A 113,745-nucleotide genomic window follows, 5' to 3' on the forward strand; every position below is an offset into this window, starting at 1 on the left:
TATTTGCATACACTCATTTTTACAGCAATTTGCATTTTTTTGCTTAACTGACTGGCATTAATGCAAGGCATGGTTTTTTATTCATGACGCTAAAATAGCCTAAGCAATTTAGAGCTATAAGGCATACTAACCAATTTGAATATCTGTCGTTGGATGCTTTAAACGGCTTTTCTTTGGTGTTGCAATTAAATAAGCCAATGTCAGAGGGCCTAAACGTCCTGCATACATCAGAATACATAAAAGAGATAACCCCGATGGACTGAGTTCACTGGTTACGCCACGAGAAAGTCCAACTGTACATGCGGCTGACATGACTTCAAACAGTAAGTCGAGAAAATTTTTATTTGGTTCTAAAATCAGCATTATAAACAGACCAAGAAAAATCAGCATGCATGTAATTAAGGTAACAGCCAACGCTTTAAATGCAGTTTCATGTGAGATGGAATGTCTAAAAATCCGAATTTCATCACTACGTCTTAAAAATGCCACCACACTACAGGCTAAAACAATAAACGTCCCAACTTTAATCCCACCAGCGGTACTTAAAGACCCACCACCAATGAACATGAGTAACATTGTCAGTAGTGTTGCCGCATTGCCCATTTGTCCTAAATCAACAGTATTAAATCCTGACGAACGAGGAACGGTTGCATGTACCCAAGCATTCACAGCTTGATCGGTCAGAGACATATTTCCTAACGTTAGCGGGTTATTGGCTTCTAATATCCAAATCAAAACAAATGAAATGATATTGAGTGCAGCAATTGTCATTAAAACCAATTTACTGTTGGCGCTGAGTTTCTTCCAACGTAAGGTTCGCTTTAAGTCCATTAACACCAAGAAACCTAATCCGCCGATACTATATAAACAGCTAATGCAAAAACAAATCCAATAATCTTGATAAAAATCGACCAATCCATGTGGGGAAAGCGCAAAGCCTGCATTATTAAATGAAGAAATACTATAAAAAATAGCATAGTGCAGGGCGGTACTCAGGGGAAATTCGGGGAGCCAAAGTAGTGTTAAGATCAGTATCCCAATTGCCTGAAAAAATACTGTATATAAAAAGACATTCTTTGCAATTAAAACAGCTTTATTTAAACTGGTTTGTCCAAGTGTATCTTGCGCCATGAGTTGTTGGCGTAAACCCAAATTGGGTGACAGGCTCATGGCAGCCAATACAGCGAAGGTGGTAAATCCTAATCCACCGATTTGAATTAAGGTCAGTAAAACCACTTGTCCAAATGGAGTGAGTGATTCACCGATATTAATCACCGATAGTCCCGTAATGGTCACGGCAGATGTTGCAGTAAATAAAGCATCCATCCAAGATAAATCAGCATAATGTGCCATAGGTAGTTTGAGTAAGAGTGTACCTATGCAAATACAACTGAGAAAGCCGAGAGCCAAAAGTTTAGGTGGACTGATATTGAGTGTTTTTTTGGGTGCAGATTTGAGATAAATCATGGACTAAAGCTCTCGGATAAGCGCTGTAAGTCGCTTTGTAAACCCTCTAAAATCAGTAAATCACCTTGCTGTAAGGTGGTGAAATGTGCATTTGTTTCATAAAAAACTGTTGTGCCACGCTTGAGCATGAGAACACGTACCATACTGGAAATGCGCATTAAATCAGCTAAATGTGCGCCTTGTAACTGTGCTGGAATCACAATTTTGACAATAAAACGATCATGATCTAAAGCCATATAACGGCTAACAATTGGGTAACTGAGTGTATGTGCAATACGGATACCCATATCTTGTTCAGGGTGAATAATCTTATCAATGCCTAAATGAGACAAGATCATATGATGGGATTTGGTTTTAGCCTTTACCCAAATTTTGCTAACCCCTAAATTTTTTAAATTCAGTACACATAAAATACTGGCTTCGATATCCTCACCAATCGCTACAATCGCGGCTTCACATTTCTGAACATTTAATTCTTCAAGCACTTTCTCGTCGGTTGCATCGGCAATCACAGCATGTGTGATACGATCAGCAACATTTTCAATATTGCGCTGAACAGTATCAATGCCGATCACATCATGATTGAGTCGGGTTAATTCGGTTGCAACAGTTTCACCAAAACTACCCAAACCAATAACAGTAAAAATTGCCATAATGTTCCTATATATCAAGTGGCACAACAGTATAAAAATATCTTAATTATTCTTGGTTTAAACAAAAAGTGATGGAATGTAATAAAAAAATTTTTCAACAATCAGAAAATTCTTTTAATATAACCTCAGATGTTATCCAATAAGAAGAGCAAACATGATTAACCAACTATATTCAACATTAAAACAGAGTTTTCGCCCATTAGAAACGGCGCATTTACCTGAACAGAAAGATGACTTTGAAACGCTGTGTGATTGGCTCAATCAACAAGGATCAAATTTACAATATGTCGAATTAAAACAATATTCTGATAATGGTTTGGAAGATTGCCAATTATTCCAGCAGCATCAGGTCGATATTTCAGCCTTACAAGAAAAGATTGATCATGATATTGAAGCCGCTTTACCCGACGAAGATCAGGAAGATGAATGTGATCAGGCAATTGATTTTTATGATACGGCGTTTGACACTTTATTTGACAATATTAAAGCGGTTGCAGATCCACTCGGATTAAAATTATTGGTGGTGGTACGTGAAAATCCTTATTGGATGGTTGTACCTAACCATGATGAAAAAATCCAAAAACTCATTCAGTCCTTTAATTCTATTTTTGCCAAAGACAATCTATTCTTGGTTGAACACTAAGCCTGATTACATGATCTGAAAATAAAAAAAACCGATGTAAAAACATCGGTTTTTTATGAAGTACGCTCTTATTTTAAGAAGCGTTTATAGCCCAAGTTTTGGCTAATTTCTTCATACGGATACGTAATTTTCTCTAAAGTTTCAATCAACACATCTGGTTTTTCATCGGCATCAGTTGCTTGTAAGCCAACCAAAACACGTCCTTCAGCGGCACCGTGGTTACGATAATGGAATAATGTGATGTTGTGTGTTGGACCTAAGCGTTCAAGGAAGGTTAGCAATGCACCTGGACGTTCAGGGAATTCAACACGGAATAAACGTTCATTGTCGATATTGGCATGACCACCGATTAAATAACGAATGTGTAGTTTTGCAACTTCATCATCAGACAAATCGTCCACATCGTAACTGGCTTTGAGTGACTCAAAGATTTCCTTACGCTCAGCCTGACCACCTTTTAAGCTAATACCGACAAAGACTTGTGCAGAATGCTCATCATTACAACGGTAGTTGAATTCGGTAATATTACGACCTTGTAAGGCACGGCAGAAGTTAAGGAATGAACCTTTTTCTTCTGGAATAGTGACAGCATAAATAGCTTCGCGGTGTTCACCTAGCTCTGTACGTTCGGCAATATAGCGTAAACGATCAAAGTTCATGTTGGCGCCACACACGATAGACACCATGTTTTTGCCTTGAATATGGGTTTCAGCAACGAATTTCTTGATTGCAGCGAGTGCCATTGCCCCCGATGGTTCAACAATACTGCGCGTTTCATCATAAGTGTCTTTGATCGCTGCGCAGATTTCGTCCGTATTCACGGTGATGATTTCAGGTTCAATGACTTTACCCGAACCATCGGACTTGTCCATGCGCAAAATATCAAATGGTAATGCGCCAATTTGTGCAACTGCTGTACCGTCAGCAAATAAACCCACATGAGGTAGAACAACACGTTCATTGGCTGCTAGAGCGGCTTTTAAACATGCAGATTCATCATATTCAACGCCAACAACTTTGACATGCGGTGCAACTTCACCAAAGTAAGCGGCAATTCCTGAAATCAGACCACCACCACCGACAGCGACAAAGATGTAATCGACTTCGCGCCATTGGCGGTGAATTTCGTTGGCAATTGTGCCTTGACCAGCGATCACCATTTCATCGTCATACGGTGGAATAAATGTAAGACCTTCTTCTTGTGCGCGTTGCTGTGCGTATTTGTTGGCAGCATCAAAAGCATCGCCGTGTAGCACAACTTGTCCACCAAGACGTTTTACGGCTTGAACTTTAATATCTGGCGTGGTTTGTGGCATTACAATAATGGCTGGAATATTCAGTTTCGCGCCAGACAATGCCACGCCCTGTGCGTGATTACCCGCAGAGGCTGTAATCACACCACGTTCTAATTGTTCTTTAGGGAGTTGGCTGATCCGGTTATAAGCACCACGCAGCTTGAAAGAAAAAACAGGTTGTAAATCTTCACGCTTCAGACGAATGTTATTGTTAAGTTTTTGACTAATTCGTGGTGCTGCTTCGAGAGGAGATTCAATTGCAACGTCATAGACTGTTGCTTGTAAAATTTGTCTTACCAAGCGAAACAACATGTTCATATTCCATTTAACAGTTTAAAATAGGCTAGCATTGTAACAAACCGCTTGTCTTTTGGGCGGTTAAATTACGCTAAATCTTTCATCATTTGAGATATTGAGTTAAAACCATTATGAGTCTATATGCAACCCAAGATGCGAAAAAACAAGCCGCAGCAGAAGCAGCGTTGAAACATTTGCCAAGAGGCGGCATTTTAGGTGTTGGTACAGGCAGTACCGTCAACTTCTTAATTGATTTATTACCAGAATTACAACTTGAAGCCGCAGTAGCAAGCTCAACAGCAACTGCGGAACGTTTAACTAAACTTGGTATTGAAGTGATCGACATGAACCAAGTGGGTAGCCTCGATGCTTATGTCGATGGTGCAGATGAAATTGACCGTCACTTACACATGATTAAAGGTGGTGGTGCAGCACTGACTCGTGAAAAAATTGTGGCATCGATTGCCCGTAAATTTGTTTGTATCGTGGATGACTCAAAATGGGTTGAACAATTGGGTCGTGAGTTCCCGCTTCCAGTTGAAGTGATTCCAATGGCACGTTCAGCCGTTGCCCGTAAATTGGTTTCTTTGGGTGGTGATCCAGTATTTCGTATGAATGAAGACGAACATGCGGTCATGACGGACAATGGCAATGTGATTTTAGATGTTTATAACTTAAATATCTTGGATGCGTTGGATCTTGAAAAAACCATCAATAACATTCCGGGTGTGGTGACCAATGGTATCTTTGCTTTAAACAAGGCAGATATTGCGATTGTTGCAACCAACAATGGCATTGAAGAACGTTTCGCTGTTTAACATGTCGCAGGTTAACTTACCTGAAATTAAAATTGTACGTCATGCAAGGGCAACTCAGTTGCGCTTGCGTGTCTATACCCATGAAATTCGTTTAACTGTTCCACAGCGTTGTCGAGCGAAGCAGATTCAACAATTCCTAAAAGACTCAGAATCGTGGTTACAAGAGACTTGGCAAAAAGTCCAACAACAAAGCCCCGTTCATTTTCCTGAAAACATATCACTATTATACTATCCTCAAGTCCAGATTGTGCAGCGAGAGCAACGAGCTGGTTTTAGCTTTAAAGCAGAACAAGCCATTGTTTTTGTGAATCAGCAGGCACCAGAACAAGCCTTGAAAAGCTTTGTGATTGCATATGCCAAACAGGTTTTACCTGATCTTTTACAAGAAATTAGCCAACAGACGGGTTTGTCTTATCAGTCCTGTCAGGTACGCTTTGCCAAATCGCGTTGGGGAAGTTGCAGTACACAACAGAAAATTATGTTAAATGCTGGATTGGTTTTATTACCTAAAGAAATAATCCGTTATGTTTGTGTGCATGAGCTTGCACATACCCGTTATTTTAATCATAGTGCAGAATTCTGGCAGGAAGTGGCGCGACATGATGCTGATTTTCAGCAACATCGCCAACAATTAAAAATGGTGCAGTGGGCAAATTGGTGGCTGGTTTAATCTTAAATAAAATTTGATATATGAAAAATCTATGCAGTTGATTATGAAATAGGTTTAGAAAACCTCATCTTCCTGTCATACTAGCTCAACTTATTTTTTTTAAAAGACAACATGAGGTAATACAACGTGATTTCAGTGGGTATTGTAGGTGGCACAGGTTATACAGGCGTTGAATTACTTCGTCTTCTACTGAAACATGCACAAGTACAAGTGCGAGTGCTTACATCACGAACTGAAGCAGGTAAGCGTGTTGCCGATATGTTCCCAAGTTTACGCGGACATACCGATTTAGAATTTTCCGATTTAGATTTAGATGTCCTTAAACAATGTGATGTGGTGTTCTTTGCTACACCTCATGGCGTAGCGATGCAGCATGCACAAGCATTGATCGAAGCCAACACTAAAGTTATTGATTTGGCTGCTGATTTCCGTTTGCAGAATTTAGAACAATTTGAAAAATGGTATGGTATGCAGCATGCCTGCCCAGAATTATTAAAAGATTCTGTTTATGGTTTATCTGAATTAAACCGTGAGCAAATCAAAAATGCCAACGTCATTGGTAATCCGGGTTGTTATCCAACCACAGTTCAACTTGGTCTAGCACCAGTCCTGAAAGCAGCACAAGATCTAATTAAACCTGAAAGTATTATTATTGATGCAAAATCAGGTGTATCTGGTGCAGGTCGTAAAGCAAGCCTTGGCATGATCTACTCAGAAAATGCAGATAACTTTAAAGCTTATGGTGTTACAGGGCATCGTCACCATCCAGAAATTGTGGAAGCGCTTGAAAATATTTCAGGTCAAAAAGGTGTATTTGAACAGATTATTTTTGTTCCGCATCTTGTTCCAATGATTCGTGGCATGTTAAGTACCATTTATGTCGATTTGACAGAAGCAGGTGCAGCAACTGACTTACAGGCATTATATGAGCAGTTCTATGCCAATGAAGCCTTTGTCGATGTCATGCCCGCAGGAAGCTCTCCAGAAACACGAAGTGTACGTGGCGCAAATCAATTGCGCATTGCGCTACACAAACCAAGCCCAAATAAACTGATTGTACTTTCTGCCCAAGATAACTTGGTGAAAGGTGCTGCAGGTCAAGCAGTGCAAAACATGAATATCATGTTTGGTTTTTCAGAAGATGAAGGCTTGGCAGGGATTGGTTTATTACCATAACGTTTTAAGTAAGATGTGCCATCATGGTGATGGCACAGCAAAATTGAGCATTCGTGATGACAGATCAAACTACAGAATCGAATAATCCTCTAGACTCATACGCTGAGCCAAAACCCTCTTTTTTACAAACCAATAAATTCTTGATATTGGCTGGAATTGTGCTGCTGTGTGGTGGAACAATACTCGGATATTCTGTAGGGCACCGACAAGGTCTATCCGTTGTAGGTTATGATGCGGATGCCCAAGAGTTGATTGAAGTTGTACAAAAGCAGAAAGATACCTTAGCAGGTTTGAATAAAAGCTATAACATGGCTGTTCAGGAGCGTGATATTGCAGTGAGCAATACCAATGACCTAACGACAGTCCTGAATCAAACTAAGGATGATTTATCGATTGCACAATCGCAAAGTCAGATTTATCGTGAAGTATTACGTCAGCGTGGTGGTTTAAGTCTAACTGTACAAAACTTAAGTGTTAAACCTCTCCCTGAAAATGCCTATGAATATCAGCTTGATTTGGCGCAGGTGAGTCCAAATAACAGCCATGCAGTAGGATCTATTGAGATTCGTTTAATTCGTGGTTCAGAAGTCTTGGCTGTGCCAATGGAAGATAGTAATTTTAATTTCATAGACTTTGAGCGTCTAACGGGTCGTTGGACTATGCCAAAAGGCTTTGTACCACAATATATTGAAATTCATGTCAATGGATCAGTTCCTGAAGTTCGACGTTTTAGTTGGCTACGTGGTGAAGAAGTTCAAAATTCACCAGCTTTTGTTTCTGAAGTTCCGCAAGCAGAAGCACGCACCCAATAATCATGACATTAGATGTTGTAATCAGAATGAAACGAAAAATTTGTTTAAATGATGTAAGAGCAGCTTTTCAGCAATCAGGCTATGTAGATTGGCATTTAACCCCAATCATGCATGATTCAACAGAAGATGATCATCCAGATTCTGATCTTGCTGTGAAAACTGCACCACCTGAATTAAAGCGTCCACCTTTGTACGCTGTGGTGTTGTTGAATGACGATTACACCCCAATGGACTTTGTTATTGAAATTTTACAAGAATTCTTTGCAATGAATCTTGACCAAGCTACTCAAGTAATGCTAACTGTACATTATGAGGGGAAAGGTGTTGCAGGCGTTTACCCTCGAGATATTGCTGAGACAAAAGCAAATCAGGTCAATAACTACGCTCGGTCCCAAGGTCATCCATTACTTTGCCAGATTGAGCCAAAATCATAATAAGGGGGTCACATGCTCAGTCGCCAATTAGAAGTATCATTGCGTTTAGCTGTCAGCATGGCTCGACAAAAGAGACATGAGTTTTTGACAGTTGAACATTTACTCCTTGCTTTGCTTGATAATGATTCTGCGGTCAATGCTTTAAAAGCTTGTGGTGCAGATGTTGTTACGCTACGTAAAGAGTTAGAAGAATACGTTGAGCAACACACACCAAAACTTGGTGAAAATAGTGAGCAAGCTCCACATCCGACCGAAAGCTTTGACCGTATTTTACAGCGTGCAATTTTCCATGTTCAGTCGAGTGGTGGTGATCGTACGGTAGAAGGCGCAGATGTATTGGTTGCCATGTACTCTGAGCGAGATACTTTTGCTGTTTACTTATTAAAACGCCATCAAATTAACCGTTTAACGCTAACCCAATATCTTTCACATGGCGCACGTAAAGAGGAAATTCAGGTTGAAGAAGAATCTGATGATCTCGATGGTGAAACTGCCAATACAGCCAATGGCCCATTAGAGCAATACACTACAAATCTGAATGCTGAAGCGGCTAAAGGCAAAACAGATCCACTGATTGGTCGTGAAAAAGAAATCGAACGCACTGCACAAATTCTTTGCCGTCGCCGTAAGAATAATCCATTGCTTGTGGGTGACCCTGGCGTTGGTAAAACCTCAATCGCTGAAGGTTTGGCATGGTTAATTGTAAATGGTAAAGCGCCACAACCATTGGCAAAAGCTGAAGTTTATAGTTTAGATATTGGTGCATTGGTTGCAGGTACAAAATACCGTGGTGATTTCGAAAAACGTTTGAAACAATTGTTGGCTGCGTTGAAGAAAAATCCGAATGCAATTCTATTTATTGATGAAATTCATATGATCATTGGTGCAGGCTCAAGCATGGGCAGCACTATGGATGCATCGAATTTGATTAAACCTGCATTGGCGAATGGTTCTTTACGTTGCATTGGCTCAACAACTTTCCAAGAATACCGTCAGGTATTTGAAAAAGACCATGCTTTGTCTCGTCGATTCCAAAAGGTTGATGTTAATGAACCAAGCATTAGTGAAACTATTGAAATTTTGCGTGGTTTAAAAAGCAAGTTTGAAGAGTTTCATCATGTTGAATATGATGATAAAGCTTTGGTTTCAGCGGTTGAATTATCTGCAAAATTTATTAATGACCGCTTCTTGCCAGATAAAGCAATTGATGTCATTGACGAGGCTGGGGCACAGCGCCGTCTAAAACCAAAAGATGATATTCTGATTACTGTTGAAAATATTGAAGATATTGTGGCAAAAATTGCACGTATCCCACCAAAAACTGTGTCTAAAGATGATAAAAGCATCTTGGAAAATCTGGAACGTGACTTGAAACGTGTGGTGTTTGGTCAAGATGAAGCAATTACTGCTTTGGCTTCAGCGATTAAATTGTCACGTGCTGGTCTAAAATCTCCAGATAAACCTGTGGGTAACTTTGTCTTTGCAGGCCCAACAGGGGTAGGTAAAACTGAAGTCACAAAACAATTGGCGAAACTTTTGGGTGTAGAGCTGGTTCGTTTTGATATGTCGGAATATATGGAGCGTCATGCTGTTTCTCGCTTAATTGGTGCACCTCCTGGTTATGTCGGTTTTGATCAAGGTGGTTTACTCACCGATGCGATTCATAAAAATCCGCATTGCGTGTTGTTACTCGATGAGATCGAGAAAGCACATCCAGACGTGTATAATTTGTTATTACAAATCATGGATCATGGCTCATTGACCGATAACAATGGACGTAAATCTGATTTTCGTAATGTGATCTTGGTTCTAACCACTAATATTGGTGCAGAAAGTATTTCACGCAGCAGTATTGGCTTCACAGAACAAGATAATAGTAATGATAATCAAGAAGCAATGAAACGTGCATTCTCACCAGAATTCCGTAACCGTTTAGATGGTGTGATTCAGTTCAAAGCTTTGCCAACTATGGTGATTGACTCAGTTGTTGATAAATTCTTAACTGAATTACAAGCTCAACTTGATGATAAGAAAGTGGTACTTGAGGTTGATCAAAGTGCCCGTGACTGGTTAGCAGCCAATGGCTATGATCGCTTAATGGGTGCTCGCCCAATGCAACGTTTGATTCAAGAACATTTGAAAAAACCGCTTGCAGAAATGATTCTGTTTGGTGAGTTGGCTGAATATGGTGGCAATGTCGCTGTTACTGTGAAAAAAGAAGATGGTAAAGATATTGGCTTACAATTGACTGTCTTTGAAGATCAAACGGCTGAACCTGCGTAATCTATGAATGAAATCCTATCGATAACCCAAATACTTCGTGTATTTGGGTTATTCTTTTTAACTGCTATCGCTGAATTATTGGGCTGTTATTTTCCTTATTTGATTTTAAATCAAGGGAAAACAGCATGGTTATGGATACCAACGGCAGTCAGTCTGATGGTCTTTGTGTGGTTGCTGACTTTACATCCAGCAGCATCGGGCAAGATTTATGCGGCGTATGGTGGCGTTTATATTTTTACCGCACTGTTATGGCTGCGTTTCGTTGATCAGGTTGCATTAACACGGTGGGATATTTTAGGGGGTGTTATTGTGTTAATTGGAGCAGGAATGATCATATTACAACCGCAAGGTTTAATTCGTTAAAATAGCCTAAGTAATATTTAGAATAAAAAATCTTTCAAAATCAAAATATAAAAACAAAAATAAAGATTCACAATTCATTCACATGAGATTCGATAAAGTTATTGAATAAATATCTGCTAGACGAGGGAATGGTCATGGCAAAATTATTCAAATGTTTTGTCTTGTCAGCTTTAGCATCATTGACATTATTTGGATGTAAAAGTACAGAAAGTTATTCCAGAAACTATACCGCTGCCAATACAGAAAAAATTGGAATTGCACTCACAGATCAGCAGGCTGAGCAAGTCGCACAACAGTTCGTTGCAACCTTTAATCAGTTAGGCACAGCTGCATTTTTAGGAAAAGCAGATAAGTTATATGCAGATTCTTTATATATTAACGATACTTTGTCTCAATTTTCATCTAAGCCCGAATTGATGAAGCATTTTCAAGGAATGAATGCACGTGTCAGTCAGGTTGATGTCAGATTAATCAGTGTGACGTATCAAAAAGACTCTGCATATGTCCACTGGTATATGGCTTATCACTTTAAGATATTTGGAAAAAATAAACCGATGGCATCTTATGGAATTAGCCAGATTAAAATAAATCAACAACAACAAATTATATTCCAACAAGATTTTTGGGATCCAGCCGATGGCTTATACCGACATTTACCTTATATGGGGAGTATCTATACATGGCTATTACCATTCAAAAAAAGCAACTAATTTGTGGTATGGTTTTTATGGGAGTTAGCTCCATGATTTGGGCAAATACTCTACATAAATGCAGTACCGCCCCAATCGAAGTGACACGTCAGATTGTGGGACAAGCGAGTTATTTTGCTGAGAACTGTGCTCAAGTTTGGTCTGAGCAGAGTATTCGTATCGATTTTGACTACTCAAGAGCTATTCCTGAGTGGGCATTAAAGCGAGCAGCCACTCATTTTTTAAGTAAAAATTTGGGGAAAAATTCAAATTATGCTGTTTTTAATTCAATTACTCAGCACTATCTTCCAATCAAAGCAGGAGATCGTTATCACTTAACCTATACCAAAGCTAGCCAAACTTTGACTTTATCTATGAATCAGCAACTTTTGGCAGAAATTCGACATCCACAAGCCAATCAATATTTTCAGATTTGGTTTGGTGCTACGCCATTTAGTGTTAAATTGAAACAACAATTATTAATCAATCGAAAATATTAGAATATGGATCATTATTTTATTTTAATCGTTGAAGATCATTATGAGTTGGCGCAGACCTTATGCGAATTCTTGGAAACACAAGGTTATTTGGTTGATCATGCAAGGAATTTAGCGACAGCAAAACATTTGTTAGAACAACAGTCTTATCATTTGGTTTTACTTGATATTAATTTGCCCGATGGTTCAGGTTATATGTTATGCCAGTGGCTAAGGCAAGAAAAATCATTGGCAATTCCTGTATTAATGTTGACTGCTCGTGATCAAATCGATGATAAGCTGCAAGGCTTTGCGGCTGGTACAGATGATTATTTGGTCAAACCTTTTGATTTTCAGGAACTGGTTGCACGTGTACAGGCTTTGTTAAAACGTGCTTTAGGTGAAGTGACTCAAAAAGTTCTACACATTCATGATTTGGTTTTAGATCATCAGCAAAAGATAGTGGTGCGTGCGGGTAAAAAAATTGAATTACCGCCAATCCAGTTTAAGCTGTTACATATTTTAATGCGTCATTCGCCGAATGTGATCACCAAACAAGATATGATCATGACACTGTGGGGTGATGAAGAGCCTGAAAGCGATGCTTTACGAAGTCATATTTACCATTTACGTAAACTGATTGATAAGCCTTTTGAGGATAAGCTGATTCATACAGTATCAGGGGTTGGCTTACGCTTAGCGTTTGAACCCTTCATTTGAATTGAGATAGACCAAGACCACTAATCCTGTATGTACATGCAAGTTTAAGTGTGGATGATGCTCAGTATAATATTGGCGATCGTATAGTTCGACTCGCCAACCCAATTGATGAGATAATTTTTGGACTAATTGCAAGCCAATTCCATGACCTTTAGCATGTTGCTGTAAATGGGAAAATTGTGATAATTCCTGTTGTATATCATCAGAATGATTAAGCTCAACACCTGTGCCATTATCGGCAATAATGACGATATTTTTTTGTAAAATTATTTCAATTTCAGTGCCTTGTGAGTAATTTAAAGCATTGCGTAAAATATTACCAAAAACCATTTTACTCATAGAGATATAGAGTGCGCGTTGTGGCTCATGTATGTCTGCAGTAAAGAGAATTTGAATACCTTTAGCTTGACTGGTACTGTCTAGGTCATCAATCAGTTGCTGTAAGATGTCAGAAATGAAAGCAGGCTCTGTGTTTAATTGGGCAACATGATTGCGAGAAATTGCCAGTAAAGTATCAACCAGTAGCTGCATATCAGCCAATGTGTTTTTTAGGCGTGTAAACACTCGATCTTCGCCATATTTTGCAATACACAGTTGCAAATTCCCCTGAAAAATGGTCAGCGGTGTACGCAGTTCATGGCTGACATCCCGACTAAATTCACGTTCTCGTTGCATAAATTCACTTAAAATACGGTGATATTGTTCTAAGGCGTATTTAAGGTAAGCAGCTTCCATATTGCCTTGAGTTTCAATATGTTGAAATGGAGATTGAGCTGAAAGCTGATGATTTGTCCAGTCAATTTTTTCTAAGGCTTGGGCAATTCGTGTAATCGGGGAAAAATAACGCTGTGCTCGTCGATGTGACCACCATAAAACACTATAGAGAATAAACAGGCTAAACATGAGTGGGGCAAGTCCAAATAACCAGATTAGTTTATTGACATTGCTTTCACCAAAGACCAAAACGACATGCTGACCATAGCGTTGATCATAAACCGTCATGTGTTTTTTACCATCGATCAACATTCGATGTACGCCAGATTCAAACTTTAAAGCTTGTAAATGGCGAGGTGGTGGCTGAGGATCTGCCCAACGATAACCATACAGATTTTTAGTATCTGGTAAATCTGCATGAGGGTCTTTGGCTATACGTTGCCAATAATGTGACATTTCCTGTTCAAGTGCTGCTTTAAGCAAAAAGCCTTTAATCACCCATGCACTGCATACAATTCCAATCATAATTGACAGGGCGATCAGGGCGATCTGAAACCAATAATATCGATTAAAAATTTCATTGGCAGGATAAGGCTTTTTGGCAAAAAACAGTTTTTGCATAGTGATTCCTAAATGTCACACCGTTTTTTAAAACGGAAATGTCCCACGCCCCATTCACGACCTTCATCGTAACCAAATAATTCAGCACAGGCCATAAAGAAAATGCGCCAGCGCTGCCACCAAATATCTGCATGTTTGGTATAAGTTTGTCTGAAAATTGGTTTTAATACATCGGCTTGGGCATCCATATTGTTGAGCCAAGCATTGGCTGTGCGTTCATAGTGTACGCCAGACCATTGCCATTGCTGATCGAGAATCAAATCCTGTTGAAAGTGTAAAAATGTGGTGGTTGAAGGCATTAAGCCGCCTGTAAAAAAGTATTTAGACATCCAGTCGTATTGGTTTCTGATTTCAAAGGGATAGTGTAAAAATCGATGACAGAAAATATGACACCACAATAATCCATTGGGTTTTAGCCAACGGTTAATTTTGGCAAATAGGCGCTGATAATTGCGCACATGCTCAAACATTTCTACAGAAACAACACGGTCAAATTGCTGATCGGGCAGTTCTAGACCATTAATATCACAGGTAAAGACCTTAAGATTTTTCAATTGACGTTTACGTGCCTGATTTTCAATGTAGTAACGCTGTGTTGCAGAGTTTGACACTGCTGTAATTTCAGCAGTTGGGTAATGCTCAGCCATCCATAGACTCAATGAACCCCAACCACAACCTAACTCTAAAATATGTTGACCATCTTTGAGTTCAGCACGTTGAGCATACAAACTTAAACTGATGGCTTCAGCTTGATTAAGCGTTGTATTTACATTGGGGAAATAGCAGGCGCTATATTTCATATGTCTGCCGAGAACTGATGCAAAGAATGCTGTTGGCAATTCATAATGCTGCTGATTGGCTGTGTCAGTGTCTAATGCAATTGCACTGCTTTTTAGCTGTTTTAAGACATGCATATAACGCTGTGCAGCCCATTCAGGATCATCTCGACCTTCTTCAAATAGTCGCTTTTTGCATAGTGTACGAATACCACTGCGAATCATCTGATCGGGAACCATTCCACTTTCAATAGCTTTGAGAGATTGCTGTAAAATAAAGTCCATGACACTCACCTACTGTTTGGGTTTCCATGGAATAAACATGGAAGTCCGTTGTTGGTAATCTCGATAATTTTGCCCACGGTGACGGATCGCTTGACGTTCACTAAATGGAATACCAGTCAAATAATATAAAAACAACCACATCAATACGGGGTAAATCCAGAGTATCCATAAGCCACAGGCACTCGCCAAAATTGGGTAAGTGAACCAATGTAGCCATTCAAAAAAGTAATTGGGATGGCGTGAATAGCGCCATAATCCCTGATTCATGGTTTGACCATGATGTTTTGGGTCTTGTTTAAAGTGATAAAGCTGTTGGTCTGCAATCGTTTCACCAATCAGTGCCATAAACATTAAACATGCTGCACATAACGTAACGGGAACAGTCCATGTATTCCAAAGTGATTCAGGAACTTCAAGCAATAACAGCATGGGCAATGAAAACAAAAATGCCAGAACAGCCTGAAACATAAAGAACAGCAAAAATCCAACAGATTGCCAGTTTCCCATCGCTTGGCGCATTGATGCATAGCGCTGATCTTCGTGTTTTTCTTTAAGGTAGCGACGCAGTAAATGCCAACTCAGGCGTAAAAACCAAAGACTACTGCCAATACCAATAAGCAGTTGTACGATATAAGGCGCATGGTCAAATAGGTAAAATCCCAAGATGATATTGCAAGCGATACTCAGGCTCCATGCCACATCGACAATGCCTGCACGTTGGTTGTAAACACTGACTAGCCAGCACAGCAACATGATCAACACATCGAGAATAAATAACGTGAGCCACATTTTTTCTCTCCTTGCCTAAAACCTGCAAATCTACTTATTGATAAGGACTTGCCTCAAAAAGCAGATGAACATCACTGATCACACCTTCTCGGAAACCACCTTCGCAATAACACAGATAAAAATCCCACATACGTATAAATTCGTCATCAAACCCCAGCATGAGAACTTGCTCACGCGCAGTGAGAAAACGTTCTCGCCAATGAGCCAATGTTTCTGCATAACTTTGTCCAATATCTTCAAGGTGCTTTAAACGAAGCTGGTGTTCCGATGCGGTTTGAGTCAAGACTGAAATACAGGGAATGAAGCTTCCAGGGAAGATATAGCATTTGATGTAATCGATACTGTGTAAGGCTTTCTGATAACGCGCATCTTCAATGGTGATAGCTTGAATCAGTGCTAAGCCATTCGGCTTTAATAACTGACGGCACTTTTCAAAATAAATCGGTAAATACTGTGCGCCCACAGCTTCAATCATTTCAATTGACACCAATTTGTCAAACTGACCTTGCAGTAAACGATAGTCTTTAAGTAATACTTGTACACGATGTTGTAAACCTGCGGCATGAATCCGTTGAATGGCTTCATCGTACTGCGCCTGAGAAATGGTAATGGTTGTGACCTGACAACCGTAATTTTGTGCGGCATAAATCGCAAACCCACCCCAACCGCTACCAATTTCAACCAAATGATCGACAGGTTGCAATTTAAGTTTCTGACAGATCAGCTCTTTTTTATAATCCGATGCCTGCTCTAAACTCATGTCTGGCTGTTGAAATACGGCACTGGAATACATCATGCTAGGATCAAGAAACAATTTAAAGAAATCATTACTCAGATCATAATGTTCCGCGATATTTTGCCGACTTCCTTTTAGTGAGTTATGTCGGGTTTTGTGCCAGATTTTTAAAAGCTGTTGGCTGACTTGTGCCAGTGGATTTTGATTGATTTTATCGAGCACGTCACGGTTACGGGCCAAAATTTGGATGAGCTGTACTAAGTCAGGGCTACGCCAATACCCACGAATATAGCCTTCGGCTGCACCTAAAACACCATTTTTAAAAATCAGATCGAGCAAGCCACGATCTAAAACTTCAATTCGTGCCTGTAAATCTGAGCTTTCACCAAGCGTACCATTCCACAAACCCTCAAAGTGGATTTGTCCATGCTGTAACTTGACTAAACTGCGCAGCGCAAATGGCAATTGTTCTTGGCGGTTAAGAATCATGGTTTTCATAGCGCTCCTTGCGATCTTTTACTGTTTGAGGATGTGGATGAAACCGAATGCCTTTACACCATAGACACAATGCTTGCCAGTAAATCGCACTGAGCATTTTGATGGGTGCTACTGCATTGGTTAAAGCATAACGATGTTGTTGTGAAGGAAGTGTGATGGGCTGCAAGCAAAAACGCATATTCGCATCAAAAATCAGCTTTTGATTTTCAAAGAGTTGCATATGAATCGCATATTGCTGTTTTGAAAGATAAAAGTGCCAGCGATACTCAATATTCATCGGCATGAAAGGTGAAACATGAAAGTCTTTGTGAAAGTCAAAATGTAAGGTTTGGGTGGACTGATTTTCATTCCATTGGGCTTGGCAGGCATGGATATAAACATGTCGTTCATTCCAAGGCGTATTGGTAATTTCACTGAGAATACAATAGAGATTTTGCTGTGCATCAAACACGTAGTAGAACACCACAGAGTTAAAACGTAAGCCTAAGCAACGCGGTAAAGCCAAAACAAAAATCTGATGTTGAGTATCAAGCTGAAGTGTACTTTGAGAGGTCAAGGCATTGGCAACTTTCTCACGAAGAGTGCCTGTGTATTGAGTAAGAAAATCATCAGGATTGAGCGTCAGCACATTCCAGTTTCGACTCGACCATAATGCTGAATTTTGAGTGATTGAGTCGATTTGATCGGCATCGAACCATAAATAATTGAGACGAGCAGAGAACTCATGCGCTTTAGGCGCATAACGCCGATGTTGAATAGAAGCGGGGGCAGCGGCAAGGGTATAAAAAAGCATTTTTCACCTCACTGTTTCAAAGGTTAATCCAGTAAATGTTTGACAACCCGCGCGGCACTTCGAGCACCGTCTTCGTGAAAGCCCCAACCCCAATACGCGCCACAAAAGGAACTGCGTTGCTGTCCGTTGATTTGCGCCCAGTTTTGTTGTGCTTCAATAGCTTTAGCATCAAATACAGGATGGCGATAATGGCGTTTTACCAAGATTTTATTTGGATCAATCTTAAAATTGGGATTTAAACTGGCAAAAATCTGGGTTTTACACGGCAAATTTTGCAACTGATTCATCCAGTAGCTAAAACTATAATGTGGTGTTGAATTGATTGGTGATGTTGCGGTGACATGGACATGCCAACTCGCCCAAAGCGCCCGCCGTTTCGGCATGATGGAACTATCATGATGCACCACCATCGTATTGTCTTGATAGCTAAATTGGGAAAGCACCTGTTTCTCAATTTCACTCGGTTGAGCTAAAAGCTGCAAAGTATCATCGGCATGTGTCGCAAAAATTACCCAGTCAAATGTCTGACGCTCAATCGTCGTTTCTACAGTGATCTCATTTTCATTGCGCTCAACGGATATAACGCCTTGTTGATGCCAGTAAATCTGTGAGCATTTTTGTCGAATGGCTCGAATATACTGCGATGAACCGCCTTGAACGGTTTGCCAAACAGGACGTTGTTGGAGTTGCAACATACGATGATGCTGAAAAAAACTTACCACAAATTTATAAGGAATTTGTGCCACTTGCTCAATCGGACTAGACCACAGTGCGCCACACATCGGATACAGATGTTCTTCACGGAAAGCTTTGGAATAACCGTGTTGATCAAGATATTGCTCAATGGTGAGATCACTCTCACATGCTTGTACATTAATTCCCTGATTCCTCCGATAAAAGCGTAATAGATCACGTAGCATTTGGCGGAAATTGGCATTTAAAAAATTCTGAGGTTTTGCCAGTAATGACCATTTTTGTGAAGGATTATATTGCAAACCCGTCACCTGATTATTCACCGAAAAACTCATATCACTTTGTTCTGAGCCCACTCCAAGTTGTTGCAGCATTTCGGTAAATAACGGGTAATTGTGCTGATTAAATACAATAAACCCGCTGTCTACAGCAACTTGCTGACCATCAATCATTAAATGATGAGTATCGGTATGACCACCAAAATACTGATTTTTTTCAAAGATATGAATTTCATGCTGCTTTGAAAGTTGCCATGCTGCATACAGCCCTGAAATTCCTGAACCGATGATTGCAATTTTCATGGCGAATTTCCTCGTGGCTGATCTGTTGTCGGATCGGAACTTTGCTGTTTATGCGCAAGATATACGCGTTCAGGGACGGGTTTTAATCCCCAAACCAAGCCAAAATAAGACATCATTTTTAACCCGTAATACGTTAAATCAACTTGCCACCAATAAAAGCCTTGTCGTGCGCTTCCTGCATAGTAGTGATGATTGTTGTGCCAACCTTCACCCAAGGTAATTAGTGCTAGCCAAAGATTATTTTTGCTGTCATCTCGTGTTGCAAAATCACGCCGTCCAAATAAATGGGCAAGCGAGTTAATACATAAAGTTGCATGAATGACGAAAATGGTCGATACACAAAAGCCCCAAATCAACAGTTGCAGGCCATTGGTATGCAGTTGTGGCGCATAGTGGGCAAGGGCTTCACCAAAACCAAAAATACTGGCTGCGGTTATCAGGACAATCGGCAAACTAAAGCGGTCAAGCCAGATCAATTCAGGATATTTCAACCAGTCTTTCACCATTTCCTGACGAATGACAAAATTTTTCTGATTGAGAAACCAGCCAATATGGCTATACCAAAACCCATGTCGGGACGAGTGGGGGTCTTGGGTGGTATCTGCATAACGATGATGATTGCGGTGATGCGCAGCCCACCAAAGTGGCCCACGCTGTGCGCTCATCGTGCCGATCAGCAAAAATAAGAATTGAACAGGACGAGAAGTTTGAAAAGTTTTATGTGATAAATAGCGATGAAAAAAACCTGTAATGGCAAACATGCGAATCAGATAAAAAAACAGCATGAAGCCAACAGCAAACCACGAAATTCCCACCCAAAAAATTGCCAAGCAGGAGAGGTGCAAAATAATAAATGGCAGAATACGAAACCATTGAATTTTATTATCTTTTATATCATTTTGAGCATCAGTCAATTCAACAGAATTGACTGACCAGCTATCTATCCATCGCCACATTATTCTAAGCATAGGTTCGTCCCGATTTAACCTGACTTATCAGTAATTAAAATCAGTGTAATCAAGCCTGCATGAATTTTGTGTGAATTTTTTAAGCCAAGATCCGCTCGATCAGCGACTTAAACATATTTATTAAAATAGCCTAAGTAAAACTAAAAATTTAAAATCAAACACGACTCAATTCACTTTCATCATAACGAATACCTTCAAAATCATAAATCTGCCGAATCGTCTCAAAAAGTCCATAAATATAATGACTATCATCCATATTTCGAACTGTAATAAAAATTGGACTTAAAGCATTTGGATCAAGTAAAGGGATATAATTTAACTGTGCCATCTGAATACTATTGCTACTCTCAGGCACAATACAAATTCCTTCACCCGCGGCAACCAACCCCAGTGCTAACTGAATTTCTCGAACTTCAGTTAAGTTTTGTGGGTCTAAGCCATGCTCAGAGAAAATGGAAAGAACATGTGTAGAAAAGTTAGGTTTGGCTGTATTGGGGTAAAGTAAAATATTTTCATCTATTAAATCGGCTAAATATACGCCTTGGGTTTTGCTTTGATTAAATGGATGGCTGGCATGCGTTGCGACCATGAGTTTTTCATTTCTGAGTAAAACACGCTTAATGGCTGGGTCACTCATGCGAAGTCGGCCAAAACCTGCATCAATTCGCCCATCTTTTAATGCTTCAACCTGAGCTTGTGTACCCATTTCAATCAGTTCAATTTTAAGTTGGGGGTGTTTTTGCCGATATAAATAAATAATTCGAGGCAATAACCCAAATAAAAGTGAGCTGACAAAGCCAATTCGAATGGTGGTTTGGACGGCATTAATACGCTGAGTCATGGACACCATCTGTTCAGCATTCGACAAAAGTTTGAGGGCATGTTGATAGAAAAATTGTCCAACTTGCGTGGTTTTTACAGGTCGGCTACCACGTTCAAGTAGTTGTACACCCAATTCTTCCTCAAGATTTTGAATGGTACGACTTAAAGGTGGTTGAGCAATAAAGAGTTTTTCTGCTGCTTTGGTAAAACTTTGTTCTTCCACAACAGCGACAAAGTATCTGAGATGTCTGAGTTCCATATATACCTTTTTGGTATTTTAGTATGCAAATAATGTCTTTGAAAACATTTAACCATTCTTTTAAAGTATAAACAAGTAAAGTTCTAACAGAAGATGTGAAGAATGTATAAATCTGTAGAAACCCTGCTTGTGGACATTCCGACCATTCGCTCACACAAGCTTTCGGTTGCAACCATGCAAAAACAAACTTTGGTGTTGGTGAAAATCACAACTGACGATGGATTTGTTGGATGGGGTGAAGCCACAACGATTGGTGGATTAAGCTACGCGGGTGAAAGCCCTGAAAGTGTCAAAACCAATATTGATACTTATTTTGCTCCTTTGCTCAAATCTGTAAAAAATTTGAATGTGGCGCAAACCCTGCAATTGATCCGTAAAACCATCAATGACAACCGTTTTGCCAAATGTGCGATTCAAACTGCATTGCTCGATATTCAGGCGAAACGCTTAGGTTTACCGATCAGTGAATTACTGGGTGGTCGTTTACGTGATCATCTATCGGTACTTTGGGTATTGGCATCGGGTGATACTGAAAAAGATATCGCAGAAGCCAAGAAAATGATTGAGGCAAAACGTCACAATATTTTCAAACTCAAAATTGGTTCACATCCAGTTCAGCAAGATGTTGAGCATGTGATTGCGATTAAAAAAGCATTAGGGCCAGATATTAGTATCCGTGTAGATGTAAACCGTGCATGGTCAGAAACTCAGGCAATTTATGGTATCCAACAACTGCAAGATGGTGGGATTGACCTGATCGAGCAGCCATGTGGAATTGAAAATATTGACACCTTGGCACGTTTAACTGAGCGTTTTGATGTCGCGATTATGGCAGATGAAGTTCTAACAGGCCCAGCAAGTGCCTATCGAATTGCCAAACGCCATGCGGCTGATGTGTTTGCAGTGAAGATTGAACAGTCAGGCGGTTTGATTGAAGCCTGTGAAGTCGCAACGATTGCCAAACTGGCAGGCGTGGATTTGTATGGCGGCACGATGCTTGAAGGCCCAGTTGGCACAATCGCTTCAGCACATGCATTTTCAACTTTTGAAAATCTGGCATTTGGTACAGAGCTATTTGCACCGTTGTTACTCACTGAGCAAATTTTAAAAACACCGTTGCAGTATGAAAACTTCCAATTGGCTGTGCCAAAAGCCGCAGGCTTAGGCATCGAAATTGATGAAGACAAAATTGAACAATTGCGCCGACATTAAAACAAGGAGCTGAGATGTTATTTCAAGTTCGTATGGATGTGCATATACCTCTTGATATGCCTAAAGAAGTTGCCGATCAGATTAAAGCCACTGAAAAGGCTTATTCACAAAATTTACAACAGCAAGGTAAATGGCGTCATATCTGGCGGATTACAGGACAGTATTCCAACATCAGTATTTTTGATGTCGAGAGCAATGAAGAATTGCATCAGATTTTGCAAGGTTTGCCGTTGTATCCCTACATGAATATTGAAGTGATGGCGCTCAATCGACATCCATCATCCATTCGTGAAGATGACCGTTAATCTAGATTGATACGGGTCAAATAGGATTTTTTTTAAACAAGGACGTGGTTAGCTATATTTGCCAGCATTTAGGATGAGCTCGCCACAATAATTAGCCAGCATTCATACCCAAGGAGACAGTGTATGAACCATCAGGAAATTAACCAACTCGTAAAACAAATGAACGTTGATACTGCAACAGGAGAAGTGGATCAACGTATTCAAGACATCGTGGTACGTCTTGTCAGTGATTTGTTTAAAGCAATTGAAGACTTGGATATTCAACCAAGCGAAGTATGGAAAGGCATTGAATATTTTACCGATGCAGGTAAAGCCAATGAACTCGGCTTACTCGCTGCGGGTCTAGGTCTAGAACATTATCTTGATGTTCGTGCCGATGAAGCAGATGCAAAAGCAGGTGTTGCAGCAGGCGGTACGCCACGTACGATTGAAGGTCCACTTTATGTGGCAGGTGCGCCAGAATCAGTCGGCTTTGCCCGTATGGATGATGGTTCTGAGTCAGATCGTATCGATACCTTAATTATTGAAGGAACGGTAAAAGATACTGAAGGCAACATCATTCCAAACGCAAAAGTTGAAGTTTGGCATGCCAACAGCATGGGGAATTATTCATTCTTTGACAAAACTCAGTCGCACTTTAATTTACGTCGCACGATTTTCACGGACACTGTTGGTCACTACACAGCATTAACAACGATGCCTGTTGGTTATGGCTGCCCACCTGAAGGTACGACTCAAGCGTTGTTGAACAAGTTAGGTCGTCATGGTAACCGTCCATCACACGTGCATTACTTTGTTTCTGCACCAGGTTTCCGTAAGTTAACGACTCAATTCAACATTGAAGGCGACAAATACCTGTGGGATGACTTTGCCTTCGCAACACGTGATGGTCTGGTTGCAACTGCGGTAGATGTGAATGATACAGCAGAAATTGCTCGTCGTAGTTTAGACAAACCATTCAAACACATTGATTTTAATATTGTACTTGTCAAAGAAGCTGATGCTGAAGAAGCTCCAAGCACTGAAGTTGATCGTCGTCGCGCAAGCGCTTAATTGTTGTGGTACCCGAGATCGGTTTGATCAAGATCTCGGTATCTCTTGAGTTTTTGGAGATTCTTTTATGGCGCGTATATCTGTATTAAATGCGACTCATCTTGATCAAATTGATGACTTGCTTGTCGATGATTTTGAAACGGGTGAATTCAAGCTACATCGCTCTGTATTCACCGATCCAACGCTGTTTGAGTTGGAAATGAAATACATTTTTGAAGGCAATTGGGTATTTTTGGCACACGAAAGCCAGATCCCAGATAACAACGATTTTTACACCACATATATCGGTCGTCAGCCAATTATCATCGCACGTAATCGTAACGGTGAGTTGAATGCGATGATCAATGCCTGTTCACACCGTGGCGCACAACTTTGCCGTCACAAGCGTGGTAACAAGGCAACCTATACCTGCCCATTCCACGGTTGGACATTCAATAACTCAGGTAAGTTACTGAAAGTTAAAGACCCAAGCGATGCAGGTTATTCAGACTGCTTCAACAAAGAAGGCTCGCATGACCTGAAAAAGGTGGCGCGCTTTGAAAATTACAAAGGCTTCTTGTTTGGCAGTTTAAATCCTGATGTACCATCTCTAGAAGAATTCTTAGGCGAAGCAGCAAAAATCATCGACATGATTGTAGATCAATCTGCCGATGGTCTAGAAGTTCTCCGCGGTTCTTCGACCTATACCTACGAAGGTAACTGGAAACTGACCGCTGAAAATGGTGCAGATGGCTACCATGTGTCGGCAGTACATTGGAACTATGCAGCAACTACGCAGCACCGTAAAGAAAAACAGGCAGATGACAAAATTCGTGCCATGAGTGCAGGTGGTTGGGGCAAACAAGGTGGTGGTTCATACGGATTTGAACATGGTCACATGTTACTTTGGACACAATGGGCAAACCCAGAAGACCGTCCAAACTACCCAAAATATGCTGAATATACGGAACAATACGGTTTAGCCATGGCGAAATGGATGATTGAGCGTTCGCGTAACCTCTGTCTTTATCCAAATGTTTACCTGATGGATCAGTTTGGTTCGCAAATCCGTATTTTACGTCCGATCAGTGTCGATAAGACCGAAGTCACGATTTACTGTATCGCACCAAAAAATGAATCGTCTGAATCACGTGCCCGTCGTATTCGTCAGTATGAAGATTTCTTTAATGCTTCAGGCATGGCAACACCAGATGACTTGGAAGAATTCCGCGCATGTCAGGCAGGTTATGCAGGCATTGCCCTTGAATGGAACGACATGTGCCGCGGCTCAAAACACTGGATTCAGGGTGCAGACGATGCAGCCAATGAAATTGGTTTAAAACCATTGCTCAGTGGTATTAAAACTGAAGATGAAGGTCTGTATTTGGCACAGCACCAGTATTGGCTCAAAACCATGAAACATGCCATTCAACAGGAAAAACTGGCTGAACAGGCAGAGCAAGGAGCATTGGCATGAATGCAGTACAACATGTAAATGCAGAAATTAGTTTAGAAAAAATTGCTCAGTTTTTGTATCGCGAAGCACGCTTTGTAGATGATGAGCAATGGGATGACTGGTTGGAATGTTATGCGCCTGAAGCATCTTTCTGGATGCCTGCATGGGATGACAACGACACTCTAACAGAAGATCCACAATCTGAGATTTCTCTGATTTATTACCCAGACCGTCAGGGTTTGGAAGACCGCGTATTCCGTATCAAAACCGAGCGTTCTTCAGCCACCATGCCAGACACACGAACTAGCCACAACATCAACAATGTTGAAATTGAACAGGTGGATGGCTCACAAGTGACTGTACGCTTTAACTGGCACACCTTAAGTTTCCGCTACAAAACCAACTACAGTTATTTTGGTATGTCGCGCTACGTAATTGATTTTTCAGGCGAACAGCCAAAAATCCTCAGCAAATATGTGGTCTTGAAAAACGACTATATCAACCAAGTGATTGATATTTACCATCTTTAAGACACATTTCATTTGCAACTCTCAGCCAAGGAGTTTGGCTGAGAATCTGTAACACTTTTAAGGGATTTTCGCTATGTCGAATCACAATATCGCACTTCAGTTTGAAGATGGCGTCACTCGTTTTATTACAGTTCATCAGGGTGAAACCCTGTCCGATGCAGCTTACCGCCAACAAGTCAACATTCCACTCGATTGCCGTGAAGGTGCATGTGGGACTTGTCGCGCATTTTGTGAGTCGGGTCAGTATGATATGCCTGAAGAAACCTATATTGAAGATGCTTTAACCCCAGAAGAAGCGCAGGAAGGTTATGTGCTGGTTTGTCAGTGCCGCCCAACGTCCGATGCTGTTTTTCAAATCAAAGCATCTTCTGATGTCTGTAAAACCAAAGTACATACGTTCCAAGGTCGCCTTGCACAGGTCAACAATATTTCTGAATCCACCATCCAGTTTGAAATCCAGCTCGATGAAGGTCAGCCAGAGATTCATTTCTTGGCTGGACAATATGTCAATGTCCGCATTCCAAATAGCGATGAAACCCGTTCCTATTCATTTAGCTCAAAACCGGGCAATCGTTTAACAGGTTTTGTGGTGCGTAATGTGCCAAATGGCAAAATGAGTAGCTTTTTAAGCCAAGCTGCGCAAGCAGGTGAACAAATGCAGTTCACTGGGCCTTTTGGTAGTTTTTATTTGCGAGATGTACAGCGTCCAGTCTTGATGCTGGCGGGTGGTACAGGTATCGCACCATTCTTGTCGATACTTTCTGTATTGGCAGAAAAGTCAGTGCCACAACCTGTTAACTTGGTCTTTGGTGTCACCAATGATTTTGACTTGGTTGCCATTGATGAATTAGAAGCCTTTAAAGCAGCACATGACTGGTTTGATTATCGAACTGTTGTTGCCCATGCAGACAGCCAGCATGAACGTAAAGGCTATGTCACTGCACACATTGATGCTGACTGGCTCAATGCTGGTGATGTCGATATTTACCTGTGTGGACCTGTCGCGATGGTCGATGCTGTGCGTACATGGTTAGATCATGAAAATGTACAACCAAAGAACTTCTATTTCGAAAAATTTTCAGCCAACTAACGGGAGTTAACGATGTCACAAAGCTCTCGTTTTCAGGGAAAAGTTGCCATTGTTACAGGTAGTGCACAAGGAATTGGCCGCGGGGTGGCATTACGCCTCGCTGCAGAAGGTGCAAAACTGGTACTGGCAGATCAATCTGAACTGGTGAATGACGTTGCAGCAGAGATTCGCCAATATACCGATCAAGTCACCACAATATTGGCAGATTTAGAAACTTTTGCAGGTGCACAAGCTGTTACGCAACTTGCCATGCAAACCTATGATCGAATTGATATTCTGATTAATAATGTTGGCGGTGCAATTTGGATGAAACCCTTTCAGGAATTTTCTGAACAGGAAATTATCAAAGAAATTCATCGCTCATTATTTCCAACATTATGGTGTTGTCATGCCGTACTACCCACCATGATTGCCCAGCAATCGGGTGTGATTGTGAACGTTTCTTCTGTCGCGACTCGCGGAATCAACCGTATTCCATACTCTGCGGCAAAAGGTGGTGTCAATGGATTAACGGCATCACTGGCATTTGAACATGCGCAAGATGGCATTCGTGTTAATGCAGTGGCAACAGGCGGAACAGAAGCTCCACCACGCAAAATTCCACGAAATAGTGCAGCCATGTCGGATCAGGACAAAGCTTGGATGCAAAATGTGGTTGATCAAACCGTAGATCGTAGTTTCATGAAACGCTACGGCACAATCGCGGAACAGGTCAATGCCATTACTTTTTTGGCATCGGATGAAGCATCTTACATTACAGGTACCGTGTTGCCTGTAGGTGGTGGTGATCAAGGATAATCACAGGGATAGATAAGGGGGCTAGGATGCTCAGTCTATTGCAACAATTGAAACGTGATTGGTCAATTTCAGCCACAATCGCAGGTTTTCTGGCCGTCCTGATTTCATATTCAGGGCCACTGATTATCTTTTTTCAAGCTGCTCAACATGCTCAAGTCGATGCTCACATGCTGAGTTCATGGATTTGGGGCATTTCGATCGGCGCTGCAATTTCAGGAATTTACCTGTCAATCCGCTACAAAGTTCCCGTTATTACTGCGTGGTCAGCACCTGGAACAGCTTTACTGGTCACGCTGTTTCCACATATCAGTTTAAATGAAGTAGTTGCAGCCTATATCACGGCAGCCGTAGTGATGCTCATCATTGGGGTGAGTGGTTCATTTGATACCTTACTGCGCTGGATTCCATCTGGTATTGCCGCAGGCATGATGGCAGGAATTTTATTTCAATTTGGTTTAGGCGTATTTCAAGCCAGTAATCATATGCCACTGATTGTGTTTATTATGTTAGTGGCTTATCTGTGTGCCAAACGCTTTAACCCGCGTTATAGCATGCTGTGGGTCTTATTGACAGGGATTGTACTCAGTCTGTTTTGGGGGCAATTGCGCCCAATGTCATTGAATTTTGCATTGACCATTCCTGAATGGATTAGCCCACACTGGACATGGTCATCGACATTCAACTTTGCGTTACCGCTAATTCTGGTGAGTTTGTCGGGACAGTTTTTACCGGGCATGGCACTGTTTAAACTGAATGATTACCAAGTTTCTGGACGAACCATTATTGGAACGACCAGTTTGGTGTCTCTTTTTGTCGCTTTCACTGGCGGTATTAGCATTGTTTTGGCATCAATTACCGCATCGTTGTGTATGGGGGAAGATTGCCATGAAAACCCGAAACGCCGCTATATCGCAGGCATCACCAATGGCTTGTTTTATCTACTTGGTGGCTTGTTTTCGGGCAGCATCGTGCTGCTCTTTAGCCTGTTTCCAAAAGAGCTGGTTGCTGCTTTGGCAGGCTTAGCCTTGATTAGTGCCATTACTTACAATCTCAATATTGCACTGAGCAACGAACAACAGCGTGAATCGGCTGTCATCACCTTTCTTGCCAGTGTTTCAGGCATGCATTTCCTTGGTTTAAGTTCGGTGTTTTGGGGCATCTGTATTGGCATGCTGGCGCATTTAATTTTAAGTTTTAAACCCAACCGTTCAGTTGAAAATGAAAACTAAACATAGTCAAATTTGATGAGGACTTTTTATGATTGATAAAAGCTCAGGCAGTCTTCGTGCCGTAATTGAACAAATTAAAGATGGATCAACCATTATGATTGGTGGCTTTGGCACCGCAGGACAACCTGCTGAACTCATTGACGGCTTGATTGATTTGGGCATCAAAGACCTCACCATCGTCAGCAACAATGCGGGTAATGGTGACTACGGTCTGGCGAAACTGCTGAAAGCAGGTGCGGTTAAAAAAGTCATCTGTTCCTTCCCGCGTCAGTCCGATTCTTGGGTGTTCGACGAATTGTACCGTGCAGGTAAAATCGAACTTGAGTTAGTACCACAGGGCAACTTGGCTTGTCGTATTCAGGCGGCGGGGATGGGTCTTGGTGCAGTGTTCACCCCGACAGGTTATGGCACACTCTTGGCAGAAGGCAAAGAAACCCGTCATATCGAGGGTAAAGACTATGTTCTGGAATATCCGATCCAAGCTGACTTTGCCTTGATCAAGGCACAGCAGGGCGACCGCTGGGGCAATCTGGTTTACCGAAAATCTGCACGTAACTTTGGCCCAATCATGGCAATGGCTGCGAAAGTCACCATCGCACAAGTCTCAGAAGTGGTTGAACTGGGTGACTTAGATCCTGAACATATCATTACCCCAGGCATCTTTGTGCAGCACGTGGTTCAGGTTGAACCCGCTTCAGCATTGGCAACGGCATAAGGAGACCCAGATGAGCTATAACAAATTAACCCGTGACCAAATTGCTGAACGTGTCGCTCAAGACATTCCCGATGGGGCTTATGTGAATCTCGGCATTGGTTTACCGACCAAGATTGCCAGCTACCTGCCAGCCGACAAAGATGTATTCCTGCATTCTGAAAATGGGTTGTTGGCTTTTGGCCCACCGCCAGCAGAAGGTGAAGAAGACCCTGAACTGATCAACGCAGGTAAAGAATTCGTGACCATGCTCAAAGGCGGTGCCTTTTTCCATCATGGGGATTCATTTGCCATGATGCGTGGTGGTCACCTCGATATCGCTGTGCTTGGTGCCTTCCAGATTGCTGAAAATGGTGATTTGGCCAACTGGCATACCGGTGCACCGAATGCCATTCCTGCCGTAGGCGGAGCCATGGACTTAGCTGTGGGTGCCAAGAAAGTCTTTATCACCACCGATCACGTCACCAAAAAAGGTGAACCGAAGATCGTGGCTGAACTGGCTTACCCTGCAACAGGTCTGAAATGTGTCGACCGCATCTATACCGACCTGTGTGTGATTGATGTTACAGCTGAAGGCTTGAAAGTCCTTGAGAAAGTTGAAGGCTTAAGCTTTGACGAATTACAGGCAATGACCGGTGCGAAACTCATCGACGCGACTCAACCGAATTAATGATTTGAATCCCCCTAAATCCCCCTTTGCTAAAGGGGGACTTCTCTAGCATAAATGCTGTAAGTCTCCCTCCTTTTCTAAAGGAGGGATTAAGGGAGGATTATAAGAGAACAACACAAATGAAAAATGCTTATATTATCGATGCGATTCGTACCCCGTTTGGTCGTTATGCCGGTGGTCTAGCTGCGGTACGTGCAGATGATCTAGGGGCTTTACCGATTAAAGCCCTGATGCAGCGTAACCCAAGCGTGGACTGGCAACAGGTCGATGACGTGATCTATGGCTGTGCCAATCAGGCGGGTGAAGACAACCGTAATGTCGGACGCATGTCATCACTGCTTGCAGGCTTACCGTATCAAGTCCCAGCGACTACGATTAACCGTTTATGTGGTTCATCACTCGATGCGATTGCCATGGCAGCACGCACCATCAAAGCAGGTGAAGCCGATCTGATTATCGCAGGTGGTGTAGAAAGCATGAGCCGTGCCCCATTTGTGATGGGCAAGGCAGAAACGGCTTACGGTCGTACCCAGAAGATTGAAGACACCACCATGGGCTGGCGTTTCATCAATCCGAAACTCAAAGAAATGTATGGTGTGGACACCATGCCACAAACTGCGGAAAACGTGGCGGAACAGTTCCACATTAATCGTGAAGATCAAGACAAGTTTGCCTTAAACAGCCAGCAACGTACGGCTGCTGCACAAGCCAAAGGTTACTTTGCCAATGAAATCGTGCCTGTCACCATTCCACAGCGCAAAGGCGATCCGATCGTTGTGGATACCGATGAACACCCGCGTGCAACGACCATTGAAGCGCTCAGCAAACTCAAACCTGTGGTGAAAGCCGAAGGTAGCGTAACTGCGGGCAATGCCTCAGGCATTAATGATGGTGCAGCAGCACTTTTGATTGCATCGGATGAAGCTGTTGCCAAATACGAACTGAAAGCCCGTGCCAAGATTGTTGCAGCCACTACAGTCGGTGTTGAGCCGCGCATCATGGGTTTTGCCCCAGCACCTGCGATCAAGAAATTACTGAAACAGGCCAATCTGACTTTGGCACAGATGGATGTGATTGAACTGAATGAAGCCTTTGCGGCACAAGCCCTTGCGTGTACCCGTGACCTTGGCTTGGCGGATGATGATGCACGTGTCAATCCAAATGGTGGTGCGATTGCACTGGGTCATCCACTCGGTGCATCAGGTGCGCGTCTGGTGACAACTGCACTCAATCAACTTGAACAGACAGGTGGCAAATACGCATTATGTTCAATGTGTATTGGTGTCGGTCAGGGGATTGCTTTGATTATTGAGCGTATAGCGGGAGAGTAACATGCCGAATTTTTTGACTTCACAGCAAATTACACTTAATTATCAAACCTTTGGTGATGCTAAAAATCCTGCTTTGGTATTTTCCAATTCGCTGGGAACCAACCTCAGCATGTGGCAAGCACAAATTGATTTTTTCCAAAAAGATTTTTTTGTAATTGCTTATGACACGCGTGGACACGGTGCATCGTCAACCGCAACAACATCTTTTGGTTGTGCTGAACTGGCACAAGATGTGATTGATTTACTGGATCACCTCAACATTCAAACAGCGTATTTCTGTGGAATTTCCATGGGAGGTCTGACAGGTCAATGGCTAGCACGTTATTTTCCAGAACGTTTTAAAAAAGTGGTGGTGTGCAATACCGCAGCAAAAATCGGGCAAGCTCAGGCTTGGCAAGACCGTGCGGCTTTGGTACGTACTCAAGGTTTACAACCGATTGCCGCAACAGCAGCATCGCGTTGGTTTACCGATGCTTTCGTGCAACAACATCCTGATTTCATTCAAAAGTTGAGTAATGACTTAGCCACAGGCAGTGCCGAAGGTTATGCCCAGTGTTGCGAAGCATTAGCCAACACCGATTTACGTGATGAAATCGCCAATACCCACATTCCAGTGCTGATTATTGCGGGCTCTGCCGACCCTGTAACCACTGTTACTGATGGGCAATTTATGCAGCAACAGATTCACGGCGCAGAACTGGTCGAAATCGCAGCCTCACATATTTCCAACATTGAGCAACCCGAACACTTTAATCAGGCGTTAAAAGACTTTATTGTATAAAGCAAACAGGATCATGCAGTACCGAACCCAATTGTTCCTGTGAATGATTGGGTTATTTTATTTAAAAATAGGATAAGGACATGCAAGGACACACCGATTATCCATGGAAGGATATTAAGCATCGTTTTTTTGAAACGGGTCATTTACCCAATCAGGTGTTGGCAGATTCGCCAATTATTCAGGGCTGGCAAAAGTCTCGGCAGGCAGGTTTAAGCCCTTTGAGCAAAGTGTCTTGTCTCAGCGATTTTCCACATGCAGACCTGACCGACGGCGATCAATATCTGGCAGAACTCGCTCAACCGATTTTGCAAGATACTTGGAAAATTTTTGGGCAACAGGACATCAGTGTTTTTCTGATTAATCAGCAACGAAAAATTATTGCTGAACAGCACAACGATTATGCTCATCAAAGCTATAGCTTTTTACAGACTGGTCGAATTGTCGATGAAGCTGTGTTTGGGGCAATTGCACCAACCTGTAGTTTGTCCTGCCAGCAACCATTGATTATGGTGGGACATCAGCACTATCTGGATGAGTTTAGCGAATATTCCTGTGCTTCAGTCCCGATTTTTGATGGTCAAGGTGGTGTTTTAGGGGCACTCGATATTACTTCAAGGCAAGGTCTGCTCGCCAGTAACTGGTTACGGCATTTACTGTATCAGACCTATAAAATGGAAAATCAACTGTTGATTCAACAGTCTGAGCAGCATCTACTGGTTTTTCAGCATTCACCTGATTTACTGGGCAATGCCTATAGCGCCTTGCTGGAATACGATGATCAGCAGATCATTCGCAAAGCCAATCAAATGGCGCTTAAACTGCTGAATCGAGATATTCATGACGTACTTGGACAATCGTTACAGCACTTTTTCCTCACGCCAATGGTCGAACAATCGGGCGATTTTCTGATTCAAACTCGTGACCACGCCTTGTTTTATGCACGGCAGCATCGACCAACGCGTCAAGTCATCTCAAACCAATCTATTAGAAAGTCTGCGACTCCACAGCAACAACAACTCCAACACGCAGTCAAAGCCATTCAAGCCAATATTCCAATTTTGATTACAGGTGAAACAGGCACAGGTAAAGAGCATTTTGCTCAGCAAATTCGTCAGAAATTCCCCAAAAATCTACCGTTTATTTCGATTAACTGTGGTGCAATTCCTGAAAATTTACTTGAATCAGAACTGTTTGGTTATGAAGGTGGTGCATTTACAGGCGCGAAGCATAAAGGTGAAAAAGGGCTGGTTGAACTGGCAGATCAAGGCTTTTTATTTCTTGATGAAATTGGTGATTTGCCTATGCATCTACAAGTCAAAGTGCTCCGTGTGTTGCAAGATCAGCAGTTTTACCGTGTGGGAGGACGACAACCGATTCAATCTAAATTTAGGTTGATTTGTGCCACCAATCAGGATTTACCAACGCAAGTCAAACAGCAGCAGTTCCGTAGCGATTTGTATTACCGTATTCGGGGTTATGAAGTACAGTTGTTACCGCTACGCCAACGCAGTGATAAACTTGTGTTAATGCAAAACATTTTGCAGGAATTAGGCGTGCAACAATGGTCTGTACAGGTTGAACAACAACTTGAGCAATATGACTGGCAAGGCAATATTCGAGAGTTAATTCATGTCCTAAAACTCTCAGTTGCACTCTCGGAACAGCCGATCCTTGAACAGTTATATTTGCCTGAACAGTCTGTATCTGGCATTTCTGAACAAATATCTGCAAGACCAGCAGATTTAGAACAGCAAACCCGCCAACTGATTCAGCAAGTATTGCAACAGGAACAAGGCAATGTCTCTAAGACCGCAAAACGGCTGAATATTTCCCGAACCACGGTGTATAAATATCTGCATTAAAATTAATACAATACACTGTCCAAATATTGGACAGTGTTCACCAAAATTTGTCTAATATATGGACATTAAGTTAAATAAATAAATCATAAATTATTGAAAATAAATAAATTAAAAGATTGGCATGGTTGCTGCAAATATTCTAAGTATCACAGAGGCTATTGTTCAGGATGACGTAGCCATCTGTGATCCGCATTTAAGCTTTAGATGCAGCCAAGGACAATTTCAGTCAGGGGATTTGACGAATGTTTTTTTCACATTTCAAAAAAGTTACTGCATTCGCAGTCAGTTTTACCGCACTGCATAGTGCCTATGCAGTCGATGTCAATGCAGGCGATTACACTGCATTACCCGCAGGAACCAATGCCGCAGTGCTCTACTATCAACACGGCGAATCCGATGGTTATTATGTCAATGGAGACAAGATCGATGCCAAATCCCATTCGGATATCGGGATTTTTCGTCTGATTCATTTCACTAAAATTGGCAACATGACCGTTGACCCGCAAATTTTACTGCCATTTGGAACCGTATATAACACCCGTGTTGCTGGACAACATTTAAATGATACCAGTGGCATTGCTGATCCGATCATTGGCGCGACCTTTTGGTTGGTCAATCAACCCAAGGCGGGTGTTTCAGGACGTTATGTCGGTCTGACACCACTGATTTATTTGCCTGTAGGTCAGTACAACAAGCACGACAGCGTGAATCTGGGAGAAAACCGCTTTAAATACGATTTACAACTGGGTTGGGTTGAACCACTTTATAAAAACTGGTCAGCAGAATTTTATCAAGATGTAGTTTTTTACGGAAATAATGATCAAGCTGGCGATGGTAGCCAAACCCTAAAGCAACATACAAGCTATCAAACCCAAGCCAATCTGCGTTATGACTTCAACCCTAAGCAACGTGTTGCACTGGGTTATTCGGCAACCTATGGCGGTAAACAAGAACTCGATGGGGTTGATCAGAATACTCAAACCAAAACCCAGCAAGTCCGTTTTGAATACCAACAAATGCTGAATGCAAGAACACAATTTAGTGCACAGCTAACTTCGGATACCAAAGTAGAAAGTGGTTTTAAAAAGCAACTCGGTGCAAATTTCCGTTTGTTATATTTGTTTTAATTGACAGGATAATAAGATTAATCAAGGAGTTGTATTATGTCGTTATTAGATGCTCAAATCTGGAATCAGCGATTGTTTCATGGTGAATGGCTGCCAGCAATGCAAAGCATGCCTGTGACCGAAGTTGCAACAGGTGAAGTGCTAGGACAACTCGGCTGTGCAACAGCAGACGATGTTGCTCAATCTGCGATGAGCGCGAAACAGGCACAACAAACATGGGCAGCACTGCCGTATCAGGAGCGTGCAGCAGTCTTTGAACGTGCCGCTCAACTTTTAACTGAGCATCAACCTGAAATTATCGACTGGTTAGTCCGTGAAAGCGGCTCGATTCAACTCAAGGCAGGCTTTGAAACTCACATTTCCCTGCAAATACTCAAGCATTGCAGCGCATTACCTGCCAGCGAACAAGGCAGTATTTTACCAACGCAAACAGGCAAAATCAGTCTGGCAAAACGTGTGCCTTTGGGTGTCATTGGGGTGATTTCACCATTTAACTTCCCACTGTATTTGGCACTACGTGCAGTAGCACCTGCATTGGCGCTTGGAAATGCAGTCGTATTGAAACCCGATGAGCGCACGGCAGTCTGTAGTGGTTTTGCGATTGCCCGCATTTTTGAACTGGCAGGCTTACCTAAAGGTTTACTGCATGTTGTTCCAGGCGGTGCAGCTGTCGGTGAAGCACTGACGCTTGATCCAAATATTGCCAGCATTCAATTCACAGGCTCAACTCAGGTTGGACGAATTATTGGCGCGAATGCAGGCAAAACCCTGAAAAAAGTTTCCTTAGAACTCGGCGGCAAAAACTCCCTGATCATTTTACCCGATGCCGACCTTGAACTTGCTGCACAAAATGTGGCATGGGGTGCATTTTTACACTCAGGTCAAATCTGCATGACTTCGGGTAAAATTTTGGTGCATGAAAGTTTGTATGAACCACTCAAGCAGCGCCTGATTGAAAAAGTGAAAAACTTTGTGGTGGGTAATCCAACCGATCCAAATGTCAATCTTGGGCCACTGATTAATGAGAAACAGAGTCAGCGTGTGCAACAACTGGTGAATGATGCTGTCACACACGGCGCAACCCTCGAAGTGGGTGGACAAGCCGACGGGGTATTCTTCCAGCCTACAGTCTTGTCAGGTGTGACCTCTGAAAACCCGATTTTTAGTGAAGAGATTTTTGGCCCTGTTGCCGTATTAATTCCATTTTCTAGTGATGCTGAAGCAGTAGAATTGGCCAATATGGGCGATTATGGTCTATCGGCAGGCATTATCAGCAGCAATGTGGCACATGCCATGCAAATTGGCGCACAACTGAAAGTCGGCTTACTGCATATCAATGATCAAACTGTGAATGATGAAACCGTCAATCCATTTGGTGGTTTCGGCGCATCGGGCAATGGCACACGTATTGGTGGCATGGCAAATCTGGATGAATTTACCCAATGGCAATGGATGACCATTCAAACTCAAGCGCCTAACTATCCATTTTAAATCATCGTTTAAACACTGTTTTAAAGACAACAACACAAGGAATGAAACAATGACAATCCAACAGGATCTTTTAGATATCACCGCAGCCGTCACTGAATGTAAAGGCGCAGATTTTAAATTACAGCCATTAAAAATTCGTCAACCTCAGCATGATGAAGTCTTGGTAAAAATTGTGGCAACGGGCATGTGTCATACCGACCTGATTGTTCGTGACCAGTATTATCCTGTACCACTTCCTGCGGTACTTGGACATGAAGGTTCAGGCGTTATTCAAGCGATTGGGCCAGACGTAAAAGACCTGAAAGTTGGCGACCATGTGGTATTAACTTATGGTTACTGCGGAAAATGTATTCAATGTAATACAGGCAACCCTGCATACTGTAGTGAATTTTTTGGGCGTAACTTTGGCGGCGGTGATTTAGAAGGACATACGGCACTGTGCAACCATCAACATGATGCAGTGCATGACCATTTCTTTGCTCAGTCATCTTTTGCGAGCCTTGCCTTAAGCCGAGAAAATAACGCGATTAAAGTGCCTGAAGATGCACCACTTGAGTTACTTGGGCCACTCGGCTGTGGGATTCAGACAGGTGCAGGCGCTGCCATTAATGCACTTAAAGTGACACCTGCAAGTAGCTTTGTTGCATTGGGTGCGGGCGCGGTGGGTTTAAGTGCGGTGCTCGGTGCAAAAATCTGTGGCGCAACGACTATTATTGCGGTGGATATTGTCCCATCACGTCTGGAGCTTGCGAAAGAACTTGGCGCAACTCATGTGATTAACAGTAAAGAACAAGACCCTGTACAAGCCATTAAAGACATTACAGGCGGTGGTGCTAACTTTGCAATAGAATCTACAGGTCGTCCTGAAATCTTAAAACAGGGGATTGATGCGCTCGGCACGCTCGGCAAAATTGCTGTAGTTGGTGCGCCGCCATTGGGAACCAATGCACAATTCGATGTCAATGATTTGCTCTTAGGCGGAAAAATGATTATGGGCGTGGTTGAAGGTAGCGGCGCACCGAAAAAATTTATCCCTGAATTGGTCAAACTCTATCAGCAAGGCTTATTCCCATTTGATAAATTGGTCAAGTTTTATGAATTTGATCAAATCAATGAAGCTGCTCTCGACAGTCAAAAAGGCATTACGCTAAAACCGATTATTAAAATTCAGGGCTAATGTGTAGTTCTGTTATTGTCGGCTTTATTCATCGCCACGACCCTTTGTTATGGCGATGATATTTTTGTGGCAAGATGTAAAAAAAGTATCAGTTTTTTACACATTTTTACCTAAATTTTGGATTATGATTTTTCAATACCAGATAGGAAAAATGCAACGAACTGACATTTTTCTGAAAGACATTGCTGTGTAGATTCAATGGTTTTCTAAACTATAGATTTCGATTTTGGTTAAATTTTAAAAATGTAATTATTTTCATAATATGATAATAAATGTAAACAATATTGGTATTTTAAGATTTTTTTAAGGGAGTATTCTTAATTTAAACCTACTGATTCACTTGATTTAATCAAGACTGTTTTAAGGAGAAAGCAATGAATATGGAATATCTACACAAACCGAACTACTTTTTCTTTGCACACAAAATGGTGTTGTTTTTGGAAAAGTATATCAAACAGCATCCTATGGAACAGGAAGCGCATTTTAACCTGCAAACAATTTATGATTTATTCAGTCATGACCGTGCATCAAGCACAGTGAATTTGGAAGGTATTTTAAATATTGTAGATGAATATTTAATCAATACCCATCAAGGTATCGTTAATTTAGTCCATGAATATGATATCCATCTCGATAATCATGTACTGAGTTTAAATTTCCACCCACAAGCCATGCAAAGTGTGATTAACGGCGAAAGTGTATTTTTTCCGAAAGTGGCATAATTTAAATTTTCTTAAATTAAAACAGGCACATTATGTGCCTGTTAATTTGAGTGTATCAATCGTTGGTAAATATTGATCCTGTCCAACCATAAAACGGTGCTGAGCGAGATTCAGCATTTCTTCATCTTCATGGCTGTTGCCATAGGCATAGATTTGATCATATTCTGCGATATTATAATTCGCTAAAATTCTTAATTTCTTCTGCTCACTACTACAATCTGGACTTGAATATTGACCCGTTAAAATATTCTGATGTTTTTCTGTTTCTGTACAGATGAGAGCGACATTTAAGTGCTGTGCAATGGGCTGCAAATACAGATCTAAAGACGCTGATACAATTGCAACATCATGTCCAAAGTCCTGATGCTGTTTCAATTGTGCCAATAACACGGGGTTGAGTTGTTCAAGTAGTTGGTGACTATAATCCCATGCCAGTTGCTCAATTTCTGGATATTTTTGCTGGCTGAACATTTGACTATAGAGTTTGGCACGCATGGCATGTGCAGGATATAAATTTAAATAATAGCCTTGTATCCACGGTAAAATTTTTACACCTTGCCGAAAAATATGCTTTTTTGACAAGGTATAGAAAATAAACTGTGTAAAACTGTCTGTTAAACACAGTGTTCCATCAAAATCAAACAGGGCAAGGGTCTTGGCTTGCTGCTTTATGAAGTTTTTAGACGTTTGGCACGATGCATACATGATTCGTAGCGTCCATTTACACGACTGGCATACCAATTGGTATTATAATCACGGCTGAGTTTTGGCCCAGAAATAACCACTTGTGGCATGACTGCATATGGCATTTCTTTTTCAGTTTTCTGTTTATATAGCTTTGCAACAGCTAAATACGTTTGCGTTTTCTCAAAATCTTCGGTTTTCTCTTCTCTTAAATCACTACGCAACTGTCGTGCCGTAATAATCACGCCTTTTTGTGCAAATAGTTTTGCCAGTGCCAGTTCAGTTGAACTTTTGGTGGATTGGACATCTTCATTTTTATCGTACAGCAACAAATCACCATCTAAAGATAAATCAGCATCAGTCAATGTATTCAATGCTTTTTGGAATGAAGCATTGCGGCTTGAATACATGCCTGAGTTATAGTCGGCAAAACGATAAATTGGTTTGTCATAGTCCGCTTTATACAGCATCAGGCGATGAATACCATAATACATACCACCATATTGGGTATATAAATAATCACGTAGTTCATTGACATTCATTCGATCACGTTCATGATCTTGTGCATATCGCACCAAAACTTGCATAGAACCCAAAGTGGTAATCGGGTTCATACGTTCGCCAATATCCTGACCGACCAATTTCGCTGCACCTGTTAAAGCACTGACATGATAATGCTTGGACATATAGTCAAAAATCTGACGATACAAAACATCTAAGTCTTGTTCAGTTTTGACTTTTGCCATTTGTTTTAAATAGCTGTTTTCAGGTGTTGGCTGAGTTTTAAGAACTTTTTCAAAATAACCTGCAATCGGTGTACCAATCGTTGCACCCAATTTGTCGGTAAATTTCTCTTTTAAACGAGTGTTGACTTCTGCTACTGCTTTTTGCCCAAGTCCAGGGACGCGAGGGCTGGCAACAAAATTCGATTCCTGATCAACAACAGCCACAATACTACAGACATTTTCCTTGGACTTTTCAATTTTGAGTTCGTCCATAATGTCATTCATATCTTTTGCCCAAGACTCACGATTACTCACGTGAGATGGTATCAAGCGCTTGATTTGTTTTTCTTTCAGAATTTTTTCATCATCTTTAGAAAATAAAGAATTTTCACCACAAGCCACCAAGCCTGTAGAGACTGCCAAAACAGTTAAAACCCGACAAATCGGGTGTAAAAAATCAGATTTATTCATGTACGCTAAACACTAATCACGTATTAAGCCAAGGCGGCTGTTTATACGGCGATTGTAGAGCGTTTTATAACAGATGTATATTGTTAGACAATCGATTTGCAGCATTTTAAAGACTGACTGATACGCTCAGGAAGCTGACTTGGTTTTACTGTATGATCAGCATACAATTTGTGAGAATAATAAAACAAAATATAGGGACATTATGACTGCATATTATCAACTGTTACAACGCCATCAAGATGATGAGCAGCAACAAGTCACCACACATTATCATTCTACTCTTTACGCACAAGGCGCATGGAATGCCCATGAACAACACATGGCACCTGCCACAGGTATTCTTTGTGCTGAGCTAGAGCAATTTTTCCCAAGAGAAAATATGCGTATTGGACGAATTAGCCTAGATATTTTCGGCTTAATTGCAGCAGGCGAATTTACCATTCAAACCCATGTGATTCGTGCAGGTCGTACGATTGAACTGATTGAAGCGAAAATGCTGGCTCAGGGGAAAACCTGTATTGTGGCACGCGCATGGCGTATGCAAACCCTTGACACCCGAAGTATTGCAGGTTTAGAAGATGACAGTATTTCTCAACCTGAACATAGCTTACCTGAAGAACGTTTAAAACAATGGCCAGGCGGTTTTATTAAAAGTGTCGAAGTCAGAACTCATGCTTCACTGACTCGTGCAGGCAAAGGTATTGTCTGGTTAAACACGCATATTGAAATGGTCGAAGATGAACCAACCAGTGATTTTGTACACTTAATGGGTTTAGTAGATACCGCAAACGGGATTGTCCCTCGACAAAAAGGAGGATTTACGTGGTCATTTGCCAATCTAGATCTACAAATCCATTTACACCGAATGCCGCGTGGTCGCTGGCTAGGACTGGAAACAGTTCAACAGTACGGCGAAGATGGGATCGGACTAACTAGCTCGATTTTACATGATGAAACTGGACCATTTGGACGTAGTGAACAAATCCTGACGTTAAGACCACTTACCTAAACTCGCCATCATTTTTTTGTTCTAGCCAATTCTTGGAAAATCCCTGAAAAGGATTGGCTGCTTCCACATAACGTAATGCTGAGTTGACATTTTTCCAACCGACATATTGCATCAGTGTTTTTACATCCCAGCCACTTTGACTCGCCCAGTTGGCAAAACCACGGCGTAATGAATGCGTACTATAACGTTCTGGTGTTGCGATTTGCGCTTGGGCAAAGATCTTGCGAAGTAAAGGCAATAAACTGTCGATATGCAAGCCCTGATCTGACAACTTGCCATAACGATGTATCCCTCGATAGACAAAGCCTTCTGTTAAACCACTGATTTCAATCCAGTCTGTATAAGCTTGTACAGGGCAAAGTCTGGCTAATGCAGGAACTTGGAATGTTTGCCCCTGAAACTGCCGATCGGTTTTACTAAAGGGCAAAAAGCATTGCATGCCTTCTTGTGGAGCAACTTGAATATTCTCAACCTGCAAACGTGTGAGTTCATCACCACGAAAACCACGCCAAAAACCCAGTAATAATAAAGATTTATCGCGTTTTAAACGCATTTCCTGAGCAAAATTTCCTTGTGTTTGCTGTGTCGCAATTTCCTGATCTAAATAATTAACAATGAACTCAAGCTCTACGATTTCTAAAGGCTTTGCCTGTTTTTCCTGAGCAGGATGTACTGCTTTGATACCGCGAAAAACCTGTTTTACCAAAGGCGACTTAGTCGGGTCGGGAAAGCCTTGATCAACATGCCATTGCGATAGTGCTGCAAGTCTTTGTTTTAATGTATTAATTGATAATTTTTCGGCATGATCTGCTAAATACTGAGCAATATTATCCGCAGTCGCAGGTAGTAAACCTTGCCATTCCACCTCGTAGTGTCTGAGCGCAGAAGCGTAACTTTTTCGGGTATTTTCTCGTGTTGCAGCCTGTAAATACTGATCCAGACGATTCATTTTACGTTTTTAGCTCCAATATCGCGTGCATACCGAAGTGTAATGCTAGATTTACCTCATTTTGTCCAAATCACTATAACACAGGATAATCCTTAATTATCCAGCTTTTATTTTTATGTAAAAATAAAATTAAGAAGCTTATTTTTATTATGTTATTATGTATTACATAATACATTATGATATTCAGGTGCAGCATGTCCCGTACAGGTCTCAGCAAGCAACAAGTCAAGAAAGCCCGTGATACCTTGTTAGCACAAGAAAAATATCCATCTGTCGATGCTGTACGGATTGAACTGGGCAATACAGGCTCAAAAAGTACGATTCATAAGTATTTAAAAGAGCTTGAGGACGAAGAGGGGGATGTTATTGCCCAACCCTCCATTAGTGAAACGCTGCAAAATTTGGTACAGCGACTTTCTCAGCAATTGCATCAGGAAGCACAAGAAAAAATCAATGTTTTTCAGGAACAAATGCAGCAACGTGAAGCCGAACAACAACAGCAGATTCAGAATCTAAACACACGATTGACAGGCACTCAGGCAGAATTAGAGCAGAAAAATACGCATGTAGATGAATTGACGCAGGCTCAGCAACAACTTCAGCAGAACTTGCAACAAGAAACCATATTGCGAAATCGTTTAGAGCAGCAAACCACTGATTTAAAAGACAGACTTGAGCAGAATGAACAACATCGTGTTGCACTTGAAGATAAGTTTCAACATGCTCAGCAAGCTCTGGAGCATTACCGAGAGTCAGTCAAGGAACAGCGTCAGCAGGATTTACGGCGCCATGATCAGGCGGTGCAGCAATTGCAGACTGAAATTCAGCAGTTACAGCAAACCATTGTGATCAAAAACAATGAGCTGTCTGTATTACACACTGAACACACCAAACAGGCTGTATATCTGGAACAACAGCACAATCAAGTTCAGCAGTTACAGCAACATAATCAACAACAGCAAGATGAACTGACTGATTTAAAACAACAATATCGACAACAGACACAAGAATTTTCAATGCTGAAGCAGCAATTTCAACAGCAGCAAGATACCTTGGAGCAAGCCGAACATATACACCAGTCATTACAGCAGCAGCTTGAGCAAACCCAAGGCAAGCTTAAACAAACGCAGTCAGAACTCTATTTGCAACAGCAGTTTTCTGAGCAGTTAAATCATCTATTGCAACAATTTGCAGCGAAAACACCTGATGCTGTGCTACAGAACAAACCTGCTGATGGCTAAATAGCATATTCAGCCATGCAGTGCATTTTGTGAAAGCGTCTGAATATATTCACTATAAACCGACATTTTTTCGAAGATGTGTTCACTGTAGAACATGTCTTCGATCAGTCTGGCATTTTGTTCCAGTTTTAAACTGTCACAGCATTTCAGCAGCGCTGCATTTTGTTTGGAAAAGTATTCACAGAGCGCCATATATTGAGCATCTTTATGTTTAAACAGCAATTTTTTGAGTTTAATCTCACTGGCTGCTGGCACTGGCAAATCACTTGGTGCTGCTGAATGAATAATATGAATCTGCACATTGAGAAACTGCTCAATCTGTGCGATTGCGCTGTAATTAAAGTCAGTCCATTGAGTGATCAAAAAAAGATGCTTGAGATCAGGTCGGCATAAGGCACGTAACACACCCAGTTGTAAAATCTCCAGAGTAGCAAAATGAGCCTCTTGTAGATCGACATACATCTGCATGGCATCCAAGGCATAATCTGTTTTGACTTTATGCTGAATCTTGCCAAAACGACCCAAAATATTGTCAATACTGGTCGTATGGGGCGTGCTATAGATACAGGGCTTGTTCAAATTGGCAAAAATAAAGGGGCTAAATACATATCCCAAGTTGGCATCCTGTTCCTGTACGGCATCCTGAATCAGATAATGCAGATTTTGCCGTCCAAATGCCCGTACCACCTTTGCCCGTAAAATCGCACCCTCAAGATTCATGTATTCCATGCTCAGGCGATGCTGCACAGCTTCCGAGAGCTGCGGTAAATTAAAAATCTGAGGCAAATTTTGTAGTTCAGGCGTGATGAACATAAGCGGCTCCCGTATACGCTGGATCATTATTTCATGTCCGCCCCAACGGCGAAGACCACACCAATACAAAAGAGAGTGGTGTACAGCGCAAACCAAAACAAGAGGTTTTTAAAGGCTTTGTCAGAAATGCTGCTGTCAGCGTACTTTTGTTCAGGTTTTTTGTTTTCATCATCGTTGTTCATGTGCGTAATTCCTCAATAGAACTTGCTGCTATTTTGAGAAGAATGCTGCCTTTTGAGTAGATACAAATCTGTTCTAAAAAACTATAACAGATGAGCCGTTTTTTAGTGCATATGCAATTTAAACCAATAAAAACCCGACTTTTTAAGTCGATTATCTCCATAATCTGCTGATTTCTCCTGATAACTGTTATATTTTTTCAGCATTGTTTTGTATCTAACAATTTAATAGGGCGCTCTGCATCATAACAAAGTCATCATTTACAGAGCATCTGTTATGAATCTTTGCAACGTATTCACTACTTTCGTACAGGGAGGGTGATTATGGATTTTGGTTTGAGCGCTTTTGCTTTGGCAAGAATGCAGTTTGCCTTTACCGTTTCTTTTCATATTATTTTTCCTGCGACTTCGATTGGCTTAGCCTGTTTCCTTGCCGTTTTAGAATGGAAATGGCTACGCAGCCGCAATCCGCTGTATCAGGACTTGTTTAAATATTGGCTGAAAATTTTTGCTGTGGCATTTGCCATGGGTGTCGTGTCTGGCATTGTCATGGCGTATCAGTTTGGTACCAACTGGAGTGAATTTTCCCGAATTGCGGGAAGTGTGACAGGCCCGTTACTCACGTATGAAGTGCTGAGCGCCTTTTTCCTCGAAGCAGGCTTTTTAGGCATCATGATGTTTGGCTGGGGGCGAGTCAGTGAAAAAGCGCATTTCTTTGCTACCTTAATGGTCGCCATCGGCACATGTATTTCCATGTTCTGGATTTTATCTTCTAACAGTTGGATGCAAACTCCTCAAGGCATTGCCCTTGAACATGGCATTTTAGTGCCGAAAGACTGGTGGATGATTGTCTTTAATCCAAGTTTTCCATATCGCTTTGCACATATGAGCATCGCAGCATTTCTGGTGTCAGGTTTACTGGTCACTGGGTCATCGGCATGGCACTTACTCAAAGGTCGCCGCGATGCCTTGGTCAAAACCTCATTTTCAATGGGGCTGTGGATGGTTTTGCTCACCTCTAGTCTGCAACTGGTGGTGGGAGATCAGCATGGTTTAAATACCTTACACCATCAACCTGCCAAACTGGCAGCAATTGAAGGGCATTGGGAAACCAATCATCAAGAACCAATGCCACTGTTGTTATTTGCCATTCCTGACATGCAGCAAGAAAAGAACCATTTTGAACTGGGTGTGCCGTATTTGGGTAGCCTGATTTTAACCCATGAAATGAACGGCGCTGTGACTGGGCTGAAAGATTTCCCTCGTGATGAACGTCCCAATGCCTTACTGGTGTTCTGGAGCTTCCGTGTCATGGTTTCGATGAGCATGCTGATGCTGTTGATGTCGGTACTGGCATTGTGGCTGCGTTATCGCCAGCGTTTATATGACAGTCGTGGCTTTCTGCGCTTTGCCATGCTGATGGGTGCGAGTGGCTATATTGCCTTACTGGCTGGTTGGGTGACGACCGAAGTTGGGCGTCAGCCGTGGGTGGTGTATGGCTTACTAAAAACCATTGATGGTTTATCACATCAGGTATCTGCACCACAGGTGGGACTCAGTCTGACGATTTTTGTGGTGGTGTATAGCATTGTGTTCGGCAGTGGTTTTTATTACCTGTTTAAACTGATTCGTAAAGGACCACAGCATCAAACATTAGAACATCAGGAAGCGACTGGTGTTGGGCATTTTAAAACGCCAATGCGCCCAATGAGTATGCTCGATGCCGAAGATCTCGATGAGGAGAAAAAATCATGATGGATTTATCATTAATCTGGGTCGGGATTATTGGTCTTGGGGTTTGGATTTATGTGATTCTGGACGGATTTGATCTGGGCATCGGGATTTTATTTCCCGTAGTTGCTGACAAACAGCAACGCGACGTAATGATGAATACGGTTGCCCCTGTGTGGGATGGCAATGAAACATGGATGGTGTTGGGTGGAGCGGGATTGTATGCTGCATTTCCATTGGTGTATTCGATGGTACTGTCAGCACTGTATTTACCGATTATGTTTATGCTGGTTGCTCTGATTTTTCGTGGTGTGGCATTTGAGTTTCGCTTTAAGGCACATCGTAGTCGTTATTTGTGGGATCTGGGGTTTACTTGGGGTTCGGTACTTGCCAGTTTCTTTCAAGGGATGATTTTAGGTGCTTATATTCAGGGCATCCATCCGCAGCAAGGAGCTTGGGACTGGTTGACGCCTTTTTCTGTCTTTACAGGTTTTGGCGTGGTCTTGGTTTATGCTGCTTTGGGCTGTGCATGGCTGATCATGAAAACTGAAACTGATCTTCAGCAACGCATGTATCAACTGATGCCAAAACTCCTACTAGGATTACTGATAATTTTCCTCGGTGTCAGCATTTATACGCCGTTGCAACATACTGAAATTGCAACACGCTGGTTTAGCACACCAAATATTTATTATTTAAGTGCTGTGCCTGTCTTGGTGATTTTTGTGAGTTATCAACTGTATCGTGCCTGTCAACGTCACATAGAGCATCAACCCTTTATGTATATGTTGGCATTGGTAACGCTTGCTTATATCGGTTTTCTGATTAGCCTGTGGCCCAATATCATTCCGCCATCTGTCACGATTTGGCAGGCAGCCGCGCCGTATAGCAGTCAACTGTTTGCGTTGATTGGCGCATGTATTTTATTGCCGATTATCTTGGTGTACACAGCTTTGGCATACTGGGTATTTAAGGACAAAGTACGCATTGGTGATGAGGGTTATCATGACTAAACGACTGCAACTCAAACAATGGCAATGGTTTATTGTATTATGGTTATTCGGCTTTTTGAGTTTGGCTGTCATTGCGGGAATTTTCCGTAGTTTATTGCTACTCGCCAAAGCCAGTTTGCACTAAAACAACAGCGAAGCTTCTTTTATCGGGTTTGACTAAAGTGCAAAGCACGGTGAAAGAAGCCATCATTTTCCAATTTTGGGTTTGCCTTTATCAATTATGTATAAATCAGAACAACTGGCGCGTAGCATACGGGCACTTATTGAAAATGGTTCATGGCAAGCCCACAGTAAACTTCCATCCTTGCGTGAACAGGTACAGCGTTCAGGTTTTAGTTTAATGACGGTGCTGAATGCCTATCAGGAGCTTGAAGCGCAGGGCTTGGTCTATTCCAAACAAAAATCAGGTTATTTTGTCGCAGGGAATTTGGCGACACAGGAACTGGCGCATCATCCTGAAACCAGTCTCAACGCTCATATCGAAATTAACTCTCAGGTGTTTAATTTCTTAAAAGCTATGCAAGATGAAGATGTTGTGCCACTTGGTTCGGCATTTCCTTGTTCAGATTTGCTCTATAACAGCAAGCTCATGCAGATTATCGCGCAACACGCCAAGCGTAAACGCAGCTACTTAAATTCGGACAGTATGCCGCCAGGCAATCTGGAACTGCGCAAAATTATTGCGAGCCGTTACAGCTTGCAAGGCATTCCAACCGATGCCAATGATATTGTGATTACTTCAGGTGCATTGGAAGCACTTAATCTTTCCCTGCAAGCACTGACCCAAGCAGGCGATTATATTCTGCTGCAACAAAATATTTTCTACGGCGCATGGCAAGCCGCAGAACGCCTTGGTTTGAAGGTGATTACCATTCCTGAGCATCCACAACATGGCTTTGATCTGGCATCTTTTGAAACTGCATTAAAACAATATCCGATTAAAGTCTGCTGGCTGATGCTCAATACACACAACCCGATTGGCTTTACCGTTAGTAATGAAATCAAGTTTGAAATTGCCAAATTACTGCATGAACATCAGGTTTATCTAATCGAAGATGATGTTTATCAGGAATTATACTACGGCGCACAAAAACCCTTACCAATGAAATACTTTGACCAGCATAACTACGTGCTGCATTGTTCTTCATTTTCCAAAACCATCGGGATGGGTACACGCATTGGCTGGGTACATGTCGGTAAATTTTCCAATGCTATTCAGCACTTACAATTAATGAGTACATTATCTGCCAGCACCTTAGTACAACATGCTTTGGTCGATTTTTTATCGAGTCATCATTATGAAAAACATTTGCGACAATTACGCTTGCAGCTCGAACACAACAAACAGGCGTTTTATCAGTTTTTAAAAGCGCATTTATCTCAAGATTGTGAAATTTATTATTATTCCAGTGGTTATTTTTTATGGATTAAATTGCCTGAGCATGTGAATAGTACGGTTTTATATCAACAGCTATTACAACAACGTATTGCCATCGCACCCAGTAGTTTGTTTCGCCTAGATGTTTCTTCACAGAATTTTATTCGGATTAATTGCTCATTTAATCTAGATTTATCTATGCAACAAGCACTGCTACAAGTTATTTATTTAATTCAACATCAATCAGATGACTGTTAAGTCTATAAAAATCATTTGCGATGATTTGACTGAAAAATGTATTTCATATATATTTTAACCACTTTTTAGGATATATACGCTGTAGTTTCCTAATTTTCAACCATATAGTCTTATGACTATATGGTTTTTTTATGTTTAAAATAACAGGAATTAGCATTTAATTATTGAGTATCAAGAAATGCCAATAATGCATCAACATCCTCTGATTGAAGTTTTTCTCTGATTTTTAAAAAGACTTTTTCATCCAGATCATAAATTTTGGCAGAGATCAGTTTTTCTATCGCATCAGTAGGGAAACGATATTTAATCACCTGCGCTGGAACACCAGCAACTATGGCATAAGCAGGGACATCTTTAGTCACCACAGCACCCGTTGCCACCACAGCACCTTCACCCAATGTTACGCCTTGCATAATCATGGCACGACTTCCAATCCAGCAACCATCACCAATGATCGTATCGCCCGCAGCAACAAAACTACGCGTATCGAACGGGAAAGCAGCAATCCAGTCCGTTCGATGCAACTGATTTCCACCCATCATAATCACGCATTCAGCACCAAAGCTGACAAAATTACCAATATAGAGCTGATCAATCGGGCGCTCTACAGTCGAAGGTTTGTCATGTAAATAGCGAACGACACAGCGTTCAAATCCACTGTCCCAATATGCACTGTAATAACTATAGTTGCCTCGAATATGAATATTGGGATTTGTGACAGTTTTTGAAATAAATTCAAATTCACACCAGTGCTTTACAGGGGAGTCTTGCATTACGTCGGATGAGATCAATCAAAATAGATCATTGATTTTACATGGTCTGTAGATAGATCACTATTTTAAAGCGTCAAACATCGCAATAATTTGATCGACAACTATACGGATTTTACAGATAAAGTGCTTTCTAAGTACTTTATCTGCTCCTCACGACGTTAACTTAATTTAAATTCTAAATTGCGTCTGACCGCAGGCCACTCACTTCGCAAAATACTGTAGACATAGGTATCTCGTAAAATATCATCTTTCACAATCTGATGGCTTCTTAATACACCATCGAGTCTAGCACCTAAGCGTTCAATGGCTGCACGGCTTTTAAAATTAAAGGATGATGTCCGAAACTCAACCGCAATACAGTTCAAAACCTCAAAAGCATGGCTCAGCAAGAGTTGCTTGGCTTCGGTATTGACGGCACTACGCTGTGCTGATTGACAATACCACGTCGAGCCAATTTCCAAACGACGGTGTGCAGCGTCAATATTCATGAAACTGGTCATGCCTAAAACTTTGCCACTTTGGCGCTCAAAGACGGTGAAAGGTAGCATTTGACCTTGCTGTTGCAGTGCTAAACGCCTTTGAACTTCAGCTAACATGTTTTCTGGGCTTGGAATGAAAGTGAACCACAGTTTCCATAACTCACCATCTTGTACCGCTTCACTCAACTCAACATGATGCGATTCATCGAGTGGTTTTAAAATGACATGCTGCCCAAGTAATGTCACTGGCTCTATCCATTGCATAGTGGATTCCTCAATTTGTTCTTTATTCACATGACTGTTTTATTTTTGATACAGCAACTTGATGCATGGAATCACCGATAATCTGTTGCCCCGTTGCTGTTAAGGCATTGGCAACCCCTAAAATATCCCGATACTCTTTGTTCTGACTAAGTTTGGCTTTGCCTTGCAATCGGGTGATTGCAATTTCAATCCCCACAATGGCTTTTAGCATCGGTTCTAAATAGTCTTTTGGTGCATCTGACATTTTCCAAGGTTCAGCTTGTGTGGCTTCATGTGTACGCGTTAAGCGTGCGACCACACCTCGAACATAGCGTTCATCATCGCGGATTTTTACAGTGCCATATGCATGTACCGTCTTGTAGTTCCATGTTGGAACTTGCTGATGATGTTCATGTTTACTCGGATACCAATTGGGGGAGATATAGGCATCGCCCGCCCGAAATACCACCAGGACCTCATCGCCGTCTTGAATATCTTGCCAGACAGGATTATTTCTCGACACATGTGCGTGTAATATCCCAAGCTCAGATTGCTCTATGCTGAGTTCAAAAGGAATGTGATTTGCATCTAAACCACTGTTGCCGTGCGTAAATAAAATGCCTAATGCGTGCTGTTTAATCAGTTGATGCATGACATCAATATTTGGAATTTCAAAATCTGCGGGAATATACATGGCTACACGTACTCTTTTAATGTGGCTCAACCAAACATGAGGTTGTTGTTGTAAATTTCCGCGATTCACTGGATTATTAAAAGAACCAGTTTATTTTATTTTAACTAGACCAGAATTATGGCAAGAATTGCAAAAGTGATTGATCTTCCATCAATTATTAAATTGAATAAAGCTGAAGGTAAGATTAGCGCACAACTGATTCAAATTTTGAGAGAAGCGGTACAACAAGGCAATTTACAGGCAGGTGATCCGCTACCTGCTTCGCGTGAACTGGCTAAAACTTTAGGGATCGCTCGCGGTACGATTATTGAAACCTATGATCAACTGATTGCTGAAGGTGTCCTAGAAGCGCGAGCACGTCAAGGAACGTTTGTTTCACATATACTCAAAAGCCCAAGTTCTCAGGCGATATCTATCCAATCTATAGATAGTGATAATTTGACTGATGCAGCACAAGCCTATGCTCAGATTTTCAAAGAATTTAAGCCCTTAGCGCATCGTCCATTTGCCGTTTCTGTTCCTATAGGTCGTACGCAACCTCGTGATGTTTGGCGCAAATTTGGCAATCGCTTTCGTGCATGTGGTGTAGCAGCACCTTCGGGCTATGATGATCCTCAAGGGGTCTATGCGCTCCGTTCGGCAATTGCTGACTATGTTCGGCGCTCACGCTCAGTGCAGTGTGAACCTGAGCAAATTGTGATTACCAGTGGGATTCAACAAGCACTGTATCTTTGTAGCCAAATCTTATTGACCAAGCATGATGCTGTTTGGGTTGAAGACCCAGCTTATCGTGGTACAACGGCGATTCTGGAAAATTCGTTGCAGCATCTACAGATTAGTCGTGTTCCTGTCGATGAAGATGGGATTTTAGTCCATACAGGGATTGAACTTGCACCTCATGCACGAGCTGCCTTTGTTACGCCTTCGCATCAATATCCACTTGGTATGCCCATGAGTTTGGCTCGACGCGCTGAACTGGTTGAATGGGCAAAACAGCAACGCGCGTGGATCATTGAAGATGATTATGACAGCGAGCTTCGCTATATCGGTCAGCCTTTTCCTGCACTGCACGCAATGGCACCTGATCGGGTCATTTATCTCGGCACTTTTAGTAAAGTTCTTTTTCCATCGTTAAGACTGGGCTATGCTGTCTTGCCCAAAGTCTTGGTTGCAGCTTTTTGCGGTCTTCGAGCACTGATTGACCGTCATCCTCCTTCTGCGGATCAGCATGTGCTGGGAGCATTTATACAAGAAGGTTATTTAGAACGACACATTCGCCGTATTCGTCATGTATATGCTGAAAATCGCCAACAGATTATTCAACTAATTGATCGCTATATTCCCAAAACACAGGCTTTTATTGAGTCGGGGGATCAGGGTATGCATATGGTACTTTGGTTCGCAAATTCTGTAGATGATCTAAAAATTGCACGATTAGCAGGTGAATCTGGTGTTTCGGTCAAGGCAATATCGCCTACTTTTTCTGAAGCAAGTCAGCGATCTGGTTTGATTTTAGGATTAGGGGATTTCGATGTAGATCAATTAGAGCAAGCCATTCAGATTTTATCTAAGCTGATCAATGACGAACATCAAAAAAATAGTCTTCACCCAAATCCCAATCTGTAATAGTGCTGTTTTAGGGTTAAGGAACGGCGCTATATAAATCAAAGATGACTTTTCTTAACCACTGATTACTGCTTTGATGATGACAAGAGGTATGCCAATACTGCCGTACAGGATAAGTTGGGAAGTCCAAGGGCGCTTGTAATATTTTTAGATTACCTCGCGAGAGTAGAACTTCACTCAGATAATAAGGAATCGTGGCAATCGCATCTGTTTCCTGCACAACCAGCCCAACGCCAAGATAACTCGGTAAAGTCATCAGAATATTACGCTTTAGCCCACGGCTGATTAATTCATTTTCAATGTGGTAATGCCCAATACTGGTATCGACATCGACATGCGACTCACGAATGTAGGTTTCAATATCGAGATGGTCAGATTGAATTCGTGGATGATCCTTGCGGCTAATCACCACATAATATTGAGAAAATAATTGTTGCTGATAAAAGCCTTGATCAAACTCTGGTAAAAATCCGATGGCTAAATCAATTTCACCATTCGCCATCTGATAGCTGGTTTCACGGCTAATCGGTCGAACTTTTAAACGAATAGAGGGCGCATATTGTTTTAAGTATTTGGTCAGCTTTGGCAACAGCACCAAATGTGATACGTCGGTCATGGCGATACTAAATAATTGATCAGACTGATCTGGAGCAAAATCAACTTTAAAATTATTCACACTTTCAATTTTGCCAATAATTTCACTGATCGGAGAAAATAATTGCTTAGACAATTCGGTGGGAACCATTTCATTGCCCACGCGTAAAAATAGCGGGTCATTAAAATGTGCTCTAATTTTATTGAGATAGTTGCTGACAGCAGGTTGACTCAGTTCCAAAGTTTCAGCTGCGGCAGACACATTCTTATATTTGTAAATATAATAAAAAATTTCAAGAAGTTTGCTGTCGAGCTTAAACATGTCAATTATTCCACAATCACAATATGTTTTTCTTAATTTAGAAATACATTCATTCAAAAAAGATGATTGTATCTAATATTCAGATTATTACATGCCTTTTTAAATGCTGTAAGGCTTTTCCTAACAAGTCACTCCTTGTATTTTCAACTTCAACCTTAACTTTATCTATGCAAAATTGGAATACTCACTATGGTATTTCAGAATATTTGACTGCCTGATACTGCTGCTATAGTAAGCAAATTTAGATATTAAATGTTATGTGCTGCGATATTACCCGTGCAAAAGGAAGTAAAGAAATGAATGAATTTAACTATGAAATTGACTCAGCAATATTTCAGGACTTTCCAGAGTATTGTCGCGGGGTTGTTGTTTTCAAGGGATTAAATAATACGCAGGCTTCTTCAGAGCTATCGCAACTTTTTCGTGCAGCAGAAACAGAATTACGTGCACGTGTTACAGGCAATCCTGCCGAATATTCAACCATTGCTGCATGGCGTGATGCCTATCGTAAATTTGGTGCACGACCTGCCGACTTTCGTAGTTCGATTGAAGCATTAACGCGCCGAGTCGTAAAACCAGATCAACTTCCTGAGATTAACCCATTGGTGGATATCGGTAATTTGATTTCATTGCGTTATGTTCTGCCAGCAGGTGTTCACCCAATCGGTGCTCGCTCAAAAAATATTATGCTCAGAAAAACCCAATCAGGGGATCAATTCTTGGCAGAATCAAATCAAGAACCTGAAAGTATCAACGCTGGGGAAATTGTGCTTGCCAGTGATCATCGAGTTCTGACTCGCCGTTGGACGTGGCGTCAGGCAGCAGATACTCGCACAGAAAAGCAAACTGATTGCGTTTTTTTTGATGTCGATGGTCTAGCTCCAATTGACCAAGACACCGTACAAAAAGCGATGGATGATCTAATTGAACTTGTACAGCGTTTCTGTGGTGGAGTATATATTGGTCATGCTGTGTTATCTGCTGCTCAGCCCAAAGTGACTTTTCATTTAGATTAACCACACCAGATGAGGTGACAATGAGTTCTCTTTTTAACTCTTTAAGTATGTCGCAATTACATACATTGGTCACAATTCTGGAAATTCGTAATCTAAGTAAGGCGGCGATTGTTCTGGAAAGTAGCCAATCGGTACTAAGCCGCCATTTGGCACAGTTTCGAGAGGCTTTAAATGATCCTCTGATGATTCGTCAGGGTAGAGAATATATCTTAACTGAGCGGGCAAAAGAGATTTTAGAACCCCTCAAACAAGCTTTGGCTGAGCTTGAACGAATTCGATTACCCACTACATTTAGCCCTGCTACCTGTGAGCGAAAATTTACTTTAGCCGCTTCAGATTATGTGGCTGAAAATATGCTGCCAAGCTTGATGGCAGATTTAGCAATGGTTGCTCCCAAAGTCACGATTGATTATATCACTTGGCAAGCCAACCATTTTTCATGGCTTTCCAATGGGGATGTCGATCTTGCAATTAGTATGTTGGATGATGCACCCGATGATTATCATGGCAGAGTGATCGGGGAGGATATTGCCGTATGCTGTATGCGTAAGGATCATCCATTGCACCAACTCCCGATGATTGATGAAGCTGGTTATTTGGCTTGGTCACATATCAAAATTACAGGAGGGGGAGACAAGGATGGTTTTGTCGATAGCTACCTTAAAAATAAAGGTCTAAGCCGAGATATCAAATTAAGAGTTCCTTTCTTTTCCGCTGCTTTAAATGTGCTGTGTGACAGCGATCATATACTCACCCTACCTGAACATATTGCCCGAAAATGGCAACGACATGCACCTGTATGTATTCGACCTTTATCTTTTATTGAACACCGTTTTCGTTATTGGGTATTGTGGCATGGGCGTAATCATCATGCACCAGAGCAACTCTGGTTTCGCCAGTTTATTTATGAACATTGCCTTTCTTCTCAGTCACTTAGCCCAAGTGATTCTTACTAATACCTTTCGTCTCTTGTATGGCATTTCTGCATAGAAAGTATTCCGTTTTAGTGATTTTTGAAATGGAATAGGAGTGCTACTTTCTCTTATCACATGATCAATTTGACATCAAAAATACGGTGTCTGTTGTCCTGTAATCGCCAAAAAATGGTTAAAAAATTTGCTCATCAGAATATCTGCTTGGTTGTTTATACCTGAGCAGCTCTGTTTTTAGATCAATCATTTTTAGGATTTTGATCAGAGCATGGTTTCACGGAGAGATGGATTTTATGAAAGCGCAAAACGGTGAAGAAGCGTTACAACGTGGTTTGTCCATTCGTCATATTCAGATGATTGGACTCGGGGGAGCCATAGGTACAGGACTGTTTTTAGGCAGTGCTGGTGTCATGAAAGCAGCAGGGCCTGCATTGTTACTGGGGTACGCACTGGCAGGGATTATTGCATTTTGGATGATGCGCCAGTTAGGTGAAATGCTGGTGGATGAACCTGTTTCTGGCAATCTCAGTTACTTTGCACAGAAATATTCAGGTGGTTTTTTAGGGTATTTATCGGGTTGGAATTATGTTGCAACCTATATTTTGGTGGGGATGGCTGAACTGACTGCGGTTGGTAAGTATATGAATTACTGGTGGCCAGAATTACCGACATGGCTGAGTGCTGCGGGATTCTTTATCATTATTAATGGTCTCAATCTCTTAAATGTTCGCATTTATGGAGAATCAGAATTCTGGTTCGCAATTGTGAAAGTCGTTGCGATTGTTGCCATGATTATGTTCGGGGCCTGGATGGTCTTTGGCCCACACCCACAGGCAGGCGCAAGCATTAGCAACCTTTGGACACATGGTGGTTTTATGCCTCATGGTTGGACGGGGTTATTGATGGCAATGCCATTTATTATGTTTGCCTTTGGTGGTCTGGAAATGCTTGGATTTACAGCGGGCGAGGCGCGTGATCCACAAACTTCTATTCCTGCTGCGATTAATCAGGTTCTCTACCGTATTGGTATTTTTTATATTGGCGCATTGTCGATTTTATTGATGTTGATGCCATGGGATAGCTTGGTTGTATCTTTGAATACTGCGGGCGATGCGTATAGCGCAAGCCCGTTTGTTAAGGTGCTAAGTATCTTAGACAGTAAAGTAGCGGCCAGTTTATTAAATTTTGTGGTCTTGGCTGCTGCACTTTCCGTTTATAACGCAATTGTTTACTGCAATAGCCGTCAGTTATATGCGATGGCAAAACAAGGCAATGCTCCGAAAATATTTTTAAAACTTAGTAAGAACCAGATTCCAGTAAATGCGTTAGCCATTACAGCTGTCATTACTGGTGCAACAATTCTATTGAATTATTTTCCAACCAAAGACTTGATCGGCACCTTAATGGCACTGACAGTCACAACAACTGTCATGAACTGGTTATTAACCAGCTATATCCATCTGAAATTTAAAGCAGTGAAGGCTGCGCTGGGTCAAAAAATGGCATTTGCAGCGCCGTTTTTTCCACTCAGTAACTATCTATGTATCGCATTCATTATCGGGCTGTTATGCACGATGACCCTTATTCCAGAAACTCGAATCTCGATCTGGATGATTCCACTATGGTTGCTTGTGATTTATGGGCTTTATCGTAAGAAAAACGCCGTGTCGCAAGAAATTATTGAGCACAAAGAAATTTAATGAAAGGAAGATGTAATGAATATTGAATCACCTCAAGTGGCTGTAATGACAGGCGGTGATGCATTAGTGCAGGGACTCAAAACGCATGGTGTAGATACTGTATTTGCTTTGCCAGGCGCACAAATTTACGGTTTTACGGATGCATTAGCACGAAATACGGATTCAATTCGCGTTGTGGGCGCACGTCATGAGCAAACCAGTGCGTATATGGCATTTGGTTATGCACGCTCTACAGGTAAAGCTGGTGTCTTTAGTGTTGTTCCTGGACCGGGGATTTTGAATGCTTCGGCAGCAATGCTGACGGCACACGGCTGTAATGCACCAGTACTTGCGATTACTGGCGATGTCATGAGTTCTTTTAAAGATCGTGGTCGTGGTCAGTTACATGAATTACCTCGCCAACTTGAGATTTTACAAGGCATTGGGAAATGGGCTGCACATATTGAGCAGCCTGCTGATACTTCGTGGAAAGTGGCACGTGCTTTTCAGGAAATGTCATCAGGTCGTCAAGGTGTAGTGTCTTTACAAGCATCATGGGATTTCTTTACCCGTCAAGGTGCTGTCCAGCACCAAGCGGCTTTGCCTTTACAACCCAATCCACCAGTCGATCTCGATAAAATTGATGATGCAGCTCAATTATTAAAGAATGCGAAATCACCGATGATTTTTGTGGGTTCAGGTGCATTAGATGCGAGCACTGAAGTCCAACAATTGGCTGAAGTTTTGGGAGCACCTGTGGTGAGCTTCCGTGGTGGTCGTGGTGTGGTTGCCGATGATCATCCACTTGGTTTTACCGTTGCCTCTGGTGCAAAGCTGTGGGCACAGACTGATGTTGCGATTGTGATTGGCTCACGCTTTGAACTTTTGGATATTCGTTGGAGACACCGCCCTGCGGGATTGAAACTTATCCGTATTGATATTGATCCAACAGAAGTTCGTCGAATTGATGCAAATGTCAGTATTATTGCCGATGCTGCTGAGGCTGCTCAGGCTTTAACAGAGTCTGTTTTACGTACTGGTGTACCTAAGCATCGTACAGATGAGATTGCTGCCGTAAAAGCTACTGCCGAAGAAGATATTCAATCTATTCAACCGCAATTAAGTTATTTAAAAGTCATTCGTGAAGTGTTGCCACGCGATGGTTTCTTTATTGAAGAAATCTCTCAAGTCGGCTTTACCTCAATTTTTGGCTTCCCTGTTTATAAACCTCGTACTTTGGTGACTTCAGGTCATCAGGGCACATTAGGTTTTGGTTTTCCTACGGCGCTAGGGGTCAAAGTTGCAAACCCTGACAAAGCGGTCATTTCAATTTGTGGTGATGGTGGATTCTTGTTTGCAGCACAAGAGCTTGCAACTGCTGTGCAGTATGGCATCAATCTGGTGACGGTCGTATTTAACAATAATGCCTATGGCAATGTGTATCGAGATCAACAGGAAACATTTGCTGGGCGTTTATTAGGTTCTGAATTGGTAAACCCTGATTTTGTAAAATTTGCTGAATCCTTTGGTGTACAAGCCATGCGGGTTTCTTCTCCTGTACAACTGAAAACTGCTTTAGAACAGGCTTTTGCCGCAGATCGCCCTGTGTTGGTTGAAGTCACTGTACCACGTGGTTCAGACAGCAGCCCGTGGAAATTTCTTCACCCTAATTTTTAAAAGATGAGTAACTAAAATGATTTTTGAGCATGTTGAAGCCTATGCAGGCGACCCAATTCTTTCTCTTATGGATGATTTTCGTCAGGATCCGCGCAAAGCGAAAGTGAATCTGAGTATCGGTTTTTATTATGACCATAATGGCGATATTCCAGTCCTAGATTCTGTTATTGCTGCTAAAGCTTTGCTGGATCAGCAACCTGTTGAACCAAATTTATATTTGCCAATGAGTGGTGAACCGCAGTATTGCCAAGCAGTACAACAACATATTTTTGGAGAGCAACCCACAGCTGTAACGGATCGCCTTATCACTATACAATCCGTTGGTGGTTCAGGTGCATTGCGTGTAGGTGCTGATTTTCTTAAACGTTATTATCCAGATGCTAAAGTGTATGTGAGTCATCCAACTTGGGATAACCACCAAGCTATTTTTGCAGGAGCAGGCTTTGAAGTCTTAGGTTATCCTTATTTAAATCAGGATCAGACAGACATTGATTTTTCAGCAATGTTAAAGACTTTTGCACATTTATCTGAGCATTCAATTGTGTTGCTACACGCTTGTTGTCATAACCCGACAGGTTTAGACCTTGAGCCATCTCAATGGGATCAGTTGTTTGCGCTATTTAAAGAAAAACAAATTATCCCATTTTTAGATTCGGCATACTTGGGATTGGGAGATGGTCTTGAACAAGATGCCTATGCAATTCGCGCATTGGCTCAATCAGGATTGACAGGTTTTGTGAGTAATTCTTTTTCTAAAGTATTTTCTTTATATGGTGAACGTGTAGGTTCACTATCAGTCATTTGTGAATCTGCAGCGATTGCTGAAAAGGTCTCAGGTCAATTAAAAGCAACGATTCGCGCCAATTATTCAAACCCACCGCGATTTGGTGCACAGTTAGTTCGCATAATTCTGGAAAATGAAGCGCTCTATCAGCAATGGTTACAAGAAGTTGAAAACATGTTAAAACGCTTATTACAAGTGCGTTCTGACTTGTATCAGGCGATTCATAAAATTGCACCTGATTTAGATGTTGGTTATTTGCTGAAACAAAAGGGAATGTTTAGCTTCACAGGATTAACCGCCGTACAAGTTGATGAAATCCGTGAAAAATATGGTGTTTATCTGATCCGTAATGGTCGAATCTGCATTGCTGGGTTGAACTCTGGAAATATTCAGATTGTTGCTCAGGCGATTGCTGAAGTTGCAACTCAACAGTTGGTGGAAGCTGCCATTTAACAAGTTGTGAGTGTATAGAGCTACTTATGATTTAAGTAGCTCTATCTAATCCAAAATAATAATTAGATGTTGATCTAAATTACCACTTAAAGTGGTATAGCTAAATTCCAAATAAGTTACTGCAATTTTTTTATGGCAAAGGTTAGGTAGGTCGGTGCGCTGAAAATCTTAAATATGCTGCTAAGGACAATTGATTGAGAAATGGTTGAATTGCCAAAGTGAAGCCCTCTAGGTGAGGTTTTTTTAATTTAATCTAGAAATATTAGATTTATCTAGGGGTTAAAAGCTTTAATATATAAGCTTCAAGTTGACAAATTATATCAGTCTACAAAAAAGTTAAAAAAATATTTTTTCATGATTTGTAGACTTAATTTGTAGACTGTTGAAATAAAATCAAGGGTAATTGAATGCAAGTTGGTACAACCTTTAAAAAATTTAAGCTACTGAAAATACAATGGAATACAACTAAATGCTAGATATTCCAATCCGCAGCAAACTAGGTGGATTTTACTTTTTCTATAATACACCCGTAGAAACCAATTAAAAATTAAAATTAATTTAAACAAATACTTAAGTTGATATTTTGATGTGTTTTATAGTCTAAATAAAAGCCATGTATACTATTTGTATACTGTTGAAAAAAGTGTTTAAATTTTTCTTTCTTTAATCTTTTTAAAACAGCCATGAAACTCAATAAATCGACTGTCGATGCTATTCCTTTAGAAGAAAAGGGGCAAAAAATTTATCGTGATAGTGAGTTAATCGGATTTGCTGTTAGGGTAACAACAAAAAGTAAATCATACATCATTGATCGAAAACATAAAGGTACTCTTTATAGAATTGTGATTGGTAAAACTACTGACATCCCTGCCATTCAAGCCAGACATAAAGCCCAAAGAATTTTAGGTCAAATTGTAGATGGCGAATATCAAAAAGTATCCTTACCTGAAGGCTCAATCAATCCAATAAATATCACTATTGATCAAGCTTTGCAGATTTATCTAGATAAGAATTCTTTTAAGCCTAAAACAATTCGGCAATATAAGAAGTATATAGACCTGTATTTAAAGGGTTGGGGGAATAGAAAGCTCTTTAGCTTAACAAAACAGGAAGTGTTAGAAAAATTCATTGATGTTTCTAGAATTAGCAAGTCTTCTGCGAATGGATCTATCTCGATGGTTGGAACGCTCTGGAAATATATACATACCCTTTATTCATCTGATTCCAACCCGATTTTACAGACCAATCCAATTGACATTATTGCAGTTACTAATGGATGGAATCAAATTCCAAGGCGTGAGCGTCATCTAAATAAAGATATCATCTTTAAATATTATCAGGCTGTTCTCAACTATGAGGATGAACTCAATTTAGAAAATACAGCTCGCTCAAATACCCATCGAGATATTGTTCTATTTACCATGTATACAGGATGCCGCCGCCAGGAGGTATGCCAACTAAAATGGACTGATATTGATTTTAAGTCTGGTACAGTGATTTTTCGAGACACAAAAAATGGTTCAGATCATGTGTTCCCTATAGGCGACCACTTACTATCAATACTTAAAGACCGTTTTCTTCTTAGAGAAAATGATTGGGTTTTTCCAGCAACCAAAATACCAACATCGCATAATATGCACGCAACGAAGGTCGATACGCTTTTAAATAGAGTAGGGGCACAAGTCGATTACTATGTTTCTATGCATGATTTTCGCCGTACATTCGCCACGATCTGCAACTTGCTTAGGTTTAATATTTATGTGACCAAGCGCTTACTCAACCACACTGCAAAACCGCGCTTAGATGTGACAGGTGGTTATGTACAAATCCCAATGGAAGAACTAAAAGCCTCAATGAATATGATTGAAGCTGTATATCAACAGAAAATAGATTGTTTTAATTATGAGTCTGTGTGGGATGAGCGTTTAAAAGAAATTAAGGCGAGATAATCTCGCCTGATACTTCTGAAAGATCTTAGCTTGATAGCTGTGCTGTACAAGTCACTGTTTTTTTGGCTTCATACGCCAAAACATCACATTTTTTATAACTGACGCGGCGGCCAATTTTACGAAATGGCAATTCATTGTCATTACAGCGCATTTTGGCAAGTGTCCAAGGTGAACAGTCCAAATATAGAGCAACAACTTCTTGCGGAAAACTTTGACTTTCAGGTGCCTCTATAAAACTTCTTAGAAGTTCTTGTTTTTTCAACTCAGGAGAGTCTGATAAGTTTTTTAATGCCATGTTACAACGTCTCACTTAAATTATATTTTTCCCAATAGATATTGTTGACTACTTTAAAGCTACAAGTTTTCTGATCTCTTATAACTCTTGATTTGAGAGATTTCAGCTTGAAAAACGTGCTCAGCCAGTAAGTAAGCTTTGTCAGCAATGTCACACAGGCGCTGATACTGTTGCTGATCTAGAGCATGCTCCTGGCAAAATGCCTTTAACTCAGATTCAATTTCTTGGCTTAATTTTTGAGGAATAGCCATATTCATCATTTATCCCTCCAAAGTGCTTCTTTAAACTTTGCATCAACAAGTAGTTGATCAATTTCAGACTCAAGAACTTTGTCAAAAATATGAGTCATTTTCTTGCCAAAAACCGTTAGTGTTCTTGTTCTATTTGAATATTTCCAGCCCATAACTTTCTCCGAATCATGGGATACAGGAATGCCTGTATCCCTCATATTTTTTAGTTTTCTAGTTCAGTGCGGCGTTTACGAATACATCCCATAAGCTTTGGCTGGATGTCAGGATGGCGTGTAGACACATCAATCTCTAAAGCATCTAATGTTGTTAGATCAGGCGCAGTTTCAATTTGAACCATAAGAGATGGCGGAGTGGCTGGTATCTCTTTGTTTTGTGCATCAAGCTCGACAAGGCGCTTATTGATGGCATCCAGCAATGGTTTGCGCTGTTCTTCAGTCCAGTCGGTTGTGTACTTAACCAGAACATTTGCTTCATTCGGCGATGCTGCAGTTGCAGCACGTTCAATTAGCTCATTGAGCTTTTGCTCGTATTTAAAATGATCCTCTGCTGCTTTCACTGACTCATGAAATAATGTCTTTTTCTCAACATCATTTGATGCTGAAATTTGGTCATTTGGAGTATAAGTAGCTTCATTTGCAGGAACATCGACTTTATCTTGAACATCCTTTTTCTTGCGTGTTCTACGCTGCTTAGGTTCATCATGTGCAACAGTTAGAATATTAATCTCACCACACTCACGGCCCATCAATTTAGAAAAGGCTTTCAATTGCAAACGTGCATTGTCAGTATCAGCCTGAGCAAAACCTCGCTCAATTGCAGCATTCAAGGCTTGAATGGTTGGGTTATATTTGTACCAGTACATGCCAATCATAGGCTCTATGACATAAACATCTTGATCAGCAACAACATCGGCAAGCATTAGTGGTTTGGTAAAACTAATTCCAGCCACTTCAATTTTTTCAATTTCAATGGTGAACTCAAACCCAGTTTTTGCCCAAATGTCTGCAGCAAACTCAGACACAGGGCGGAAGTCAGTTAGTAAGCTACTTTCAGTTGAGCGAACAAGTATGTTTTTACCAGCGAGCATTGCATGAAATGCTTCTTGTACAGCGACTAATTTAGTGTTCATGCTTGCTCCTTAGTGTTGATATTGTTGGTTTTGATAGCTTTCGATGCGTTGGTTTTGGTTAATCCAACCCATTTGATCCGCGCGTGCCTGGCAAGCTTGAGAAATTTTTGAATAGAACCTTGTGCCTTCAAAGGTTTTTAGTGCTTTATCAAGTGTTTCTGATTTTTTAGCATTACTAATAGAGACCAATGCATTTTGATAACGTGATTCCAAATCTTGATGGTGTGGTTGATGGTTGTTCTGTTGAGCAGATGAATTTTGCTGTTTAGAGGCTTGCTGTGCACCAGTATTATTTGAACTATTATTTTGGTTGTTTGAATCATGGTTGATCTGATTGTGATATTCATTACTGTCATAGTCTTTCGTGTCATCAATCAGGAATAAGCCATTTAGGGCGTACTTACGGGCATAAGAACTAGAAGCACCAAATGTTTGAGCAACATCCATCCCTTTTTTATTGATTTCCACACCTGCATGAGCAGTAACTACTGTCTGTTGACCCGATGAATCCGTAAATATAACTTTTGCCGTTATAACAACGATTGGCCCAACTTGTTGCACTTCATCAGTAATTACTAAAGTTGCGTCTAGTTCTTTGAGTAACGGTTTAACTGCTTCAAGAATGTCTTCACAGTTGCGGTAATTAAATTTCCCGAAATCATTATATTTACCCTTAGGTACTTTTAATTCTTGTTGAATATGCTGTAAGGCATTTTGTTGATTTGTTGTCATGATATTTCCCCTTATCGAACCGAAAGACCGCGTTGCTGGCGTTTGAACTTCTTATAATCAGGCGACTGAAATAAGCCTGTTTTCTCAAGCACTTTGTTGTATTCAGCTCTTTGTTCTGCTGAGCGTGCTTTCGAGATATAACCAATCAACTTTTCAGACAGGCTGACAGGGGATAGGTTTCCATTGGATTCCTTAAAAAATTCAAAGTCTTTTAGCGCCGTGTTTGCATTTGCACCTACAATGCGCTTCAGCACATAAATGCTTGGATTATCAGTGCCAACGCGGTAACGCTCGTTGTTATCACCATCTAAGCCAAGGTATTCACAGAAGAATGACTTAGCACGCAGCTTACGGTCGCGGTTGTCTATATCCTCAAAACTTGAAGATGAGAAACGGAACTTTAGAAAACCAGTGTAGAAGTCGCAAACGCTGATATTTGAGTGGCTGTCGAGAATTGACCAATCATTGGTGCCGATTTCAGCAAATTCGATTTTGATGTGCTTAGCCAGTGCTTCAAAGATTTGCTCAGGGCTAAGTAGCTGAGGAATATACGCTTGAGCATTCATATACTTACCCCCCAAATAACCCATAAACAACACCAGTAATCACCGCATAGCAGATCGTTCCACCAACTGCAAAGAGTGCAAATTCGCGAGCGTTTGCTAGGATAACTTTAGTACGGCTAACACGTTGTTCTTGAGCTGTTGGCTCACGATATAACAGTTCGGTTGTTTGACTTTTGTTAGAGTCGAATTTTGGGGTTTGACTGTGTGATACACGTTGAGACATAATGACCTCGCAAAGTTATTTGTAAAGCCCTGTGTCCGCCAAGATCTCAGGGCTTTTTGCTGTTTGAGATAACATAATATAACTATAGTTATTTTATAGTCAATATATAACTGTCCTTGGTTGTGTGAATTAGTTATTTTAAATTACTATAGTTATAAAATCTAAACTAAATATAGAGTCCTGAAATCCTTATAAATTATGATTTCTAGAGAGGCGTAAATGTCTAACGAAGAATTAAGAAAATTAGTCTATGAATCATTGCCAGCTATTGATTCAGTTTTAGATGAGCAGGGAGTTCCAATTTTTGATAGAGCTTTTCATGCTGCTATTATGTTTGTTGAGTATTGCGTAGAGGACAACTCTATAGGTAGCAAAGAAGAGTTAATCAAGCATAAGGTCTTTATTGAAGGTTTTATTCCACTTTTTTATGAATGGTACACTGATAAGTACGGAGATTTTATAAAAAAACCTCAAAATAAATTCTACTCTGGGTTGATAGTGATATATGGGATACCTTCTTTAATCCAAATACCTGCAACAATTAGTAAAATTCATATTGTCAATGAAAGTTCATGGTTAAAATTTCCTGACTCTTTACAAAAAGATGAAACCCTAGAACAAATGATGAAAGATAAGAAAAATATCAATAAGCTTAGCAAGGAGCATTATCAAAAAGTCTTTTTAAATTTTGAAGAGATTGTTTCACTAACTAGAAAAATTAATCTAAATATTCTTACGGCGACACTGGATTCGAATGCACGAAATATGGCAAGTAGTATTTGGCCACATATTGAAAAATGTATTCAAGATATTTGTACTTTTAATGATTCTTCAGCATCTGTTGGTTGTTGGGAATTACACTTAGCAGTTGAGAAAACATTAAAAGTTTTTTTAATGCAGCATCATGATAAAAAAATGAAAGGCCATGATTTATTGAAACTTGCTAACAAAATTAATGAATATAATTATTGTATTGATTTGGACCTTGTAGAAGCTTTGCCAAGCTCATCGTGTGCAATTGAATTTCGATATGGAGAAAAAATAATCAATTTTATTCATGTATATGATTATTATATAAAAACATTAATACTTATTGAGCATATTACTTCTAAGTATAAGCGAAAATATTTAATTTATAATGCTGCTTTTTTAATTAAGGCAGCACCATGGTTAAAACTGAATAAATAAGAGCCTACTATAATCATCCTGCTCTCCAGAACTGACGACCCATTACTTTAAAGTTATTACCATTTTCTTCTGTAACGGTTTTATCAGGATATTTGCTGTTTAAGCTATGTAATATTAAAGAGCCATCTGCTTCTTTAAAGATCTGCTTGATCATACCTTCACGAGCGAAATAAACGGCATATATCTCACCATCAATAATTTCAGTCTGAGCTAGATCAATCCCAACGTAATCGCCATCTTTGATAAAGTCGGACATGCTGTCACCTTTGGCTTTAATGATACGCATATGTTCAGGATGAACTCGTTTATCTTTAAAGAAAGATGGAGGGAAGGGAAGCTTTCCATTAATCGTATCAAAATGAAATTCTATGGATTCGCCGTTGCCACAAGAAAAATTAGCTTGAACAACATCAATCCAGATAAATTCATCCTGAATCTCAGTAGAAACTATGGTTGGTTTAATAACTTCATTTGAAGTGAAAGAGTTGGAAGAATTTCCAGTTGAAAGCCAATAACTATCAACATTTAAAAATTGAGCAATAGCTGGCAAAAAAGCAGACTTTTGATTTCTCCCAGACTCTAGTGCTTGGTACGCTGGCTGGGAAACGCCTACAGCTTCCGCAACTTCTGCCTGGGTTTTACCTGCTTTAGCTCTAGCTTCTTTTAAGCGTTCTCTAAGTGTCGACATAAAAAGCACCATTATATTTATAAGCAATATATAACCTAAGTTATAAGGATTCAAATAACTATAATTATTGACCATTAATAACTATAGTTATAATATGGTTATATCATTTAGAGGATATAACCATGACTGAGAGATCAAACAATATTTACCAGTCTCTTGTTAATCACTTTGGTGGACAAGAAAACACGGCGAAAGCCCTTGATGTTAAGCAACCTGCTGTTTCGCAATGGGTACGAAGAACTAGGAATATGTCTGAAAAAGTCGCCGTTCGAGCAGAAAAGGCTACTTTCGGCAAATTTAAAGCAGTTGACCTTTGTCCATCACTTAAAGAATTCCAAGACTTAATTGCATAACCGCTGAACCTTAGAAAAAAGAACTTAAACACAAACCATTTATGTAGGTGGCTTATGTCTGAAAAATTAACATCAAGCGTCACGTTTAAATGTACGGACAATGAAAAACTTGAACTTGAAGCATTCGCAAAAGAAAAAGACTTCAGTTTGTCTAAGTTCATGAGATTGGCAGTCATGAATTATCTAGCCTTCAGTAAGGATTTAGATAATTCTGGCGGAACAAGAATAGGTCTTACCAAAGATATCTCAGATATTTTAGATATCTTAAATATTTGGGCTATTACCCAGTACCTGAAACGTATTCCGCTAGATGAACTTAATCGCAATATTGGGTCACTTGTTGTTTTTTTAGAAGCACAGAAACTCAACTGCAATCCAATAGATCAATACACGCCATCATTTGAATTAGTGCAGCAACCCAAAATGCTGGACATCACACCAAGAAAAACAGCCACAAAAAAAGCTCAACCTTGCGACCAGTTGAGCTTAATTTGCCATCCAACAAATTGAATGAAAAAACGTATGAAGAATCTAACACAACAACCTAGCACTGGCAATTCCAGTGCTTTTAACAGCTTTTGCGAGTCAGTTTTGAAACCAACAATCCAATGCAATTGGTGCAACCAGTTCTTTACAGAACAGCAGCTTGCTAAAGACCTGTTTGATGAAGAAACAGGGGAGTACTTCGATGGCTGCCCAAACTGTAAGACAGACCAACACCTTACAGATCTACTGCCATCACCAAACCTGATCGATCAATTCATTGCATCAGGTGAATTTGACCAGGCATTGCTAGAGACAATCACCAACTTGGTTGAGGGAAAGAATGCATGACGAACGCCCAGCGAAACCAAACTTAGACCGAATCAAGCAACTCAGACAATGGCACACAGCGGCAATGTGTGTCTTTGACGAAATGTTTAAAGAGGCTCAGAACAATCTGGCCAAACGAAATTACACCGTCAGCAACGCGGCAGTATGCCGTGAAGATTTTAGAAAAAAACTTGAATGGGATTTTCGCCTTCACTGGAGCATAGCGAAAGAAATCGAAAGAAGCCTCATTGCTGAAGGTGTACTGGAATGTGTTGGCAGAGGCTTTGCCAAAAGAAAACAGGGGAAATAACGTGAAATTACAGCAACAACATCCATGCTCAGGCAAATGCACTGAATTCAAAACTGAACCATGTACTACATGCCTAGTTCCACATGAAGAACAACAACCACTTGCTGATGATGTTGAAAAGCATCATCAACGAGCACTTGAAGCACAAGGGGAGGTTTCATGAAGGAGCATCCAGTTTCCCTAAAAAGTTGGGAAGTGAATGCGATCCTAGCTGGTCGCAAGACTCAATTACGCCGTGTACTTACTCCCCAACCTGAAATGGTTGTTGATGCAGGGAAACACTCTACATATTCATATCGAGGTAGTTTATATGCGCTCAATATGTATAAGGACAATTCAAATATTTTAGAAAAATTCCCTTATGGTGAGAAAGGTACACATCTTTGGGTTCGTGAATCATGGTCAACTCACGCATGTTTTGATGATATACCAACGCAAAATTTAGAATCCTCATCGATACATTATTGGGCAGATGGTCCATGCCAAACTGGTGAAAAAAGACCACTAATTCTTATGCCTCGTTGGGCTTCTCGCATCTTGCTTGAAATTACCAATCTCCGCATTGAACGTCTCAATGACATTTCCGAAGCTGATGCTATAGCCGAGGGAATGGAAGCCGATGATGAATATTGTGCAGAAGAAAATTTTTCAATGCAGTGGACTAAATTAAACGGTTGGTCATGGAAAGGCTGGAATGCAAATCCTTGGGTTTGGGTAATTGACTTTTGTGTAGTTGAAGGTGGTGAATCATGATGGATACCACCTTAATTCTCGCTCTAACCGATATTGCTCAAAAGCCTAAAGCGGAGCGCCTGAACGCTATTCAAGCTATTTTTGCAGATAAATCAAAGGATGAAGTGTTAGCTGCATTTCATTCCGTTTTTTGGACGGGTGTTGATTACGCCGCATCTTGTGATGAAACACTTCATTTGCATCTAGTCACAACAGGCGACATTCACCCTTACACGGTTGAAAAACTAAATATGCCAAGTTTTCAGGGTGCATTACATGGGCTGATCTTAGCTCAGAAAGCACCTAAGCAAGCTGTTCTTTGTGAGAGTTGTGCCTACCGTTGCGGCACGTTAGCTAATTACTCTCTTACCACTCAGGCAGATCTAGCATACGCCATTAAAAATGAAAAGGTCTTCTATTTCCACAAGGATATTGAAAACCTTGATTGCCCGACCAGCGAAGATCGTAAACGTATGAAGCCGTGTAAAGGCTGGGCACAGCACATTAAAGAATCGGGAGAAAAAGCATGAGTCGATTTATTCCCAATAGCTTCATGGTTGCTAACGCATTTGTTGATGAGGCAATGAATAAGATCAGCGATGCGGCAGTCAAAATTTATCTTTTGATTGTGCGTAAGACTCGCGGCTGGACGAAAGAGTTTGATGCTCTTTCTCTCTCGCTGCTCGAGGAGCTTTCTAAAAAGAGTCGCCCAACAGTTGTACGTTGTTTAAAAGAACTTGCAGATGTTGGCTTAGTGAAGAAGCATCACATGTCTAAATTTGGCTATGTTTATTCGCTGCTTGATAATTACAACATCGGAGAAATGGTTAAGTTCCCTAGTAAAAAATCTTTACTAGTGAAAGAGTTTGAACCTGTGAAAAATGACCTAGTTAAAAATTTTAACTACCCTAAAAATCAAGCAAAATTAAGTGTTGATTCAGGCTATAAAGTAAGCGGTATTCGCTTAAACTTTGCTGACAAAAAATCTGTGCTAGTTAAAAATTTTAACCAGACTAGTAAAAACTTTTTACTGCTGCTAGTTAAAAAATTTAACACACAAAATACAACTATCAAAAAACACTCTCAAAATAAAAAAAACACGTGGCTTGATTTTAAAAAATTGGAATCTTTGATTTGTTCAATCAATGAACATATCGAGTTCACTGAAATCAAAACCGCCACATGGTTCAATCAAGAGCTTTCCAATTTCACTGAGTACAACAAAACACGTGGGCACTCAGATGATGAAATGCTCAAGTTTTTTGCAAACTGGATGATTACCGCTTATTTCAAATATGAGCGATTAACACGCCGCCCAGCATCTAAACCAAAAACTGCACCACAAGCATCAACGCAGCATCAAACCGTTGGCTTACAACCAAAGCAAATTGCCATGTTTGCAACTAGACTTTCCAACGACTCGGTATATGCAAGCAAGTTTGCTGAAGTCGGTGAAAGCCGTGAACAGTTTGCAGCTCGTATTGCTCGTAAGCTTGAAAACCCTACTGAAGCACTAAAACTTGAGAAGCACCTACGCCGCGTTGGTTTTGGTGGGGTTCTTGCTTTAGGGGAGATGGCAGCATGATTATTGGGGTCGCTGTGAAAGTTGGCGAGCTTATGATTGCTCTCCCTAAACCTAATCGCCATGCAGATTGCATCAATATTATTTTGTCGCTTGATTTGGCTACAGATATTCAAAATCAATGGGGTAAATCTGTACACCAAGGTTTTTATTGTGAAAATGGGAAATTCTATACACGTCCACAAGCATTTTTACATGCGGTTGAATGTGGACAACAGGAATGGACTGCAAACGAATTAGAGCTAATAGCTTTAGGTGAGATGGAATTTTCTCGACTTGAGCTATGTAGCGAAGATCTATGGTAGGCGCAGCATGAACTCAAACCAGTTTTTGATAGCCATGCTTGCCTTAATCATTTTTTGTGCAATTGCATCGTACAACAACGGTGATGCCAATCCAGTGATGAGGTTTTTATGAGCAGAGAAGCGTTTGAAAAGTTGCCAGAGATTTCAGAAATACTCGAAAGATCAGTTCAGTGGAACGACAGATTTAAAATATATCACGTCAAGGTGAGTGATGATTTTGACGCGCTTTGTGACGTTTCTTACGTCACTGGCGCATGGATGGCATGGCAAGAACAGCAAAAGCAGATTGATGAATATGAGCTTGTTGCAGATTCACTTGATGATTTATATCAGCGTGAACGCACAAAAAACAAAGAATTGCAGAGACGCATTGAAGAACTGGAACGAATGCATAGTGAAGAAAAACGCATTTTGCATAATGTAATTGATATCGAACGGAATAAGAACCAGAGGGTAGAACAGTGATTGAGATAGGAAATTTTGTTTTACCAAACCCGAATTTTGTCGGTTCAGAGGATGTTTTTATTTTCTTGAAAAGAGGTGAGTGATGGGAAAGACACGCCGTAGTCGAGTATGGGACAGTTTCCTAATATCTAAAATAAAGGCAGATCCTTTTCAGACACAGAAAACAAAGCGTGAAGCACGACAAAAAAGAGCATTAAACATTAAACGTATATTGCCATTTTATTGTAATAGTCAGGAAATTGATGGAGAGATGCACCATGTAACAAACATGAATGCTCATATGATTGTTGGGCAGAACTATGTTGCTCTAAAAATGCCTTATGGCTTGAGTTTGAATGATATTTGGCGCGCAACCATTGATGAACGTGGAGTGCAGCGGAACAGCCTAAGCGTGGCAGCGAAGAGCTATAAGTTAAATATTGTGAACATGTATGAGCCACTGGTACATCACATCGACTTTGAAAAAATTAATGAACTTTGTGAAATTCGCATAATTGCTCAGCCACCGCTGAAAACTCGGAACTATACAGCAAAGTCATATCCAAGATTTGATATTGATAATTATCCAAAAATTATTCTTGATTCATTAAAGGGTCTGATTTTTAAAGATGACAATATTTTTATTCATGAACAAATCAAATTAGCAGAACCAGTAGAGGATGGCTGTGTTTGGGTTTCATGCATTTTTATGCAGGAAAGCGATACAAATTGGGTAGAAGAACCGATTAATTTTGATTGGTTGGCGGGGAGAGCAAGAGCACATGGCATTTAAATCAAATGAGAATAAGCGTGCACTGATCGGCATTAAGCTATGTGCAGCTAGAAAACTGTCCAAAATGACACAAACAGATGTCATGCTGAAAGTTTTTAATGTCAAAAATCCAAACCAAAAAAACCGAATTAGTGAAATTGAAAGCGGCAAGGTTGCCCCTGATTCTGAACTCTTACAAGAACTTTGCCTACTTTACGGTGTATCAGCTGATTGGATCTTAGGCTTCACGGTTGAGCCTGAGATTGATTTAACTGCTAGTCGAGTCGGGCTGCTATATAACGGCATGGCACACGCACTATCGCCGTTGGTAGAGCGCATCATTGAACAAGTCAGCGGGTCATTTGCTGAAGCTGGCTCTCAGTATCTTGCTAGCCTACCAAACTCTGGCGTCTTGGCACTTATCCAAAATTCCAAAAAGATCATTAATGAGATTCATGATGGTCATGTTACGAAAGAAAGCTTGGCTACATTGATGGAAACCGTTCGAGAATGTGATGTTTTATTGTCTCGAAACAATGTGAAATTCTTCAGCCACCTTGATGATCTATGTGAACGTGATGAATCCAATGTCAATGAGATGATCATCAAATCACAAGAGGTACCTGTCGCAAAGCGACAAGATCGCCGTGCGAAAATGCAATTAGATATCTTTGAGGTTGCTCCAAATGGCTGTCGCTAAGACCTATCCTGACAAAGTTTGGAACTTACTACGTGAAGTGTGGGAAAGCACACCTAAAATCACCTGGCAGAAACTTACTGAGATTGTCGCAAAGGAACTAGGCTGTGATGTTCCACATTTTACCAATGTGCGTAAACGCTCTATATCTGAAAGCTGGAAAAAGAAACCTGAGCAGTACGTCCAGAAAACAAATGGTGAACTGAATAAGGTTATCCGAGATGGTGGAGGCAAGCTGCAAGGTGCCGCTAAAATTAGCGCTAAAAAGCCCGCTAAATCACAAAAAATTAGCGATAGATTTAGCGATGAAAAACAAGAAGAATCAAATGCTAAGAAACATACAGAAGTTGAATTTATTGCTAAAAAAAATCGAAATACACACCTGCCTCAAAAAGTTGATCGCAGTAAATTATCTGCAGCAATTATGATCCGTAAAATCCGCCACCAAAGCTTTGATTTAAGCGAAATGTTAGATGGAGCAGTCAATGAATCTAAAGCGATCAAAGCTGACTATGATGAGTTGATACAGCAAGAGGGTGAGGTCGATACTGAAGCAGCAGATAAGCTCCGTGGACGTATGTCTTTCAATTCCCAATTTACCCGTGATCTACGGGAACAAACGATCATTCACGGCGAAATAGCCAAGATTACAGCTGTTTTCTGGGGACTAGAGATAGAGGATCTCAAAGACAAATCAGAGCAAGATGCTAAACGTACGGCGGTGGCCAATGCTGCTACAGATAAATTGGCTGAAGCAAAACGCTTGATGAAAGAACAACAACGCGAAGCATTCATGCGCCAGCTAGAGTATGTCGAGATGTCAAAGGATATTGAGGAAAATGGTCAATAATTCCTTTATGTATCAGATAAGCAGCATTCTTGAAAGACTGAAATATTTGCTGAAGGTGCATCTTTTCGCCATAACAGTTCGATTTGAACCTTACTAAGAGGTTCTGGAATCGGATGTAAGGAAAGAAGTTGTTTCTGTGCAAAAGTTTCAACCATGCTTTTAGGTACAATGCCAATCCCCATCCCTGCAACAACACTACCCAAAATGGCATGATATGATGTCATCTCGGCAATTCTTTTGGGTTGAATGCTAGTTTGGCTAAACCATTCTAATAGCCGGTCTCTGTATGAACAGCCTTGTTGAAAGACTAGTATTGTTGAGAGTCTTGCATCTATAGGACTTTTAATTATTGGATGGTGTTTTGCTGCAATAATAAATAGTTCTTCCTGATAAAGAGTTACACGTTGAAGCTTATGATTCTGAGGTGCATCGGCAACAATGATGGCATCACATTGAACATTAATTAAATCAGCATAAAGGCTGTCTCTAATGCCTGTACTAAGCTCTAGCTCAATGTCAGGATATGTTTCATAGAGTTTGGACAATGGAGCTGGTAAACGTGTAGCAGCTAAACTCTCTAATACACCTAGCCTAAATCTTCCACTAGGCTTGTTATTTTTTATCTGGTTTTCTGCTTGGGAAACGAGTGTGACAATTTCATGTGCATATTGATAGAGCATCAAAGCTTTTGAGGTTGGAAGAAGTTTTTTCTTTTCACGGATAAACAACGAAGTACCTAAATGATCTTCAAGCTGTTGAATACGTGAGGTAACGGCGGAAGGTACGCGATTTAGCGCATGTGCTGTTGCAGTAATACTGCCAGTGTCTATTAACAAGATTAGCGTTTTAAGTTCTGAAATTTCCATTGTTCAATAAAATAGAAGATGTAATGCAATATTATTCAATTTTTTAGATAAAAACTATAGGCTAATATGACCCGATGATATCAAACATATTGGGAACAGAAAGAAATGCCTTACGTCAGTGTTAAAGTGACTGGTGGATGTGAAGCACCAACACATAATCAAAAAAAACAGATTATCCAAGGTATTACGGAGTTATTGACAACGGTTCTACAAAAAGATCCAGCGACAACTATGGTTTTAATAGAAGAAGTTGCAATGGATAATTGGGGAATTGCAGGCAAGACCACAACAGAACGTAGAATTGATCAAAACGGTAAATAAACAATGAAGAAAATAGGCTTAATTGGTGGAATTGGTCCCGAGTCAACACTAATTTATTATAAGAAACTGGTATATGGATTACAGCAACGTGTTGATGAGCATTTCTTCCCACGGATCACTATCGAAAGCTTAAATGTATTTGATGTTCTTCGCTATTGTGAGCAAAAAGATGATCAGGGTTTAACAACTTACCTAATGCAGGCAATCCATAACCTAACTTTAAGTGGTGCGGAGATTGTTGCTTTGACAGGAAACACACCACATATGGTGTTTGCAGAACTACAAAAGCATTCAGTAGTACCTTTAATCAGTATTGTTCAAACAACATGTGATGAAGCGATAAATCTCGGGTTAAAGAAAGTTGGTCTACTAGGCACGAAATTTACAATGAAGCATCATTTTTTCAAACAACCTTTTATTGAAGCAGGCATTGAAGTTAGTGTGCCTACCGAAGATGAAATTGAATATATTGGTCAGAAAATTTCGACTGAATTGGAGTTAGGTATTGTAAATCAGGATACGCAGAGTGCATTCATACAAATAATTGAAAACTTGGTGAGTAAGCATCAAATCGATGCGATTATTTTAGGTTGTACTGAATTGCCATTATTATTTGAACATGCTCAGCTTCCACTGCTATGTCTAGATACTTTGCAACTTCATATTCAAGCAATAATGAATCAAGCAATGCAAAATTAATTTGGAACTACCGCTAATTCAGTGAATTTTAGTCTCTTAACCTTGATTCGGTTTTTTATAGGACTGAATCATGTTTAAGTACTTCCTCTGTTTATGTATTTCCTTTATGTGTGCAACTGCACACGCAGGCTTTGACCATTGCAAAGACCAATTTGCCAATGGTGAGCCACCTACTGTGCAGAATTCTAAGTTGATGAACAAAAACCAAGAGTTTTGCTACAACGGATTCGCCGTACTTTATTCTGGTGTAAGTAAAACCCCAATCTATAGCGCCCAATACTACCAACCTCAGGATGACCAACACGCAATTCGTGTAAATAAGTTTCATGGTGAAGCGTTATTGCCTACAGCAGAGCGAGTTGTACCAGGTGATTATGTTGGCACGGGGTATGACCGCGGGCATGCAACACCATATGCCAATATGTACACGGCACAGCAACGCTATGACAGCTTTGTAATGACCAATATCTTTCCTCAGGCACCCAAGAATAATCAGGGTGTTTGGCGCATATTAGAGGAAAAGGTTAGAATGGATCTGAATCAAGCTGACCAGTCTGCATATATCATCACAGGTGTTATCTTTAATGGCCAAGTGATCAAATCAATCCATGGCATTCTTGTACCAACCCACATCTATAAAGTGGTCTATATCCCCAGTACAAATACAGCACAGGCATATCTATCCGAGAATCGGAATGATGCCAAGGTACAACAAGTAGCTCTGGCAGATGTAGAGCAGCTGGCACAGATCCATTTCTTTGAGCATGCTGTGAATTAAGTGCTTGGTACCCTAAACCATTCCATCTCATCCGAAAACGTAACCTATACCTGTTTATGACTGGGTATAGGTTTTTTTATGGCAATTGGAGATAGTGGCTTACGCTATGACGGCGATGGCTTTTTAATGGGTGAAGAGATCAGCCAGAAGGTCGGCACCATTGATCAGAACGTGATTGAGATCCTCAAGCTACTACAGGCTGAAACAGGAGAGCAAACACGGCACTTTCAAATCACAAAGCTACAACGTGCTATGTATGAGGCACAGAACGCTCAAAACTTTGAGCGCCTTATCAACCAAGTAACGAAAAGGACAGAGATTGACAACCAATCCCAGCGCGATGCAATTGATCGATTAGAACGGGCAATTCAAGATCAGAATCATGGTTCTGAAACGCAATCTGATTCCAATAGCGAATCAGGCAGTAAATCAGGTGAACGTCAAAGAGATAGTAATGGTCGGTTTATCTCTGAACATACTTCAAATGATGCAAACCCCAAACGCAATACACCGAACAGGGATGAAAAAGGACGCTTTATTGCAGGCGAAGCCAAGACTGTTTCAAAATTTACAGATGTGGTGGGTAAGTTTGGCCAAACAGTCTCAGGATTTGGTGCAGATACGCATGGCATCGATCCAACAGTTGATGCATTGCATGAACTAGGCACGGCGTTAAGTCCTGTAAAGCGTATGGCGGGCTTGGTATTTAAACCACTTACAGGTTTGGCCAAGATGCGTAAACGTAGTGAGCCATTACCTAAGGAACAGGTTGAGCATAATAAGAAAGAACTGCGGCTGCTCAACGAAATAGCAGATCAGTCGGGTGAACAATCCTCCAGTGGTTTAAGCAAACTATTCAAAAGATCTCCATTTGCTAAGTTACTTGGCTTTGGCAAAGGCAAAGGTCGAGCAACAGGTCGCCGTGGACGTTTAGGGCGATTAGCTCGGCTTGGTAAACTGAGCAAACTTCTGAAGGTTGGGCGCGGTATTCCATTCCTTGGAGCAGCGCTGACAGCATTGTCATTTGCTGATTGGAATGAACAAACAACTGCAGAAAAAGGTGGAACAGTCGGTGCACTAGCGGGTGGTAGTATCGGCGCTATCGTTGGTAGTTTTGCTGGTCCTATTGGTACCGTAGTCGGTGGAATGGTAGGTGCATGGGTTGGTGATAAGCTCGGTACCACAGTCGCACCATATTTTAAATCTTGGACTGATTCCTTAGCTCGAGCAGATATTCCTAAATATGTGCTGGCTAAATGGTCTGAGTTTGTTGATACCGTAACACAGTGGTTTTCCCATGCTTGGAAAAGTGTCAAAGACGGCGTAGGTGATTTTAAGAATAAGACAAAAGATAAAATCACTAATGGGTGGAATACGACAAAAGCTTTTGTTGATCGTGTGTTTGGCGGTGCACAGGTAACCCCTAATGCCAAGAATGCAGCAAAGATTATTAGCCGAGGTGCAGGCTTCACTACATTACAGCTTGAAGATGGTTCAATTGTGCGCCGTGGTGGGTCTCCAGCATGGCGTAATAATAACTTTGGTAATTTGAACTATGGAAATCGAGCCAAGCGTTTTGGTGCAATTGGTGAGGATTCGAATGGCTTTGCAGTTTTTCCAAATGCTGAAGCGGGTATGAAGGCGCATGAGGATCTATTATTCAATGGGCATGCCAAGAGTAGCTTGCGGGAAATGGTTAAGTCCTATGCTCCCAAAGATGATCCGCGTGGAAAGAACGATCCTGAGGGTTATTGGCGTTTCATTATGCAAGAGGCTGGCGTAACCGATAAACGTATGGCGGATTATTCAAAAGAAGAACGCCAGCGCATCATGAAAGCCATGTACAAAAAAGAAGGGGTTCACGCTGGCCCTGAACAGGTCTTAAAACAAGCAGTTCAGGCACCTGAAGTAGAAAGTGCAGCAGCTGGCGAAGCTTATACCAGTGCGGCGGTATCACCTCAATCTAGCGCTTTGATTGCAAAAGATTCTAATAGTGCAGCAGCAACCCGAGTTGCACCGATTCAAATCCCTAAAACTACTGCTCCTAAAATTGAAAGTTTAACGGCGAGAGTAAATTCTAGCGGTCCACAAAAGGTCATGGTGGTTGATCAAAATGATATGAGCATGATTGCCCAGGATATTGGAGATCCTCAATTGGCAATGGCGCTCACTGGCGGCATAGGACGGGCTTAATATGAAACAGACAAACAGTGGTCTACAGTACGATAGCCAAGGATTTTTAATTGGAGCAATCCAGCCTAAGGTTGATCAGATCGATCAGAATGTTACTGAGATCCTAAAGGTTCTACGTGGGCAGATTAGACAACAAGTTGAGCAGTACCGTGCTTCCAAGCTACAGATTGATATACTTCAGGCAAAGAATGTTAAAAGTTTTGATCAAGCCTTATCCGAACTGACAGCGAAAAAAGCACAGCAAAAGAAGAAACAACCACACCGTCAGCTTGTTGGCAAAGCTAAAATCTTTGATCGTAGCAATTACCAGGATAAAGCTGATCCTCAGTCTAAAAGTACTGGGCAGGATGATCAAAATCAGATTAATGGTGCTGCAGAGGCAATTTCTAGACTTGGCAGCTATGTTGGAGATCTTGCTGATACTGCTAAAGGCATGGCGGGTGATAGTCGAGGGATAGATCCAAGCGTGGATGCTATTCATGAATTAGGGACCGTCTTTACACCTGTGAAGAATATGGCAGTCGCAACGCTTAAACCCTTAACGGCGGTTGCCAAAATCAAGAAGCGTAACGAGCCACTAGAAAAAGAAGCCAGTGAACATAATCGTAAGCAGATTAAAGTACTCACTCGAATTACAGGCAAGATGTCATCAGGTGGAGGTTTCTTTAAATCGCTGCTGAAGAAGTTTTCTGTATTGGGTGGTATCGGTGTATTGGGGTTACTTGCATCCAGTGAAGCCAATGCAGATGAAGGAAGTGAAGGAGAACTCACACAAGCAGCAGCACAGCCTAAGCCTCAAATTGCAGCTCATGCAAGTACAGTAAAGTCTGGCCACTCATCAAGTCAGTCTGATATAGGGATTTCTCAATCCTCTGTAGATAATGAAATGAAGTCTACAGTGACGCCACATGTCAAAAACTATACTGAGAATCTGAAGAAAGGTGATGTTCCAAAACATATGGAAAGTCACTGGGATAAATTCATCAGCAATAGTAAGAATGCGGTCAAGCAGGCTTGGGGCAAGTTTATTGGATTCTTTGGCGGTGGAGGTGGTCCAGACAGTGTTACCGAAGGGGATCAGGGAGGGAGTACAGTTCTTGGTGATTCTGGTGTACCTGTGACCAATGCATCAGGATTACGGCTTAAGTCAGCTGAAACCACAGCGGGCGGGAATGCCAATAAAGGTACGCTTTCTATGGCCCAGAGTATGCAAAATACTTTGGGTAATCAGCTTTATTATTTTGGCTCAATTAATGACAAGTGGCATAAGCAACATAAACCGAACTCAAAACATACCCAAGGTTTAGCATTTGATATTACGTTGCGCGGTAAACAGGGGAAAGCATCGAATGCTGAAGGCAGAACTATGGCGCCGTCTGTGATTGCATCGATCAAGGCAAAAATGGCAGCTTCGGGACTCAGTGCACAGGACTTTAAAGTACTGGATGAATATACAAACCCGTCCAAAGGGGCAACAGGTGGCCATGTACATTTCCAGTTTAATTCTCAACAGGCAGCCGATAAGTACTACAAGGCAGTCAAAGACGCTGAGTTACGAAAACAGCAGGATGCCAAAGCAAAACAGCAACAGCCACAAACAACGGCGATGACCAAAAATAGCGCCGTTGCTACTGCAAAATCAGCGGGATCAAAGGTTGAAACAGCTTCGAGTTTTAAAGCACCCCAGATAGAGCAAGCCATCACGACTGTAAAGAACACAAATCCTAAGAAGATCATGATTATGAATCAGTCTGCACAGTCTGATCTTGTAGCTGAGAATCGTAGTTTGGTTCACGCAAGTACAGGGAGTTTCTCTGCATGACTTAGGTGATTTGGAACCCTCCAAGTTATGCTTGAAATCGTAGTGCAAGAATAGCTCTCAGTATTTAATCTGGGGCTTTTTTATGTCAAAAGGCAAAAAGACAAAACTACTGCAGTACAACCTGCATGATCGAGGGCGACAGCATACGGGTGTTGATCGCTCCAATGTTGATTTTAAAAAGATGATTCAGCTGATCAATTCGCCGCAGACTCAAGAAATGGTCAAAACGGGGCAATTGGTTGGCTATTATGGACATCAGATCCGTCAGCGTTATGGCATGGTACCGCCTGAGTCTGTGCCGATTGATGGCAAGATGGTGCAACTGGCACCAGCCTTTAGAACGATTGAAATCAAGGCTACATCCGATGGTACGGTAACTCATCGTGCTGAGTTTTTAGATAATCGCGTCGGTAAATTTGCACAAGAACAGTATCTCGCCAAAATCGGTGGGTTCAGTACTGCGGTTAATTATCGTAAAACCCCACCTAATTTACTTACACCGAGCGGTTTCTTTGGCTTCGATTATGTTGTGCAGCCAAATTATGCAACCAACATCGGTGATGGTCAGCTATTTGATGGGTTGGCGATTCTAGAGCAATTAGAAGGTGAAATTTCGTGTTTTGACAGTGCAACGGATATCACCCTATTAGATCCTTCTAAAGCCATGATTGCTCATTTGTTAGAGCAACAGATCATCAGCACCTATGACAGCATTAACACTCAGGTTGCACTAGAGCAGATTAATGAGCAGGCACTAGATCAGATCAATGCCTTATCTCAGCAGATGGCAATGCAACAGCGTAAACGCGATTTACAGGTGGAGCGTCAACGGGAGCTCTATTCAGGCATGGTAGGTGAGACACGTTCTTTTGATAGTGTTATTGCTGAAGCGGATCAATTTCTCAGTGCCTGGGAGAAGCAAGGTAAACCTCAGCCGAAAAAGCAAGGTAATGGTCTCATGAAAGGCATGCGCCGTCTTATTTCATTTGGAGGCTAAGTGATGGACACAATGCCTCATGACCCTTTGAAGGCGATTCAGAATGCTTGGGTACACATGCTTTTGGATTTTCGAGCATGGATGATGCCTGAAACACAGCAAATCGCAGAATGGAAGATGCGGGAAACAGTGAAAGCAATCAGATCTTGCCGTGCACAACTGATGGATGACAGTGAAGGAATGGTGGCAGCCTATCGTAAGAATATGAATGATGGCTCGACTGTAGGGACATCATCTTTCTTTCCAGTGCTACTCACTGCAACGGCTGTTGTGGATATGCCACCTGATGCCAGCCAATTGATGGGTGTGCCGTATTTTGTTGAGGGTGTCCTCAACGATACGTTGGTGAAGATCCGTGTTGTGCCTCAGGCAGTGCGTGCACAGGTCGCTTTCTATGCCACCAATCCACATGATGCACGTTCAGTATGCTCTCAACTTTGTACTTATCTCTCAGATGATTGGCGCCGTCGCATTGATGTGGCTTTCAAGCTAGGTAGCGATATAGCCGAAAAGTTCAAATTTATTGTGTTTGATAACACCTTGTCCCCAAATCCCGTGCCCAGCGAAGCCACTAATATTTCTATTTTTACCGTGGATGTAACGCTGGTGGGTTATGTTCCGCACGTTCTTGGTTTAGGTGCTCATGGCCAAGACTATGTGGATTATGGTTATGACCCAGTGACAGGTATTCCACTTTTAGGTGAAATCAATGACGGCGTAGTGATTCAGGCAGATCAATACGACGGTACTCAGAAAGAAACATATACCAGCCACCTACAAGTTAATGCTGATAAAGACACAGGTGAAATTACAGTAACAAAAAAGGAAATTGATGATGAGTGATGATGCTGATTTTGCAAGTGAACGTGATGAGCAGATGTTGGCATCCATCATTGGCCATCGTCAGCAGTTTACAGGGGTGTCTCTGCATGAATGTGAAGAGTGTGGCGATATCATTCCTGAGCAGCGCCGTAAGCTTGGTGGGGTGAAATACTGCATTAAATGCCAATCTTACTTTGAGACAAAAGCTAAATGAATGATCTTGTCCGCATTGATAGTCGTGTTGTCGGTTTTGCCAGTGAGCCTATACGACTGCTTGGTCTATGCTTCCAAGAAACAGGGGAGTTATTGATTCAAAAGGTTGAGAAATTCTCAACCTTGGGCGTAACAGAGGAACATCGGCAGAATACAATTATTGTGACGGATGCACCTGAGTTGATTCAGAACTGGCAACTTTCCTTTGAAGCTAAGCAGGATCTAGAAACAGTGATTAGTGTTTATCAGATGCGGATGAGATCTAAGTTAGTTGAGATTGAGCGATCTTTGAATCGCTATAATCCAAGCAATATCCTGCAAGTGCGAAAAGTCGATAAGAATGGTCTACAGCAGGAATTTGATAGTAGTTCGTTAGATAACGGGCATGTGGCTGTTCTTTTGGCAGTCTGGGCTAGTAGCCAAGTTGCTTTCAACTACAGTGCTTTTCAGAGTAAATCAGATCCTAGTGCCGTTGACGATAGTATGTTGCCATTTAGTGTTTAATGTTAGCCGCAATAATTTCATTCAATTAAAGTGGTAGTGGGCGATTCAGTACCACATTTTTCATGACTATAGTTGATGTTAAACGCTGTACACCCATTATCGCAGAGAGATGTTCATCATAAAGTTTTTGAAAACTGCTTAAATCACGAGTGACAACGTGCAACATATAATCTGGATTACCAAATAGACGTTGGGCTTGTATAATTTCAGGAATTTCACTAATTGCATCTTCAAAACCTAAAACTGATTTTTTATCTCCTTCTTTCATTGTGACAAAAACAATCGCGGAAAAATTTAAACCGAGCTGAGAGGCATCTAATTCAGCTCTATATCCTTGAATAACACCTGATTCTTCTAATGTTTTAACTCGCCTATGGCAAGGAGATAGGCTTAATCCCACTTTCTCTGACAGATCAGTGAGCGACAAGCGCCCATCTTTTTGTAATTCAGCAAGAATCTTCTTATCAATTGCATCCATTTAGAAAATAATTCCTGTTTAGATATAAATATTAGAAATAATTAAAAGCACATTCTAATCATTCAAGCCTATTCTTTCAAACCCGCTCAACTAACTTTCTATCAAAAGTGGTTGTGAATAGGGGATTAAATTGTGATGAAAAAGAGATTGTGAAATGGCGGAAAATATTCTTTTGGCATTTTGGAGCGTTTCAATACTTTTTGTGATTACGCCTGGTGTCGATTGGTCATATGCAATATCCGCAGGAATACGTGGAAAATCTATTTTTCCTGCTGTATTGGGCTTATTAACTGGGCATTTTATTGCCACTTTACTTGTGGCAACGGGTGTTGGCGCAATCTTGTCAGAATACCCACATGTATTGATGATTCTGACTGTATTAGGTGCAATCTACTTGCTATGGATAGGGGTAAATTTACTTTTGCATTCTGCGGTAGGTCTAAAAAGTAGTGATCATGCTAGTGAAATGAATACTCATCAGAGTTGGTTTATTAAAGGACTGTGCATTAGTGGACTAAATCCGAAAGTCTTCCTGTTTTTCCTTGCGTTATTGCCACAGTTTATTGATCACACCTCAAATTGGTTAATTGGCGTGCAAATCTTATTGCTGGGTTTGATTCATATTTTGAACTGTTTTGTTGTTTATATCGCTGTCGGATTTAGTGCACAGAAGTTATTAAAAGCTCGACCCAAAGCCACGCAAATCGTCAGTCGTATTTCTGGTCTACTGATGATTCTTATCGCTATTTTTTTAATTTTTGAACAATTTTAGTTCGTTTAAATTTCAGAGGTCTATTCGATGGATACAGTCACCTTAAGTACTTTAAATGCCATGAAGCATAGAAAAGAGAAGATAGCGATGCTCACTTGCTATGATGCAACCTTTGCGAAAATTACCAATCAGGCTGGTATTGATGCGTTGTTAGTTGGTGATACTTTAGGGATGATCATCCAAGGGCATGATAGTACGTTACCTGTCACTGTAGAGCAGATGGTTTACCATACCAAAGCGGTGAAACAAGGTAATCAGCATGCTTTCATTATTTCTGATTTGCCATTTATGAGTTATGCAACTCCAGAACAAACAGTTCAAAGCGCAGGAGCCTTAATGCAAGCAGGCGCACATATGGTAAAACTTGAAGGTGGGCTTTGGTTGAAAGAGTCAATTCAGGCATGTTTACACAATGGTATTCCTGTTTGTGCTCATATTGGCTTAACACCGCAATCAGTTCATATTTTTGGTGGGTTTAAAGTTCAGGGGAAAACAGAGATTCAGGCAAAAGAATTAATAAATACTGCTCAGGAATTAGAAAAATCTGGTGCTGCAATGCTACTGATTGAATGTGTGCCTTCTGCTGTTGCTGAAGAAATTACTGCGGTCGTTCAGATTCCTGTTATTGGGATTGGTGCTGGAGATAAGACCGATGCACAGATTCTAGTTCTGCACGATATGCTTGGCTTAAATCATAAACCTGCAAAATTTGTGCAGAACTTTATGCAAGGTCAGTCTAGTATTGAAAATGCGATAAAAGCTTATATTGGTGCAGTTAAAGATGGCTCTTTTCCGGCGATGCAACAGCAATATCAGAATTAGCTCCAAGATAAAAAAATTGACTTAACCATCTCATTGACCCAAATATAAACAAAGAGTAATTATTATGGTTTTATTTAAACAAGTGGATGTTTTTACTGCAAAGCCGTTTAAAGGAAATCCTGTCGCGGTTGTCATGGATGCCAATTCTCTGACCACAGCGCAAATGCAAGAAATTGCAAACTGGACCAATTTATCCGAAACCACTTTTGTTTTACCTGCAGAGAATCCTGAAGCAGATTATCGTGTTCGCATTTTCACCCCTGCTGCCAGTGAATTACCATTTGCTGGCCATCCTACGATTGGTACCGCATATGCTTTGCTTGAAGAAGGCCAAATTGCTGTTAAAAATGGGAAAGTTGTACAGGAATGTGGGGCAGGTTTAATTAATTTGACAGTAAAAAATGATGAGAATGGTCAATACAAAATTGCTTTTGAATTGCCAGAACCTAAGATCACAACTCTTGAACAAGTTCAGATTGAAAAACTTGAAGAGCTTTTGGGTTGCCCAATTGATCTGAAGTTGACTCCGGCATTGATAGATGTTGGTGCACGTTGGATCGTGGTTCATACAACTGATGCTCAGACAGTCCTGAATACAAAACCTGATTTTGCTCAGCTTGCAATATATAGTGCTGAGATGAATATAACTGGTATCTGTATTTATGGAGAGTGGTCAGATACGCATATTGAAGTGCGTTCTTTTGCCCCTGCTTGTGGTGTGAATGAAGATCCAGTATGTGGTAGTGGTAACGGGAGTGTCGCTGCCTTTATGCGTTATCATCACAAGGTTACAACCGAGCAATTGCAGTCATCTCAAGGATCTTGTGTTGGTCGAGATGGGCATATTACTTTAACCATTCAAGATGACAAAATACTGGTAGAGGGACAAGCCGTGACATGTATTTACGGTCAGGTCAAGATTTAAATACAGCATCACTTATTCGATGTTATTCTTTTAGACAAGTCAGACTGAATTTTTACATATATGCATGATTGGATTAAGAATGCTGCGCATAGCAGCAAAATCGAGAGGATAGAAGCGTTCTTCTCCAATCATGCTTATAAACCACATTCGCATGATACTTTTGCCATTGGTAGAACATTGTCGGGCGTACAAAGTTTTCATTATCGTGGTGAATTTCGGCATAGTCAGCCTGGTATGACTATGGTGTTGCATCCAGATGAAAAACATGATGGTGAATCGGGAAGCCAAGATGGATTTCGGTATCGCATGATCTACATAGAACCTGCGATTGTCCAGAAAATGATTAAAGGTAAACCTTTACCATTTATTCCCAACGGAATTAGTCACGATCCAAGGCTGTTTCGTGCCACGGATACCTTACTGCAACATCTTGAATATCAATTTGAAAGTTTAGAAGAAGAAGACGCTTTATACGATTTGGCGACTGTATTATGTGAAGTTTCAGGGCAAAATCTACAAAAAAATCATTCATATGACTATGTTGCAGCAGAAAGGGCTAGAGAATTTATCCATGCCTCACTTGATCAAAATATCAGTCTGGATGATTTGGAAAAAAACGTAGATCGGGATCGCTGGAGTTTGTCTCGAGATTTCAGATTATTGTTTGGAACAAGCCCGCATCGCTATATGACGATGCGTCGGCTAGATATTGTCAAGACATGCCTTATTTCTGGCATGTCTTTGATAGATGCGACAATGACAGCAGGTTTTTTTGATCAAAGTCATATGAGTCGGCATTTTGTCAAAACTTTCGGAATCACACCGAATCGCTGGAAAGAGATTAACCAGTTTAGATCTTGCAAGAGATAAACCTTCAGCAATCGTCAGTGCGATGAAAAACTTATGCAATAACATGAAGACCGTGTAAAAAGCCTTTCAACATAAATAATCCAGAAATGATTAATGCAATGCCCATGATTTTATTGAGCGTATTCAACCAAGATTGATTTTGAATTTTATTGCCAATCACGGTGCCTGTAACAGCATATATAAAGGGTGCGCCAGCAGCGCCAATCGAAATCAGCAGTGAAATGATTGCAATCATATTGCCTGTGATATGTGCGGCAGGGTACATCACAGTTGTGACTGGTAAAATCACCAGTATTCCTTTAGGATTTAATGCCTGAATTAAAAAACCATTCCAAAATGTGAGAGATGAATGGCTTGGCTGATCTGTATTGCCATCTAAACGCGCCGTTAGCATTTTAAACGCAACATAAAATGTATAAATCGCACCAACCAAAGCGATGTAATGCAAATCTTCATGAGGAATCAGCGCTTCACCCACATAGCCAAACAGAAGAAATAAAAGCAGCATGGCTGAGCCAACACCAATAAAAAAAGGAATGGTTTTCTTGAGTTGACCTGTTAGACCTGAATTTAAGCCCATGAAATTGACAGGACCAGGGCTGTACATCACACTCAAGGTATAAATAAAAATTTCCATGACTTACTCTGTTCAATCAAATAATTTTTGAAAGAACAAAGCTTAAAGACACTTAAATCAACTGTATTGTACGTTTGTGCAGACATAGCATATCTCTATGCACAAACGTACAATACAGCGAGCATCTTTGTATTTGATCATAACAACTCCTAAATAATGTCATCAGAGTTGAATGAAATGTTTGATACAAAAATTGCACTCATCGTTCGAAATGATTTAGCAATATGGCAGCGCTTAAACGTAGTTGCTTTTTTAGCTAGCGGTATAGCCGCATCAGCACAAGAGGTTATGGGTAAACCTTATATTGATTCAAATGGTCATCAGTATGGCAAGATGTTAGGGCAACCCATGATGGTTTTTGAAGGTGATTTACCTTCTTTGCAAAAAGTACATAAAAAAGCAATAGATCAAGAGCTTACGATTATTCCTTATATTTATGCAATGTTTTCTACTGGAAATGATGATGCAAATCGACAGGTATTTCTTGCGGAAGATGCTAATCATTTAAATTTGGTTGGTTTGGGCTTACGAGGTCCTAAAAAGGCAGTAGATAAAGCAATAAAAGGATTAACATTGCATAAATGATGTTTTTACCCTGTTGTTCTAATGGAACTAACTAAAATCTGAGTATTTTCCACATTGTACCCTATCAACAAAAGTTGCTAGGGTATTTTTTTGGCTTTAAAACCACTCAAAGACATTCCTGAATGGTGGGAACTGTGTGCACGGTATCGATACGATATTTACGCCTTTGCTGTTGAAGCACTAGGCGTTAATCCGACTTGGCAGCAGGAACTCCTTTTTCAGTCGATTGCCTTTGATGGTTCTCGTACCAGTGTTGCTTCTGGACATGGTACTGGTAAAACCGCTTCTTCAGGCATAGTTGCTCTATGGCATCTACTGTTCTTTGAAGAAAGTATCATGCTGTTTACTGCACCGCAGATCGGGCAGCTCAAGAAACAAGTCTGGAAAGAAATCAGTATTAATCTCAATCGGCTTAAGCAAGGTCCTTATGCCTGGTTAGCTGATTATGTCGGTTATCAATCAGAACTGGTCTATATCAAAGGCTACAAAGAGAAATGGTACGTCTTTGCCAAGACAGCACCTAAGCATCAGCCAACCAATATCGCGGGTATGCACGGCGATAACTACATGGTCTGGATTGATGAAGCCTGTGGCGTCGATAATGCTGTTATGGATGTGGTACTGGGTGCACTGACCCACGAAGATAACCGCGCAGTCATGACCTCTCAGCCTGCCAAAAGCTCAGGTATGTTCTATGACACACATCATAAGCTCAGTCATAGAGTTGGTGGGGACTGGATCTCACTGGTCTTTAATGGTGAACAATCACCGCTGGTTAGTCAGAAATCAATTCGTGAACAGTTGCTAAAATATGGCTCCCGCGAAGATCCTCAATACCAGATCCGTGTATTAGGGCTTTTCCCTGATCGTCTAGATGAATTCCTAATCACCATGCGTCAGGCTGAAGAATGCTATGTCGGGGCAAGCATCTTTGATGAGCATCAGTTTGGTTATGTCATTACGGTAGACGTAGGTGGCGGTGTAGGTCGTGATGACTCAGTGATTGCCGTGTCTAAGGTCTGGGGTGAAGCACAGTGGGGTGAACGTGCTCGCCGTGTTGAAGTAGTTGATATTCCACTATGTAAGAACAAAGACAATATCGATGAACTGTTTGGTGTCATCAATGAATGTATTAACTACTACCCAAATGCTTTGCTTGTGGTGGATGATAATGGCGCTGGGAAAGGCTTAGGTCAGAAACTTAAAAACAACGGGATCTTCTATGTACCTGTTTATTGGGGTGGTGCCTGCTTTAATGATGAAAACCGCAAAGCCTATGTAAATAAACGTGCTCAGGCTTATGTTTGTTTGGCACGGGCTATCTATCAGGGACGTTTTAAGCTTAAAACCAAGAAGCATTCTGTCAAATTTAAAGAGCAGATCATCCATATTCCGTATGTGTTTGATGAACAAAGCCGCTACAAGATTAAGTCCAAAGAAGAAATGAAACGCGAAGGAATTAAATCACCCGATTTGGGCGATGCATTTGCATTCCTGTTCTTGGAAAATGTGCATTACACCGAAGCCTATGAACAGGTGGATCAGTTTGATGATAGTGCTGAAGGTCAGGAACAGTCAGAGAAAGCCAGTCGCTTTGCCAAGTTGCGTGAACAAGCCAAAGGCATGTAATTCTGGAACACAGTAAAAAGCTCAATGATTTGCCTCAGTAGTATGGACCTAATTGGATTTGGGTCTGTTTTTTATGTCTGTGCAATTTTATTTAACGGATGCGGGTAAAGCTGCCGCGATTGATGCTGGCAATCTGGATATCTCAATCAAGCTGGCCTATATCGCCGTGGGAAGCGGTCAATATGATGCGTCTACTGATGCCGCTGCGCTCAGCTCTTTAAAGACGCAACTAGCAAAATATAGTCTAAGTGGGGGTAGTACTCAAAATGGCACATTGAATTTGATTGCAGCGATTGATTCAACCATTACTGCTGATATCTATGAGGTGGGGTTACTCACCACGGATGGAATTCTGTTTGCGGTGGCTGCGGTATCTGGATCTGATCCATTATTTAACCTAGTGAATGAAATCACCACAATTATCACCATTGGGCTTGCATTGGCAGATATTGATGCAGATGCTGTAACGATTTCAATTGATACCAATACTTCAGCTGCAGCACAGCTTCTGAATGAGCATTTGGCAGCTGATAATCCACATCCTCAATATTTTGTCTTGCAAGATGGCAATACCGTCAATGGAAACAATACTTTCAATGGTGATAACACCTTTGCAGGTAAAAATAGTTTTACGGGTAAGACCACATTAAAAGAAGTCAATATTACAGGGGCACTTACCGTTAATGACAAAGCAACCTTTACAGAAAAAGCAACATTTGATGGAGAGGCTGAATTTAATGAACCTGTTACCGTCAATGACACTTTAACTGTAGATCAAGTCACAACAGAACAACTCAATATTGGCAAGGGTACTGATGGCGATAGTGGTACCAAGAAAATTGATTTCTATCCTTATGGTAATTCGACATCTTCAGCATCAATTCAGGCAGATACGGAAGGTAATTTAAAACTTGAAGCGACTGGAGATATCCAAATTGGGGAAAGTTTAAAAGCTCAAAATGGTTATACCGCTTTACCTAATGGTTTTCTTATGCAATGGGGATATATTCCAGTTACATCAAATTCAGATGCTGTAGTCCATACCGTGCAATTAGATAAACCTTTTCCGACTGCATGTGTCAATGTAGTTGCTACTATACATTCAGCAGTTGCTAGTTATAGATGCGATTTTTGGGCTCAAATTAACTTTCTTGGTAAAGATACAATTAAAGTAATTCAACAATGGGATGGCTCATCTGTAAAACCAGACGGAATTTTTTGGCAAGCAATAGGGTATTAATATGATTAATGATTATCGCAATGCCATCCGTGAGCATATTGAGCGTCTGAAGAATATAGGCAATCTAAGCAACATGATCATTTGGGATGTTCAGGTTGATGAAGCTTCAGATCCAACGCTTTTAAGTAATAGAGCCTATAACAACCGTCAACATGTAGATGTTGTGTTGGTAGCGTGTGGTGTATCAGGAGTATGGGAGAAGTTGCCAGAACAGCGGATTGTTTTACCTTTACTGAAAGATGTGCTTGCCTTACGCAAGATCTATATGACGGATGAAGTGTAATGGCAGAATTTGAACCCGATGCTTTACGTGCTATTCATCAGCATCTGAACCAGAAAGCCCAACAAGGAAATTTACGCCAGCAGGCAAACAAGCGTTATGGCAACCTGAATGAGCAGCGGCTGCATGCAGGCAAAGGTGATGCCAAACGTACTGAACCGACGTTTTTACGTCCTCAGGATATTCAAAAGGGCGTGGATTACGATATCGAGAAAGTGTTTTATACCACGTTAGGCAATGATATTCGCCGAGTTACCCGTGATGATCTGGTTGCTTTCCAAAAGAATATTGCCTTGTTGCAGGATCAGTATAAGAAAGGGATTACAGCAAAGCAGGTAATTAACCTGAGCTTACCATTTGATATTCAAAAATCCAACAAGCAGATTTTTATGGCTGTGCCATTAAGCATGAAAAATGGCGTAATCCATTTTATGACCAATGCCAGTAAAGACAGTTCAGTCACTGAGCACCATGTGAATGTTGAATTTGTGCGTTATCCAACCTTGGTGATGCAGCCACATGCTGTAACCAAGGATCAGATACAGAGTTTGGCCAAAGGCAAATTACGATTTGAGTGTGATTGCGGTCGGCATACCTACTGGTTTCGTTATATCGCTTCAATCGGCGGATATGGCTATGGCCGTCAGGAAGAAGGTTATCCCAAGATCACCAACCCACATCTTGCTGGGGTGGCATGTAAGCACGTTTTACGGGTAATGACTTATATTCAGTCACCAATGTTTAGTCAGTATATGGCCAAGCAGATTGATAAAGAGCGCAAGACACAAAATGGCATTCGCCGTAAACAGACTGAGAAGCAACTGAGCAAAGAGTTGGATCAGCAGTTGCAGATCCTTGAGAGTAAGGCAACCAAGGTAATTGCCCGCAATGAAAAGGCTGCTCAGAAAGAAATGTTGCGCCGTGCTGCCAATTTATCTAAAGCTCGAATCAAGGAAGCAGAAAAGCGCCAGCGCAAGGAATTGGAACGCTTAGCCAAAGAGCAAGGTCAAGTGGCAGCTGATGTCATCATTCAAAGACAGAAGCAGGAGGCATTAAAGCGCTTGGATGCATTACTGGCCATGAACCTAATTAGCCAGGAGCAATATTCAATGTTTAAACGAGGGGCACAATAATGCTGAACACAGCAGTGAATCGGGTTGCGAATGGTCGCCGCCTTGCAGCACGGCGTATTGTGATGAATACCCTTGCCAGTGTTACGGCGCAGTTATGGCGTAAGCATGTGGTTTACGACAATAGCCAGGATAAAACAGAACCTGAAAGTGGTTTGTCCTTTGAAGCCTTAGCAGTTTCAGCACAGGATGAACCAAATTACAGCTATGAATACATTGGCATGGTCTATGTGCTGGCAGACAAATTTGGCGGGGGTTATTTGCATAAGAACTTCTCTATGGTCAATCCGAATGAAGTGGCCATTTCTACCCAAATTGAACCCTATGACGATACGCTGCAAAGTTTGGCTGAGCAGATCAATAACATTCCGGACATGCATATTCAGGAAGGGGATTTGCTTGGACTCTCGGTGTATGAGGATTTTCTAGTGTGGTTTGAAGTGGTCAGTTTGACTGGGCAGACGGTCATGGCTGACTTTGGTACTAAGTACATTCTGAATCGCCGTGATGATCTACAGTTAGATCCAATTAAAGCTTAGAGCAAAGTCATGGCATATCTCTTATTCAAACAAGTAGGGCTGAAAGTAGGTGATGTTGGGGTGAAATCTCAATGTACTTCTGCAATTTTTAATTATCAGGTGATTGGTGCAGGTGCTGACGTTGAGTTTTCAGGGTCGAATGTGCCTTTGGATCTGCTTGATCCAAATAATGAAGACCACTGGATTCCGATTGTGACTATTACTGCAGGTGTGGCCGATAGTGAACCGTTTCGCCAGCATTGTTGGAATTCTGTCCGTTATAAGGTGACGGCGGGTAATGATGTGGCGGTGTATGTGACCAGTGGGGTGAGTGGGTGATTATCTGTTAGCCTTAAACATTCAAGCTGCCTTAATTTATATAATGCTTGCAAATCTCTTATCAAATGATAAATAATAATGAACCGTCAAATTTTGACGGTTTTCTATCATTAGCCCACTGCATAGTATCTTGATTATGTGTTTAACCTCAGCAGAAGCAAAACTAAAACTTCGAGAATTTGCCACTGACACAAGCAAGATTAAGCTTTCCAAGCATGCAAGAGAGCGAATGAAAGAGAGAAATATCTCGTTCAAACAGATTATTTGCTGTTTTGAACATGGAGATATTACCGAAGGACCGTATATAAATATTCGTGGAGATTACCAACTCAATGTATCTGTTCGCACTGCTGGCGAATATATAACGACTGCGGTGGTGATCAAGATGAACGAAAACGGAGATTCTTCGATAGTTGTCACTACATTTAAAGAGTAATTCTATATGTATCACTATGAAGAAAGCGGTTTAAGCAATGTATGGTTGCAAAATGGTTATACCATTGAAGATGATGAAGATTATGGCGAGCTTGTTTCGATCCATGCTGTTCATGAACTTCATAATGCCATTGGCCTGTACTTGATTATGCAAAAGCCAGATCTTACAGGTGAAGAAATTCGTTTCTTGCGTAAAGAACTCAATTTGTCACAAAAGAATCTTGCAGGTGTGTTGGGCGTAGGTGAAACAAGTGTGCGTTCATGGGAAGCTGATCGTGGACAGATTGGGAAGCCGGCAGAACTATTGTTACGTGCTTTATATAAAGAACATGCACAAGGTGATGGTGCGCTTAGAAGTATGATTGAGCAATTGAACCATCAGGAAAGAACTTTAGTTCCAAATGAAATTAGTTTTTCTTATGGTGCAAACCACTCTTGGCATCATAGCCGTATGGATGTAAATAGCAGAGTATAAGAGAAGCACCTAAGGGTGCTTTTTTTTATAAAATTATAAGATACCTTTTAGTTGACAAATCTAGTTTTTAGTCCTAAATATTGGTTGACAAAATTAAAAAATAGTCCTATTTTGAATTTACCCACATCTCAATTTTTTGGACTATTTTTTATGGCAGAGAAGAAGTTACATCTTCCCTCAGTGTTTGAACCACTTCTAACTGAAGAAGTTCTAGAGTATTTCGCAATACCAATGCTAGAAATTTATTATGATGTTCACGAAATTCTAAATAGTGAAAATGATAATAACTATACGCGTGGTACAGCGATATTTGGTCGTACCTATGAGCAATTTAAAAAATTAATCATATCTGAAGATTGTCCAGTAGATGTTCATTTAAAAGATGGAACATTTAGATTTGTTTTTCAAATTGGTTATGCGCAAATTGGCTTCTGCAAGGGTGATTTTACAGACCCAAAATCCTTAAAGTTAAGAAAATACACACCAACAAATTATGATTTATTTCAGGTCAATGACAATCAACCTGTTGTTTGGAAGTTTATTCTTAATGAACCTAAAACCGAAGAAGATGAAGCTTATGTCGAATTTGTAGGTTTTAATTTAGCCAATCTACCAGTAGCTTATTGGCGATCTAATGACAATTTGGACGGTAATAAGTTACATTTAGTTGATCCTATCACACCTGAGTCAGTTCAACTTAATGCTCCAGAAGTTGAGGATCCTGATGAAGATGACCTTCAAGATGAAGATTTGGATACCGAATTTAAATAGTAGTAACAAGCAATGTCATTATGAACACGCCTTTTAATGGATTAGAGCTAAAACTTTTAAGACAGTTTAACCAGCTGTCTTTGGAAGAATTAGGTCAGCACCTTGAGTGCACACGGCAGTACGTTCACAAAGTTGAGACAGGGCAAACGATACCCAGTGATCAATTCATTCAACAAGCTGCCAATTACTTTAACGTTCCTGAAGAGTTGTTTACCCATGTAAAACCTGTATTACAGGAAGAGCAAATCAACTTTAGAAGCCTAAGATCTACAAAGTTAGCAACTAAGCAAGTTGTTATTGCTCGTGGAGAATATATTAAGCGTCTGACTGAATATTTAGATTCTAAACTTAGATTGCCTAAATATGATATTCACAATTCTAGCCGTTCTGGTTCAATTGAAGCGATTGCTGAACAGTGCCGTGCTGATTGGGGACTCGGTTTAGGTCCGATTAGTAATATGGTTCGTCTATGTGAATCACATGGCGTAGTTGTTACGACTTTTCAGTCTTTATCGTCTGAAGTTGATGCATTGTCTCTGGCAACAGCACGTCCGATTTTTGTTCGTAATGAAGCGAAAGAAAGTGCATGTCGCCAGCGTTTCGACTTGGCACATGAGCTTGGTCATCTCGTACTTCACGATGGTATGGTTACAGGTGATCGTATTACTGAGTCTGAGGCAAATCAGTTTGCATCTGCATTATTGATTCCTCAAACAATGATGCGAACTCATTTCCCTACATGGTTCAAAGGTGGTCGTTATAACTGGTCTAAATTGAGTGAATTTAAGCAAACTTGGAAGGTAAGTAAGGCTGCGATTCTTTATAGAGCAAAGTCTTTAGGTTTATTGACTCAGGAGCAGTACACCAGTGGCGTAATTGCTTTGAGAAAAAATAGTGAAGCTATTACTGAAAAAGAAGATCACTTAATTCCTCAGGAGAAGCCTGAACTGCTTCAAGCTTGCTTTGCTATGCTCGCAAAAAAGAAAATCTTTGCAGAGGATATAGCTCAAGCCTTAGATGTGAATGTTGGTTTCCTTGAAAACTTGGTTGGAATGGAAGTTCCAAGAAAACCAAGAGTTTTAAGAATTGTGGAAAAAAGCGCCTAAGAGCGCTTTCTTACTGTATGAGTTACAGTAAGGATTGTTGAGGCTTTAATGGGTCAGCCACAGTGCCATTAGATTTATAAATTGTAGTTATATTTTGACCTAATAGTTTGAAATCATTTATATTTTTAAATGGTTCGAGTCGGTCAGGTATTTGACCAGTTCTAATATTATCTCTAGTTTGCATTAAGATTCTACCAAGTACATTAACACCAATAAGCTTATTGTCTTTAGTCCTTTTTGCCCCCCAAAAATTATCTTTACTAGATTCTTCAATAATTATTTTGTTTCCTGATTCTAGAAGTAAGTTTGAGAACTTATCAAAATTGGAAAGCAACTTCGCATATATGCACCATTTCATGATCCTGATTTTGATTAAATCAAAGTCTGATCTAATAAATTCGCGAAAAGGTTTTCCTACCATCTTAGCTGTCATCGGGCTAGTTTGAGCTAAAATTTTATTTTGAACTTCTGGATGGTCAGGGAATTTAAGAGCTTGATACAATGCTTCAGATGATCGTATATGGATATCATTAATAATTATAGGATATCCAGATGCCATATTAGAATAGCCACCCCATTCTTCATGAGTCTTTTTAAAAATTGCTAATTCTTGAGATTTTGGGTCATAAATTCGCTCAGCAAGCTTGTCCATATGTTCTCCTTGGCATTAAAGGATGCCATTGATTATACATAGGATTATGTGGATCACTACTTCCCCACCAGAATAATAGAGGGGTATTATTAGGACAATTTTTATAAGTAAACACTAATCCACCAAATCCATAGCCAAACCGATAGTTACCCAAAGGTCGAGTTGTATTATTTGGATTTTGACATCTTTGTATTATCTTAAAACCATACTTCAAGCATATGTTTTCAAATTTTACTCGGTCGTCATTATTTTTGAAAAAGCTTTGAGGAGTTGCTAGAAAGCCGTCTCTGTAATTAAATTTTGGATCAATATGTGAATAATAATTTGGATTTTTGAAAAACTTTTCCATTGGCCATAAAATATCAGATTCATTTTTTTTGAACAGTCTATTTTCCCACTCATAGCATTTTAAAAAGCTTAACGTGCTTTGAATTTTCTTAGCTTGATTGTTTTGAAATATTTTTGCATGTAATTGATTTTTTACACTCCAAATATTCGTATGATAGCCAATCACTACTACAAAGATATTATAAGATTTATCTTGTAAGGGGATCCAATTACTTAAATCGCTGAAAACTCGACCGCCACTAAAAATAAAATCATCTAAATATATGACAGAATCTTGCGAATAAGAATGATTTAACTCATTCATAAATAAAGTGTAATGTTGAACTAGCCGATTTTGACTATTTCCATTTCTTTGTATATTTAATGGAAAGGGCATGGAATCATTGTTTAAAAGAGTGGGATTGTTAAATAGACCTTTAATAAAATTAATTTCATTTTCTTTGCTAAGAAAACGTTGCTCTAGTAAATTTGCTGTAATTGATGCCATGAATTCTTGTTCTGTGGCATCAAACTGTGATATCCAAAGATTAATATGATTTTTTAATAAACCCTCATTTACAGTATTATCATGATTTAACATATACTGTTCAAAATTTTCATATGTTTTAAGTACGGAAAAAATTCTATCAAAATCTTTTTGCATGTCAATAATTTATAGTTTGTAGATATTTTGTTTGATTATCATATTTTTTTTGTAATCTTGCAATCTGAATATCTTAAATAGTTTAATCAAAAAACACCTTAAGGTGTTTTTTCTATAATATCTATATTCAGTTTTAAGCTACGCCTTTTTCTTTTTTTCATCATCATTGTCCTCAACTGTAATTAAGGGAAGCTCTACAGACGGAGGAATATCTGGTTCTACTAATTCAAGATCATAATTTTCAGCATAATCAAATTCTTTTTCTATCATCTTAGATATTTTAGACAACTCTGCTTTCATCAATAAAAGTTCATTGAGTAAGTTTTTATCAATGATGGTTTCATTTTCTCTTAATTGGGTATTATTAATTGCAAAACTCTCTTCCAAACGAGCAACAATATCCGCATTCATAGACCGATTCAGCTCTTTAGCCGACTCTGCAATTTTATCTTTTAGTTCTTGTGGTAAGCGCAAATTATAAGCGACACCTAAATGTTTACCCATGACACTATCCTAATGAAATCTGTTGACATGGTATCAAGTGGACATATATATTTGCAATATGTCCACTGGACATTATTGAAAAATAAAATGCCCCGAACAATCTTGGCGGATCATGGGGCACTCACCAACATCATTTGAGGATATTGATATGAGTAGTTTAGCATTAACTTTTCATGAAACAACTTTTAATACTAAGGAATACGATCAACAAATATGGATTACATCTCGTGAGATTGGTCAAGCTTTAGGCTATGCGCGTGAAGATGCAGTTAATAAGATTTATGAACGTAATTGTGATGAGTTCTCAAACTATATGAGCCGTAACGTCAAAATGACGTTACAGGGGCAATTACGTGAAGTAAGAGTTTTTTCACTACGTGGCGCCCATCTAATTGCCATGTTTGCTCGCACCCCAGTCGCCAAAGAATTCCGCAAATGGGTCTTGGACATACTCGACAAAGAAGTACTGCAACAGCAAATTGACACCCGCGTTAAAATCAATGCACAACAACAAGCTGAGCTAAAAGAAATTGTAGATCGCCGTTGTGAGGGTAGTGTTAAACGCCGTGCAGAGCTTTGGAGCAGACACAATCAACACTTTAAAATCCCACGTTATAGCGAACTTTTAGCCATCCATTTCCAAGATGCTGTGAACTACCTAGAAACAATGGTACTAAAAAATAAAACTGAGCTAGAAAATGTCAATGTGAAAGCAATGGCAATTCATCTGGTGTGGCTAAACGGCTGGTGGAAACAGTTTGGAGGTGCAATAAGAGTTATGAATCCCCATATGGCTGCAAGTGTCCATGATTTCTTTAATGATGCAGGTTTTGTTGCTTGGATGTTTATAGAAGATGATAGAAGGGAGCAACTGCGTAAACAAATTGAAAACTATCCGTGGGATCTATCTCAAGTTAGACATATTCCAAGAAGTCACTTCTAATCTTTAAACCTACAGTCGATTGCTGCCTTCGGGCAGCTTTTTATTGCAAAATGCGATAAGTTCGATATACTTCTAATATAGCAAAATGCGATAATTAATATGCACGTTATCACCCATGCTCGAATTGTTGAAGCATGCCAAAAGTGGCCACAGGCTGAAACGGCATTAGATGGCTGGTATCGCCTCATTAAAGCAAATGATCCTAAGGACTTTGCCGAAATGAAAGGCTATTTCCCAGCCGTTGATAAAGTTGGAAAGTTCCATGTATTTGATATTGGCGGAAACAAAATACGACTAATTGCTGTCGTGATGTATCAAGCAAAAAGAGTCTATATCCGTCATGTTCTATCTCACACAGAATATGATAAAGGTCATTGGAAGGAGGGCTAACATGAATGCAATGATCAAACAGGCGGTTGACCACTGGCACTATATTGCACCATTGCTCACCAAACCTGAAAATGAAGATGATTTCAATGCACTGGTCGAAGCATTAGATGAATTACTGGATATCGTGGGGGATGATGAAACACATCCACTCATGGGATTAGTACATCAGTTAGGTGACATCGTTTCTGACTATGAAAATGAACACTTACCTATGCCTAAAGGTGATGGTCGAGCTGCACTGGCATTTTTAATGCAACAACATGGTTTAGGGCAATCAGATCTACCCGAGGTTGCAACCCAATCCGTTATTTCAGAAATTCTAAATGGGAAACGCCAGTTTAATCTTCGTCAGATTAAGGCGCTATGTGAGCGATTCAATGTTTCAGCAGAAACTTTTTTAGAATAGATAGAATAGCTGCCGTCGGGCAGCTTTTCATTTTTTGGTACTTACCAGAAACACCTAATTTGCCCCATGTAATGCTTTCTCCATCGAAATTCCTTCGTTACATAGGTAAAAAGATGGGTGCATTAAACCAAGAAATGCAAAAACTGTTTGATGGGCAGATTCAGGCTGCATCAGAATGTGCGAACTACTACCTCCAAAACGGTGTAGTTGCTGAATTTGATAGCATTGCTGTTGATCCAGCAACATTACCAGCACCACTAGCTGCAATCTTTGACAGCATTCCCTCAGAATATCACCATAAAATTGATGATGCTGTACGCTTAGGTATTGGCATTTATCAAGATCGTAATGGCGGTGATCTACCAAGCAATGAACTGATTGCGTCAGCACTTTACGCAGGTCAATCCGTTGCCAAACAAAAATATTCATCAGAATTTCTTGAGCAGGTAGCAAGCTTCGATAGCATCTCAAATGGTGGCTATGAACAAGCGGCTATTGTGCCTGCTATGGCGGTTGTGACCATTGCCAACGTCATTGCGAATGCCTTACCAATCGTCACCATGCTACCAAACCCAACCAATAGTACCCGTGTACCTGTGGTTGCGGTACGTTACACGACAGACTCAGCATTTGGTGCAATGGATGCAGGTGAGTATCTGGATGGTGAAAAGGCGGCATTACCCTATGCTGAAGGTCGTTTTGCTTTTGCATTAGAGCAGGATGCTACAAATACCAATATTTATGCAGTCACTGCCCGCAGTACTTATAGTGACTTCAGTAATAAAACGCCAAATGCCAACGGTGCACTTTTGCCATTCCTGTCAGGTAACGTATCTTTGCGAGTCAATGGTCGTGAAGTTGCCCATACCCGTGGTGAGCAAAGTCTTTCTGTTCAAAAAGGCACAATTGCCGCCATCGTGAAGAAGCCAATCACGATAATCGCAAACGTTGAATACACCCTGCAAAGCGTTTCTGTAGATGTGACTAATCGCACAATCACTGCAACATTCGATAAAGCTCTACCTGATACTGCCAATATCGAAGTGCATGTTGTTGCTGACTTTGATGCGAAGGACAGTAATAAGAAGCACATTATTCAGCCTGTTGGTGTAAGCCTTGAGCCTGATTATGACTTGATCCAGTCAGTTCCATTCGTCAACCAAATTAACGTGTCTTATAACACCACAAACCAGTTGGCCAATGAACTTGGGCTGGGCTTTGTAGGTGCAGCATTAGCTGCGATGCAAGGCAAGTACTTCCTTGAGCAGAACGTGCGCTTACTTAAGGATGGTAAAGACTGTGCCAAGTATATGGACAGCGATGACAACAAGCGTGTCTTTACCTTTGATGCCAGCCGTGGTGCAACAGGCAATTTAACAGCGGCAATGAATACCACTGCCGATCTGATCCGCGAAGTATTCAAATTTATTGCTTTGGCAAAAATGAAGATCCGTCAGGCAACAGGTGGTTCGACTACACGATTCGGCCTCTACGTTGGTGATTTGGGTGCGGTGTTCTTTAATCAAATGGACTCCAGTCTGTTTGCGAAAACAGGTGCAATTGCATCTTGGGGTGAAATCGTCCGTATCGGTACTTTGAACGATGGAACTGATGTCTATCACACACCAACAGCTCAAGGCGTAGTGACTGAAGGGGTGAACTCAGCAGAGCTTGAATTGGTCGGCAATGGTGCTGAAGCTGCACGTAATCCATTTGTAGGTACGATTACTCAGCCACCGATTTTCCGTGAAGCAAAACCTGATACCCGTGATGTGCAGTTTGGCTTGCATGGCCAAATGGCAGCAGAACGTAACCCATTAGAGCGTTATGCCGATCAGGTTGCTGTGATTGAAATGATCAACTTGCCAGCACTAGGTGCTTAAGGTCTGACTTTAAAAAGGCGTAGAAATTACGCCTTTTTTTATCCAAATTCAGGAGAATAACGTGAGCAATACTGAAACAACTCAAGAAAATACTGAAGTGACAACAGCGGATTCTATAGCTACTTCATCTAAGGAAACTCAGGCAACCACCAAGTCCAGCGATGAAAGTACTGAAACAGAATCTACATCAGAAGATGAAAGCAGTGCAGAATCTAATGCAGATACTACAGCGGCTGAAGATGAAACATCTCCAGAGCCAACAGTGGAACCATCTGCAAGCAGTACGGATGTATCTGTTACGAATACAGCGGCTGCAGGTGAATCAACTGGTGACGCAATTCAAGCAGATGAGGAAACTACTGATACCACTGCGTCAGAAGTAGAAACCACTCAAGCTGAACCAAAGAAAAAGCGGGGTCGTAAGAAAGCCAGTACAACTGAAACAGAAACTCCGTCAGAAACTATACAAGCTGATTCGCAAGCAGCTGATTCTGATACTGAAGAAACTACCACAGCGTCAACAGGTTTAACCCAAACAGATGCATCTACAACAGAGACCAGCAAAGCCACTGAAACGGTGCAGGCAGGTGCTGATACCAGTACTTCTGAAGCAGGTACATCTACAGAAACAACCGCAACCACACTTAATTCAGCAGCTGCAGCTGTGACTTATAAAGTAAAAGTCAAAAACAACAGTGATAAACGAGTCACTGAACCTCTAACTTGTACTCAGATTGCAGCAGGTGAAACTATTGAAATCACGGTCTCTGATGCGAAAAAACTGGCACAGGTTAAAAAGAACCTGACTCAGTTAAAACATTTTGGGCGCAAATTGGAGTTCTAAGATGTCAATTGTGATCAATGGTACCAATGCTTTTACCGATATTTTGGGTGACAGTGATACCGAATATAACCTGACACTGAACAATAAAGCGGTAGTTCGTATGACAGAACCATTAACAGGTTTACTCATTGAGCCACAAGACTCTGTGGGGTTTACTTTAGTGGGTGATCTGGCTTATCAGCAGCTGCAAAGCAATATTGCTCAGATTAATGAATTAAAAGGGTTTACAGCACTAGGTTTGGAAGTGACTGAATAAAACTAACTGCACTTAAATAGGGCTCACCTCAGGTGGGCCTTATTTGTTTTGGTACACATCAAAACTGACCAATTTTGCCTTTGCCACAATAACCGCATCAAACAAGTTTGAGTGGTATGCAATGATCCGCAAACACACATCCGTTGTTGTACAGATCCCAATTGATTTGGGAGACTGATATGACAGCAATCGCAGTAAATCTTGATGCGACTGGTGCATTATCTCTAGCAGATACATCCAGCGCGTCACTTGGTATCGATTATGACCTGTACAGCTATTTGGGCTCAGATGTGCAGCTCAAAATGCAATTTTTTGGTAAAGCCTCAACACCCACCAAAGGTAGTCAGATTATCTGTCGTATGACTTGGATTGACACGGCTACAGATGACGAAATTTATAAAATCCAGGGTAACTTGAATAGTGATGAAGAGGATTACTCATCAATCTGGAACGTGGCTGGGGCGAAGGAAATCTTTAAGTCATTTGAACTGGTCTATGGCGATGACATGGTCTCAGCGATTCTGGCCAGTGATGCGTATAACGCGCTAAATGGCCTTGGGCGTAACTCAGTCATTTTGATATTGGATGATGATCAGCCTGACACCTTTGATGCGGATACAACCTATAAACTTCTCACTTCATTAGATCAGCGACCAAGTGATTTAGGTTTAATTGGTCTTGATAATCTTGAGGTTTATTCAGCGCTGTATCGTGTGATGGATAAGCTCAATATCCAATTCACGGTTGAGTTAGACCCAACTCTAGATACTGACGTTGCCCAAAGTTTGGCTGAATCGCTAGATGCTCAAGATCATCGTGTTCAGATTATCTGGTCACCAAACACCTGTCGTCCACGTGATGCAACTTCATTGAAAGGACGTAAAAAAGCCTGTTATGCATTAGGGCAGTACCTTGGTATGAAAGCTTTGCGTAATGCAAAGACTACAGCTCAAGGTATTCCAATGATTGCAGATCCAATTGCTGGGGAATCTTTTCCGTTCACATTTAAGGCCATGACGGCCCGTGATGATGTGATCTTTGATGAAGAGATGGAAGAGGCGCTTGCGGTGGCCAAAATCAATGTACTTCGCCGTATTGTTTATGACACTGGTGTCAAATTCGTGATGAGTGATGTACTGACACAGTACGACAGCGATAGTAGTGCTTTACGTCTGGTGAATTCATCAGAAATTGCCACATTCACGACAAATCGTGTCTGCGACATTTTAAAGCGTCATATGCTGAAAAAGACATCTTCATATCTGACTGATGCTTCTAAAGATATCGAGAAGTTCCTGAATGCCTGTTATAGCGCAGGGTTGCTGGTTGAAGCAGAGGATCTCGACTATCAACCTTATCAATATAGCTTGGTTCCTGACCAACAAAAACCATTTGAACGAGTACGTTTGTATATGGCACGACGTCCAAATGGTTGTACCCGTTCAGTCATCTTTGATGATGATGTAATTAGTAAATAAGAGGAATAAAACATGACTGGTTTTGGAAGTTTATATCGTGCACGTTCAGCAGGTTTGTTGGTTGCTGGTTTTGATGCTGCCAGTGCAACAAGCTTTAATGATGCAACCCAGCAGTTAAGCAAATCAGAATCCCGTGAAGTGCAATCTCTAGTTGAGCATGCACGTTCATTAGGTTTAAACATCGTTTCTGCTTTGATTTTGGCTGTGACCAATGGTGAACTGGAGAATGAGCTGCCATCGGATTACCTGGATGGTCTGCTTGTGGAAGCAACAGACGAAGAAGATGGTGATAGTGATGATCTATTCAATTTGATCGTTGGTGCAGTTCAGGATGCATTTGAATCATTGAGTATTGATGAAACCACTATTTCTCAAATGTTTGCGGATGATGTTGAATCTGCGGATGCTGCAATTGAGGCGGCCTGTGAAACGGCATTGGCAAATTTACCTGATGATGGTGAGCCTTTGGATGAATTTGTACGTGAATTTATCTATGGCGAACCAGAAGAAGGTGAGTTTGATGCGGCATTGAGTTCACATCAAATGAAGCAGAAAGGCAGTGCGCGGGTTGGCTCTTTTTCACATAAGCAGGTGAAAGGGCGCAAGATCATCTATAAAGGCGCTTGGGCAATCCGTAAAGGGCGTAAGGTTGTGGTTAATAAGCGTTTACCGAATCAGGCGGTACGTTTAACTGCGAAACAGAAACAATCCATGAAGAAAGCCCGTTTAAAAGCTTTTACAGCCAATGCAATCAGAACCCGTGTGAAATCATTGCGTAAAGGTCGTAAGCTTGGTTTATATTAATTGAAAGTTTAGATAAAATTAAAAGACCACCATAAAGGTGGTCTTTCTTGTTATAAAAAGTATGCATATAAATGGATTTTCTTAGAGTCGTTACTTATTTCTTTATTATTCCGAAGTTTACTATTTCCAATAACTATCAATTTAAATTATTTTTTATTTTTAGTATTTTTGATAAAATTTAAAAGGTAAATAGATATTTGAGAGTGATTATGATTAATAATATAGAAATAAAATGGTTATATGATTTAATTGTTTTAGAAAAATATAGAAATTTCACTATTGCTTCAGATATGCGAAGTATTTCTCAATCTTCATTAAGTCGACGTATTCAGGCATTAGAAAATAATTTGGGGTTTGAACTTTTTGATCGAGAAACTTCACCATTACAGTTAACAGAAAAAGGGAAACTTTTTATATTACATGCACGTAATCTTTTGAATGATTTTGAATATAATATTGATCGTATTAAAGGAGATAACAATTTAAGAAGTCGTGTAACAATCGCTTCTGCACACTCTTTAGCAGGTTACATTTTTCCAAAAATTTTAGGAAATTTAAAGAATTATAAAGATAAGATTTTTCATGTTGAAGCAATTAATGTCAATGAAACAGTCGACTATTTAAGAGATGGACGATGCGATTTTATCGCGTCTTTTTATGATGATGACTTAATGAACCCGCAGTTTTTATGTCATAAATTATTTTCAGCCAAACTTTATTTGGTTACAGCACCCAATCATTTTATGCGACCAAAATTTTCCTTAGAGGACTCATCTATTCCCTTAATGAATTATACAGATGATAGTTATATGGGGAAAAAGGTCAATAAATTTCTTCAAGATCATCAAAGTGAATTATTTAGCACAACTTTTGTATCTTCAATGAGTATATTATTAAAAGATATGATTAAAGGGGGGTATGGTGTTGGCTGGCTTCCTGATTATAGTATTCAAGAAGAATTACAGAATAATCAACTTATGATTATTCCAATGAAAGAATCTGTATTATCTGTTGATATTTACTTATATCGAAGTAGTTCGAGATTAAGTACATCTTCTGAAGGTTTATGGAATTTTATTAAAGCAATTGATTGGACAATTGCTTAAACTATATTAAATAAATCAAAGATCGGATTCTGTCCGACCTTTGATAAGATTATAAGCTATTAAGTCTGAGCTTGTTGTTCAGTTGCCGTGATGGATGGATTAATAGCCTGAACATTAGTGATTTGTTGCTCTGATGATGTGTTCTCAATTGGAGTAGTGCGAGCAATTACAGCAGTTGCAATGCTATTGCCAACGACATTTGTTGCTGTACGCCCCATGTCTAAAAATTGATCAATTGCTAAGATAAGCAACAATCCAGCTTCAGGTAGCTTAAATAAGCTTAGTGTTGCGGCAACAACAACAATAGATGCTTTTGATACACCTGCAATACCTTTGCTTGTGATCATGAGTGTTAATAAGATTAGAAATTGTTGAGTCAGACTAAGGTCAATATTATAGGCTTGTGCAATAAATAAGATCGCAAATGATGCATACATCATTGAGCCATCTAAATTAAATGAATAGCCTAGCGGTAAAACAAAGCTAGTGATTTGTTTAGGGACACCAAATTTATTGAGTGCATCCATAGTTTTTGGGTATGCAGATTCACTGCTAGTTGTTACAAATGCCAACATGACAGGTTCGCGAATCAGCTTGGCCAATTTAAATGCATCTTTTTTCAGAAATATAAAGGCAAAGGCAAACAAGAGTGTTAATAAAACTGCAAGCGCTAAAAAGAACGAGCCTAGAAATGCTGCATAATTTTGGAATACAGCGAAGCCCTGTACTGTAATTGCAGATGCAATTGCAGAGAATGCAGCAACTGGAGCAAATTTCATCACATATTCAGTGATTTTAAACATCACATGACTTAATTCTTCAATCGCTTTGAAAATAATAGAACTATATTGAGTATTTACAAAGCTTAAAGCTTTACCGAAGAATATAGAAAAGATCAAAATCTGTAAAATTTCATTATTTGCCATCGCTTCTGCAAAGCTTTTTGGAAATAAGTGAGTAATAAATCCCTTTAAAGAAAAACCATCTGTGCTTATTGATGTTGGAAGCGTATTCACTGATGCATCTACAGCAAGGTTTAAACCAACACCAGGGTGAAAAATATTAGCAAATAACATTCCTAATCCTAGGGACAGGATTGAAGCGGTGATAAACCACCCCATTGCTTTAAAAGTGATTTTTCCAATTGATGTTGATTTCCCCATAGAAACGATTCCAACAACAATTGTTGAAAAAATTAGAGGGGCAATAATCATTTTGATTAATCTAAGAAAAATATCTGTGATTAGGTTGAAATAAGATGAAATCTCCTTTGTAGCATCCAAAGATGGTGCAAGGTGATGACAAATTAATCCTATAATTGCTCCTAAGAAAATTGCAATAAATACATAGCGAACTGTGACTTCTTTTTTCATATGACACCTACTTGGCTTGAAAACTAAAAAATGTCCCTTTTTTAGTTATGACAGTTTTTGAGTATTACCCAATGCGATTCATTAAATAGCTATCTGGAAAATGCATAGTTATTTGATGATTATGAGCAGTGCTCGGATGGAGAGCTCTGATACCAATTGATAGCTGTTTGAATGAGTAAATCTGTTGCATCAATGAAGTTTTCTGGTGAATTTAAAATGTTGTCTTCCAGAATGAGTGGAATTTCCGTGCAAGCTAGTAAAAATTTGATTTTTCTATTTTTATTTACTTCTTTTATAACTTCACTCATGATTATTTTGGAGTTTTTAATATTGCCCGATTTATAAGCATAAATACTCTTCATGATTTTTTCTTGTAAATCATAGCTAGGAACAACACAAGAAATACTCTTCTGAGTAAATTTTGTTTGATAGAGCTGTGTGCTAATTGTGGCAGAGGTTGCCAAGATACAAATCTCAGAAATATTCTGGGCTTGAACAAAATTTACTGCTGATTCAATGATGCTAATCATCTTAATTGCTGTACGTTGCTGTAATTGATCAAACCAAAAATGAGCTGTGTTACATGGAATAATGATGCAGCCTACATGAGCTTTCTCTAAAATCTTAAGGTATTCAGACATCTTCTCAAGTGGTTTATCATTATGATTTAAAATAGATTCTGTGCGATCAGGAATATCTGGAATTGATACTGTAACTACAGGGATGTGATCCTGATCGCAATGGGCAGGAGTATGCTTAATAATTTTATTCATTGCATCTACAGTTGCTTGAGGCCCCATACCTCCCAGGATGCCAATAGCTCTATTCATATTATTTACCATGTTAGTCAATAGGCTATAAGCGTTACATATCTCAGAAAATGAGAATTGCAAAATACGAATGAGTCATGTGAAATTTGCATGCTATAAAAAAATTAAATTTACTAATTTTTGTTAAATATTTGTATTTTATTAATTTAATATTTAAATTGTTTTTTTATCATGTAATAATCGCATTATAATGTTGCATTTTGCATAACAAATGCATAGTTGTGGTGCAATTTGTATATTAAAAATATATTCTAGATATGAATATAAAGCTCTCTGGTTTTGTTGTGATGCATTGGTCCACGAAATCTAAATATTCAATATGTTGGAACTTTATAAAAATTAGTATGTACCACTAAAGGAGAATAAGGCTAATAACCTAATGGTACATTTTTATGGCAACTCAATTAAACCTTGTTGGCTTGAATATAGATGATGTATACATCAAAAAAATCAAAGATGCTTTGTCATCTGCAACAGGGCAAGAAATTCCACTGATCAATATTGAAAAAGTTAAACGTGTGGCAGGCGTCAGCGCCGTGCTAGCAGAATTCGTTTTTGCGGGTGGCCAAGCCCTCAAGATCTATATCCGTGCAGGTGCAGATGTCTTTAAAGCTGAACTGAATGGCAAGGGCATTGTACTGTCTGGTGATTTCTCCAATGATCTGAAGATGACATTTGATAACGCCGTAACTGGTGTGGCCAAGCAGATCCGTGATGGGCAAAAGAAATTTGAACTTTCTCGAACCAAAGAAAAGGTCAAGATCCCACGTCAGAGTCAGAATACAGCGGTGAGCAGTAAAAGCGTGTCGGTACAGTTAAAAGAAGTACTGGAACAGGAGGCTGTGCTCGATCAGCAAATTGTTGAGAAAACCGAACTACGTGATCAACTGCTAGAAAAGATCGAACAAGCCAAAGCAGCAAAGGGGGCTGGTCAATCCGATCTGGGAAAGTTTGATTCAGCGTTTGGTGGTAGCAGTTTTGTCAAAATTCATGCGATGACTGGTGATGATGGTGGCAAGAGTGGGAAAAAGGCATTGTCTGCGCCACATTTACCCTCATCGGCGCAGATTTCCTCACTGGCAGAAGCTGAAGCTTATTGGAACAGTCACTTTAAAGGGAAAACCTATGCATTACAGGTTCATTCTCGAAAAGCGCCTGACAAGGGCGGGCATGAACCTATTTCAATCCTGGTTTATTTTGGTGATACCAATCATGCCTATTCTGAGAAGCCTGAAGGTGCTAGCCATCACAATGATGAACGTGTGGTGAGTCTGGAACGTGCCAAAATGCTAGATCAGATTATTGCAACGATTCAGCATCCACATGCGCGGTTAATCAGTCGTGGAAATGATTTGCTCATTGCTGCACCAGTGAAAGGGCAACAGTACACCGTTGCTTTGACTTGGCGAGAAGTGAAGGGAATTTATACGTTTGAGAGCGCTCATTTTAAGTCAGAGAAGCAAATCTCTGGCATTCGTGATAGCCAGTACAGTGAACGTCGAAACAAAAATAAAGGCTCATTACAAAAATGAGCCTTTAGGGGTGGCGTCCTTCGTTCTTTAGGAACCCTATGGATTGGTTACCACTGCGGGAACAGGATCATAGCCAAAGCTATTCACCCAACGGCAGAGACCCTGTGCATTACTAAGTAATGCCATCGGGAAGTCCTCGCCTCTGCCATTGCATTTTAGTCGAATCGGCTATGGATTGGCAAGTGCTTGGAACTACCGATCTTTGCTCCTTTGCAACTTCATTACATTAATTACAAGCTATTAATGAATATGGAGTATGCCAGTGACACTCTTTTTAGATTTTATCCTGGTGATCTTGGTCGCAGTGATGGGATGGTCAGCACAAAAGTGGATTCATAAAAACAAGGCGATCATTCTCGAGATTAATAAACAGCCTTTTCTTAATTCATTTGTAAAACATGTGAAGTGGATCTTACCGTTCATTCTGTTACTTGTTACTACCTTTGTGGGCATCGCTGCATGGCGTTTGATGGTCATCCTCACTGCCTTGGGCGGTTATGGCATTAGTGCATGTTTGCTGGTTCTGATTTATGCAGCCGTGATCTGGTGGAATTGCTCTGTCACCCTTGGTTACAGCCTACTGAATAATGTTCACCAGAGATTTTACCAATGATTGACCGTAGCAAAATTGTTGCCATGGTGGAGCATTGGCTGATGACACCACCGAATGCCTATTACGGTTCAAGTTATGGAGCAGATTTGAATGGTTTGCTTCTGGTCTCGTTAACCTCAAATGTTGCCGATGAATTTATTGCAAAAATGAAGGCAGATTTACCGATTTTATCCAGTCTAGATAGTGATGAGCTGTCTTTGTACACCACAACCAGTGGTTTTGAAAAACGCATTATTGTTTTGCGTATCGGTACAGTCTCAATTGATTTGACCAACCTGCAGCAATCTTCCTCTCAATCCCAGTCAAGTGAGACCTATGATGCTAACGCTGTCTGAATATGAAAATAAACTCGTTGCCCAACTGACGGATTCTGACATTTTAGAGCGTTACAATGCGGGTGATCCCTTGGTCTTGCAACAGATCCGTTCACTGGCAGCTTATTTGTCCTTGCTGTCCCGTGAAATCGATATTGCAACGCTTGAACCATTTATTAAAGCCCGTGATCGTTCGATTATTGCTGATGCGACCAACAAGAATATTCTACCAACCGCAACCTCTTGCCAGCATACGCTACAGGTCAGTAATAGCGCATCAAATAGTGTCACGTTATCACAAGATCGGGAAATTGAAGATAACAGCGGTGGACGTCCTTGGCGCTTACTGCAATCTGTGACCATTGCAGCAGGTTCATCAAATACGGTTCAGGTAGAACAAAGCCAGTATCGTGAAATCAGTTATACCGTTCCATTGACCGAAGTCTTTCATCAAATGCAGCTGGATCTGCAAGATGATATGTATTTGTGCGGATTGACTGTGCAGGATGATGAAACGCCGACACCCAACCGCTATAGCATGTCAGCGCGCTGGATGAATGTAGCGGCAGGTGATTATGCTTTTACTGTAGTGACGGATAGCTTACGCCGTTTGTTCCTGCAATTTGGCGACAGTGATCGAGCAGGGATTACAGCACAAACAGGAGATATTTTTACTATTGGCGTGACTGAGACCTATGGTTATGTCGATACTTCAAAACTGAAAGATGCTTCATTGGTCGATATTGATACCACTGATGAGCAAAAGTTGTCTTTTAAGTTTGTCTCGGATGGTTTGATTCGTTCAGGTGCAGATCCATTGAGTGTGGCACAAATGCGAGTACTTGCCAGCTATCCATCCCTCTATGATGAAAATGCTGTTTACTTGGGCAACTTTGATTTTCTAGTGCGTAAGAAATTTATGTCCCGTTGTCACTTTATCAGTGTCTGGAATGAAAATATCCAGGATAAATACTACGGTGCGACCTATACCGATATTAACCATTTGCATTTGGCATTTATTGCCCAAAACAGTGCTGAGCAGGACAGTATGGCCAGTGAAATTAGCCTTCTGATCGGCAGTGCAGACAATCTTTATCAGGATCGGTTAATTATCAATACTGTAGAAGAAAAAACTTACAACATCAGCATTACTGGTCGACTGGCTGCAGTACATGATATGGATAGTGTGAAAGCACAGATCAAGGGCTTGCTGATTGATAAGTATGGTCGCACCACATTATCTGCCAGCCGCTGGCTGCTGAACGGTTTTAACACTCAGGAAATTGCGACTTTACTGCGAAATAACATCACAGCCTTTCAGGATAGAATCAGCGATTTTTCAGTGAATGCACCTTCAGATATCACTTTGCCACATCAATGGCTGTATATGTCTGAAGATAGTATCAGCATTAATCTTGAACGAACTGCAGATAGTGTGGGGTCTTCATGGATACTCTAAATTTCACAACGCCGTTTATCGATCGTTTTGCACAAGATGGACTTGAAACAGATCTGCTAAACGCTTTTAAAGCTGTGATGGCAAATGATGTTCAATCAGGATTGCAGGATCTGGTCGATTATGGTTGCCCACATATGGGTAGTGCCACGGTAATTGAGCGATTTACCAAGCAAGACGGACTTGTTGTCCTACGTCGTGAGGATGTAGCTGATCAATTGATGCAGGTGATCTATTCAACATGGATCAGCTTGGGCAGTGAGCGAGGCTTAAACTTTCTAGAGTTTGTGCTAACTATGCTGTGGGGAAACAATTGGGAGGTTATTCGACTGTGGCATCAAATTGATCAGATCCAACAGTATCCGCGCTTTCTATCCGAAACTGAGCAAAGTGGCTATTTTCTCACGAGTCGAATTAATCTTGAGATTAGCGAAGATGTTGAACTGAGTGAAATTGTTGAGTTATCTCCATCCGTGCGTAAACTGGTTCCTGCAAATATCGTGCTTAAGGTCATTGCATTGGCATTAAATCGAGATCTTGGATTATCTAAGATTGGTGTTGCTTGTGCAGCAAAGCCGATGAACTTCATCCGAATGGGTGTTGATTATGACCGCTATACAGGCTTTGGGCTGCCGTACTTATTCAATGTCATCTATGATGCCCTAACAGGTATCGCGAATGCCAC

At 40.6% G+C, this 113,745-nt stretch carries 128 protein-coding genes and 1 pseudogene (1 of these 129 only partly in view); 93 read left to right on the plus strand and 36 right to left on the minus strand.

Annotated features, from left to right (window positions below; genetic code table 11):
* Positions 1-126 precede the first annotated feature (126 nt).
* Positions 127-1,467 (minus strand): TrkH family potassium uptake protein, encoded by a 1,341-nt coding sequence (locus LVY74_RS00005; RefSeq protein ID WP_237813261.1) that lies wholly within the window; start codon positions 1,465-1,467, stop codon positions 127-129.
* Positions 1,464-2,120 (minus strand): potassium channel family protein, encoded by a 657-nt coding sequence (locus LVY74_RS00010; protein ID WP_151711054.1) that lies wholly within the window; start codon positions 2,118-2,120, stop codon positions 1,464-1,466. The genes LVY74_RS00005 and LVY74_RS00010 overlap by 4 nt, the downstream gene beginning before the upstream one ends.
* A 154-nt stretch (positions 2,121-2,274) precedes the next feature.
* Between LVY74_RS00010 and LVY74_RS00015 the strand changes: the two genes are divergently transcribed.
* Positions 2,275-2,763: a hypothetical protein gene (locus LVY74_RS00015; RefSeq protein WP_237813262.1), complete on the plus strand. Its 489-nt coding sequence runs from the start codon at positions 2,275-2,277 to the stop codon at positions 2,761-2,763.
* 68 nt (positions 2,764-2,831) lie between these two features.
* On the opposite strand, the gene ilvA is transcribed toward LVY74_RS00015, so the two are convergent.
* Positions 2,832-4,376, minus strand: a complete 1,545-nt coding sequence (gene ilvA, locus LVY74_RS00020) for a threonine ammonia-lyase, biosynthetic (protein WP_237813263.1) — start codon at positions 4,374-4,376, stop codon at positions 2,832-2,834.
* 110 nt (positions 4,377-4,486) lie between these two features.
* Here ilvA and rpiA point away from each other — a divergent pair, with 110 nt between their 5' ends.
* From rpiA to LVY74_RS00070, 10 genes are all read left to right on the plus strand, one after another.
* Positions 4,487-5,173 (plus strand): ribose-5-phosphate isomerase RpiA, encoded by a 687-nt coding sequence (gene rpiA / locus LVY74_RS00025; protein ID WP_151710642.1) that lies wholly within the window; start codon positions 4,487-4,489, stop codon positions 5,171-5,173.
* Position 5,174: 1 nt separating this feature from the next.
* Complete coding sequence (locus LVY74_RS00030; protein ID WP_237813264.1) at positions 5,175-5,843, plus strand: M48 family metallopeptidase; 669 nt, start codon at positions 5,175-5,177, stop codon at positions 5,841-5,843.
* A gap of 126 nt (positions 5,844-5,969) precedes the next feature.
* Positions 5,970-7,019 carry an N-acetyl-gamma-glutamyl-phosphate reductase gene (argC, locus tag LVY74_RS00035; protein WP_237813265.1) on the plus strand — a complete coding sequence of 350 codons (1,050 nt, stop codon included), beginning with the start codon at positions 5,970-5,972 and terminating at the stop codon, positions 7,017-7,019.
* A 56-nt stretch (positions 7,020-7,075) separates the two neighbouring features.
* Positions 7,076-7,831 (plus strand): DUF6776 family protein, encoded by a 756-nt coding sequence (locus tag LVY74_RS00040; RefSeq protein ID WP_237813266.1) that lies wholly within the window; start codon positions 7,076-7,078, stop codon positions 7,829-7,831.
* A gap of 26 nt (positions 7,832-7,857) precedes the next feature.
* Positions 7,858-8,265, plus strand: a complete 408-nt coding sequence (clpS, locus tag LVY74_RS00045; RefSeq protein ID WP_375707864.1) for an ATP-dependent Clp protease adapter ClpS — start codon at positions 7,858-7,860, stop codon at positions 8,263-8,265.
* A 12-nt stretch (positions 8,266-8,277) separates the two neighbouring features.
* Positions 8,278-10,548, plus strand: a complete 2,271-nt coding sequence (gene clpA / locus LVY74_RS00050) for an ATP-dependent Clp protease ATP-binding subunit ClpA (RefSeq protein ID WP_151777802.1) — start codon at positions 8,278-8,280, stop codon at positions 10,546-10,548.
* Positions 10,549-10,551: 3 nt separating this feature from the next.
* Positions 10,552-10,911, plus strand: a complete 360-nt coding sequence (locus tag LVY74_RS00055; RefSeq protein WP_237813268.1) for a YnfA family protein — start codon at positions 10,552-10,554, stop codon at positions 10,909-10,911.
* A gap of 134 nt (positions 10,912-11,045) precedes the next feature.
* A complete protein-coding gene (locus LVY74_RS00060) occupies positions 11,046-11,621 on the plus strand; it encodes a nuclear transport factor 2 family protein (protein ID WP_237813269.1) in 576 nt (191 codons plus the stop codon).
* Positions 11,591-12,100, plus strand: a complete 510-nt coding sequence (locus LVY74_RS00065) for a chalcone isomerase family protein (RefSeq protein ID WP_237813270.1) — start codon at positions 11,591-11,593, stop codon at positions 12,098-12,100. The genes LVY74_RS00060 and LVY74_RS00065 overlap by 31 nt, the downstream gene beginning before the upstream one ends.
* A 3-nt stretch (positions 12,101-12,103) precedes the next feature.
* Positions 12,104-12,796, plus strand: a complete 693-nt coding sequence (locus LVY74_RS00070) for a response regulator transcription factor (protein WP_237813271.1) — start codon at positions 12,104-12,106, stop codon at positions 12,794-12,796.
* On the opposite strand, the gene LVY74_RS00075 is transcribed toward LVY74_RS00070, so the two are convergent.
* The 8 genes from LVY74_RS00075 to LVY74_RS00110 all read right to left on the minus strand — a co-directional run bounded on the left by LVY74_RS00075 (position 12,773) and on the right by LVY74_RS00110 (position 21,331).
* Entirely contained in the window at positions 12,773-14,131 is a 1,359-nt protein-coding gene (locus tag LVY74_RS00075) for a sensor histidine kinase (protein WP_237813272.1), read from the minus strand. The two genes, LVY74_RS00070 and LVY74_RS00075, sit on opposite strands and share 24 nt — an antisense overlap.
* Before the next feature lie 8 nt (positions 14,132-14,139).
* Complete coding sequence (locus tag LVY74_RS00080) at positions 14,140-15,192, minus strand: SAM-dependent methyltransferase (protein ID WP_237813273.1); 1,053 nt, start codon at positions 15,190-15,192, stop codon at positions 14,140-14,142.
* A 9-nt stretch (positions 15,193-15,201) separates the two neighbouring features.
* Positions 15,202-15,981, minus strand: coding sequence for a DUF1295 domain-containing protein (locus tag LVY74_RS00085; RefSeq protein ID WP_237813274.1), 780 nt, complete (start codon positions 15,979-15,981; stop codon positions 15,202-15,204).
* Between the two features lie 34 nt (positions 15,982-16,015).
* Positions 16,016-17,215: an SAM-dependent methyltransferase gene (locus LVY74_RS00090; protein ID WP_237813275.1), complete on the minus strand. Its 1,200-nt coding sequence runs from the start codon at positions 17,213-17,215 to the stop codon at positions 16,016-16,018.
* Positions 17,196-18,008: a DUF1365 domain-containing protein gene (locus LVY74_RS00095; protein WP_237813276.1), complete on the minus strand. Its 813-nt coding sequence runs from the start codon at positions 18,006-18,008 to the stop codon at positions 17,196-17,198. The genes LVY74_RS00090 and LVY74_RS00095 overlap by 20 nt, the downstream gene beginning before the upstream one ends.
* Before the next feature lie 23 nt (positions 18,009-18,031).
* Positions 18,032-19,282 carry an NAD(P)/FAD-dependent oxidoreductase gene (locus tag LVY74_RS00100; RefSeq protein ID WP_237813277.1) on the minus strand — a complete coding sequence of 417 codons (1,251 nt, stop codon included), beginning with the start codon at positions 19,280-19,282 and terminating at the stop codon, positions 18,032-18,034.
* Positions 19,279-20,250: an acyl-CoA desaturase gene (locus tag LVY74_RS00105; protein ID WP_237813278.1), complete on the minus strand. Its 972-nt coding sequence runs from the start codon at positions 20,248-20,250 to the stop codon at positions 19,279-19,281. The genes LVY74_RS00100 and LVY74_RS00105 overlap by 4 nt, the downstream gene beginning before the upstream one ends.
* A gap of 154 nt (positions 20,251-20,404) precedes the next feature.
* On the minus strand, positions 20,405-21,331 hold the full coding sequence (locus LVY74_RS00110; RefSeq protein ID WP_237813279.1) for a LysR family transcriptional regulator: 927 nt from the start codon (positions 21,329-21,331) through the stop codon (positions 20,405-20,407).
* 102 nt (positions 21,332-21,433) lie between these two features.
* Between LVY74_RS00110 and LVY74_RS00115 the strand changes: the two genes are divergently transcribed.
* The 17 genes from LVY74_RS00115 (at position 21,434) to LVY74_RS00195 (ending at position 38,856) form a co-directional block, all read left to right on the plus strand.
* Entirely contained in the window at positions 21,434-22,543 is a 1,110-nt protein-coding gene (locus LVY74_RS00115) for a muconate/chloromuconate family cycloisomerase (protein WP_237813280.1), read from the plus strand.
* A 14-nt stretch (positions 22,544-22,557) separates the two neighbouring features.
* Positions 22,558-22,848 carry a muconolactone Delta-isomerase gene (catC, locus tag LVY74_RS00120; protein WP_237813281.1) on the plus strand — a complete coding sequence of 97 codons (291 nt, stop codon included), beginning with the start codon at positions 22,558-22,560 and terminating at the stop codon, positions 22,846-22,848.
* Between the two features lie 123 nt (positions 22,849-22,971).
* Positions 22,972-23,901: a catechol 1,2-dioxygenase gene (catA, locus tag LVY74_RS00125; protein ID WP_237813282.1), complete on the plus strand. Its 930-nt coding sequence runs from the start codon at positions 22,972-22,974 to the stop codon at positions 23,899-23,901.
* A gap of 67 nt (positions 23,902-23,968) precedes the next feature.
* A complete protein-coding gene (gene benA / locus LVY74_RS00130) occupies positions 23,969-25,357 on the plus strand; it encodes a benzoate 1,2-dioxygenase large subunit (RefSeq protein ID WP_237813283.1) in 1,389 nt (462 codons plus the stop codon).
* A complete protein-coding gene (benB, locus tag LVY74_RS00135) occupies positions 25,354-25,866 on the plus strand; it encodes a benzoate 1,2-dioxygenase small subunit (RefSeq protein WP_237813284.1) in 513 nt (170 codons plus the stop codon). The genes benA and benB overlap by 4 nt, the downstream gene beginning before the upstream one ends.
* Before the next feature lie 73 nt (positions 25,867-25,939).
* Positions 25,940-26,956 carry a benzoate 1,2-dioxygenase electron transfer component BenC gene (gene benC / locus LVY74_RS00140; RefSeq protein WP_237813285.1) on the plus strand — a complete coding sequence of 339 codons (1,017 nt, stop codon included), beginning with the start codon at positions 25,940-25,942 and terminating at the stop codon, positions 26,954-26,956.
* 12 nt (positions 26,957-26,968) lie between these two features.
* Entirely contained in the window at positions 26,969-27,754 is a 786-nt protein-coding gene (locus LVY74_RS00145; RefSeq protein WP_237813286.1) for a 1,6-dihydroxycyclohexa-2,4-diene-1-carboxylate dehydrogenase, read from the plus strand.
* Between the two features lie 26 nt (positions 27,755-27,780).
* Positions 27,781-28,983 carry a benzoate/H(+) symporter BenE family transporter gene (locus LVY74_RS00150; RefSeq protein ID WP_237813287.1) on the plus strand — a complete coding sequence of 401 codons (1,203 nt, stop codon included), beginning with the start codon at positions 27,781-27,783 and terminating at the stop codon, positions 28,981-28,983.
* 28 nt (positions 28,984-29,011) lie between these two features.
* Positions 29,012-29,698, plus strand: coding sequence for a 3-oxoacid CoA-transferase subunit A (locus LVY74_RS00155; RefSeq protein WP_237813288.1), 687 nt, complete (start codon positions 29,012-29,014; stop codon positions 29,696-29,698).
* Between the two features lie 10 nt (positions 29,699-29,708).
* Positions 29,709-30,365, plus strand: a complete 657-nt coding sequence (locus LVY74_RS00160; protein ID WP_151708912.1) for a 3-oxoacid CoA-transferase subunit B — start codon at positions 29,709-29,711, stop codon at positions 30,363-30,365.
* Between the two features lie 119 nt (positions 30,366-30,484).
* Positions 30,485-31,696: a 3-oxoadipyl-CoA thiolase gene (gene pcaF / locus LVY74_RS00165; protein ID WP_237813289.1), complete on the plus strand. Its 1,212-nt coding sequence runs from the start codon at positions 30,485-30,487 to the stop codon at positions 31,694-31,696.
* 1 nt (position 31,697) lies between these two features.
* Positions 31,698-32,477, plus strand: coding sequence for a 3-oxoadipate enol-lactonase (gene pcaD / locus LVY74_RS00170; protein ID WP_237813290.1), 780 nt, complete (start codon positions 31,698-31,700; stop codon positions 32,475-32,477).
* An 80-nt stretch (positions 32,478-32,557) separates the two neighbouring features.
* Positions 32,558-34,339 carry a sigma-54-dependent Fis family transcriptional regulator gene (locus tag LVY74_RS00175; RefSeq protein ID WP_237813291.1) on the plus strand — a complete coding sequence of 594 codons (1,782 nt, stop codon included), beginning with the start codon at positions 32,558-32,560 and terminating at the stop codon, positions 34,337-34,339.
* Between the two features lie 242 nt (positions 34,340-34,581).
* The gene (locus LVY74_RS00180) at positions 34,582-35,466 is read left to right on the plus strand and encodes a transporter (RefSeq protein ID WP_237813292.1); all 885 of its coding nucleotides are present in this window, start codon (positions 34,582-34,584) and stop codon (positions 35,464-35,466) included.
* A 36-nt stretch (positions 35,467-35,502) separates the two neighbouring features.
* Positions 35,503-36,957, plus strand: coding sequence for a benzaldehyde dehydrogenase (locus tag LVY74_RS00185; RefSeq protein WP_237813293.1), 1,455 nt, complete (start codon positions 35,503-35,505; stop codon positions 36,955-36,957).
* Between the two features lie 49 nt (positions 36,958-37,006).
* Positions 37,007-38,134, plus strand: coding sequence for an NAD(P)-dependent alcohol dehydrogenase (locus LVY74_RS00190; protein WP_237813294.1), 1,128 nt, complete (start codon positions 37,007-37,009; stop codon positions 38,132-38,134).
* A 374-nt stretch (positions 38,135-38,508) separates the two neighbouring features.
* Positions 38,509-38,856, plus strand: coding sequence for a hypothetical protein (locus tag LVY74_RS00195; protein ID WP_237813295.1), 348 nt, complete (start codon positions 38,509-38,511; stop codon positions 38,854-38,856).
* A gap of 30 nt (positions 38,857-38,886) precedes the next feature.
* On the opposite strand, the gene LVY74_RS00200 is transcribed toward LVY74_RS00195, so the two are convergent.
* The gene (locus LVY74_RS00200) at positions 38,887-39,561 is read right to left on the minus strand and encodes an HAD-IB family hydrolase (protein WP_237813296.1); all 675 of its coding nucleotides are present in this window, start codon (positions 39,559-39,561) and stop codon (positions 38,887-38,889) included.
* Complete coding sequence (locus LVY74_RS00205; RefSeq protein WP_237813297.1) at positions 39,525-40,736, minus strand: DUF1615 family protein; 1,212 nt, start codon at positions 40,734-40,736, stop codon at positions 39,525-39,527. Before LVY74_RS00205 ends, LVY74_RS00200 begins: the two co-directional genes overlap by 37 nt.
* Positions 40,737-40,938: 202 nt before the next feature.
* Here LVY74_RS00205 and LVY74_RS00210 point away from each other — a divergent pair, with 202 nt between their 5' ends.
* Positions 40,939-41,745, plus strand: coding sequence for a thioesterase family protein (locus tag LVY74_RS00210; protein ID WP_237813298.1), 807 nt, complete (start codon positions 40,939-40,941; stop codon positions 41,743-41,745).
* On the opposite strand, the gene LVY74_RS00215 is transcribed toward LVY74_RS00210, so the two are convergent.
* Positions 41,738-42,694: a site-specific integrase gene (locus tag LVY74_RS00215; protein ID WP_237813299.1), complete on the minus strand. Its 957-nt coding sequence runs from the start codon at positions 42,692-42,694 to the stop codon at positions 41,738-41,740. The two genes, LVY74_RS00210 and LVY74_RS00215, sit on opposite strands and share 8 nt — an antisense overlap.
* 194 nt (positions 42,695-42,888) lie before the next feature.
* Here LVY74_RS00215 and LVY74_RS00220 point away from each other — a divergent pair, with 194 nt between their 5' ends.
* On the plus strand, positions 42,889-43,935 hold the full coding sequence (locus LVY74_RS00220; RefSeq protein ID WP_237813300.1) for a DNA-binding protein: 1,047 nt from the start codon (positions 42,889-42,891) through the stop codon (positions 43,933-43,935).
* Between the two features lie 9 nt (positions 43,936-43,944).
* Here the strand turns inward: LVY74_RS00220 and LVY74_RS00225 are convergent, their stop codons facing one another.
* Both LVY74_RS00225 and LVY74_RS00230 read right to left on the minus strand, forming a co-directional pair.
* Positions 43,945-44,748, minus strand: coding sequence for a hypothetical protein (locus LVY74_RS00225; protein ID WP_237813301.1), 804 nt, complete (start codon positions 44,746-44,748; stop codon positions 43,945-43,947).
* A gap of 26 nt (positions 44,749-44,774) precedes the next feature.
* Entirely contained in the window at positions 44,775-44,930 is a 156-nt protein-coding gene (locus LVY74_RS00230; RefSeq protein ID WP_237813302.1) for a hypothetical protein, read from the minus strand.
* Between the two features lie 321 nt (positions 44,931-45,251).
* Between LVY74_RS00230 and LVY74_RS00235 the strand changes: the two genes are divergently transcribed.
* From LVY74_RS00235 to LVY74_RS00245, 4 genes are all read left to right on the plus strand, one after another.
* Positions 45,252-46,682 carry a cytochrome ubiquinol oxidase subunit I gene (locus tag LVY74_RS00235; RefSeq protein WP_237813303.1) on the plus strand — a complete coding sequence of 477 codons (1,431 nt, stop codon included), beginning with the start codon at positions 45,252-45,254 and terminating at the stop codon, positions 46,680-46,682.
* Positions 46,679-47,671: a cytochrome d ubiquinol oxidase subunit II gene (gene cydB, locus LVY74_RS00240; RefSeq protein ID WP_237813304.1), complete on the plus strand. Its 993-nt coding sequence runs from the start codon at positions 46,679-46,681 to the stop codon at positions 47,669-47,671. The genes LVY74_RS00235 and cydB overlap by 4 nt, the downstream gene beginning before the upstream one ends.
* Complete coding sequence (locus tag LVY74_RS17720; RefSeq protein WP_266095378.1) at positions 47,664-47,795, plus strand: hypothetical protein; 132 nt, start codon at positions 47,664-47,666, stop codon at positions 47,793-47,795. Before cydB ends, LVY74_RS17720 begins: the two co-directional genes overlap by 8 nt.
* A gap of 96 nt (positions 47,796-47,891) precedes the next feature.
* Positions 47,892-49,307 (plus strand): aminotransferase-like domain-containing protein, encoded by a 1,416-nt coding sequence (locus LVY74_RS00245; RefSeq protein WP_237813305.1) that lies wholly within the window; start codon positions 47,892-47,894, stop codon positions 49,305-49,307.
* A 161-nt stretch (positions 49,308-49,468) separates the two neighbouring features.
* Here the strand turns inward: LVY74_RS00245 and LVY74_RS00250 are convergent, their stop codons facing one another.
* From LVY74_RS00250 to LVY74_RS00260, 3 genes are all read right to left on the minus strand, one after another.
* Positions 49,469-50,080, minus strand: a complete 612-nt coding sequence (locus LVY74_RS00250; protein WP_237813306.1) for a CatB-related O-acetyltransferase — start codon at positions 50,078-50,080, stop codon at positions 49,469-49,471.
* Positions 50,081-50,238: 158 nt separating this feature from the next.
* Complete coding sequence (locus tag LVY74_RS00255; RefSeq protein WP_237813307.1) at positions 50,239-50,823, minus strand: GNAT family N-acetyltransferase; 585 nt, start codon at positions 50,821-50,823, stop codon at positions 50,239-50,241.
* 22 nt (positions 50,824-50,845) lie between these two features.
* Positions 50,846-51,496, minus strand: a complete 651-nt coding sequence (locus tag LVY74_RS00260) for an FMN-binding negative transcriptional regulator (protein WP_237813308.1) — start codon at positions 51,494-51,496, stop codon at positions 50,846-50,848.
* A 117-nt stretch (positions 51,497-51,613) separates the two neighbouring features.
* Between LVY74_RS00260 and pdxR the strand changes: the two genes are divergently transcribed.
* A complete protein-coding gene (gene pdxR, locus LVY74_RS00265) occupies positions 51,614-53,122 on the plus strand; it encodes a MocR-like pyridoxine biosynthesis transcription factor PdxR (RefSeq protein WP_237813309.1) in 1,509 nt (502 codons plus the stop codon).
* A 16-nt stretch (positions 53,123-53,138) separates the two neighbouring features.
* On the opposite strand, the gene LVY74_RS00270 is transcribed toward pdxR, so the two are convergent.
* Positions 53,139-54,038: a LysR substrate-binding domain-containing protein gene (locus LVY74_RS00270; protein WP_151777815.1), complete on the minus strand. Its 900-nt coding sequence runs from the start codon at positions 54,036-54,038 to the stop codon at positions 53,139-53,141.
* A gap of 296 nt (positions 54,039-54,334) precedes the next feature.
* Between LVY74_RS00270 and LVY74_RS00275 the strand changes: the two genes are divergently transcribed.
* From LVY74_RS00275 to LVY74_RS00300, 6 genes are all read left to right on the plus strand, one after another.
* Entirely contained in the window at positions 54,335-55,054 is a 720-nt protein-coding gene (locus LVY74_RS00275) for a B3/B4 domain-containing protein (protein ID WP_237813310.1), read from the plus strand.
* 20 nt (positions 55,055-55,074) lie between these two features.
* The gene (locus LVY74_RS00280; RefSeq protein ID WP_237813311.1) at positions 55,075-56,010 is read left to right on the plus strand and encodes a LysR family transcriptional regulator; all 936 of its coding nucleotides are present in this window, start codon (positions 55,075-55,077) and stop codon (positions 56,008-56,010) included.
* A 269-nt stretch (positions 56,011-56,279) separates the two neighbouring features.
* On the plus strand, positions 56,280-57,686 hold the full coding sequence (locus tag LVY74_RS00285) for an amino acid permease (RefSeq protein WP_237813312.1): 1,407 nt from the start codon (positions 56,280-56,282) through the stop codon (positions 57,684-57,686).
* Between the two features lie 15 nt (positions 57,687-57,701).
* Positions 57,702-59,342, plus strand: coding sequence for a thiamine pyrophosphate-dependent enzyme (locus LVY74_RS00290; RefSeq protein WP_237813313.1), 1,641 nt, complete (start codon positions 57,702-57,704; stop codon positions 59,340-59,342).
* 19 nt (positions 59,343-59,361) lie between these two features.
* A complete protein-coding gene (locus LVY74_RS00295) occupies positions 59,362-60,579 on the plus strand; it encodes an amino acid aminotransferase (protein ID WP_237813725.1) in 1,218 nt (405 codons plus the stop codon).
* 683 nt (positions 60,580-61,262) lie between these two features.
* Positions 61,263-62,528 carry a tyrosine-type recombinase/integrase gene (locus tag LVY74_RS00300; RefSeq protein WP_237813314.1) on the plus strand — a complete coding sequence of 422 codons (1,266 nt, stop codon included), beginning with the start codon at positions 61,263-61,265 and terminating at the stop codon, positions 62,526-62,528.
* Positions 62,529-62,553: 25 nt separating this feature from the next.
* Here LVY74_RS00300 and LVY74_RS00305 read toward each other — a convergent pair whose 3' ends face one another.
* Genes LVY74_RS00305 through LVY74_RS00335 form a run of 7 tightly spaced genes read right to left on the minus strand, consistent with a single transcriptional unit; the run spans position 62,554 to position 65,724 of the window.
* Entirely contained in the window at positions 62,554-62,823 is a 270-nt protein-coding gene (locus LVY74_RS00305; protein ID WP_237813315.1) for a helix-turn-helix domain-containing protein, read from the minus strand.
* 59 nt (positions 62,824-62,882) lie between these two features.
* Positions 62,883-63,083 (minus strand): hypothetical protein, encoded by a 201-nt coding sequence (locus LVY74_RS00310; protein WP_237813316.1) that lies wholly within the window; start codon positions 63,081-63,083, stop codon positions 62,883-62,885.
* Positions 63,080-63,226 carry a hypothetical protein gene (locus tag LVY74_RS00315; RefSeq protein WP_237813317.1) on the minus strand — a complete coding sequence of 49 codons (147 nt, stop codon included), beginning with the start codon at positions 63,224-63,226 and terminating at the stop codon, positions 63,080-63,082. Before LVY74_RS00315 ends, LVY74_RS00310 begins: the two co-directional genes overlap by 4 nt.
* 50 nt (positions 63,227-63,276) lie before the next feature.
* Positions 63,277-64,203, minus strand: a complete 927-nt coding sequence (locus LVY74_RS00320; protein ID WP_237813318.1) for a hypothetical protein — start codon at positions 64,201-64,203, stop codon at positions 63,277-63,279.
* A 9-nt stretch (positions 64,204-64,212) separates the two neighbouring features.
* Positions 64,213-64,935: an ERF family protein gene (locus LVY74_RS00325; RefSeq protein ID WP_237813319.1), complete on the minus strand. Its 723-nt coding sequence runs from the start codon at positions 64,933-64,935 to the stop codon at positions 64,213-64,215.
* 11 nt (positions 64,936-64,946) lie between these two features.
* The gene (locus LVY74_RS00330; RefSeq protein ID WP_237813320.1) at positions 64,947-65,525 is read right to left on the minus strand and encodes a hypothetical protein; all 579 of its coding nucleotides are present in this window, start codon (positions 65,523-65,525) and stop codon (positions 64,947-64,949) included.
* Positions 65,506-65,724: a hypothetical protein gene (locus LVY74_RS00335; RefSeq protein WP_237813321.1), complete on the minus strand. Its 219-nt coding sequence runs from the start codon at positions 65,722-65,724 to the stop codon at positions 65,506-65,508. The genes LVY74_RS00330 and LVY74_RS00335 overlap by 20 nt, the downstream gene beginning before the upstream one ends.
* Before the next feature lie 219 nt (positions 65,725-65,943).
* Between LVY74_RS00335 and LVY74_RS00340 the strand changes: the two genes are divergently transcribed.
* Positions 65,944-66,912 (plus strand): hypothetical protein, encoded by a 969-nt coding sequence (locus LVY74_RS00340; protein ID WP_237813322.1) that lies wholly within the window; start codon positions 65,944-65,946, stop codon positions 66,910-66,912.
* Positions 66,913-66,925: 13 nt separating this feature from the next.
* Here LVY74_RS00340 and LVY74_RS00345 read toward each other — a convergent pair whose 3' ends face one another.
* Positions 66,926-67,600 (minus strand): XRE family transcriptional regulator, encoded by a 675-nt coding sequence (locus LVY74_RS00345; RefSeq protein WP_237813323.1) that lies wholly within the window; start codon positions 67,598-67,600, stop codon positions 66,926-66,928.
* A 122-nt stretch (positions 67,601-67,722) separates the two neighbouring features.
* Here LVY74_RS00345 and LVY74_RS00350 point away from each other — a divergent pair, with 122 nt between their 5' ends.
* The 13 genes from LVY74_RS00350 (at position 67,723) to LVY74_RS00410 (ending at position 74,458) form a co-directional block, all read left to right on the plus strand.
* Positions 67,723-67,953 carry a Cro/CI family transcriptional regulator gene (locus LVY74_RS00350; RefSeq protein ID WP_237813324.1) on the plus strand — a complete coding sequence of 77 codons (231 nt, stop codon included), beginning with the start codon at positions 67,723-67,725 and terminating at the stop codon, positions 67,951-67,953.
* A 54-nt stretch (positions 67,954-68,007) separates the two neighbouring features.
* Positions 68,008-68,463, plus strand: coding sequence for a hypothetical protein (locus LVY74_RS00355; RefSeq protein WP_237813325.1), 456 nt, complete (start codon positions 68,008-68,010; stop codon positions 68,461-68,463).
* A 12-nt stretch (positions 68,464-68,475) separates the two neighbouring features.
* Positions 68,476-68,787: a hypothetical protein gene (locus LVY74_RS00360; protein WP_237813326.1), complete on the plus strand. Its 312-nt coding sequence runs from the start codon at positions 68,476-68,478 to the stop codon at positions 68,785-68,787.
* Positions 68,780-69,076: a hypothetical protein gene (locus LVY74_RS00365; RefSeq protein ID WP_237813327.1), complete on the plus strand. Its 297-nt coding sequence runs from the start codon at positions 68,780-68,782 to the stop codon at positions 69,074-69,076. Before LVY74_RS00360 ends, LVY74_RS00365 begins: the two co-directional genes overlap by 8 nt.
* A 1-nt stretch (position 69,077) precedes the next feature.
* A complete protein-coding gene (locus LVY74_RS00370; protein ID WP_237813328.1) occupies positions 69,078-69,239 on the plus strand; it encodes a hypothetical protein in 162 nt (53 codons plus the stop codon).
* On the plus strand, positions 69,236-69,829 hold the full coding sequence (locus tag LVY74_RS00375) for a hypothetical protein (RefSeq protein WP_237813329.1): 594 nt from the start codon (positions 69,236-69,238) through the stop codon (positions 69,827-69,829). Before LVY74_RS00370 ends, LVY74_RS00375 begins: the two co-directional genes overlap by 4 nt.
* A complete protein-coding gene (locus LVY74_RS00380; protein WP_237813330.1) occupies positions 69,826-70,338 on the plus strand; it encodes a hypothetical protein in 513 nt (170 codons plus the stop codon). The genes LVY74_RS00375 and LVY74_RS00380 overlap by 4 nt, the downstream gene beginning before the upstream one ends.
* Complete coding sequence (locus tag LVY74_RS00385) at positions 70,335-71,393, plus strand: hypothetical protein (RefSeq protein WP_237813331.1); 1,059 nt, start codon at positions 70,335-70,337, stop codon at positions 71,391-71,393. Before LVY74_RS00380 ends, LVY74_RS00385 begins: the two co-directional genes overlap by 4 nt.
* Positions 71,390-71,695 carry a hypothetical protein gene (locus LVY74_RS00390; RefSeq protein WP_237813332.1) on the plus strand — a complete coding sequence of 102 codons (306 nt, stop codon included), beginning with the start codon at positions 71,390-71,392 and terminating at the stop codon, positions 71,693-71,695. The genes LVY74_RS00385 and LVY74_RS00390 overlap by 4 nt, the downstream gene beginning before the upstream one ends.
* Before the next feature lie 108 nt (positions 71,696-71,803).
* A complete protein-coding gene (locus tag LVY74_RS00395) occupies positions 71,804-72,160 on the plus strand; it encodes a hypothetical protein (RefSeq protein ID WP_237813333.1) in 357 nt (118 codons plus the stop codon).
* 82 nt (positions 72,161-72,242) lie between these two features.
* A complete protein-coding gene (locus LVY74_RS00400; RefSeq protein ID WP_442862759.1) occupies positions 72,243-72,932 on the plus strand; it encodes a RusA family crossover junction endodeoxyribonuclease in 690 nt (229 codons plus the stop codon).
* Complete coding sequence (locus tag LVY74_RS00405; protein ID WP_237813334.1) at positions 72,922-73,611, plus strand: helix-turn-helix domain-containing protein; 690 nt, start codon at positions 72,922-72,924, stop codon at positions 73,609-73,611. Before LVY74_RS00400 ends, LVY74_RS00405 begins: the two co-directional genes overlap by 11 nt.
* On the plus strand, positions 73,598-74,458 hold the full coding sequence (locus tag LVY74_RS00410) for a hypothetical protein (RefSeq protein WP_237813335.1): 861 nt from the start codon (positions 73,598-73,600) through the stop codon (positions 74,456-74,458). Before LVY74_RS00405 ends, LVY74_RS00410 begins: the two co-directional genes overlap by 14 nt.
* A gap of 5 nt (positions 74,459-74,463) precedes the next feature.
* Here the strand turns inward: LVY74_RS00410 and LVY74_RS00415 are convergent, their stop codons facing one another.
* Positions 74,464-75,324, minus strand: a complete 861-nt coding sequence (locus LVY74_RS00415; RefSeq protein WP_237813336.1) for a LysR family transcriptional regulator — start codon at positions 75,322-75,324, stop codon at positions 74,464-74,466.
* 105 nt (positions 75,325-75,429) lie between these two features.
* Between LVY74_RS00415 and LVY74_RS00420 the strand changes: the two genes are divergently transcribed.
* The 9 genes from LVY74_RS00420 (at position 75,430) to LVY74_RS00460 (ending at position 83,673) form a co-directional block, all read left to right on the plus strand.
* Complete coding sequence (locus LVY74_RS00420; protein ID WP_237813337.1) at positions 75,430-75,645, plus strand: tautomerase family protein; 216 nt, start codon at positions 75,430-75,432, stop codon at positions 75,643-75,645.
* A 3-nt stretch (positions 75,646-75,648) separates the two neighbouring features.
* Positions 75,649-76,344, plus strand: a complete 696-nt coding sequence (locus tag LVY74_RS00425) for an aspartate/glutamate racemase family protein (RefSeq protein WP_237813338.1) — start codon at positions 75,649-75,651, stop codon at positions 76,342-76,344.
* A gap of 70 nt (positions 76,345-76,414) precedes the next feature.
* Complete coding sequence (locus LVY74_RS00430) at positions 76,415-77,122, plus strand: DNA/RNA non-specific endonuclease (RefSeq protein ID WP_237813339.1); 708 nt, start codon at positions 76,415-76,417, stop codon at positions 77,120-77,122.
* Positions 77,123-77,200: 78 nt separating this feature from the next.
* Positions 77,201-79,315 carry a hypothetical protein gene (locus LVY74_RS00435; RefSeq protein WP_237813340.1) on the plus strand — a complete coding sequence of 705 codons (2,115 nt, stop codon included), beginning with the start codon at positions 77,201-77,203 and terminating at the stop codon, positions 79,313-79,315.
* Between the two features lies 1 nt (position 79,316).
* Positions 79,317-81,137, plus strand: a complete 1,821-nt coding sequence (locus LVY74_RS00440) for a hypothetical protein (RefSeq protein WP_237813341.1) — start codon at positions 79,317-79,319, stop codon at positions 81,135-81,137.
* Positions 81,138-81,219: 82 nt separating this feature from the next.
* Positions 81,220-82,134, plus strand: a complete 915-nt coding sequence (locus tag LVY74_RS00445) for a hypothetical protein (protein ID WP_237813342.1) — start codon at positions 81,220-81,222, stop codon at positions 82,132-82,134.
* 3 nt (positions 82,135-82,137) lie between these two features.
* Entirely contained in the window at positions 82,138-82,977 is an 840-nt protein-coding gene (locus LVY74_RS00450; RefSeq protein ID WP_237813343.1) for a hypothetical protein, read from the plus strand.
* Positions 82,970-83,170 carry a TraR/DksA C4-type zinc finger protein gene (locus LVY74_RS00455; RefSeq protein WP_330847854.1) on the plus strand — a complete coding sequence of 67 codons (201 nt, stop codon included), beginning with the start codon at positions 82,970-82,972 and terminating at the stop codon, positions 83,168-83,170. The genes LVY74_RS00450 and LVY74_RS00455 overlap by 8 nt, the downstream gene beginning before the upstream one ends.
* The gene (locus tag LVY74_RS00460) at positions 83,167-83,673 is read left to right on the plus strand and encodes a hypothetical protein (RefSeq protein WP_237813344.1); all 507 of its coding nucleotides are present in this window, start codon (positions 83,167-83,169) and stop codon (positions 83,671-83,673) included. Before LVY74_RS00455 ends, LVY74_RS00460 begins: the two co-directional genes overlap by 4 nt.
* 25 nt (positions 83,674-83,698) lie before the next feature.
* On the opposite strand, the gene LVY74_RS00465 is transcribed toward LVY74_RS00460, so the two are convergent.
* Positions 83,699-84,151: an Lrp/AsnC family transcriptional regulator gene (locus LVY74_RS00465; protein WP_237813345.1), complete on the minus strand. Its 453-nt coding sequence runs from the start codon at positions 84,149-84,151 to the stop codon at positions 83,699-83,701.
* 154 nt (positions 84,152-84,305) lie between these two features.
* Between LVY74_RS00465 and LVY74_RS00470 the strand changes: the two genes are divergently transcribed.
* The 4 genes from LVY74_RS00470 to LVY74_RS00485 are packed head-to-tail and all read left to right on the plus strand — an operon-like array spanning position 84,306 to position 87,540.
* Positions 84,306-84,923 (plus strand): LysE family translocator, encoded by a 618-nt coding sequence (locus tag LVY74_RS00470; protein ID WP_237813346.1) that lies wholly within the window; start codon positions 84,306-84,308, stop codon positions 84,921-84,923.
* A 27-nt stretch (positions 84,924-84,950) separates the two neighbouring features.
* On the plus strand, positions 84,951-85,745 hold the full coding sequence (gene panB / locus LVY74_RS00475) for a 3-methyl-2-oxobutanoate hydroxymethyltransferase (protein ID WP_237813347.1): 795 nt from the start codon (positions 84,951-84,953) through the stop codon (positions 85,743-85,745).
* A gap of 58 nt (positions 85,746-85,803) precedes the next feature.
* Complete coding sequence (locus tag LVY74_RS00480) at positions 85,804-86,670, plus strand: PhzF family phenazine biosynthesis protein (RefSeq protein WP_237813728.1); 867 nt, start codon at positions 85,804-85,806, stop codon at positions 86,668-86,670.
* Positions 86,671-86,730: 60 nt separating this feature from the next.
* On the plus strand, positions 86,731-87,540 hold the full coding sequence (locus tag LVY74_RS00485; RefSeq protein ID WP_237813348.1) for an AraC family transcriptional regulator: 810 nt from the start codon (positions 86,731-86,733) through the stop codon (positions 87,538-87,540).
* Between the two features lie 31 nt (positions 87,541-87,571).
* Here LVY74_RS00485 and LVY74_RS00490 read toward each other — a convergent pair whose 3' ends face one another.
* A complete protein-coding gene (locus LVY74_RS00490; RefSeq protein ID WP_237813349.1) occupies positions 87,572-88,177 on the minus strand; it encodes a LysE family translocator in 606 nt (201 codons plus the stop codon).
* 177 nt (positions 88,178-88,354) lie between these two features.
* Between LVY74_RS00490 and LVY74_RS00495 the strand changes: the two genes are divergently transcribed.
* The 11 genes from LVY74_RS00495 (at position 88,355) to LVY74_RS00545 (ending at position 96,685) form a co-directional block, all read left to right on the plus strand.
* Entirely contained in the window at positions 88,355-88,762 is a 408-nt protein-coding gene (locus LVY74_RS00495) for a DUF2000 domain-containing protein (RefSeq protein WP_237813350.1), read from the plus strand.
* Positions 88,763-88,852: 90 nt separating this feature from the next.
* Positions 88,853-90,391: a hypothetical protein gene (locus tag LVY74_RS00500; RefSeq protein ID WP_237813351.1), complete on the plus strand. Its 1,539-nt coding sequence runs from the start codon at positions 88,853-88,855 to the stop codon at positions 90,389-90,391.
* A gap of 73 nt (positions 90,392-90,464) precedes the next feature.
* The gene (locus LVY74_RS00505; RefSeq protein ID WP_237813352.1) at positions 90,465-91,631 is read left to right on the plus strand and encodes a gp53-like domain-containing protein; all 1,167 of its coding nucleotides are present in this window, start codon (positions 90,465-90,467) and stop codon (positions 91,629-91,631) included.
* A gap of 1 nt (position 91,632) precedes the next feature.
* On the plus strand, positions 91,633-91,914 hold the full coding sequence (locus tag LVY74_RS00510) for a hypothetical protein (RefSeq protein ID WP_237813353.1): 282 nt from the start codon (positions 91,633-91,635) through the stop codon (positions 91,912-91,914).
* Positions 91,914-93,044, plus strand: a complete 1,131-nt coding sequence (locus tag LVY74_RS00515) for a hypothetical protein (protein WP_237813354.1) — start codon at positions 91,914-91,916, stop codon at positions 93,042-93,044. The genes LVY74_RS00510 and LVY74_RS00515 overlap by 1 nt, the downstream gene beginning before the upstream one ends.
* Entirely contained in the window at positions 93,044-93,580 is a 537-nt protein-coding gene (locus LVY74_RS00520; protein WP_237813355.1) for a hypothetical protein, read from the plus strand. The genes LVY74_RS00515 and LVY74_RS00520 overlap by 1 nt, the downstream gene beginning before the upstream one ends.
* 9 nt (positions 93,581-93,589) lie before the next feature.
* Entirely contained in the window at positions 93,590-93,898 is a 309-nt protein-coding gene (locus LVY74_RS00525) for a hypothetical protein (protein ID WP_237813356.1), read from the plus strand.
* 136 nt (positions 93,899-94,034) lie between these two features.
* Complete coding sequence (locus tag LVY74_RS00530; protein ID WP_237813357.1) at positions 94,035-94,334, plus strand: DUF4258 domain-containing protein; 300 nt, start codon at positions 94,035-94,037, stop codon at positions 94,332-94,334.
* A gap of 6 nt (positions 94,335-94,340) precedes the next feature.
* Positions 94,341-94,808: a helix-turn-helix domain-containing protein gene (locus LVY74_RS00535; protein ID WP_237813358.1), complete on the plus strand. Its 468-nt coding sequence runs from the start codon at positions 94,341-94,343 to the stop codon at positions 94,806-94,808.
* Positions 94,809-94,958: 150 nt separating this feature from the next.
* Positions 94,959-95,579, plus strand: coding sequence for a hypothetical protein (locus LVY74_RS00540; RefSeq protein ID WP_237813359.1), 621 nt, complete (start codon positions 94,959-94,961; stop codon positions 95,577-95,579).
* Between the two features lie 20 nt (positions 95,580-95,599).
* Complete coding sequence (locus LVY74_RS00545; RefSeq protein ID WP_237813360.1) at positions 95,600-96,685, plus strand: XRE family transcriptional regulator; 1,086 nt, start codon at positions 95,600-95,602, stop codon at positions 96,683-96,685.
* A 22-nt stretch (positions 96,686-96,707) separates the two neighbouring features.
* Here the strand turns inward: LVY74_RS00545 and LVY74_RS00550 are convergent, their stop codons facing one another.
* From LVY74_RS00550 to LVY74_RS17820, 3 genes and pseudogenes are all read right to left on the minus strand, one after another.
* Complete coding sequence (locus LVY74_RS00550) at positions 96,708-97,337, minus strand: NADAR family protein (RefSeq protein ID WP_237813361.1); 630 nt, start codon at positions 97,335-97,337, stop codon at positions 96,708-96,710.
* Positions 97,321-98,328 (minus strand): phosphoribosyltransferase-like protein, encoded by a 1,008-nt coding sequence (locus LVY74_RS00555; RefSeq protein WP_237813362.1) that lies wholly within the window; start codon positions 98,326-98,328, stop codon positions 97,321-97,323. Before LVY74_RS00555 ends, LVY74_RS00550 begins: the two co-directional genes overlap by 17 nt.
* Before the next feature lie 372 nt (positions 98,329-98,700).
* Positions 98,701-98,832, minus strand: a pseudogene (locus LVY74_RS17820) (Arc family DNA-binding protein); the annotation flags it as partial.
* 148 nt (positions 98,833-98,980) lie between these two features.
* Between LVY74_RS17820 and LVY74_RS00565 the strand changes: the two are divergent.
* From LVY74_RS00565 to LVY74_RS00605, 9 genes are all read left to right on the plus strand, one after another.
* On the plus strand, positions 98,981-99,775 hold the full coding sequence (locus LVY74_RS00565; RefSeq protein WP_237813364.1) for a BRO-N domain-containing protein: 795 nt from the start codon (positions 98,981-98,983) through the stop codon (positions 99,773-99,775).
* 99 nt (positions 99,776-99,874) lie between these two features.
* Positions 99,875-100,165, plus strand: coding sequence for a type II toxin-antitoxin system HigB family toxin (locus LVY74_RS00570; RefSeq protein ID WP_237813365.1), 291 nt, complete (start codon positions 99,875-99,877; stop codon positions 100,163-100,165).
* Position 100,166: 1 nt separating this feature from the next.
* Entirely contained in the window at positions 100,167-100,571 is a 405-nt protein-coding gene (locus LVY74_RS00575; protein ID WP_237813366.1) for a helix-turn-helix domain-containing protein, read from the plus strand.
* Between the two features lie 113 nt (positions 100,572-100,684).
* Positions 100,685-102,454 carry a hypothetical protein gene (locus LVY74_RS00580; RefSeq protein ID WP_237813367.1) on the plus strand — a complete coding sequence of 590 codons (1,770 nt, stop codon included), beginning with the start codon at positions 100,685-100,687 and terminating at the stop codon, positions 102,452-102,454.
* Positions 102,455-102,515: 61 nt separating this feature from the next.
* On the plus strand, positions 102,516-103,298 hold the full coding sequence (locus LVY74_RS00585) for a hypothetical protein (protein ID WP_237813368.1): 783 nt from the start codon (positions 102,516-102,518) through the stop codon (positions 103,296-103,298).
* Between the two features lies 1 nt (position 103,299).
* On the plus strand, positions 103,300-103,554 hold the full coding sequence (locus LVY74_RS00590; RefSeq protein ID WP_237813369.1) for a hypothetical protein: 255 nt from the start codon (positions 103,300-103,302) through the stop codon (positions 103,552-103,554).
* Positions 103,555-103,733: 179 nt separating this feature from the next.
* The gene (locus LVY74_RS00595) at positions 103,734-105,032 is read left to right on the plus strand and encodes a hypothetical protein (protein ID WP_237813370.1); all 1,299 of its coding nucleotides are present in this window, start codon (positions 103,734-103,736) and stop codon (positions 105,030-105,032) included.
* A gap of 12 nt (positions 105,033-105,044) precedes the next feature.
* Positions 105,045-105,836 (plus strand): hypothetical protein, encoded by a 792-nt coding sequence (locus LVY74_RS00600; RefSeq protein ID WP_237813371.1) that lies wholly within the window; start codon positions 105,045-105,047, stop codon positions 105,834-105,836.
* Between the two features lie 209 nt (positions 105,837-106,045).
* The gene (locus LVY74_RS00605; RefSeq protein WP_237813372.1) at positions 106,046-106,942 is read left to right on the plus strand and encodes a LysR substrate-binding domain-containing protein; all 897 of its coding nucleotides are present in this window, start codon (positions 106,046-106,048) and stop codon (positions 106,940-106,942) included.
* A gap of 59 nt (positions 106,943-107,001) precedes the next feature.
* Here LVY74_RS00605 and LVY74_RS00610 read toward each other — a convergent pair whose 3' ends face one another.
* Entirely contained in the window at positions 107,002-108,315 is a 1,314-nt protein-coding gene (locus LVY74_RS00610) for a dicarboxylate/amino acid:cation symporter (protein WP_330847856.1), read from the minus strand.
* 119 nt (positions 108,316-108,434) lie between these two features.
* Positions 108,435-109,145: an aspartate/glutamate racemase family protein gene (locus LVY74_RS00615; protein ID WP_237813373.1), complete on the minus strand. Its 711-nt coding sequence runs from the start codon at positions 109,143-109,145 to the stop codon at positions 108,435-108,437.
* A 392-nt stretch (positions 109,146-109,537) separates the two neighbouring features.
* On the opposite strand from LVY74_RS00615, the gene LVY74_RS00620 reads away from it, so the two are divergent.
* From LVY74_RS00620 to LVY74_RS00640, 5 genes are all read left to right on the plus strand, one after another.
* Positions 109,538-110,677 carry a hypothetical protein gene (locus LVY74_RS00620; protein ID WP_237813374.1) on the plus strand — a complete coding sequence of 380 codons (1,140 nt, stop codon included), beginning with the start codon at positions 109,538-109,540 and terminating at the stop codon, positions 110,675-110,677.
* Between the two features lie 262 nt (positions 110,678-110,939).
* Positions 110,940-111,290: a hypothetical protein gene (locus tag LVY74_RS00625; protein ID WP_237813375.1), complete on the plus strand. Its 351-nt coding sequence runs from the start codon at positions 110,940-110,942 to the stop codon at positions 111,288-111,290.
* Positions 111,287-111,625: a hypothetical protein gene (locus LVY74_RS00630; protein WP_237813376.1), complete on the plus strand. Its 339-nt coding sequence runs from the start codon at positions 111,287-111,289 to the stop codon at positions 111,623-111,625. The genes LVY74_RS00625 and LVY74_RS00630 overlap by 4 nt, the downstream gene beginning before the upstream one ends.
* Positions 111,606-113,063, plus strand: coding sequence for a hypothetical protein (locus LVY74_RS00635; protein ID WP_237813377.1), 1,458 nt, complete (start codon positions 111,606-111,608; stop codon positions 113,061-113,063). Before LVY74_RS00630 ends, LVY74_RS00635 begins: the two co-directional genes overlap by 20 nt.
* A protein-coding gene (locus LVY74_RS00640) for a hypothetical protein (protein ID WP_237813378.1) crosses the window boundary here: on the plus strand, positions 113,051-113,745 show its 5' portion. The gene runs 1,354 nt beyond the window's last position; 695 of the gene's 2,049 nt are visible here — the first part of the coding sequence; its start codon is at positions 113,051-113,053; the stop codon falls past the right edge of the window. The genes LVY74_RS00635 and LVY74_RS00640 overlap by 13 nt, the downstream gene beginning before the upstream one ends.

The organism is Acinetobacter sp. ME22 (genome assembly GCF_022012315.1).
Classification (GTDB): Bacteria; Pseudomonadota; Gammaproteobacteria; order Pseudomonadales; family Moraxellaceae; genus Acinetobacter; species Acinetobacter brisouii_A.

What these genes read in the sequence shown, in the direction of transcription:
- LVY74_RS00005 (WP_237813261.1), bottom strand. Translation starts at nt 1,467, where the DNA reads ATGATTTATCTCAAATCTGCACCCAAAAAAACACTCAATATCAGTCCA.
- LVY74_RS00010 (WP_151711054.1), bottom strand. Translation starts at nt 2,120, where the DNA reads ATGGCAATTTTTACTGTTATTGGTTTGGGTAGTTTTGGTGAAACTGTT.
- LVY74_RS00015 (WP_237813262.1), top strand. Translation starts at nt 2,275, where the DNA reads ATGATTAACCAACTATATTCAACATTAAAACAGAGTTTTCGCCCATTA.
- ilvA (WP_237813263.1), bottom strand. Translation starts at nt 4,376, where the DNA reads ATGAACATGTTGTTTCGCTTGGTAAGACAAATTTTACAAGCAACAGTC.
- rpiA (WP_151710642.1), top strand. Translation starts at nt 4,487, where the DNA reads ATGAGTCTATATGCAACCCAAGATGCGAAAAAACAAGCCGCAGCAGAA.
- LVY74_RS00030 (WP_237813264.1), top strand. Translation starts at nt 5,175, where the DNA reads ATGTCGCAGGTTAACTTACCTGAAATTAAAATTGTACGTCATGCAAGG.
- LVY74_RS00040 (WP_237813266.1), top strand. Translation starts at nt 7,076, where the DNA reads ATGACAGATCAAACTACAGAATCGAATAATCCTCTAGACTCATACGCT.
- clpS (WP_375707864.1), top strand. Translation starts at nt 7,858, where the DNA reads ATGAAACGAAAAATTTGTTTAAATGATGTAAGAGCAGCTTTTCAGCAA.
- clpA (WP_151777802.1), top strand. Translation starts at nt 8,278, where the DNA reads ATGCTCAGTCGCCAATTAGAAGTATCATTGCGTTTAGCTGTCAGCATG.
- LVY74_RS00055 (WP_237813268.1), top strand. Translation starts at nt 10,552, where the DNA reads ATGAATGAAATCCTATCGATAACCCAAATACTTCGTGTATTTGGGTTA.
- LVY74_RS00060 (WP_237813269.1), top strand. Translation starts at nt 11,046, where the DNA reads ATGGCAAAATTATTCAAATGTTTTGTCTTGTCAGCTTTAGCATCATTG.
- LVY74_RS00065 (WP_237813270.1), top strand. Translation starts at nt 11,591, where the DNA reads ATGGCTATTACCATTCAAAAAAAGCAACTAATTTGTGGTATGGTTTTT.
- LVY74_RS00070 (WP_237813271.1), top strand. Translation starts at nt 12,104, where the DNA reads ATGGATCATTATTTTATTTTAATCGTTGAAGATCATTATGAGTTGGCG.
- LVY74_RS00075 (WP_237813272.1), bottom strand. Translation starts at nt 14,131, where the DNA reads ATGCAAAAACTGTTTTTTGCCAAAAAGCCTTATCCTGCCAATGAAATT.
- LVY74_RS00080 (WP_237813273.1), bottom strand. Translation starts at nt 15,192, where the DNA reads ATGGACTTTATTTTACAGCAATCTCTCAAAGCTATTGAAAGTGGAATG.
- LVY74_RS00085 (WP_237813274.1), bottom strand. Translation starts at nt 15,981, where the DNA reads ATGTGGCTCACGTTATTTATTCTCGATGTGTTGATCATGTTGCTGTGC.
- LVY74_RS00090 (WP_237813275.1), bottom strand. Translation starts at nt 17,215, where the DNA reads ATGAAAACCATGATTCTTAACCGCCAAGAACAATTGCCATTTGCGCTG.
- LVY74_RS00095 (WP_237813276.1), bottom strand. Translation starts at nt 18,008, where the DNA reads ATGCTTTTTTATACCCTTGCCGCTGCCCCCGCTTCTATTCAACATCGG.
- LVY74_RS00100 (WP_237813277.1), bottom strand. Translation starts at nt 19,282, where the DNA reads ATGAAAATTGCAATCATCGGTTCAGGAATTTCAGGGCTGTATGCAGCA.
- LVY74_RS00105 (WP_237813278.1), bottom strand. Translation starts at nt 20,250, where the DNA reads ATGCTTAGAATAATGTGGCGATGGATAGATAGCTGGTCAGTCAATTCT.
- LVY74_RS00110 (WP_237813279.1), bottom strand. Translation starts at nt 21,331, where the DNA reads ATGGAACTCAGACATCTCAGATACTTTGTCGCTGTTGTGGAAGAACAA.
- LVY74_RS00115 (WP_237813280.1), top strand. Translation starts at nt 21,434, where the DNA reads ATGTATAAATCTGTAGAAACCCTGCTTGTGGACATTCCGACCATTCGC.
- catC (WP_237813281.1), top strand. Translation starts at nt 22,558, where the DNA reads ATGTTATTTCAAGTTCGTATGGATGTGCATATACCTCTTGATATGCCT.
- catA (WP_237813282.1), top strand. Translation starts at nt 22,972, where the DNA reads ATGAACCATCAGGAAATTAACCAACTCGTAAAACAAATGAACGTTGAT.
- benA (WP_237813283.1), top strand. Translation starts at nt 23,969, where the DNA reads ATGGCGCGTATATCTGTATTAAATGCGACTCATCTTGATCAAATTGAT.
- benB (WP_237813284.1), top strand. Translation starts at nt 25,354, where the DNA reads ATGAATGCAGTACAACATGTAAATGCAGAAATTAGTTTAGAAAAAATT.
- benC (WP_237813285.1), top strand. Translation starts at nt 25,940, where the DNA reads ATGTCGAATCACAATATCGCACTTCAGTTTGAAGATGGCGTCACTCGT.
- LVY74_RS00145 (WP_237813286.1), top strand. Translation starts at nt 26,969, where the DNA reads ATGTCACAAAGCTCTCGTTTTCAGGGAAAAGTTGCCATTGTTACAGGT.
- LVY74_RS00150 (WP_237813287.1), top strand. Translation starts at nt 27,781, where the DNA reads ATGCTCAGTCTATTGCAACAATTGAAACGTGATTGGTCAATTTCAGCC.
- LVY74_RS00155 (WP_237813288.1), top strand. Translation starts at nt 29,012, where the DNA reads ATGATTGATAAAAGCTCAGGCAGTCTTCGTGCCGTAATTGAACAAATT.
- LVY74_RS00160 (WP_151708912.1), top strand. Translation starts at nt 29,709, where the DNA reads ATGAGCTATAACAAATTAACCCGTGACCAAATTGCTGAACGTGTCGCT.
- pcaF (WP_237813289.1), top strand. Translation starts at nt 30,485, where the DNA reads ATGAAAAATGCTTATATTATCGATGCGATTCGTACCCCGTTTGGTCGT.
- pcaD (WP_237813290.1), top strand. Translation starts at nt 31,698, where the DNA reads ATGCCGAATTTTTTGACTTCACAGCAAATTACACTTAATTATCAAACC.
- LVY74_RS00175 (WP_237813291.1), top strand. Translation starts at nt 32,558, where the DNA reads ATGCAAGGACACACCGATTATCCATGGAAGGATATTAAGCATCGTTTT.
- LVY74_RS00180 (WP_237813292.1), top strand. Translation starts at nt 34,582, where the DNA reads ATGTTTTTTTCACATTTCAAAAAAGTTACTGCATTCGCAGTCAGTTTT.
- LVY74_RS00185 (WP_237813293.1), top strand. Translation starts at nt 35,503, where the DNA reads ATGTCGTTATTAGATGCTCAAATCTGGAATCAGCGATTGTTTCATGGT.
- LVY74_RS00190 (WP_237813294.1), top strand. Translation starts at nt 37,007, where the DNA reads ATGACAATCCAACAGGATCTTTTAGATATCACCGCAGCCGTCACTGAA.
- LVY74_RS00195 (WP_237813295.1), top strand. Translation starts at nt 38,509, where the DNA reads ATGAATATGGAATATCTACACAAACCGAACTACTTTTTCTTTGCACAC.
- LVY74_RS00200 (WP_237813296.1), bottom strand. Translation starts at nt 39,561, where the DNA reads ATGTATGCATCGTGCCAAACGTCTAAAAACTTCATAAAGCAGCAAGCC.
- LVY74_RS00205 (WP_237813297.1), bottom strand. Translation starts at nt 40,736, where the DNA reads ATGAATAAATCTGATTTTTTACACCCGATTTGTCGGGTTTTAACTGTT.
- LVY74_RS00210 (WP_237813298.1), top strand. Translation starts at nt 40,939, where the DNA reads ATGACTGCATATTATCAACTGTTACAACGCCATCAAGATGATGAGCAG.
- LVY74_RS00215 (WP_237813299.1), bottom strand. Translation starts at nt 42,694, where the DNA reads ATGAATCGTCTGGATCAGTATTTACAGGCTGCAACACGAGAAAATACC.
- LVY74_RS00220 (WP_237813300.1), top strand. Translation starts at nt 42,889, where the DNA reads ATGTCCCGTACAGGTCTCAGCAAGCAACAAGTCAAGAAAGCCCGTGAT.
- LVY74_RS00225 (WP_237813301.1), bottom strand. Translation starts at nt 44,748, where the DNA reads ATGTTCATCACGCCTGAACTACAAAATTTGCCTCAGATTTTTAATTTA.
- LVY74_RS00230 (WP_237813302.1), bottom strand. Translation starts at nt 44,930, where the DNA reads ATGAACAACGATGATGAAAACAAAAAACCTGAACAAAAGTACGCTGAC.
- LVY74_RS00235 (WP_237813303.1), top strand. Translation starts at nt 45,252, where the DNA reads ATGGATTTTGGTTTGAGCGCTTTTGCTTTGGCAAGAATGCAGTTTGCC.
- cydB (WP_237813304.1), top strand. Translation starts at nt 46,679, where the DNA reads ATGATGGATTTATCATTAATCTGGGTCGGGATTATTGGTCTTGGGGTT.
- LVY74_RS17720 (WP_266095378.1), top strand. Translation starts at nt 47,664, where the DNA reads ATGACTAAACGACTGCAACTCAAACAATGGCAATGGTTTATTGTATTA.
- LVY74_RS00245 (WP_237813305.1), top strand. Translation starts at nt 47,892, where the DNA reads ATGTATAAATCAGAACAACTGGCGCGTAGCATACGGGCACTTATTGAA.
- LVY74_RS00250 (WP_237813306.1), bottom strand. Translation starts at nt 50,080, where the DNA reads ATGCAAGACTCCCCTGTAAAGCACTGGTGTGAATTTGAATTTATTTCA.
- LVY74_RS00255 (WP_237813307.1), bottom strand. Translation starts at nt 50,823, where the DNA reads ATGCAATGGATAGAGCCAGTGACATTACTTGGGCAGCATGTCATTTTA.
- LVY74_RS00260 (WP_237813308.1), bottom strand. Translation starts at nt 51,496, where the DNA reads ATGTATATTCCCGCAGATTTTGAAATTCCAAATATTGATGTCATGCAT.
- pdxR (WP_237813309.1), top strand. Translation starts at nt 51,614, where the DNA reads ATGGCAAGAATTGCAAAAGTGATTGATCTTCCATCAATTATTAAATTG.
- LVY74_RS00270 (WP_151777815.1), bottom strand. Translation starts at nt 54,038, where the DNA reads ATGTTTAAGCTCGACAGCAAACTTCTTGAAATTTTTTATTATATTTAC.
- LVY74_RS00275 (WP_237813310.1), top strand. Translation starts at nt 54,335, where the DNA reads ATGAATGAATTTAACTATGAAATTGACTCAGCAATATTTCAGGACTTT.
- LVY74_RS00280 (WP_237813311.1), top strand. Translation starts at nt 55,075, where the DNA reads ATGAGTTCTCTTTTTAACTCTTTAAGTATGTCGCAATTACATACATTG.
- LVY74_RS00285 (WP_237813312.1), top strand. Translation starts at nt 56,280, where the DNA reads ATGAAAGCGCAAAACGGTGAAGAAGCGTTACAACGTGGTTTGTCCATT.
- LVY74_RS00290 (WP_237813313.1), top strand. Translation starts at nt 57,702, where the DNA reads ATGAATATTGAATCACCTCAAGTGGCTGTAATGACAGGCGGTGATGCA.
- LVY74_RS00300 (WP_237813314.1), top strand. Translation starts at nt 61,263, where the DNA reads ATGAAACTCAATAAATCGACTGTCGATGCTATTCCTTTAGAAGAAAAG.
- LVY74_RS00305 (WP_237813315.1), bottom strand. Translation starts at nt 62,823, where the DNA reads ATGGCATTAAAAAACTTATCAGACTCTCCTGAGTTGAAAAAACAAGAA.
- LVY74_RS00310 (WP_237813316.1), bottom strand. Translation starts at nt 63,083, where the DNA reads ATGATGAATATGGCTATTCCTCAAAAATTAAGCCAAGAAATTGAATCT.
- LVY74_RS00315 (WP_237813317.1), bottom strand. Translation starts at nt 63,226, where the DNA reads ATGGGCTGGAAATATTCAAATAGAACAAGAACACTAACGGTTTTTGGC.
- LVY74_RS00320 (WP_237813318.1), bottom strand. Translation starts at nt 64,203, where the DNA reads ATGAACACTAAATTAGTCGCTGTACAAGAAGCATTTCATGCAATGCTC.
- LVY74_RS00325 (WP_237813319.1), bottom strand. Translation starts at nt 64,935, where the DNA reads ATGACAACAAATCAACAAAATGCCTTACAGCATATTCAACAAGAATTA.
- LVY74_RS00330 (WP_237813320.1), bottom strand. Translation starts at nt 65,525, where the DNA reads ATGGGTTATTTGGGGGGTAAGTATATGAATGCTCAAGCGTATATTCCT.
- LVY74_RS00335 (WP_237813321.1), bottom strand. Translation starts at nt 65,724, where the DNA reads ATGTCTCAACGTGTATCACACAGTCAAACCCCAAAATTCGACTCTAAC.
- LVY74_RS00340 (WP_237813322.1), top strand. Translation starts at nt 65,944, where the DNA reads ATGTCTAACGAAGAATTAAGAAAATTAGTCTATGAATCATTGCCAGCT.
- LVY74_RS00345 (WP_237813323.1), bottom strand. Translation starts at nt 67,600, where the DNA reads ATGTCGACACTTAGAGAACGCTTAAAAGAAGCTAGAGCTAAAGCAGGT.
- LVY74_RS00350 (WP_237813324.1), top strand. Translation starts at nt 67,723, where the DNA reads ATGACTGAGAGATCAAACAATATTTACCAGTCTCTTGTTAATCACTTT.
- LVY74_RS00355 (WP_237813325.1), top strand. Translation starts at nt 68,008, where the DNA reads ATGTCTGAAAAATTAACATCAAGCGTCACGTTTAAATGTACGGACAAT.
- LVY74_RS00360 (WP_237813326.1), top strand. Translation starts at nt 68,476, where the DNA reads ATGAAGAATCTAACACAACAACCTAGCACTGGCAATTCCAGTGCTTTT.
- LVY74_RS00365 (WP_237813327.1), top strand. Translation starts at nt 68,780, where the DNA reads ATGCATGACGAACGCCCAGCGAAACCAAACTTAGACCGAATCAAGCAA.
- LVY74_RS00375 (WP_237813329.1), top strand. Translation starts at nt 69,236, where the DNA reads ATGAAGGAGCATCCAGTTTCCCTAAAAAGTTGGGAAGTGAATGCGATC.
- LVY74_RS00380 (WP_237813330.1), top strand. Translation starts at nt 69,826, where the DNA reads ATGATGGATACCACCTTAATTCTCGCTCTAACCGATATTGCTCAAAAG.
- LVY74_RS00385 (WP_237813331.1), top strand. Translation starts at nt 70,335, where the DNA reads ATGAGTCGATTTATTCCCAATAGCTTCATGGTTGCTAACGCATTTGTT.
- LVY74_RS00390 (WP_237813332.1), top strand. Translation starts at nt 71,390, where the DNA reads ATGATTATTGGGGTCGCTGTGAAAGTTGGCGAGCTTATGATTGCTCTC.
- LVY74_RS00395 (WP_237813333.1), top strand. Translation starts at nt 71,804, where the DNA reads ATGAGCAGAGAAGCGTTTGAAAAGTTGCCAGAGATTTCAGAAATACTC.
- LVY74_RS00400 (WP_442862759.1), top strand. Translation starts at nt 72,243, where the DNA reads ATGGGAAAGACACGCCGTAGTCGAGTATGGGACAGTTTCCTAATATCT.
- LVY74_RS00405 (WP_237813334.1), top strand. Translation starts at nt 72,922, where the DNA reads ATGGCATTTAAATCAAATGAGAATAAGCGTGCACTGATCGGCATTAAG.
- LVY74_RS00410 (WP_237813335.1), top strand. Translation starts at nt 73,598, where the DNA reads ATGGCTGTCGCTAAGACCTATCCTGACAAAGTTTGGAACTTACTACGT.
- LVY74_RS00415 (WP_237813336.1), bottom strand. Translation starts at nt 75,324, where the DNA reads ATGGAAATTTCAGAACTTAAAACGCTAATCTTGTTAATAGACACTGGC.
- LVY74_RS00420 (WP_237813337.1), top strand. Translation starts at nt 75,430, where the DNA reads ATGCCTTACGTCAGTGTTAAAGTGACTGGTGGATGTGAAGCACCAACA.
- LVY74_RS00425 (WP_237813338.1), top strand. Translation starts at nt 75,649, where the DNA reads ATGAAGAAAATAGGCTTAATTGGTGGAATTGGTCCCGAGTCAACACTA.
- LVY74_RS00430 (WP_237813339.1), top strand. Translation starts at nt 76,415, where the DNA reads ATGTTTAAGTACTTCCTCTGTTTATGTATTTCCTTTATGTGTGCAACT.
- LVY74_RS00435 (WP_237813340.1), top strand. Translation starts at nt 77,201, where the DNA reads ATGGCAATTGGAGATAGTGGCTTACGCTATGACGGCGATGGCTTTTTA.
- LVY74_RS00440 (WP_237813341.1), top strand. Translation starts at nt 79,317, where the DNA reads ATGAAACAGACAAACAGTGGTCTACAGTACGATAGCCAAGGATTTTTA.
- LVY74_RS00445 (WP_237813342.1), top strand. Translation starts at nt 81,220, where the DNA reads ATGTCAAAAGGCAAAAAGACAAAACTACTGCAGTACAACCTGCATGAT.
- LVY74_RS00450 (WP_237813343.1), top strand. Translation starts at nt 82,138, where the DNA reads ATGGACACAATGCCTCATGACCCTTTGAAGGCGATTCAGAATGCTTGG.
- LVY74_RS00455 (WP_330847854.1), top strand. Translation starts at nt 82,970, where the DNA reads ATGAGTGATGATGCTGATTTTGCAAGTGAACGTGATGAGCAGATGTTG.
- LVY74_RS00460 (WP_237813344.1), top strand. Translation starts at nt 83,167, where the DNA reads ATGAATGATCTTGTCCGCATTGATAGTCGTGTTGTCGGTTTTGCCAGT.
- LVY74_RS00465 (WP_237813345.1), bottom strand. Translation starts at nt 84,151, where the DNA reads ATGGATGCAATTGATAAGAAGATTCTTGCTGAATTACAAAAAGATGGG.
- LVY74_RS00470 (WP_237813346.1), top strand. Translation starts at nt 84,306, where the DNA reads ATGGCGGAAAATATTCTTTTGGCATTTTGGAGCGTTTCAATACTTTTT.
- panB (WP_237813347.1), top strand. Translation starts at nt 84,951, where the DNA reads ATGGATACAGTCACCTTAAGTACTTTAAATGCCATGAAGCATAGAAAA.
- LVY74_RS00485 (WP_237813348.1), top strand. Translation starts at nt 86,731, where the DNA reads ATGCATGATTGGATTAAGAATGCTGCGCATAGCAGCAAAATCGAGAGG.
- LVY74_RS00490 (WP_237813349.1), bottom strand. Translation starts at nt 88,177, where the DNA reads ATGGAAATTTTTATTTATACCTTGAGTGTGATGTACAGCCCTGGTCCT.
- LVY74_RS00495 (WP_237813350.1), top strand. Translation starts at nt 88,355, where the DNA reads ATGTTTGATACAAAAATTGCACTCATCGTTCGAAATGATTTAGCAATA.
- LVY74_RS00505 (WP_237813352.1), top strand. Translation starts at nt 90,465, where the DNA reads ATGTCTGTGCAATTTTATTTAACGGATGCGGGTAAAGCTGCCGCGATT.
- LVY74_RS00510 (WP_237813353.1), top strand. Translation starts at nt 91,633, where the DNA reads ATGATTAATGATTATCGCAATGCCATCCGTGAGCATATTGAGCGTCTG.
- LVY74_RS00515 (WP_237813354.1), top strand. Translation starts at nt 91,914, where the DNA reads ATGGCAGAATTTGAACCCGATGCTTTACGTGCTATTCATCAGCATCTG.
- LVY74_RS00520 (WP_237813355.1), top strand. Translation starts at nt 93,044, where the DNA reads ATGCTGAACACAGCAGTGAATCGGGTTGCGAATGGTCGCCGCCTTGCA.
- LVY74_RS00525 (WP_237813356.1), top strand. Translation starts at nt 93,590, where the DNA reads ATGGCATATCTCTTATTCAAACAAGTAGGGCTGAAAGTAGGTGATGTT.
- LVY74_RS00530 (WP_237813357.1), top strand. Translation starts at nt 94,035, where the DNA reads ATGTGTTTAACCTCAGCAGAAGCAAAACTAAAACTTCGAGAATTTGCC.
- LVY74_RS00535 (WP_237813358.1), top strand. Translation starts at nt 94,341, where the DNA reads ATGTATCACTATGAAGAAAGCGGTTTAAGCAATGTATGGTTGCAAAAT.
- LVY74_RS00540 (WP_237813359.1), top strand. Translation starts at nt 94,959, where the DNA reads ATGGCAGAGAAGAAGTTACATCTTCCCTCAGTGTTTGAACCACTTCTA.
- LVY74_RS00545 (WP_237813360.1), top strand. Translation starts at nt 95,600, where the DNA reads ATGAACACGCCTTTTAATGGATTAGAGCTAAAACTTTTAAGACAGTTT.
- LVY74_RS00550 (WP_237813361.1), bottom strand. Translation starts at nt 97,337, where the DNA reads ATGGACAAGCTTGCTGAGCGAATTTATGACCCAAAATCTCAAGAATTA.
- LVY74_RS00555 (WP_237813362.1), bottom strand. Translation starts at nt 98,328, where the DNA reads ATGCAAAAAGATTTTGATAGAATTTTTTCCGTACTTAAAACATATGAA.
- LVY74_RS00565 (WP_237813364.1), top strand. Translation starts at nt 98,981, where the DNA reads ATGAGTAGTTTAGCATTAACTTTTCATGAAACAACTTTTAATACTAAG.
- LVY74_RS00570 (WP_237813365.1), top strand. Translation starts at nt 99,875, where the DNA reads ATGCACGTTATCACCCATGCTCGAATTGTTGAAGCATGCCAAAAGTGG.
- LVY74_RS00575 (WP_237813366.1), top strand. Translation starts at nt 100,167, where the DNA reads ATGAATGCAATGATCAAACAGGCGGTTGACCACTGGCACTATATTGCA.
- LVY74_RS00580 (WP_237813367.1), top strand. Translation starts at nt 100,685, where the DNA reads ATGGGTGCATTAAACCAAGAAATGCAAAAACTGTTTGATGGGCAGATT.
- LVY74_RS00590 (WP_237813369.1), top strand. Translation starts at nt 103,300, where the DNA reads ATGTCAATTGTGATCAATGGTACCAATGCTTTTACCGATATTTTGGGT.
- LVY74_RS00595 (WP_237813370.1), top strand. Translation starts at nt 103,734, where the DNA reads ATGACAGCAATCGCAGTAAATCTTGATGCGACTGGTGCATTATCTCTA.
- LVY74_RS00600 (WP_237813371.1), top strand. Translation starts at nt 105,045, where the DNA reads ATGACTGGTTTTGGAAGTTTATATCGTGCACGTTCAGCAGGTTTGTTG.
- LVY74_RS00605 (WP_237813372.1), top strand. Translation starts at nt 106,046, where the DNA reads ATGATTAATAATATAGAAATAAAATGGTTATATGATTTAATTGTTTTA.
- LVY74_RS00610 (WP_330847856.1), bottom strand. Translation starts at nt 108,315, where the DNA reads ATGAAAAAAGAAGTCACAGTTCGCTATGTATTTATTGCAATTTTCTTA.
- LVY74_RS00615 (WP_237813373.1), bottom strand. Translation starts at nt 109,145, where the DNA reads ATGAATAGAGCTATTGGCATCCTGGGAGGTATGGGGCCTCAAGCAACT.
- LVY74_RS00620 (WP_237813374.1), top strand. Translation starts at nt 109,538, where the DNA reads ATGGCAACTCAATTAAACCTTGTTGGCTTGAATATAGATGATGTATAC.
- LVY74_RS00630 (WP_237813376.1), top strand. Translation starts at nt 111,287, where the DNA reads ATGATTGACCGTAGCAAAATTGTTGCCATGGTGGAGCATTGGCTGATG.
- LVY74_RS00635 (WP_237813377.1), top strand. Translation starts at nt 111,606, where the DNA reads ATGATGCTAACGCTGTCTGAATATGAAAATAAACTCGTTGCCCAACTG.